The organism is Streptomyces sp. NBC_01506 (assembly GCF_045040295.1).
GTDB lineage: Bacteria > Actinomycetota > Actinomycetes > Streptomycetales > Streptomycetaceae > Streptomyces.
Genome location: NZ_CP109422.1, coordinates 460,919 through 574,581, shown reverse-complemented (window position 1 = coordinate 574,581; position 113,663 = coordinate 460,919). Strand labels below are relative to the sequence as shown.

102 protein-coding genes, 2 pseudogenes and 1 riboswitch (2 of these 105 running past the window's edge) are annotated in these 113,663 nt (G+C 71.1%); of the genes and pseudogenes, 61 read left to right on the top strand and 43 right to left on the bottom strand.

Features of this window, described 5'->3' with window-relative positions; all coding sequences use genetic code 11:
• A protein-coding gene (locus OG329_RS02515) for a hypothetical protein (protein ID WP_405792353.1) crosses the window boundary here: on the top strand, positions 1-156 show its end. 531 nt of this gene lie to the left of the window's left edge; the window shows 156 of its 687 coding nt (coding positions 532-687); its start codon lies off the left edge, out of view; its stop codon occupies positions 154-156.
• Positions 157-284: 128 nt separating this feature from the next.
• Positions 285-488, top strand: a riboswitch (cobalamin riboswitch).
• A 160-nt stretch (positions 489-648) separates the two neighbouring features.
• Positions 649-2,973, top strand: a complete 2,325-nt coding sequence (gene metE / locus OG329_RS02510; protein WP_405792351.1) for a 5-methyltetrahydropteroyltriglutamate--homocysteine S-methyltransferase — start codon at positions 649-651, stop codon at positions 2,971-2,973.
• Positions 2,974-3,193: 220 nt separating this feature from the next.
• Here the strand turns inward: metE and OG329_RS02505 are convergent.
• Together OG329_RS02505 and OG329_RS02500 are read right to left on the bottom strand one after the other, a co-directional pair.
• Positions 3,194-4,582: pseudogene (locus tag OG329_RS02505) on the bottom strand (putative bifunctional diguanylate cyclase/phosphodiesterase); the annotation flags it as partial.
• A gap of 254 nt (positions 4,583-4,836) precedes the next feature.
• Positions 4,837-5,382: an RNA polymerase sigma factor gene (locus tag OG329_RS02500; protein WP_405792349.1), complete on the bottom strand. Its 546-nt coding sequence runs from the start codon at positions 5,380-5,382 to the stop codon at positions 4,837-4,839.
• A gap of 429 nt (positions 5,383-5,811) precedes the next feature.
• Between OG329_RS02500 and OG329_RS02495 the strand changes: the two genes are divergently transcribed.
• A complete protein-coding gene (locus OG329_RS02495; RefSeq protein WP_405792347.1) occupies positions 5,812-6,720 on the top strand; it encodes an aminoglycoside phosphotransferase family protein in 909 nt (302 codons plus the stop codon).
• A 30-nt stretch (positions 6,721-6,750) separates the two neighbouring features.
• Here the strand turns inward: OG329_RS02495 and OG329_RS02490 are convergent, their stop codons facing one another.
• On the bottom strand, positions 6,751-6,978 hold the full coding sequence (locus OG329_RS02490; protein ID WP_405792345.1) for a hypothetical protein: 228 nt from the start codon (positions 6,976-6,978) through the stop codon (positions 6,751-6,753).
• A gap of 61 nt (positions 6,979-7,039) precedes the next feature.
• On the opposite strand from OG329_RS02490, the gene OG329_RS02485 reads away from it, so the two are divergent.
• On the top strand, positions 7,040-7,543 hold the full coding sequence (locus OG329_RS02485; RefSeq protein WP_405792343.1) for a potassium channel family protein: 504 nt from the start codon (positions 7,040-7,042) through the stop codon (positions 7,541-7,543).
• Positions 7,544-7,590: 47 nt separating this feature from the next.
• Here OG329_RS02485 and OG329_RS02480 read toward each other — a convergent pair whose 3' ends face one another.
• A complete protein-coding gene (locus OG329_RS02480) occupies positions 7,591-8,928 on the bottom strand; it encodes a hypothetical protein (protein ID WP_405792341.1) in 1,338 nt (445 codons plus the stop codon).
• A gap of 118 nt (positions 8,929-9,046) precedes the next feature.
• Here OG329_RS02480 and OG329_RS02475 point away from each other — a divergent pair, with 118 nt between their 5' ends.
• Positions 9,047-12,085 carry a hypothetical protein gene (locus OG329_RS02475; RefSeq protein ID WP_405792339.1) on the top strand — a complete coding sequence of 1,013 codons (3,039 nt, stop codon included), beginning with the start codon at positions 9,047-9,049 and terminating at the stop codon, positions 12,083-12,085.
• Here OG329_RS02475 and OG329_RS02470 read toward each other — a convergent pair.
• Both OG329_RS02470 and kdgD read right to left on the bottom strand, forming a co-directional pair.
• Positions 12,075-13,088, bottom strand: coding sequence for a 2-hydroxyacid dehydrogenase (locus OG329_RS02470; RefSeq protein WP_405792337.1), 1,014 nt, complete (start codon positions 13,086-13,088; stop codon positions 12,075-12,077). The genes OG329_RS02475 and OG329_RS02470 overlap by 11 nt on opposite strands.
• The gene (gene kdgD / locus OG329_RS02465) at positions 13,085-14,005 is read right to left on the bottom strand and encodes a 5-dehydro-4-deoxyglucarate dehydratase (RefSeq protein WP_405792335.1); all 921 of its coding nucleotides are present in this window, start codon (positions 14,003-14,005) and stop codon (positions 13,085-13,087) included. Before kdgD ends, OG329_RS02470 begins: the two co-directional genes overlap by 4 nt.
• Before the next feature lie 425 nt (positions 14,006-14,430).
• Here kdgD and OG329_RS02460 point away from each other — a divergent pair, with 425 nt between their 5' ends.
• The 5 genes from OG329_RS02460 to OG329_RS02440 are packed head-to-tail and all read left to right on the top strand — an operon-like array spanning position 14,431 to position 20,829.
• On the top strand, positions 14,431-16,053 hold the full coding sequence (locus OG329_RS02460) for an ABC transporter substrate-binding protein (RefSeq protein ID WP_405792334.1): 1,623 nt from the start codon (positions 14,431-14,433) through the stop codon (positions 16,051-16,053).
• Position 16,054: 1 nt separating this feature from the next.
• A complete protein-coding gene (locus OG329_RS02455; RefSeq protein WP_405792332.1) occupies positions 16,055-16,984 on the top strand; it encodes an ABC transporter permease in 930 nt (309 codons plus the stop codon).
• Positions 16,985-16,998: 14 nt separating this feature from the next.
• Entirely contained in the window at positions 16,999-19,038 is a 2,040-nt protein-coding gene (locus OG329_RS02450) for a dipeptide/oligopeptide/nickel ABC transporter permease/ATP-binding protein (RefSeq protein ID WP_405792331.1), read from the top strand.
• Positions 19,031-20,119, top strand: coding sequence for an ABC transporter ATP-binding protein (locus OG329_RS02445; protein WP_405792329.1), 1,089 nt, complete (start codon positions 19,031-19,033; stop codon positions 20,117-20,119). Before OG329_RS02450 ends, OG329_RS02445 begins: the two co-directional genes overlap by 8 nt.
• Positions 20,116-20,829: a sulfite exporter TauE/SafE family protein gene (locus tag OG329_RS02440; RefSeq protein WP_405792327.1), complete on the top strand. Its 714-nt coding sequence runs from the start codon at positions 20,116-20,118 to the stop codon at positions 20,827-20,829. Before OG329_RS02445 ends, OG329_RS02440 begins: the two co-directional genes overlap by 4 nt.
• A gap of 24 nt (positions 20,830-20,853) precedes the next feature.
• Here OG329_RS02440 and OG329_RS02435 read toward each other — a convergent pair whose 3' ends face one another.
• Complete coding sequence (locus OG329_RS02435) at positions 20,854-21,840, bottom strand: 2-hydroxyacid dehydrogenase (protein WP_405792325.1); 987 nt, start codon at positions 21,838-21,840, stop codon at positions 20,854-20,856.
• A 40-nt stretch (positions 21,841-21,880) separates the two neighbouring features.
• Positions 21,881-23,158, bottom strand: coding sequence for a glucarate dehydratase family protein (locus tag OG329_RS02430; RefSeq protein ID WP_405801618.1), 1,278 nt, complete (start codon positions 23,156-23,158; stop codon positions 21,881-21,883).
• Positions 23,159-23,384: 226 nt separating this feature from the next.
• Here OG329_RS02430 and OG329_RS02425 point away from each other — a divergent pair, with 226 nt between their 5' ends.
• Positions 23,385-24,332: a hypothetical protein gene (locus OG329_RS02425; RefSeq protein ID WP_405792323.1), complete on the top strand. Its 948-nt coding sequence runs from the start codon at positions 23,385-23,387 to the stop codon at positions 24,330-24,332.
• Positions 24,333-24,596: 264 nt separating this feature from the next.
• Entirely contained in the window at positions 24,597-25,913 is a 1,317-nt protein-coding gene (locus OG329_RS02420) for an MFS transporter (protein ID WP_405792321.1), read from the top strand.
• A gap of 60 nt (positions 25,914-25,973) precedes the next feature.
• Here the strand turns inward: OG329_RS02420 and OG329_RS02415 are convergent, their stop codons facing one another.
• Positions 25,974-27,065 carry an ankyrin repeat domain-containing protein gene (locus tag OG329_RS02415; protein ID WP_405792319.1) on the bottom strand — a complete coding sequence of 364 codons (1,092 nt, stop codon included), beginning with the start codon at positions 27,063-27,065 and terminating at the stop codon, positions 25,974-25,976.
• Between the two features lie 397 nt (positions 27,066-27,462).
• Here OG329_RS02415 and OG329_RS02410 point away from each other — a divergent pair, with 397 nt between their 5' ends.
• The 3 genes from OG329_RS02410 to OG329_RS02400 all read left to right on the top strand — a co-directional run bounded on the left by OG329_RS02410 (position 27,463) and on the right by OG329_RS02400 (position 29,065).
• Complete coding sequence (locus OG329_RS02410) at positions 27,463-28,029, top strand: snapalysin family zinc-dependent metalloprotease (RefSeq protein ID WP_405792317.1); 567 nt, start codon at positions 27,463-27,465, stop codon at positions 28,027-28,029.
• Positions 28,030-28,226: 197 nt separating this feature from the next.
• Complete coding sequence (locus OG329_RS02405) at positions 28,227-28,673, top strand: SRPBCC domain-containing protein (protein WP_405792315.1); 447 nt, start codon at positions 28,227-28,229, stop codon at positions 28,671-28,673.
• Positions 28,670-29,065, top strand: a complete 396-nt coding sequence (locus OG329_RS02400) for an ArsR/SmtB family transcription factor (RefSeq protein WP_405792313.1) — start codon at positions 28,670-28,672, stop codon at positions 29,063-29,065. The genes OG329_RS02405 and OG329_RS02400 overlap by 4 nt, the downstream gene beginning before the upstream one ends.
• Positions 29,066-29,203: 138 nt before the next feature.
• Here the strand turns inward: OG329_RS02400 and OG329_RS02395 are convergent, their stop codons facing one another.
• A complete protein-coding gene (locus OG329_RS02395; RefSeq protein ID WP_405792311.1) occupies positions 29,204-29,974 on the bottom strand; it encodes a TioE family transcriptional regulator in 771 nt (256 codons plus the stop codon).
• Between the two features lie 68 nt (positions 29,975-30,042).
• On the opposite strand from OG329_RS02395, the gene OG329_RS02390 reads away from it, so the two are divergent.
• Positions 30,043-31,248, top strand: a complete 1,206-nt coding sequence (locus OG329_RS02390; RefSeq protein ID WP_405792309.1) for an erythromycin esterase family protein — start codon at positions 30,043-30,045, stop codon at positions 31,246-31,248.
• A gap of 350 nt (positions 31,249-31,598) precedes the next feature.
• A complete protein-coding gene (locus tag OG329_RS02385; RefSeq protein ID WP_405792307.1) occupies positions 31,599-32,591 on the top strand; it encodes a LysR family transcriptional regulator in 993 nt (330 codons plus the stop codon).
• A gap of 4 nt (positions 32,592-32,595) precedes the next feature.
• On the opposite strand, the gene OG329_RS02380 is transcribed toward OG329_RS02385, so the two are convergent.
• Entirely contained in the window at positions 32,596-33,255 is a 660-nt protein-coding gene (locus tag OG329_RS02380) for a TetR/AcrR family transcriptional regulator (protein ID WP_405792305.1), read from the bottom strand.
• A gap of 68 nt (positions 33,256-33,323) precedes the next feature.
• On the opposite strand from OG329_RS02380, the gene OG329_RS02375 reads away from it, so the two are divergent.
• The gene (locus OG329_RS02375; RefSeq protein ID WP_405792303.1) at positions 33,324-34,088 is read left to right on the top strand and encodes an SDR family NAD(P)-dependent oxidoreductase; all 765 of its coding nucleotides are present in this window, start codon (positions 33,324-33,326) and stop codon (positions 34,086-34,088) included.
• 111 nt (positions 34,089-34,199) lie between these two features.
• On the opposite strand, the gene OG329_RS02370 is transcribed toward OG329_RS02375, so the two are convergent.
• Positions 34,200-34,838 carry a hypothetical protein gene (locus OG329_RS02370; protein WP_405792301.1) on the bottom strand — a complete coding sequence of 213 codons (639 nt, stop codon included), beginning with the start codon at positions 34,836-34,838 and terminating at the stop codon, positions 34,200-34,202.
• A 216-nt stretch (positions 34,839-35,054) separates the two neighbouring features.
• On the opposite strand from OG329_RS02370, the gene OG329_RS02365 reads away from it, so the two are divergent.
• Positions 35,055-35,528, top strand: coding sequence for a carboxymuconolactone decarboxylase family protein (locus tag OG329_RS02365; RefSeq protein WP_405792300.1), 474 nt, complete (start codon positions 35,055-35,057; stop codon positions 35,526-35,528).
• Positions 35,529-35,575: 47 nt separating this feature from the next.
• Here OG329_RS02365 and OG329_RS02360 read toward each other — a convergent pair whose 3' ends face one another.
• Positions 35,576-36,478 carry an NmrA family NAD(P)-binding protein gene (locus OG329_RS02360; RefSeq protein ID WP_405801617.1) on the bottom strand — a complete coding sequence of 301 codons (903 nt, stop codon included), beginning with the start codon at positions 36,476-36,478 and terminating at the stop codon, positions 35,576-35,578.
• A gap of 96 nt (positions 36,479-36,574) precedes the next feature.
• Here OG329_RS02360 and OG329_RS02355 point away from each other — a divergent pair, with 96 nt between their 5' ends.
• The 3 genes from OG329_RS02355 to OG329_RS02345 all read left to right on the top strand — a co-directional run bounded on the left by OG329_RS02355 (position 36,575) and on the right by OG329_RS02345 (position 39,211).
• Complete coding sequence (locus OG329_RS02355) at positions 36,575-37,165, top strand: TetR/AcrR family transcriptional regulator (protein ID WP_405792299.1); 591 nt, start codon at positions 36,575-36,577, stop codon at positions 37,163-37,165.
• Between the two features lie 90 nt (positions 37,166-37,255).
• Complete coding sequence (locus OG329_RS02350; protein ID WP_405792297.1) at positions 37,256-37,945, top strand: TetR/AcrR family transcriptional regulator; 690 nt, start codon at positions 37,256-37,258, stop codon at positions 37,943-37,945.
• Positions 37,946-38,017: 72 nt separating this feature from the next.
• The gene (locus OG329_RS02345; RefSeq protein WP_405792295.1) at positions 38,018-39,211 is read left to right on the top strand and encodes an FAD-dependent oxidoreductase; all 1,194 of its coding nucleotides are present in this window, start codon (positions 38,018-38,020) and stop codon (positions 39,209-39,211) included.
• A gap of 11 nt (positions 39,212-39,222) precedes the next feature.
• Here OG329_RS02345 and OG329_RS02340 read toward each other — a convergent pair whose 3' ends face one another.
• The 3 genes from OG329_RS02340 to OG329_RS02330 all read right to left on the bottom strand — a co-directional run bounded on the left by OG329_RS02340 (position 39,223) and on the right by OG329_RS02330 (position 41,862).
• Complete coding sequence (locus tag OG329_RS02340) at positions 39,223-39,843, bottom strand: CE1759 family FMN reductase (protein ID WP_405792293.1); 621 nt, start codon at positions 39,841-39,843, stop codon at positions 39,223-39,225.
• Positions 39,844-39,869: 26 nt separating this feature from the next.
• Positions 39,870-40,964, bottom strand: a complete 1,095-nt coding sequence (locus tag OG329_RS02335) for an LLM class flavin-dependent oxidoreductase (protein WP_405801615.1) — start codon at positions 40,962-40,964, stop codon at positions 39,870-39,872.
• Positions 40,965-41,154: 190 nt separating this feature from the next.
• Positions 41,155-41,862 (bottom strand): helix-turn-helix transcriptional regulator, encoded by a 708-nt coding sequence (locus OG329_RS02330; RefSeq protein WP_405792291.1) that lies wholly within the window; start codon positions 41,860-41,862, stop codon positions 41,155-41,157.
• Between the two features lie 30 nt (positions 41,863-41,892).
• Between OG329_RS02330 and OG329_RS02325 the strand changes: the two are divergent.
• Positions 41,893-42,009 (top strand): annotated as a pseudogene (locus OG329_RS02325) (SDR family oxidoreductase); the annotation flags it as partial.
• A gap of 23 nt (positions 42,010-42,032) precedes the next feature.
• On the opposite strand, the gene OG329_RS02320 reads toward OG329_RS02325, so the two are convergent.
• Positions 42,033-42,599 (bottom strand): FABP family protein, encoded by a 567-nt coding sequence (locus OG329_RS02320; protein ID WP_405792289.1) that lies wholly within the window; start codon positions 42,597-42,599, stop codon positions 42,033-42,035.
• Between the two features lie 142 nt (positions 42,600-42,741).
• Here OG329_RS02320 and htpX point away from each other — a divergent pair, with 142 nt between their 5' ends.
• Together htpX and OG329_RS02310 are read left to right on the top strand one after the other, a co-directional pair.
• Positions 42,742-43,647 carry a zinc metalloprotease HtpX gene (gene htpX / locus OG329_RS02315; protein WP_405792287.1) on the top strand — a complete coding sequence of 302 codons (906 nt, stop codon included), beginning with the start codon at positions 42,742-42,744 and terminating at the stop codon, positions 43,645-43,647.
• 60 nt (positions 43,648-43,707) lie between these two features.
• Positions 43,708-44,292 carry a hypothetical protein gene (locus tag OG329_RS02310; RefSeq protein WP_405792285.1) on the top strand — a complete coding sequence of 195 codons (585 nt, stop codon included), beginning with the start codon at positions 43,708-43,710 and terminating at the stop codon, positions 44,290-44,292.
• Here OG329_RS02310 and OG329_RS02305 read toward each other — a convergent pair.
• Positions 44,210-45,487, bottom strand: coding sequence for an MFS transporter (locus tag OG329_RS02305; protein WP_405792283.1), 1,278 nt, complete (start codon positions 45,485-45,487; stop codon positions 44,210-44,212). The genes OG329_RS02310 and OG329_RS02305 overlap by 83 nt on opposite strands.
• Before the next feature lie 54 nt (positions 45,488-45,541).
• Here OG329_RS02305 and OG329_RS02300 point away from each other — a divergent pair, with 54 nt between their 5' ends.
• Positions 45,542-46,282, top strand: a complete 741-nt coding sequence (locus OG329_RS02300; RefSeq protein WP_405792281.1) for an AraC family transcriptional regulator — start codon at positions 45,542-45,544, stop codon at positions 46,280-46,282.
• A 60-nt stretch (positions 46,283-46,342) separates the two neighbouring features.
• Here OG329_RS02300 and OG329_RS02295 read toward each other — a convergent pair whose 3' ends face one another.
• Positions 46,343-47,278, bottom strand: coding sequence for an NmrA family NAD(P)-binding protein (locus tag OG329_RS02295; RefSeq protein ID WP_405792279.1), 936 nt, complete (start codon positions 47,276-47,278; stop codon positions 46,343-46,345).
• Positions 47,279-47,381: 103 nt separating this feature from the next.
• On the opposite strand from OG329_RS02295, the gene OG329_RS02290 reads away from it, so the two are divergent.
• Positions 47,382-47,948, top strand: coding sequence for a TetR/AcrR family transcriptional regulator (locus OG329_RS02290; protein ID WP_405792277.1), 567 nt, complete (start codon positions 47,382-47,384; stop codon positions 47,946-47,948).
• A gap of 58 nt (positions 47,949-48,006) precedes the next feature.
• Here OG329_RS02290 and OG329_RS02285 read toward each other — a convergent pair whose 3' ends face one another.
• Positions 48,007-48,423: a MerR family transcriptional regulator gene (locus tag OG329_RS02285; RefSeq protein WP_405792275.1), complete on the bottom strand. Its 417-nt coding sequence runs from the start codon at positions 48,421-48,423 to the stop codon at positions 48,007-48,009.
• A 116-nt stretch (positions 48,424-48,539) separates the two neighbouring features.
• Between OG329_RS02285 and OG329_RS02280 the strand changes: the two genes are divergently transcribed.
• Positions 48,540-49,613, top strand: coding sequence for an alkene reductase (locus OG329_RS02280; protein WP_405792273.1), 1,074 nt, complete (start codon positions 48,540-48,542; stop codon positions 49,611-49,613).
• A gap of 32 nt (positions 49,614-49,645) precedes the next feature.
• Here the strand turns inward: OG329_RS02280 and OG329_RS02275 are convergent, their stop codons facing one another.
• Both OG329_RS02275 and OG329_RS02270 read right to left on the bottom strand, forming a co-directional pair.
• Positions 49,646-52,651, bottom strand: coding sequence for an FAD-binding and (Fe-S)-binding domain-containing protein (locus OG329_RS02275; RefSeq protein ID WP_405792272.1), 3,006 nt, complete (start codon positions 52,649-52,651; stop codon positions 49,646-49,648).
• Between the two features lie 84 nt (positions 52,652-52,735).
• Positions 52,736-53,902: a pyridoxal-phosphate-dependent aminotransferase family protein gene (locus OG329_RS02270; protein WP_405792270.1), complete on the bottom strand. Its 1,167-nt coding sequence runs from the start codon at positions 53,900-53,902 to the stop codon at positions 52,736-52,738.
• Between the two features lie 107 nt (positions 53,903-54,009).
• On the opposite strand from OG329_RS02270, the gene OG329_RS02265 reads away from it, so the two are divergent.
• Complete coding sequence (locus OG329_RS02265) at positions 54,010-54,762, top strand: IclR family transcriptional regulator (protein WP_405792268.1); 753 nt, start codon at positions 54,010-54,012, stop codon at positions 54,760-54,762.
• Positions 54,763-55,161: 399 nt separating this feature from the next.
• Complete coding sequence (locus OG329_RS02260) at positions 55,162-56,451, top strand: SLC13 family permease (RefSeq protein WP_405792266.1); 1,290 nt, start codon at positions 55,162-55,164, stop codon at positions 56,449-56,451.
• Between the two features lie 123 nt (positions 56,452-56,574).
• On the opposite strand, the gene OG329_RS02255 is transcribed toward OG329_RS02260, so the two are convergent.
• Entirely contained in the window at positions 56,575-56,775 is a 201-nt protein-coding gene (locus OG329_RS02255; protein WP_405792264.1) for a hypothetical protein, read from the bottom strand.
• A gap of 258 nt (positions 56,776-57,033) precedes the next feature.
• Between OG329_RS02255 and OG329_RS02250 the strand changes: the two genes are divergently transcribed.
• From OG329_RS02250 to OG329_RS02230, 5 genes are all read left to right on the top strand, one after another.
• Complete coding sequence (locus OG329_RS02250; protein ID WP_405792262.1) at positions 57,034-57,681, top strand: TetR/AcrR family transcriptional regulator; 648 nt, start codon at positions 57,034-57,036, stop codon at positions 57,679-57,681.
• 168 nt (positions 57,682-57,849) lie between these two features.
• Positions 57,850-59,121: an NAD(P)/FAD-dependent oxidoreductase gene (locus OG329_RS02245; protein ID WP_405792260.1), complete on the top strand. Its 1,272-nt coding sequence runs from the start codon at positions 57,850-57,852 to the stop codon at positions 59,119-59,121.
• Positions 59,122-59,175: 54 nt separating this feature from the next.
• Positions 59,176-60,405, top strand: coding sequence for a cytochrome P450 (locus OG329_RS02240; RefSeq protein ID WP_405792258.1), 1,230 nt, complete (start codon positions 59,176-59,178; stop codon positions 60,403-60,405).
• A gap of 53 nt (positions 60,406-60,458) precedes the next feature.
• Complete coding sequence (locus OG329_RS02235) at positions 60,459-60,653, top strand: ferredoxin (RefSeq protein ID WP_405792256.1); 195 nt, start codon at positions 60,459-60,461, stop codon at positions 60,651-60,653.
• Between the two features lie 97 nt (positions 60,654-60,750).
• The gene (locus OG329_RS02230) at positions 60,751-61,572 is read left to right on the top strand and encodes a hypothetical protein (RefSeq protein ID WP_405792254.1); all 822 of its coding nucleotides are present in this window, start codon (positions 60,751-60,753) and stop codon (positions 61,570-61,572) included.
• Here OG329_RS02230 and OG329_RS02225 read toward each other — a convergent pair.
• Genes OG329_RS02225 through OG329_RS02215 form a run of 3 tightly spaced genes read right to left on the bottom strand, consistent with a single transcriptional unit; the run spans position 61,562 to position 64,940 of the window.
• The gene (locus OG329_RS02225; RefSeq protein ID WP_405792253.1) at positions 61,562-62,932 is read right to left on the bottom strand and encodes an ATP-binding protein; all 1,371 of its coding nucleotides are present in this window, start codon (positions 62,930-62,932) and stop codon (positions 61,562-61,564) included. The two genes, OG329_RS02230 and OG329_RS02225, sit on opposite strands and share 11 nt — an antisense overlap.
• The gene (locus OG329_RS02220; RefSeq protein WP_405792251.1) at positions 62,929-63,609 is read right to left on the bottom strand and encodes a response regulator transcription factor; all 681 of its coding nucleotides are present in this window, start codon (positions 63,607-63,609) and stop codon (positions 62,929-62,931) included. The genes OG329_RS02225 and OG329_RS02220 overlap by 4 nt, the downstream gene beginning before the upstream one ends.
• Entirely contained in the window at positions 63,609-64,940 is a 1,332-nt protein-coding gene (locus OG329_RS02215; RefSeq protein WP_405792249.1) for a histidine kinase dimerization/phospho-acceptor domain-containing protein, read from the bottom strand. The genes OG329_RS02220 and OG329_RS02215 overlap by 1 nt, the downstream gene beginning before the upstream one ends.
• A gap of 166 nt (positions 64,941-65,106) precedes the next feature.
• Here OG329_RS02215 and OG329_RS02210 point away from each other — a divergent pair, with 166 nt between their 5' ends.
• The 6 genes from OG329_RS02210 (at position 65,107) to OG329_RS02185 (ending at position 71,192) form a co-directional block, all read left to right on the top strand.
• Complete coding sequence (locus tag OG329_RS02210; protein WP_405792247.1) at positions 65,107-65,718, top strand: hypothetical protein; 612 nt, start codon at positions 65,107-65,109, stop codon at positions 65,716-65,718.
• Positions 65,718-66,431, top strand: coding sequence for an ABC transporter ATP-binding protein (locus tag OG329_RS02205; RefSeq protein ID WP_405792246.1), 714 nt, complete (start codon positions 65,718-65,720; stop codon positions 66,429-66,431). The genes OG329_RS02210 and OG329_RS02205 overlap by 1 nt, the downstream gene beginning before the upstream one ends.
• The gene (locus tag OG329_RS02200) at positions 66,428-67,132 is read left to right on the top strand and encodes an ABC transporter ATP-binding protein (RefSeq protein WP_405792244.1); all 705 of its coding nucleotides are present in this window, start codon (positions 66,428-66,430) and stop codon (positions 67,130-67,132) included. Before OG329_RS02205 ends, OG329_RS02200 begins: the two co-directional genes overlap by 4 nt.
• The gene (locus tag OG329_RS02195; RefSeq protein WP_405792242.1) at positions 67,129-69,786 is read left to right on the top strand and encodes an FtsX-like permease family protein; all 2,658 of its coding nucleotides are present in this window, start codon (positions 67,129-67,131) and stop codon (positions 69,784-69,786) included. Before OG329_RS02200 ends, OG329_RS02195 begins: the two co-directional genes overlap by 4 nt.
• An 86-nt stretch (positions 69,787-69,872) precedes the next feature.
• The gene (locus OG329_RS02190) at positions 69,873-70,622 is read left to right on the top strand and encodes a response regulator transcription factor (RefSeq protein ID WP_405792240.1); all 750 of its coding nucleotides are present in this window, start codon (positions 69,873-69,875) and stop codon (positions 70,620-70,622) included.
• 126 nt (positions 70,623-70,748) lie between these two features.
• Positions 70,749-71,192, top strand: coding sequence for a hypothetical protein (locus tag OG329_RS02185; protein ID WP_405792238.1), 444 nt, complete (start codon positions 70,749-70,751; stop codon positions 71,190-71,192).
• Between the two features lie 69 nt (positions 71,193-71,261).
• On the opposite strand, the gene OG329_RS02180 is transcribed toward OG329_RS02185, so the two are convergent.
• Positions 71,262-71,678 carry a DUF5997 family protein gene (locus OG329_RS02180; RefSeq protein ID WP_405792236.1) on the bottom strand — a complete coding sequence of 139 codons (417 nt, stop codon included), beginning with the start codon at positions 71,676-71,678 and terminating at the stop codon, positions 71,262-71,264.
• Positions 71,679-71,736: 58 nt separating this feature from the next.
• Between OG329_RS02180 and OG329_RS02175 the strand changes: the two genes are divergently transcribed.
• Positions 71,737-72,519 (top strand): LysR family transcriptional regulator substrate-binding protein, encoded by a 783-nt coding sequence (locus tag OG329_RS02175; RefSeq protein WP_405792234.1) that lies wholly within the window; start codon positions 71,737-71,739, stop codon positions 72,517-72,519.
• 63 nt (positions 72,520-72,582) lie between these two features.
• Here the strand turns inward: OG329_RS02175 and OG329_RS02170 are convergent, their stop codons facing one another.
• From OG329_RS02170 to OG329_RS02160, 3 genes are all read right to left on the bottom strand, one after another.
• Positions 72,583-73,059, bottom strand: a complete 477-nt coding sequence (locus OG329_RS02170; RefSeq protein WP_405792233.1) for an SRPBCC domain-containing protein — start codon at positions 73,057-73,059, stop codon at positions 72,583-72,585.
• Between the two features lie 20 nt (positions 73,060-73,079).
• Positions 73,080-73,889, bottom strand: coding sequence for a PrsW family intramembrane metalloprotease (locus tag OG329_RS02165; RefSeq protein ID WP_405792231.1), 810 nt, complete (start codon positions 73,887-73,889; stop codon positions 73,080-73,082).
• Between the two features lie 88 nt (positions 73,890-73,977).
• A complete protein-coding gene (locus OG329_RS02160) occupies positions 73,978-74,763 on the bottom strand; it encodes an SAM-dependent methyltransferase (RefSeq protein ID WP_405792230.1) in 786 nt (261 codons plus the stop codon).
• Positions 74,764-75,081: 318 nt separating this feature from the next.
• Between OG329_RS02160 and OG329_RS02155 the strand changes: the two genes are divergently transcribed.
• Positions 75,082-75,408: an aldo/keto reductase gene (locus OG329_RS02155; RefSeq protein WP_405792228.1), complete on the top strand. Its 327-nt coding sequence runs from the start codon at positions 75,082-75,084 to the stop codon at positions 75,406-75,408.
• A gap of 30 nt (positions 75,409-75,438) precedes the next feature.
• On the opposite strand, the gene OG329_RS02150 is transcribed toward OG329_RS02155, so the two are convergent.
• Positions 75,439-76,512, bottom strand: a complete 1,074-nt coding sequence (locus OG329_RS02150) for a hypothetical protein (RefSeq protein ID WP_405792226.1) — start codon at positions 76,510-76,512, stop codon at positions 75,439-75,441.
• A gap of 136 nt (positions 76,513-76,648) precedes the next feature.
• Positions 76,649-77,476: an aldo/keto reductase gene (locus tag OG329_RS02145; protein ID WP_405792224.1), complete on the bottom strand. Its 828-nt coding sequence runs from the start codon at positions 77,474-77,476 to the stop codon at positions 76,649-76,651.
• Positions 77,477-77,710: 234 nt separating this feature from the next.
• Here OG329_RS02145 and OG329_RS02140 point away from each other — a divergent pair, with 234 nt between their 5' ends.
• Both OG329_RS02140 and OG329_RS02135 read left to right on the top strand, forming a co-directional pair.
• Positions 77,711-78,967 (top strand): glycosyltransferase family 4 protein, encoded by a 1,257-nt coding sequence (locus OG329_RS02140; protein ID WP_405792223.1) that lies wholly within the window; start codon positions 77,711-77,713, stop codon positions 78,965-78,967.
• Positions 78,964-79,821: a hypothetical protein gene (locus OG329_RS02135; RefSeq protein ID WP_405792221.1), complete on the top strand. Its 858-nt coding sequence runs from the start codon at positions 78,964-78,966 to the stop codon at positions 79,819-79,821. The genes OG329_RS02140 and OG329_RS02135 overlap by 4 nt, the downstream gene beginning before the upstream one ends.
• A gap of 61 nt (positions 79,822-79,882) precedes the next feature.
• Here OG329_RS02135 and pgm read toward each other — a convergent pair whose 3' ends face one another.
• Positions 79,883-81,529: a phosphoglucomutase (alpha-D-glucose-1,6-bisphosphate-dependent) gene (gene pgm, locus OG329_RS02130; protein WP_405792219.1), complete on the bottom strand. Its 1,647-nt coding sequence runs from the start codon at positions 81,527-81,529 to the stop codon at positions 79,883-79,885.
• 340 nt (positions 81,530-81,869) lie between these two features.
• Between pgm and OG329_RS02125 the strand changes: the two genes are divergently transcribed.
• The 7 genes from OG329_RS02125 (at position 81,870) to clpB (ending at position 91,693) form a co-directional block, all read left to right on the top strand.
• Positions 81,870-82,691: an HAD family hydrolase gene (locus OG329_RS02125; RefSeq protein WP_405792217.1), complete on the top strand. Its 822-nt coding sequence runs from the start codon at positions 81,870-81,872 to the stop codon at positions 82,689-82,691.
• The gene (locus OG329_RS02120; RefSeq protein WP_405792215.1) at positions 82,688-85,042 is read left to right on the top strand and encodes a glycoside hydrolase family 65 protein; all 2,355 of its coding nucleotides are present in this window, start codon (positions 82,688-82,690) and stop codon (positions 85,040-85,042) included. The genes OG329_RS02125 and OG329_RS02120 overlap by 4 nt, the downstream gene beginning before the upstream one ends.
• A 156-nt stretch (positions 85,043-85,198) precedes the next feature.
• Positions 85,199-87,103, top strand: a complete 1,905-nt coding sequence (gene dnaK, locus OG329_RS02115) for a molecular chaperone DnaK (RefSeq protein ID WP_405792214.1) — start codon at positions 85,199-85,201, stop codon at positions 87,101-87,103.
• A gap of 10 nt (positions 87,104-87,113) precedes the next feature.
• Complete coding sequence (locus OG329_RS02110; protein ID WP_405792213.1) at positions 87,114-87,716, top strand: nucleotide exchange factor GrpE; 603 nt, start codon at positions 87,114-87,116, stop codon at positions 87,714-87,716.
• Between the two features lie 7 nt (positions 87,717-87,723).
• On the top strand, positions 87,724-88,713 hold the full coding sequence (locus OG329_RS02105) for a DnaJ C-terminal domain-containing protein (RefSeq protein WP_405792211.1): 990 nt from the start codon (positions 87,724-87,726) through the stop codon (positions 88,711-88,713).
• Positions 88,710-89,057, top strand: a complete 348-nt coding sequence (locus OG329_RS02100) for a chaperone modulator CbpM (protein WP_405792209.1) — start codon at positions 88,710-88,712, stop codon at positions 89,055-89,057. Before OG329_RS02105 ends, OG329_RS02100 begins: the two co-directional genes overlap by 4 nt.
• Complete coding sequence (gene clpB / locus OG329_RS02095; RefSeq protein WP_405792208.1) at positions 89,048-91,693, top strand: ATP-dependent chaperone ClpB; 2,646 nt, start codon at positions 89,048-89,050, stop codon at positions 91,691-91,693. Before OG329_RS02100 ends, clpB begins: the two co-directional genes overlap by 10 nt.
• 6 nt (positions 91,694-91,699) lie before the next feature.
• Here the strand turns inward: clpB and OG329_RS02090 are convergent, their stop codons facing one another.
• Entirely contained in the window at positions 91,700-92,395 is a 696-nt protein-coding gene (locus OG329_RS02090) for an SGNH/GDSL hydrolase family protein (RefSeq protein WP_405792206.1), read from the bottom strand.
• A gap of 229 nt (positions 92,396-92,624) precedes the next feature.
• Here OG329_RS02090 and OG329_RS02085 point away from each other — a divergent pair, with 229 nt between their 5' ends.
• Positions 92,625-93,581, top strand: a complete 957-nt coding sequence (locus tag OG329_RS02085; RefSeq protein ID WP_405792205.1) for a right-handed parallel beta-helix repeat-containing protein — start codon at positions 92,625-92,627, stop codon at positions 93,579-93,581.
• Between the two features lie 61 nt (positions 93,582-93,642).
• Here OG329_RS02085 and OG329_RS02080 read toward each other — a convergent pair whose 3' ends face one another.
• The 5 genes from OG329_RS02080 to OG329_RS02060 form a co-directional block, all read right to left on the bottom strand.
• The gene (locus tag OG329_RS02080) at positions 93,643-94,950 is read right to left on the bottom strand and encodes an extracellular solute-binding protein (protein ID WP_405792203.1); all 1,308 of its coding nucleotides are present in this window, start codon (positions 94,948-94,950) and stop codon (positions 93,643-93,645) included.
• On the bottom strand, positions 94,947-95,912 hold the full coding sequence (locus OG329_RS02075; RefSeq protein ID WP_405792201.1) for a hypothetical protein: 966 nt from the start codon (positions 95,910-95,912) through the stop codon (positions 94,947-94,949). The genes OG329_RS02080 and OG329_RS02075 overlap by 4 nt, the downstream gene beginning before the upstream one ends.
• A gap of 167 nt (positions 95,913-96,079) precedes the next feature.
• On the bottom strand, positions 96,080-100,042 hold the full coding sequence (locus OG329_RS02070) for a tetratricopeptide repeat protein (protein ID WP_405792199.1): 3,963 nt from the start codon (positions 100,040-100,042) through the stop codon (positions 96,080-96,082).
• A 296-nt stretch (positions 100,043-100,338) separates the two neighbouring features.
• Positions 100,339-101,466, bottom strand: coding sequence for a type III polyketide synthase (locus OG329_RS02065; RefSeq protein ID WP_405792197.1), 1,128 nt, complete (start codon positions 101,464-101,466; stop codon positions 100,339-100,341).
• A 10-nt stretch (positions 101,467-101,476) separates the two neighbouring features.
• A complete protein-coding gene (locus tag OG329_RS02060; RefSeq protein WP_405792195.1) occupies positions 101,477-102,685 on the bottom strand; it encodes a cytochrome P450 in 1,209 nt (402 codons plus the stop codon).
• Positions 102,686-103,084: 399 nt separating this feature from the next.
• Here OG329_RS02060 and OG329_RS02055 point away from each other — a divergent pair, with 399 nt between their 5' ends.
• Positions 103,085-103,555: a hypothetical protein gene (locus OG329_RS02055; protein WP_405792193.1), complete on the top strand. Its 471-nt coding sequence runs from the start codon at positions 103,085-103,087 to the stop codon at positions 103,553-103,555.
• Between the two features lie 78 nt (positions 103,556-103,633).
• On the opposite strand, the gene OG329_RS02050 is transcribed toward OG329_RS02055, so the two are convergent.
• A complete protein-coding gene (locus OG329_RS02050) occupies positions 103,634-104,416 on the bottom strand; it encodes a calcium-binding protein (RefSeq protein ID WP_405792192.1) in 783 nt (260 codons plus the stop codon).
• A 157-nt stretch (positions 104,417-104,573) separates the two neighbouring features.
• On the opposite strand from OG329_RS02050, the gene hemC reads away from it, so the two are divergent.
• From hemC to OG329_RS02030, 4 genes are all read left to right on the top strand, one after another.
• Entirely contained in the window at positions 104,574-105,509 is a 936-nt protein-coding gene (gene hemC / locus OG329_RS02045; RefSeq protein ID WP_405792190.1) for a hydroxymethylbilane synthase, read from the top strand.
• 82 nt (positions 105,510-105,591) lie between these two features.
• Positions 105,592-106,515, top strand: coding sequence for a TIGR03564 family F420-dependent LLM class oxidoreductase (locus tag OG329_RS02040; protein ID WP_405792188.1), 924 nt, complete (start codon positions 105,592-105,594; stop codon positions 106,513-106,515).
• A 75-nt stretch (positions 106,516-106,590) separates the two neighbouring features.
• The gene (ligA, locus tag OG329_RS02035; protein WP_405792186.1) at positions 106,591-108,726 is read left to right on the top strand and encodes an NAD-dependent DNA ligase LigA; all 2,136 of its coding nucleotides are present in this window, start codon (positions 106,591-106,593) and stop codon (positions 108,724-108,726) included.
• A gap of 10 nt (positions 108,727-108,736) precedes the next feature.
• Positions 108,737-109,318, top strand: a complete 582-nt coding sequence (locus OG329_RS02030; RefSeq protein ID WP_405792185.1) for a GNAT family N-acetyltransferase — start codon at positions 108,737-108,739, stop codon at positions 109,316-109,318.
• Positions 109,319-109,359: 41 nt separating this feature from the next.
• Here OG329_RS02030 and OG329_RS02025 read toward each other — a convergent pair whose 3' ends face one another.
• Positions 109,360-110,346, bottom strand: coding sequence for a GlxA family transcriptional regulator (locus OG329_RS02025; protein ID WP_405792183.1), 987 nt, complete (start codon positions 110,344-110,346; stop codon positions 109,360-109,362).
• 52 nt (positions 110,347-110,398) lie between these two features.
• Here OG329_RS02025 and OG329_RS02020 point away from each other — a divergent pair, with 52 nt between their 5' ends.
• On the top strand, positions 110,399-110,815 hold the full coding sequence (locus OG329_RS02020; RefSeq protein WP_405792181.1) for a cupin domain-containing protein: 417 nt from the start codon (positions 110,399-110,401) through the stop codon (positions 110,813-110,815).
• Between the two features lie 36 nt (positions 110,816-110,851).
• Here OG329_RS02020 and OG329_RS02015 read toward each other — a convergent pair whose 3' ends face one another.
• Entirely contained in the window at positions 110,852-111,340 is a 489-nt protein-coding gene (locus OG329_RS02015) for a hypothetical protein (RefSeq protein WP_405792179.1), read from the bottom strand.
• Between the two features lie 382 nt (positions 111,341-111,722).
• Here OG329_RS02015 and OG329_RS02010 point away from each other — a divergent pair, with 382 nt between their 5' ends.
• Entirely contained in the window at positions 111,723-112,523 is an 801-nt protein-coding gene (locus tag OG329_RS02010) for a hypothetical protein (RefSeq protein WP_405792177.1), read from the top strand.
• A gap of 6 nt (positions 112,524-112,529) precedes the next feature.
• On the opposite strand, the gene OG329_RS02005 is transcribed toward OG329_RS02010, so the two are convergent.
• Complete coding sequence (locus OG329_RS02005) at positions 112,530-112,844, bottom strand: nuclear transport factor 2 family protein (RefSeq protein ID WP_405792175.1); 315 nt, start codon at positions 112,842-112,844, stop codon at positions 112,530-112,532.
• Positions 112,845-113,523: 679 nt separating this feature from the next.
• On the opposite strand from OG329_RS02005, the gene OG329_RS02000 reads away from it, so the two are divergent.
• On the top strand, positions 113,524-113,663 hold the 5' portion of the coding sequence (locus OG329_RS02000; RefSeq protein ID WP_405792172.1) for a carbohydrate-binding protein. 2,740 nt of this gene lie beyond the right edge of the window; only the first 140 of its 2,880 coding nucleotides appear in the window; it begins with the start codon at positions 113,524-113,526; the stop codon falls past the right edge of the window.

Here is a 113,663-nt window from a genome sequence, read left to right as displayed (position 1 = left end):
CAACTGCTGACCCAGTGCCACTCCGGCAGCCGCCCCACGCTTCCGGCCCGCCTGGAGGCGGTCATCAACCGCCTGCCTGTCGACCCGGACAACGACTTCGGCACGATCCCCCGCCCCGTCCCCACCCTGACCCGCGACCTTCCCCACGGCCACTGAGCGGCGCTGAGCGGCACCGGGGCGCACCGTGGCGGGCCTCCCACGGGAAGGTGTCCATTTCACCGTCCGCGATGTGGTCACCGCGTAGGCGCTCGCCACTGGTCCCTCTAGGCTGGGCCGTGCAGCCGGTTCGTTCCTGTCCGCCAGGCGGGAGCGTCGTAAGAGGGAACCCGGTGGGAATCCGGGACTGCCCCGCAGCGGTGAGTGGGAACGACCGCCGTCATACGCACTGGACCTGGACAGGTCTGGGAAGCGACGGCCAGTAGGCGTCTCGTAACGGATACGGGACGGGCCCACGAGTCCGAAGACCTGCCTGTTGCCCGCGCGTGAACGATCGCGCGCGGTAATCCCGGTGACCTCGTGGGCGGGTCGGCGTACATATCGAGCGGCACGCGCGGCGACGACGCGCTGTGTTCCGCACGGTCGGTCGTCCCTTCGCGCTCGCGTCCCGTCTCCGGGAACGCAAGGACACATCTCGCGAAGGAGAGTTCCGTGACAGCGCAGTCCGCAGCCGCGGCAGCACGGGCCACCGTGTACGGCTACCCCCGCCAGGGACAGAACCGGGAACTGAAGAAGGCCGTCGAGGGCTACTGGAAGGGCCGCGTCGACGCCGGCGCCCTCCGGAAGACCGCCGAGGATCTTCGCCGCTCGAACTGGCGGCAGTTGGCCGACGCCGGTATCCAAGAAGTGCCGTCCGGTGATTTCTCGTACTACGACCATGTCCTGGACACCAGCGTCATGGTCGGCGCTGTCCCCGAGCGGCACCGCGCGGCGGTCGAAACCGACGCGCTGGACGGCTACTTCGCGATGGCGCGCGGCACCCAGGATGTCGCGCCGCTGGAGATGACGAAGTGGTTCGACACCAACTACCACTACCTGGTACCCGAGTTGGGCCCGGACACCGTCTTCCGCGCCGACTCCGCCAAACAGGTCACCGAGTTCACCGAAGCCCTCGCGCTCGGCCTCACCGCCCGGCCCGTGCTCCTGGGCCCCGTCACCTACCTTCTGCTGGCCAAGCCCGCTCCCGGCGTGGCCGCCGACTTCGAGCCGCTGACACTGCTCGACCGGCTCCTTCCCGTCTACGCCGAGATCCTGGCCGACCTGCGCGCGGCCGGCGCCGACTGGGTGCAGTTGGACGAGCCCGCGCTCGTCCAGGACCGCACCCCGGCCGAGCTGAACGCCACCGCCCGCGCCTACCGCGAACTGGGCGGTGCCACCGACCGGCCGAAGCTGCTCGTCGCCTCCTACTTCGGGCGGCTCGGCGAGGCTCTGCCCGTCCTGGCCAAGGCCCCCGTCGACGGGCTCGCGCTCGACTTCACCGAATCGGGCGCCCCCAACCTCGACGCCCTCGCGGCCGTCGGCGGACTGCCCGGCAAACGCCTGGTCGCGGGCGTCGTCGACGGACGCAACATCTGGATCAACGACTACGAGAAGTCCCTCGCCACGCTGGGCACGCTCCTCGGCCTCGCCGACCGCGTGGACGTCTCCGCCTCCTGCTCCCTGCTGCACGTCCCGCTCGACGCCACCGCCGAACGCGACATCGACCCGGAGATCAGCCGCTGGCTCGCCTTCGCCCGGCAGAAGACGCGGGAGATCGCCGTACTGGCACGCGGGCTCGGGCCGGGCATCGGCTCCATCACGGCCGAACTCGTCGCCAACCGCGCCGCGCTCGCCTCCCGGGCCGGATCCGCGCTGACCCGGGATCCCGCCGTGCGCGCCCGCACCGCGGCCATCACCGACGCGGACGGGCGGCGCTCGCAGCCGTACGCCGAACGCACCACGGCGCAGCGGGCGCGCCTGGGCCTTCCGCCGCTACCGACGACGACCGTCGGCTCCTTCCCGCAGACCGCCGAACTGCGCACCGCGCGGGCCGACTTGCGCGCCGGACGGATCGACACGGCCGGATACGAGGAGCGGATCAGGGAAGAGATCCGCGAGGTGCTGTCCTTCCAGGAGAAGGCCGGGCTGGACGTGTTGGTGCACGGCGAGCCCGAACGCAACGACATGGTGCAGTACTTCGCCGAGCAGTTGAGCGGCTACATCGCCACACTGCACGGCTGGGTGCAGTCGTACGGCACCCGTTACGTACGCCCGCCGGTCCTCGCCGGTGACATCTCGCGCCCGGAGCCGATGACGGTGCGCTGGACGTCGTACGCGCAGTCGCTCACCGACCGCCCGGTCAAGGGCATGCTCACCGGGCCCGTCACCATGCTCGCCTGGTCCTTCGTCCGCGACGACCAGCCACTCGGCGACACCGCACGCCAGGTCGCGCTCGCCCTGCGCGACGAGGTCAACGACCTCGAGGCGGCGGGCACTTCGGTCATCCAGGTGGACGAACCGGCCCTGCGTGAGACCCTGCCGCCGCGCTCGGCCGATCACGCCGACTATCTGGCGTGGGCCACGGAGTCCTTCCGTCTCACCACCGGCGGTGTGCGCCCGGACACCCAGATCCATACGCATATGTGCTACGCGGAATTCGGCGACATCGTCCAGGCCATCGACGACCTCGACGCCGACGTCATCAGCCTGGAGGCGGCCCGCTCCCATATGCAGGTCGCCCGCGAACTCGCCGCGCACGGCTATCCGCGCGAGGCCGGGCCCGGCGTGTACGACATCCACTCGCCCCGCATCCCGAGCACGGAGGAAGCAACCACCCTTCTCCGTAAGGGACTTGAGGCCATTCCGGCCGACCGGCTCTGGGTGAACCCGGACTGCGGCCTCAAGACCCGCGGCTGGCCCGAGACCCGGGCCTCGCTGGAGAACCTGGTGGCAGCGGCCCGCGAGATCCGCGCACAGTTGGCAGCCGACGGCTCCTGACGTCACGAGGCCGGGGCGGACACCGCGGGGTATCCGCCCCGGCCTCACCGCGTGCCTAGGCCCTGTCCGGCGGATCTTCGGGGGTCCGGGACGCCTGGCACGGCACCTCCCTGCGTTGTCGGAGTCATCCAAGTACGTCCAGTACGAGGATGATCCTCCGCCTTGCGATGCACCGCACCAGCCGCCCCGGCCTGATCCCCGAAGATCCGCCGGACAGGACCTAGCCGACCCTCCCCGCGTCGTCGGCCGCCGCAGGCGATACGGCGGCGGGCCGCCGGCGCTGCTGCTGCGACACGTGAGGTCCCCGATGCTCCCGGGCCCCGAGAAGTCCTCCAGCCGCGCGAGCCCGCCGCAGCCAGTCCGTGGTCCCCTCCGGGGGCATCGCGGCAGCGATCAGCCACCCCTGGACGGCATCGCAGCCAAGATCCTCAAGCCGCTCCCAGGTCGCCTCGTCCTCGACTCCCACGGCGACGACGACAAGCCCCAGCGAATGAGCGAGATCCACGGTGCACCGCACGATCTCGGCGTCCTGCGTGTCCACGGCCAGTCGCGCCACGAGCGACCGGCCGATCTTCAACTCGGATACGGGAAGCCGCCGCAGATCTACCGGCGACCAGTGCCCGTTTCCGAAATCGTCGAGTGCCACCTTCACCCCGAGCCCGGTCAGCGCGGTCAGGCCGGCGGTGACCCGCTGCCTGCTCTCCCGGTGGATGTGTTCCGCCATCTCCAGTCGCAGCGCCTCCGGGGGAACCCCGTGCCGGGTCAGCCGCGCCGCGAGCGAATCCGCGAACCCGGGCGTACCCACATCCCGCGCGGACACGTTCACAGCCACCGGCACATTCAGGCCCTCGGCCCGCCAGCGGACGATCTGCGCGAGCGCCGTCTCCAGCACGTACTCGGTGAGGTGCGGCATCAGCCCCGTCGACTCGGCGAGCGTCAGGAACGCGTCGGGCGGCACGTCTCCGCGCTCGGGGTGCACCCAACGCATCAGGGCCTCAAGGCCGACGACCCGCCCGTCGAAGTCGATCTTCGGCTGGTAGTGCAGCTCGACCTCGCTCCTGTCGAGGGCGCGGCGCAGATCTCCCAGGAGCCCGAGCGCGTCGGGGGTGCCGGAGTCCTCCCCGGGCTCGTACACCTCCACACCGGTACGCTCCCGCTTCGCCCGGTGCATCGCCGCGGTCGCCCGCCGCAGCAAGTCCCGTGCATCGAGGGCGTGTTCGGGTAGGACCGCGACACCGGCGCCGGCTTCCACGACGAGCCGAAGCCCTCCGAGGTCGAGCGGTGAGCCGAGTGCGGCGACGAGGTTGGCCGCGACGCGGCTCGCGTACGCCGTCGAGTCGGCCACCGGCAGGACGACGGCGAACTCGTCGCCGCCGAGCCGTGCGGCCTCCGCCCCGCGCGGCAGCGCGAAACGCAGCCGCTCGGCGATCTGGAGCAGCAGTTGGTCGCCGGCCAGATACCCCAGTGTGTGGTTGATCGCCTTGAACCTGTCGAGCCCGATGAGCAGCAGTGCCGCCGCCCCTCCGCCGTCGCGTCCGGCGTCGTCCGGCAGGGAGTTGACCCGCTCCATCAGCCAGTCCCGGTTGGGCAGGCCGGTCAGTGGGTCGCGGTGGTGCGACAGGATTCGCCGGTCGCGGAAAGCCGTCCCGCCGAAATCGGCGATGTCCGCGCGGCGCTCGATGTCCGCGAAGATCCCGGCTTTGCGGCCCGCGTCGGCCGTGGTCAGCCGGGCGCGCAGCAGCGCGGTGGAACGGGCCAGTGCATCGCGGATGAGCGGGTCGGGCTCCAACGCGCCCGAGTCCATACGTAGGCACGCCGGCGTCCCTACGTATGCCTGTGTCTGTGTGTGCCGTCGGAACCAGTTCACGCCTGCTCCCTCCCGAGGTCGCTGAAGAGATTGAGGGCCTGGCCGCGCGGACCGAACGCGAGGCGCATCTTCGTCTGGGCCCGGGTCAGGTGCTGCGCCACGGTGCTCGGCGCTATGCCGAGCGCCGTGGCGATGTCCTTCTGCGACCAGCCCTCGCTCCAGCAGAGCACCGCGATGGTGCGCTGCCGGCCGGGCAGGGCGGCCAGCGCCGTCATCACCCGGACGTAGTCCTCGTGCTGTTCGACGATCGTGGCCGGGTCGTTCGCCGGTGAGGTGCGTTCCGCCGCCCAGATCTGGGCCAGCTTGGGCACCCGGCCGTAAAGGCGCCGCGACCTCTTGATCACGCAGCGGGCGATGACCGCGACGAGCCACGGACGCGGGTTGTCGATCCGGTCCCACGCCTTCAGCGCCTGCACGAACGCGTCGGCGACCAGCTCCTCCGCCTGGTGGATGTCTCCGGCCACCATATGAGCGGCCGTCGCGACCAAGTCCTCGTAGTGGGCGGTGAAGAACTCCTCGCAGTCGGCGAGGGGATCGCTCACGGGTCAACTCCCGTACTCCCACAACCGCCGTCCCCGGCATCGACTCCCCGGGGGAGCGAGGCGGGCGGTGGAATCCGCAACTCCCAGACGCTGCCGTCTCGCTGAAGCTCCGTCATTGAACCTCCCCGCGCGATGGATTGAGCCATCGCGCGGTACAGCCGTTCACGCGAGCGGTCCCTCGTCCACCGAACCACCGCGGCGGTAAGGGCCGCGGCACTGGTGAGCCCGAGAGTCACAAGTAGATTCAGCACGTTCATCCTGTCGCACTCGAACGGGGGTTGATCCTGCTGTCACCCAGTACGAAGCCCGTGCCGTGCGGGACAACGACAACGCACCACAGAATGTGGCACGCATCACAGACCTCCCATCGGCTGCCCGTCGCCCGATAATGCGTTGCCCGGCGCGATCGCCAGCCATCATCATCGCGGGATGGTCTCCACTCCCCCCGACGGCCGCGCCGGTATCGACGCCGCCCTCGTGAAGCGCCTGATCGCCGCGCAGTTCCCGCAGTGGAGCGCACTGCCCGTCACCCCCGTGGAGGTCGACGGGTGGGACAACAGGACCTACCGGCTCGGCGACGCCATGACGGTCCGGCTGCCCAGCGCCGCCGGTTACGTCCCCTCCGTCGCCAAGGAGAACGAGTGGCTGCCCCGACTGGCGCCCCAACTGGACGTCGCCGTACCGACGGTGCTCGGCCTGGGCGTTCCCGGTGAGGGATATCCCTTCCCGTGGTCGGTGCGCCGCTGGCTGCCCGGTGAAACGGCGCGGCCGGAACGGATCGGGGACATGGCACGGTTCGCCGTCGAGGTGGCCGAGTTCCTGCTCGCGCTCCAGCGCTGTGATGCCACGGGCGGCCCGGTCGCGGGGGAGCACAGCGCGTACCGGGGAGCGCCGCCCGCCCACTACGACGAGGACACCCGCCGCTGTCTGGCCGCGCTCAAGGGCCGCATGGACACCGACCGGGCCACCGCCGTGTGGGAGGCCGCGCTCGCCGCCGAGTGGCGCGGGGCGCCGGTGTGGTTCCACGGCGACATCGCCTTCGGCAACCTGCTCGTCGGGGATGGGCAGTTGACGGCCGTCATCGACTTCGGTCAGTCGGGGGTCGGGGATCCCGCCTGCGATCTGGTGATCGCGTGGGTGATGTTCTCCGGCGACAGTAGGGCCGCTTTCCGGCAGGCGGTCGGCCAGGACGACGGCACCTGGGCGCGCGCCCGTGGATGGGCACTGTGGAAGGCACTGCTCCTGCTCGCCGAGAACATCGACACGGACCAGGAACTGGCCGCCGCGAATCGCCAGGTGATCGATGAAGTCCTGGCGGACCACGACCACTTCGCCTGAACGGGCCGGTGCCCGGTGCTCCATCGGCCCTCAGCCGTCGAGCGGTCGCCACGCGGTGAGCGCTACGGTGGCCCGTACCAGCCCGGCGGGTTCGGTGGATTCGGTGGATTCGGTGAGTTCGAAGCCGGGAGTGCTCGCGATCAGTTCGAGCCTGCGGGCGACGCTGATGGGCACCTGCGCGAGCCGGGCCGGCGCCTGCCGTCGTACGTGATCCGGATCGGCCGCCCCGTGCCGTGGAGCCGTATCCCGGCCACGCACCCGGTGGGGGTAAGGGTGTGTCCTGCTCTCCGCCCCGTCCGGCCACGGCTAGTTTCGGTCCATGCCTCCGCTCTCACCGCTCTATCTACTACGCAAGCTGCTGGGCAACGCGCGGTGGCGGCGGCTGCATGTGAAAGCCGCCGCGTGGGCGGCCGTCGGTGTCGTCGTCGTTCTGCTGCTCGGCTCCTGGATCATCGTCCCCTTCGAGTCGTCGGCGCCCCGCGCCACCATCACCTCGTTCCCGCTGGCACTGTGGTGGTCCGTCGAGACCGCCACCACCGTCGGATACGGCGATCTGTACCCGGTCACCGCACCCGGACGGGTCATCGCGGGGATCGTGATGCTCGTCGGGATCGCGGTCTTCAGCATCGTCACCGCCTCCCTGGCCACCTGGTTCGTCGGCAGCGCCGCGCGCGGTGCGCGCCGGGTGGCGCAAGCCGTGGAACACGTCGAGGCGCAGGGAGAGCTGGACACGGCCCAGGAACTACGCGCCCTGCACGCCCGCTTCGACCACCTCGAACACCTGCTGGCCCGCAACGGCCGCAGCCCCGAGCCGCCCTCCTGACGCCCGGCCGCCTTCCTGACGCCCGGCCCGCACCCGCCGCCCGAGCGTCAGGAGCGCTCGGCCCCGCCCAGTCGGTGCGCCGCCGCGTCCCGCAGCAGTTCCAGCGCCGGGCGTTCGCCCGCGCCGGACAGGCGGGTCCCGGTGAGGGCCCCTTCGATCGCCGCGTGATCGTGCGCGGTCAGGGATGCCACCGGGCGCAGCAGGCGGGCCGGTGGGTGGTGGAAGTCGTGAATGGTGAGGGCGAAGCCCGTGGTGGGGTCGACGGTGCCGACGGCGGCGAACCTGCCGTTCGCCGAGGCGGAGACGGTGCGCAGATTCCACGGCCTGTCCCGCAGTCCCGCCAAGGGACGCGGCAGACCGGCCGGTTCGAGGGTCACCGGGTCGAAGAACCGGTGCCGGGACTCGCTGCCCGCCTTGCCGACCAGCACACCCCAGGCCGGGACGGCGTACAGACCGCTCAGGCGCGGTGCCTTGCCGACCGCCTCCAGGACCAGGGCCTGGTGCGGTTCGATACGCCACCGGCTGAGCCCGCCGCTCATGGCGCAGGCGACGACTTCGTCGGGGCCGGTGAACGTCAGCTCCCGCACCGGTCCGTGCGGCACGGGGACGACCGTACGCGCGATCAGGCGTTCCAGTCGGGCGTCGATGATCACGATGTCGGTGCCACTGCCGAAGGCGACCGCGTCGCCGTCCGGCGAGACGGCCAGACGGTCGGCGGTTTCGATCCCGAACGGCCGCAGGTCCGCGAAGCCGGGGCCGAGTCCGGGACCGGCGACGAGCGCGGTCGGCCCCAGCGCGGCACCCGCGACGAAGCCGGCGGCCGTGCCCACGGGCCGCATGCCGGTCAGAACCGTGCCGCTCTCGGTGACAGGGCGGGAGCCGACGGGGCTGTAGTGCATCACCATCCGGCCGTGTCCCGGTGAGTCACGGACGGCGATGACGTTCTCCTCGTCGATGCACGCGACGGCGTAGTGGGTGATCTCGCCGTGGTAGAAGTCGTGCCAGGAGCCGTCACGGAGCATGGAGACGCGGGTGACGCGGTCCGATCCGTGGTTGGTGAGGGTGAGCACGGGAGCGTTGACACCGAAGGACAGCCAGTCGGCGGCGCCGGTGATGAGCGGGTGCACCGAACGGGACGCGTCGGCAGCCGTCATGACCACCCGCGCCATCAACTCCTCGTCCGCGCCGGCGAGCCGGGCGATGAAGGCGGCGTCCGGATGACCGGGCGGGAAGAGGGCGGCGTACCACTTCGCCAGTCGTATCCCGTCCGGCAACGGCACAGAGGTGATCAGCTCGCCGAGTACGTTCCGGTGCCTGGGCCTGAGGTGCTTGGCGGCCTGCCGGTCGATCCCGGCGCCGTCTTCCCAGATGACGCGCCCCGTCATACCCTCGCTCCCACCTTCGCCGCCAATTCCCCTCGAAGGAACGGACATTCCTCGTGCCTCGCTCCGCTGCCCGGCACTACGCTGACTTTCACACACAGGGGACTTCAGGGGGAACGTAATGACAGAACCCTCCGCCCGCCAAGTGGTGCGCGCGGAAGGCGGGTTCGCGTACGGAGTGATCGGCGCGGACATCCATGTGTTCGGCGACGGCCGCCCCGTCTACGTCCTGCGGACCTGGCAGGGCGCGCCCGTATCGGACCCCGAGTGGCTGCGCGAACTGCCCAGCAGAATGCTGAGCGCCCGGCACGAGGTGGTGCCGTTCACCGGCCGTGAGCACGACCTCGCCGAGCTGCGCGACTGGCGCGACGCGCCGCGCACACTGGCGGCCCGCTGGCTCCACGGCCCCGGCGGGCAGGGCAAGAGCCGTCTCGCCGCGCGCCTGGCCGCCGAGTCGGCCGCCGCCGGGTGGCTGGTGGTGACCGCCGTGCACGGGCCAGGCACCGTACTGCCGCCGCCGGGCAGCCAGGACCTGCGTACGGAAAACGCCGCCGGTGTGCTGGTGATCGTCGACTACGCGGACCACTGGCCGCTGCCCGATCTGGCCTGGCTGCTCAGCAATGCCCTGCTCCACCACACCGAGCTGCCGGCCCGGGTGCTGCTCGTGGCGCGCGACACCACCATGTGGCCCGCCGTACGCGCGACGCTCGCGGACGTCCAGGCGGCCACCTCGAGCCACACCCTGGAACCGCTCGCCGGTGACGACGCGGACGCGGACGCGGGTGAGGCTGAGGGTGAGGGTCGCCGCAGGAGCGATGACCGCAGCGGTATGTTCCGTGCCGCGCGTGACGCCTTCGCCGCGCGTTACGGACTGGCGGCGCCCGAGACGGTCGGGCCGCCCGTGCCGCTGGCCGGAGCTGAGTTCGGGCTCACCCTGACCGTGCACATGGCGGCGCTGGCAGCCGTGGACGCCCACCGGCACGGACGCCGTGCGCCCACCGACGCGGCGGGCCTCACCACGTACCTGCTCGACCGGGAACAACGCCACTGGGCACGGCTCTCCGAAACGCCCGGCCATCGCACACCCCCCGCCGTCATGAACCGCGCGGTCTTCGCCGCCGCCCTCACCGGCGCGGTCGAACGGCCCGTCGGCACGATGGCGGTCGACTCGCTCGGACTGCCGCTTCCCACCGAGACCGTGCTCACCGACCACGCGGTGTGTTATCCGGCGACAGATGCCGCGGATCCCACCGGCCCGGCGCCGGGCCTGGTGCTCGAACCGCTGATTCCCGACCGACTGGCCGAGGACTTCGTCGCCCTCACCCTGCCGGGCCACCACGCCGACTACCCCGCGTACGACTGGGCGCCGCCCGCCCTGACCGCGCTGCTCCCGCACACGGACAGCGCCGCGCCCGACATCCCCTGGCTGCCGCGCGCGATGAACGTCCTGGCGAGCGGAGCCGCCCGCTGGCCGCATCTGCGGGCGACGCACTTGTATCCGCTGCTGCGCGAGGCGCCCTGGCTGGCCGTCGCGGCCGGTGGCGCCGCGCTGGGCACGCTGGTGAGACTGGACGACATCGACATCGAATTGCTGGAGCGGATCGAGGCGTACCTGCCGCACCGTGACGACGCCGGACTCGATCCGGCCGTCGCCGTCCTGGCCGTACGGCTCGCGGAGCACCGGCTGGCGGCGACCGACGACCCGGCGGTGCATGCCGTCGTCTATCACAACCTCGGCTGGAATCTCGGCGGAGCAGGGCTGTACGACGAGAGCCTGGCCGCCCAGGAGCGGGCGGTCGCGCTCTATCGCGACCTCGCCCACACCGATCCGGACACTTACGAACAAGCCCTGGCCGGCGCCCTGAACAACTACGCCAACGGTCTGAACCGGGAGCGCCGTTACGACGAAGCGGTGCGGGCGACGGAGTCGGCGCTGGAGATCCGGCGCCGCCGGTTGCGACCGGGACACGACGCCGACCTCGCCGATCTCGTACTCTCCCTGTCGAACTACGCCAACCGCCTCGGGCACGCCGGCCGATGGCTCGAATCGCTGACGGCCAACGGCGAAGCCCTGGGCCTGTGCGCCGGCCTGGATGCGTCCCGGCCCGACGCGTACACCGCCACTCTGGCGCGCACGTTGCTCAACTTCGGCAGCGCCCTGGACAGCGCGCTGCGCGGCGACGACGCGCTGGCCGCGACCCGGCGGGCGGTGGACATCCTGCGTCCGTTGGCCCGCAGGGCCCCGGCCGCTCATGAAGCACTGCTGTCCGCGGCACTGGGGAACAAGGCTCACATGTTGCGGAAGATGGGCCAGTGGGACGAGGGCATGGTCAGGAACCGCCATCTGCCCTTCACCGAGGAACGGCGGCGGTCGAGTGGCTGGCGCACGGAGGCTCTGGAGGCCGCCACCGAGGCGGTGGAGATCACCCGCCGCCAGGCACGGGCCAATCCGGCCGCGCTGGACGCCGACCTGGCCAGCAGCCTCGGGATACTCAGCGCTGTGCAGGAGGCCGTGGGGCTGTCGGAAGAGGCGACGATCACCGACCGTGAGGCGGGAGTGGTGACCGACCGCACCGATCCTCGCCGGCTCATACACCCGGAGCCGGAACGCGTCGAGTACGGCGCCGGGACGCAGGATGCCATCGACGACGCGCTGATCGCTCTGTACCGCTATCTGAGCGTCACGGAGTTGACGCTCCACGGTCCCCATCTGCTCCTGCTGCTCGGCCTGCGGGCCCGGCTCGGGCCGACTCCAGATCTGGCGGCCCTGGAGGACGCGCTCGAGGTCGCGCTCCGGCTCGCCGACGCGGATCCGGTGGCCCACGAGCTGCGCTACCTCGTGGACTTGAAGCAGTTCGGCTGGGAGCTGTGGTGGGCCGGCCGGCGAGCGGAAGGCGTCGAGACGATGGAACGGGTGGTCGAACTGGCCCGTGAACTCGTCACGGACGATCCCGAAAAGCACGGTGAGCGACTGGGCTGGGACGTCGACACGCTGGTCACGATGCTCAAAGGGGTCGGCCGCAGGCGCGAGGCCCGCGAGGTACGGCGCTCGGCGAAGCGACACCTGGCCGAGGCGACGGCCGCGACGGCTGCGGCTGCCGCTGCGGGGGCCCGGCGGTCCCGCAGGTCCGAGGCGCCGTACCAGGGCATCACGGCGTGAGCGGCGCCGGTACGGGGGTGACCAGGGTGCCCTCGGTCATGAACCGGTGCAGGTTCTGGAAGGCGAGTTCCCCCATGGCCTCGCGGGTCTCGTGCGTACCACTGGCGATATGCGGCAGGAGTACCACGCTGTCGAGTCCCAGCAGAGCCGGCGGGACACGCGGTTCGTCGGCGAAGACATCGAGCGCGGCGCCGGCGATGTCACCGGCCACGAGGGCGGCGACCAGGGCCGGTTCGTCGATCACACTGCCCCGCGCGATATTGACCAGATAGCCCTTGGGCCCGAGCGCTTCGAGCACGTCCGCCGAGACCAGACCCCGGGTGCCGGCACCCCCGGCGGCGGCGACCACGAGCACGTCGGCCCCGGCGGCGAGCGCGCGCGGTGAGTCGGCGTAGCGGTACGGCACGTCGCTCGCCGCCGTACGCGAGTGGTAGCTCAGCTCGACGCCGAACCCTTCGAGCCGGCGCGCGATCGCCCGGCCGATCCGGCCGAGGCCCAGCACGCCGACTCGTTTCCCGCTCACCTTGGTGGTGAGGGGAAAGCCGCCCGGAACCCAGTCGCCCCGGCGTACGTAACGGTCGGCGGCGGAGAGCCGGCGCAGCACGTCGATCAGCGCGCCCACGGCGAGGTCGGCCACGCAGTCCGTAAGCACGTCAGGGGTGTTGCTCACCTGGATCCCGCGCGCACGGGCACGGGCGACGTCCGTCGTCTCGTAACCGACCCCGAAGTTGACGACGGCGCCGAGCCGGGGCAGCGCGTCCATGAGGTCGTGAGAGACCCCGGTCCGGGCCCGGGTCACGGCGGCCACCACCTCGTCGCCGTGTTCGCGCAGGTACGCGGCGGGGTCGGGCAGCTCCGTCAGCCGTACGGTGCGGTGGTGTGCCGCCAGCGCGGACTCCAGCGAGGCGGGCAGCGGGCAGACCTGGAGGACGATTCCTTCGCGGGAGCCGGGCGCGACTCCAGGTGCCGGCGCGGGGGAGTCCGGCGCGGGGGAGGAGGTCATGCGGGAAGCACCTTCGCCACCAGCGTCTTGAGTTCGTCCAGTTCGGCCGGGGTGAGATCGGTCAGCGGCGGGCGTACGGGGCCCGGATCCCGGCCGACCGCCCGCAGCCCGGCCTTCACGATCGACACCGCGTAGCCGGGCTGCCGGTCGCGGATGTCGAGGTAGGGCAGGACGAACTCGTCGAGCTTGCGGTAGACCGTCGCGGCGTCGCGTGCGCGCACCGCGTCGTAGAAGTCGAGCGCGAACTCCGGGATGAAGTTGAGCAGCGCCGACGAATAGGTCGTGACGCCCATCTCCAGATACGGCAGCGCGTACGTCTCGGCGGTGGGCAGACCGCCGATGGACAGCAGCCGCCCGTCCAGCCGGGCATGGATACGAGTCATCAGGTCGACGTCACCGATGCCGTCCTTGAACCCGATCAGGTTGGGGCAGACGTCGGTGAGTTCCCGCACGGCGTCGAAGCCGAACGCGGCGTTGGCGCGGTGGTAGACGATCACACCGAGGCCCGTCGCCTCGCACACCGCCCGGACATGGGCCACCAGCCCCGACTGGGACAGCTCGCTCAGATACGGCGGCAGCAGGAAGACGCCCGACGCGCCCGCCGCCTCGGCGTCGCGTGCCATCGCGACCGCCTGCGCCGTGCCGTAACCGGCCGGTGCCACCACGGGCTTGGTGTCGGGAGTCGCCGCGAGGGCCGCCCGTACGACCCGGGCCACCTCGCCGGGCGTGAGGGCGAAGAACTCGCCGGTGCCGCCCGCCGCGAAGACACCGGACGTCGGCAACAAGCCCTGGCGGGCGAGGTGTTCGCGGTAGGCGTCCTCGTCGAAGCTGAGATCCGCACGCGCGTGGGTGACGGGGAAGGACAGCAGTCCTGTACCGAGGACGGACCGCAGGGTCTCCGGGGCGAACAGCGTCATGGTGGTGCTCCAGGGTCGAGGGACTGCCCGGAGCGTATGGGTGCCAGCGATACCTGTCTAACACCAAGAACGCATCAGTTGATACCCGTTGAGCATGACCGGCCGGCGCGGAGCACCGCCGACGGGTCGGCACCCACACGTAAACCGCCTCGACCGGCCTTCCCGCGCCCGGCAGACTCGGCATCGGGGCGTCGTGGAGAGCCGCCGCGCGCGGTCGGCCGTGAGCGCCAACTCCGTGCTCAGCGCGGTGCGGAAGCCCACCGTGACGGGGTGCGGCGCCTCCGGGATCTCTCGCCCCACCCCTTGACGGCCCCAGAGGGCGAGCCTACGGTTCCGTCTACAAATGCAGACTGGGTCCGCATTTATAGACAGCTCTCGCTGGCTCTGCGACTCCGGTAGCACCAACTCAGCCCATCGGAGAGACGATGCTGTCTTCCGTACGTCCATCTGTACGTCCATCCGCATGTCCATCGGCCCCGCCCGCCCGCCGTCGACGCGGTACGGCCCCGGCCGCCGTCCTCGCCGCCACAGCACTGCTGTTCACCAGCGCGTGCACCGTCGCGAACAGCGACACCGGGGGCGCTGTCGGCGCGGCCGGCGGCAACACCCTGCGGATCGTGCTCGACCAGGAGCCGCCGACCCTCGAACCCTGCGAGTCGTCACTCGCCTCGACCGGCGTCGTGGTCCGCTCCAACGTCACCGAACCGCTCATCGAACGTGACCCCACCTCCGGCGAGCTGCGACCACTGCTCGCAACGGCCTGGCGCCAGACCACGCCCACCACGTGGAGTTTCGACACCCGACCCGGTGTCACCTTCCAGAACGGGCGGAAGTTCACGGCGAAGGACGCCGCGTTCTCCATCGACCGCGCCGTCAACTCCGATCTCTCCTGCAACGTGGACGGCTACGTCTTCGACGACTCCGGTGTCGAGGTACGCGCCACGAGCGCCACCCGGCTGACGGTCACCACCGCGAAGCCCGACCCGATCCTTCCCCTGCGGCTGAGCTTCATCGAGATCGTGCCGCGGACGACCAGCACCGAGGCCAAGGTCAGAGAGCCGGTCGGCACCGGCCCGTACGCCATCGGCAACTGGCAGACCGGTGTGTCCATCACGCTCGACCGCAACGACACCTACTGGGGTAAGGCGCCCGCGTTCGCCCGCGCCCGCTACGTATGGCGGTCCGAACCGAGCGTCCGCGCCGCGATGATCACCAAGGGCGAGGCCGACCTCGCGACCGCTCTCGACCCCAAGGACGCCACCGAGGGCAACTCGGTCGCCTATCCGAACAACGAGACGACGGCGCTACGGCTCGACGGGCGCGAGGCCCCGCTCGACGACATCCGGGTCCGCGAGGCGATCGACATGGTCATCGACCGGCAGGCCATCTCCGACACCCTCTTCGGCGAACTGGGCGAGCCCGCCGCGCAACTCGTACCGAAGGGCGTGGTCGGATTCAACGACGACCTCACCCCGACGACGCCCGACTCCGAGGCCGCCCGCGCGCTCGTGAAGGCGGCGGCGGCGGACGGCGTACCCGTCGACCGGCGGATCACCCTCGTCGCGCGCAACGGACAGTTCCCGCGTGTCGCCGAGACGGCCGAGGCGCTTCAGTACCAGATGGCACAACTGGGGCTGAACGTGAAGATCCTCATGACCGACACCGCCGCGCACCTCCAGTACCAACTGCGGCCCCTGCCCGAGAACGTCGGACCGATCGCGCTGCTGATCATGCACGGCAACCAGGCGGGCGACGCGGCGTTCACCGCCAGTCAGTACCTGCTCAGCAAGAGCCCCCAATCGACCTTCGGGACACGGGAGTTGGACCGGCGGGTCGCGGCGGCGACCGCGCTGGCCGGCGAGCAGCGGCAGAAGGCCTTCGCCGAGGTCTTCGCCTACCAGAACGAGGCCGTCGCGCAGTACGTCCATCTCGCGCACATGCGCGGACTGCTCGGCCTGTCCTCATCCGTGCGCTACGAGCCCAACTCCGCCACCGGTGACGAACTACGGCTGGCCGCCGTCACCCCCGCCGAGGAAAAGGGCCGCTGACATGACGACCTTCCTGCGCAAACGGATCGTGTCGAGCGCGATCCCGCTGGTCTTCGTCGTGTTCGGCGTCTTCTGCCTGGCACGGCTGACCGGCAACCCGGTCAACCTCTACCTGCCGCTGAGCGCCACCCCCGACCAGCGCGCCGCGTTCTCCGCCGAGCACGGCTTCGATCAGTCGATCGGCGCCCAACTGTGGGACTACCTCGGCCAAGTGGTACGCCTCGACTTCGGTACGTCGCTGCGCACCGGGCAGTCGGCCGCCGACATGGCACTGACCGCGTTCCCCGCGACGCTCCAGCTCGCGGCCGTCACGATGGCCATCGCGGCGCTGGGCGCGGTCCTGATCGGGAGCCTCGCCGCGTACCGGCCCAACTCCGTCGCCGACCGGATCGCCAGCTTCCTGGCGATGGCCGCCGCCAGCATCCCGGACTTCTGGTTCGCCATCACCGGCGTACTGATCTTCGGTGTGAATCTGGCGCTGCTGCCCACCTCCGGCGTCTCCGGCGGGCCGGAGGTATGGGTACTGCCCATCGCCACCCTGCTGATCCGCCCGTTCGGCGTGCTCGTCCAGGTGGTCCGGGGAGCCATGGTCGCCGCGCTGTCCGCGCCGTACGTCAAGGTGGCCCGCAGCAAGGGCGCGAGCGAGAAACGGGTGGTGTTCGGGCACGCGCTGCGCAACGCGATCACGCCCGCCCTGACCGTCGCGGGCGACCTCACGATCGGCCTCGTCAACGGTGCGGTGGTGGTCGAGACGATCTTCGGCTGGCCGGGCATCGGCAAGCTCATGATCGACTCGATTCTCCAGCGGGACTTCGCCGTTCTCCAGGCGGCCGTCCTGTTGACGGCCCTGACGATCTTCGCCCTGAACATCCTCATCGATGTCTGCTACGCGCTGCTCGACCCGCGCGTACGGCAGGCCGTACCGGCGTGAGAGAAGGAGCCACGATGACCACCACCGTCACCGCCACCGCAGACCCACCGACCGGTACCGACGCTCCCCGCACCCGACCGCCCCGCTGGTGGACCCTCCTCGGCAAGGACCGGGTCGCGGCCGTCGCCGCCGTACTCCTCGCACTGGTCTTCCTGATCGCGCTGTCCGGCCCCCTGCTGATCGGCGACCGCGCCACCCGGCAGGACCTGACCGCCTCGCTGCGCCCGCCCTCCTTCGACCACGGCTTCTACGGTCTGCTCGGTACGGACGTCCTGGGCCGCAGCGTCCTGGCGCGGCTCGTCGAAGCCGCCGCGACGACGCTGTCCGTCGCCCTGCCGGCGGTGGTGTGCTCGCTGGTGATCGGCTCCGCGATCGGTATGTGGGCGAGCTACCGGGGCGGTTGGCGCGAAAGCGCCGCGATGCGGGTGGCGGATGTGATCCTCAGCTTCCCCTCCCTGCTGCTCGCGGTCGTCGTGCTCTACGTCTTCGCGCCGAGCGCCACCAACATCGTGCTGATCCTCGCGCTCGCCCGGATCCCGGTCTATCTGCGGACCGCGCGCGCCGAGGGCGCTGAACTCAGGAGCCGGCTGTTCGTGGACGCGGCCCGGACGTTCGGGGCGGGCACCTGGCCGACGATCTACCGGCACATCCTGCCGATCGCCATGCCCACGCTGCTGACGGTCGCCACGCTCGACTTCTGCTTCGTCATGCTGACCGAGTCGTCGCTGAGCTTCCTCGGTATCGGCATCCAGCCGCCGGAGATCAGTTGGGGACTGATGGTCGCGCAGGGCCGCCAGTATCTCCAGACGGCCTGGTGGATCGCCGTACTGCCCGGACTGGCGATCGTCCTGACCACCGTGTCGGCCACGGTGCTGGCCGCGTGGGTACGGCTCGCGACGGACCCCGCGCAGCGCTGGCGTCTGACGCTGCCGAGGAACAAGCGCCGGCGGCCGGCGGCCGGGCCGGTGGCGGGAGAGGGTACGGCGCCGGCGCCCGAGGTGGCTGAGGTGGCTGAGGCGGCTGCGGAGGCTGAAGTGGCCGAGTCCGACGGCGTGTTGGCCGAGAGCACCACGGGCCGCCGGGCGCTGGAGGTCGAACGGCTCAGCGTCGATCTGCGTACGCCCTCCGGCACCGTCCGCGCCCTGGACTCGGTCAGCTTCACCCTGGACAAGGGACGCACACTCGCACTGCTCGGCGAGTCCGGCTGCGGCAAGTCGATGACCGCCCAGTCGATCGCCGGGCTGCTGGAACCCGTCGCCGACGTGGCGGGCGGAGCGATCCGGGTCGGCGGCACCGACGTACTGCGACTGAGCGCCACCGCCCGCAAGCGGCTCGCCGGACCGGTACTGTCGATCGTCTTTCAGGACGCGCTCACCGCGATGAACCCCGTACAGACCGTGGGCAAACAGCTTGGCGAGCCGTTCCGTATCCACCGCGGTCTGTCGCGGCGCCAGGCTCGGGACAAGGCAGTCGAGCTGATGGAGAGCGTCGGCATCCCCGAACCCCGCGTACGCGCGCGCTCGTATCCGCACCAGTTCTCCGGCGGTATGCGCCAGCGGCTGCTCATCGCGATGGCCGTCGCGCTCGGCCCCGACGTACTGATCGCCGACGAGCCGACAACCGCTCTCGACGTCACCGTCCAGGCGCAGATCATGCGGTTGCTGCGGGATCTCCAGGCCGAGCACGACATGGCGGTCCTGCTGATCACCCACGACCTCGCCGTGGTCTCCGAACGCGCCGACGACGTCGCGGTCATGTACGCGGGCAATGTGGTGGAGACCGGGCCGGTACGCGAGGTGTTCGCGAATCCCCGCCATCCCTACACCAAGGGCCTGCTCGACTCCGTACCCGAACACGCCGAGAGGGGCGGGCCGTTGCCCGCCGTACCCGGCAGCCCGCCCGAGCTGAGCGCGGTGCCACCGGGCTGCGTCTTCCAGGCGCGATGCCCGCTCGCGCGCGAACGCTGCGCCGAGGTACGCCCCCGCCTCGTGAGCGACGACGGGGCGGGCCGCGCGGTCGCCTGCCACTTCTCCGAGGAGCTTGCCCGTGTCTGAGAAAACCACCTCGGGGGCCTCCGGGGTCTCCGGGGCGTCCGGAGCGACGTCGGCGCCGCTGCTGGAAGTGGATGGGGTGACGAAGTCGTTCCGCGTCCCGCGCAACGCCGCCGGACACAACAGGCTGACCGCGCTCGACGGCGTCGACCTGCGCCTCGGCCGGGGCGAAACACTCGGGGTGGTGGGCGAGTCCGGCTGCGGCAAGTCCACCCTCGCCCGGGTGCTGCTCCTGCTGGAGCGACCGGACGCCGGGACCGTACGCTTCGACGGCACCGACCCGTTCTCCTTGAAGAAGAAGGAGCTGCTGGCCTGGCGCCGACGGGTGCAGATGGTGTTCCAGGACCCCTTCGCCTCACTCAACGCCCGGATGCCGGCGGCCGACATCATCGGCGAACCGTGGCGCACCCACCGCGACGTGGCACCCACCGCGCGGGCCCGGGAGACCCGCGTACGCGAACTGCTCGACCTCGTCGGACTGCGGGCGGGCGACGCCTTCCGCTTCCCGAACGAATTCTCCGGCGGGCAGCGCCAACGGCTGGGCATCGCCCGCGCGTTGGCGCTGAATCCCGATCTGATCGTGTGCGACGAGCCGGTGTCCGCGCTGGACCTGTCGGTGCAGGCACAGGTACTCAATCTGCTCGCCGATCTTCAGCAACGGCTCCAGGTCTCCTACGTGTTCATCTCCCACGACCTGTCGGTGGTGCGGCACGTCGCCGACCGGGTGTCCGTCATGTACCTCGGCAAGGTCATCGAACACGGCGCCACCGAGGACGTGTTCGACCGGCCGCTGCACCCGTACACCTCGGCGCTCATGTCGGCGGCGCCCGCGCTGGACGTCACCGGAGCCGCGCCACGCGGCGACCGCCCGCTGCTGAGCGGGGAGATCCCCTCGCCGCTCGACCCGCCGTCCGGATGCCGGTTCCGTACGCGCTGCCCGCAGGCGGTCGACAAGTGCGCCGGGGAAGCGCCACAGGTACGCGCGCGTGACGGTGTGCCGGGTACGCGGCTGGAGCCGCACGAGGGACGGTGCCACTTCCCGCTGAGCATCGAGCCCGTGGGCACCCGTTCGGCGGGCAGGTGAGCCTGCCGATATTCGCCCTGCTCTCCGCGGTCGTCCTGATCGGCACGGTGTTCCAGGTGTCGATCGGATTCGGCCTCGGGCTGCTCGCCGCTCCGGTGATCGCGCTGGTCGCGCCCTCACTCGTACCCGTGGTGCTGTTGCTCGCCACCGCCGTCACGGCCGCCGTACTGCTGCTGGACCGCGCGCATGTGAACCTCCGGGGAGCGGGGTGGGCACTGATCGGCCGGGTGCCGGGCGTGATCGCGGGCGCGGCGCTGGTGGCCCTGCTGCCCGCACGGTGGCTGGCGCTCTGTGTCGCCGGGGTGGTCGTGGTGGGTGTCGTCGCCAGCGTGCGCGGCTTCCGGCCGCGTCCGACGCGGCGCGCCGTGATGCTGGCGGGGATGGCGTCGGGGCTGATGGGTACGGCGACGTCCATCGGAGGCCCGCCGATGGCCCTGGTGTGGCAGCGCATGACGGGGCCGGAGCTGCGCTCCACGATGAGCGGGTTCTTCCTGGCCGGTTCGCTGATGAGCCTGGCCGCGCTCGCGGCTGTCGGCGCGGTGCACGCCGACAGTCTGCGCTACTCGGTGCTGCTGGCTCCTGCCGCCGCCGGTGGCGTGCTGGTGGCGCGCCCGCTGTCCGACAAGCTGAACGTGGGGCGGGCGAGAGCCGTGGCGACGGTGCTGGCTGTCGCGGGCGCCGTACTATTGACGGTGCGTCAGTTCGTCTGATCCGAGGGGCGATCGGTGCCGTACTCAGCGCCCGTCGCGCACCACGTTCGTCAGTGGCTCGCCCCTGGAAAGCCGGCCGATGTTGTCGGCGATCTCCCGCGCCCTGTCGGCGAACGTCTCCTGGGTGTGGCCGGAGTGGTGAGGTGTCATCACGACGTTGTCGAGCGTATGGAACGGGCGGGTGTAACCGCGCGCCCCGGTGCCGTCCTTGGGATGGCTCCACCACACGTCCAGCCCCGCCCCGCCGATCCGCCGCCCGGCCAGCGCGTCGAACAGCGCGTCCTCCTCGACGAGGGGACCGCGCGCCACATTGATCAGCAGGGCGTGCGGACGCATCCGGGCGAGTCGTGCCGCCCCGATCAGACCGGTCGTCGCCGCCGACAGCGGCACGGTCAGCACGACGACGTCCGAGCCCGCCAACAGGTCGTCCAGCCCGTCCTCGCCGTCCACCCGGTCCAGTCGCAGATCGGCCGGTACAGGTGCCCGCGGATCGCGCCGTACCGCGCGGGCCCGCATACCCAGCGCGGTCGTCGCCCGCACCACCTGCCCGCCGATCTCGCCGAGTCCGACGACGCCGACCGTACGGCCCGCGAGCGTCGTGCCCAGGGGTACGCCGGGGTCCACGGCGACCGACTCCCAACTCCCCTCGCGCATCAGCCGGTCCGCGCGCGGCACGCGGCGGGAGAGCATCAGCGTGGTCATCACGACGTGTTCGGCGATGGAGGGGCCGTGGTGGAAGGTGTTGCACACGGTGGTCCGGGGACCGAGCGCGTCCATCGCGATCCGGTCGTACCCCGCGCCGGTGACATGGACGAGCCGCAGTCGCCCGGCGGTGGCGGCCATGGGCGCGGTGAGCCGGGAGGCCACCAGTACGTCGGCGGCCGGCAGCCGCCGTACGACATCGGCGTCCGGCCGGTCGGCGAGGAGTTCCCAGTCGTGACCGTCCGAGCCGCCCCGGCTCAACTCGGCGGAGAAACGGGTGAGGATGGGGTCGGTCAGCACGATCCTCATGTCGCCTCCCGCCGTTCCGTGCCTCTCGCCGTACCCCCGGTCACCATCGCGGCGGGGTCGGGTCGAAGGCCGGTTCGGTGGTACGGCGGTAGTACCCGGTGTCGTCGCGCTGACGGATACCGCACGCGAGGTACTGCTCGTGCAGCCTGGCCAGGGCGTCGCGGTCGAGGTCGACCCCCAGCCCCGGTGCGGTCGGTACCGCCACCGAGCCGTTCCGGAACGTCAGCGCACCGGGCACGATCACGTCCTCGTCCGGGCGCTTCCACGGCCAGTGGGTGTCGCAGGCGTAGTTGAGATTGGGTGTGGCGGCGGCCAGATGAGTCATCGCCGCGAGGCTGATGCCCAGATGGGAGTTGGAGTGCATCGACAGCCCGAGCCCGAAGGTGTCGCAGACACCGGCGAGCGTGCGCGAGCGGCCCAGACCGCCCCAGAAGTGGTGGTCGGAGAGGACGACTCGCACCGCGTCCCGGGCGACGGCGGGCTTGATCTGGTCGAAGGCCACCACACACATATTGGTGGCGAGCGGCATGGGAACCTCACGCGCGACTCTCGCCATCCCGTCGATCCCGGCGGTCGGGTCCTCCAAGTACTCGATCACTCCGCCGAGTTCGGTGCCGACGTGGATGGAAGTCGGCACGCTCCAGGCGGTGTTGGGATCGATCCGCAGTGGATGACCGGGAAAGGCCCGGCGCAGCGCCTTGATCGCCTCGATCTCCTCCTCGGGCGGACACACTCCACCCTTGAGCTTGATCGCGGTGAAACCGAACTCGTCGATCATCCGCCGCGCCTGCGCGACCAGTTGGTCCGGACCGAGCGCGGCCCCCCACTCGTCGGGCTCGGCACCGGGATGCCCCGCCCACTTGTAGAAGAGGTACGCGCTGTAGTCGACGCGGTCCCGTACGGCGCCGCCGAGCAGGTCGCTCACGGGCCGTCCGAGCACCTTGCCCTGGATGTCGAGACACGCCACCTCGAACGCCGACAGCACGCGGTCGGCGGTTCTGCTGCCCGTGACCATGCCGCTCATGCCATGTCCGCCCGTACCGGTGTCGGCGGCCAGAACCACCGCGATACGGCGGGCGATCTCCTGAACATGCCAGACGTCGATCCCGGTCAGCTCTGCGGCCGCGAGCCGCAGCCGCTCGAGATGGGCGAGGTCACCGTAGGTCTCGCCGAGCCCGGTCAGCCCGGATTCGGTGACGACCTCCACGACGGCTCGCAGGGCGAACGGCTCATGGACGCCAACGGTGTTGAGCAGCGGCGGATCGCGGAACGCCACCGGCGTGACACGAATGCCCTGGATCCGGTGCGGCTCGTCGATCAGTGGGTCGCGCACCCTGAGACCTCCGGTGGATACGTGGATACGACGGCGGCAGCCTAGCTCCCCGTCGTCCATATGTGTAGACGGAAACCACAAATGAGAACCGTCACGCCGATGACTTCGACGGACACGCGCGGCTTGACCTTGCCCCGGTGTGAACCTCTGGACTGGCCGTCCTCGGCCGGTCGACAGGCCGGTCGACAGGTCCAGCGACGGAAGGTCTCGCATGATCACGTACCAGGGCTCCGGCCCCTACTGCTACACCCACTCGCTGGCGATGGTCGCGGGGGCCGGGGAAGTCCCGCCGTCCGCCGTGATCGAGACGCTGACCGGCTCGCCCTTCGGGTTCCAACTGCTCGGCGGCACCCTCCCGTTGTTCGACCCGTACGGCTGGGACCCGGAACGCGGACTGGACGAGGCCGTCGACCTCCTGGGCCTGCGCTGCGCGCACACGGCAGGCGGCACACCGCAGGAGGCGTACGCCCGGCTCAAGGACGCCTGCGCCCGGGGCCCGGTGCTCGCGGGCCCCGTGGACATGGGACTTCTGCTCTACCGGCCCGGCACCCCCGCACCGGGCTTCGGGGACCACTACGTGGCGGTGCTCGCCGCCGACGACGGAGCCGTACTGCTGCACGATCCGCAAGGGCACCCCTACGCGACGCTGTCGGCGCCCGCCTTCCTCGACGCGTGGCGGGCGGACACGGTCGACTACAGCGACCGGCCGTTCGTGATGCGGTCGGACTTCGTACGGGAGCGGGAGGTGAGCGCCGTCGAGGCGCTTCGGCGGTCGCTGCCGCGAGCGGTCGCGTGGCTGTCCGGCCGTACGGACCTGCCCGCCCCGCCCGGCACGCTCGGGGGAGCGGAGGGCGTCGACGGCTTCGCCGCCCTCGTGGAGCGGGGACTTGAGGATGCCACCCGGGGTCTGCTGGGTTCGTTCGCGATCCGGGTGGGCGCACGCCGCCTCTCCGACGCGTCCGCGTGCCTGACCCTGCTGGAACTGCCCGGACCCGCCGCCGTCGCGGCGGAACTGTCCCGGCATGTCGGCTCGCTCCAGGAGCCTCTCATCACCCGCGACGACCCCGGGCTGCTGCTGGGGCTGCGCCGGCTGGCCCCCGGCTACGAGCGACTGCGGGTGGCACTGGCGGGAGCGCTCACCGGCGCGTCCGGGCACTGAGGGCCGCGAGGCCCCCCGCATCGCACCCCGCGCGCGAGGGCCGGTCAGGGGCCTCGCTACCATCCCCGTATGGGTGTCGCAGTCACGAAGTAGTCCAGGTGTGCCGTTCCACGGCCGCAGCCGTACCGGTCCTGGCCGGTGGGGTCTGATCGGCGTGCCGGCACGGAAGCGTCCTACGGCCTGTCGGCCGTGAAGTCCGCTGCCTGGAGAACCCACTTCATGAACGCCCTTCCCAAGGCACCCGCATGTCCGCCCGATCGTCGGATGCCGGCTCTCGCGCTGCTCTCCCTCCTTCAGTTCCTCATCGCCGTCGACGTCACTGTCGTCAACGTCGCGCTGCCGTCCATCGGCGCGCAGTTCCATGCCCCGACCGCCTCGCTCTCCTGGGTCGTCACCGGATACACCCTCGTCGGCGGCGGTCTGCTGTTGCTCGGCGGCCGGGTCACCGATCTGCTCGGCAGGCGCAGGATGTTCCTGCTCGGTGCCGCCGTGTTCGCGCTCGCCTCGCTCGCCGCGGGGCTGGCGCCCGACCTCCCGACGCTGATCGTCGCCCGCTTCGCCCAGGGCGCGGGCGAGGCGCTGGCCTCACCCGCGGCGATGTCGCTGATCGCGCTCCTCTTCCCGGAACCCGTCGAACGGGCCAGGGCGCTCGGCATCTGGGGCGCGATCTCGGCGAGCGGGCTCGTCGCCGGTGTGCTGCTGTCCGGCATACTGACCCAACTGCTGCACTGGCGCTGGATCTTCGGCATCAATGTGCCTCTCGCGGCGGCGGTCCTGCTGATCGCGCCGAGGCTGCTGCCGCCCGACGGACCGCGCGTGCGCACCGGACGCCTCGATCTGCCGGGCGCCGTACTGCTGACGGCGGGTCCGCTCAGTCTGGTGTACGGAGTGCTGGAGTCGGCACCTGCCGCGATCGCGGCGGGCGCGCTGCTGGTGATCGCCTTCGTGGCGGTCGAGGCGCGTACGCGCCATCCGCTCGTACCGCTCTCCTTCTTCGCGCATCGCACACGGGCCGTGGCGAACGCCGTGACCATCCTGCTGAGTGCGGCCCTGTCCACCGCGTTCTTCCTGCTCACGCTCTATACGCAGGACGTACTCTCGCTCGGTCCGCTGCGGGCGGGGCTGGCCTTTCTGCCGTTCTGCGCCGTGCTGCTGCTGACCATCTCGCAGGTGCCCCGGCTCATCGGTGCGCTCGGTGTGAAGCACACCGCGATGGTCGGTCTGGCGGTCACGGCGGCGGGCCTCGCCTGGCTGGCCCGGCTCCCCGACGAGGGCTCATACGCCGTCGACGTGCTGCCGGGGATGGCCGGTGTGGCCGCCGGAATGGGCATCGGTCTCCTCGCCCTCCAGAACGCCGCGCTGCACGGCGTCGGCGAGCGCGACGCGGGAACGGCGGCGGGTGTCCAGCGCTCCGTGGACCAACTGGGCGGCTCGCTCGGCCTCGCGGTACTGGTGGCAGTCGCCGTCGCCGACGCGGGCGTCGACGGCTTCCGAACCGCCTTCCTGTACGCACTGATCGGGGTGCTCGTCGCCGCAACAGGGCTGCTGTTGGGCGCACGTGACGAGACATCAGGTACGTAGGCGTCGCGGGACGCGGGGGTCCGCACCGGTGGGCTGAGCCGGTGCGGACCCCCGACGGATCTAGGTGGGGTGTACGGCAGTGGCGCCCGCTTCGGCAAGGATCTCCGCGACCTCGAAGTGACCGCTCAGCAGGGCCAGTTCGTACGGTGTGCGCCCCTCGTACACCGGATGCCCGCCGATCCCGTCCACCTCGGCGCCGTGCGCGAGGAGCAGCCGGGTGCGCCGGGGGCCGCCGCGCAGTGCGGCCGTGGCCAGCTCGTCCCGGAGCATCTGCTCGGGGGACGGCAACGTCGGGCCCAGCCGCGCTTTCCACGGCCCGCCGTCACCGTGGCCGAGGCCGAACTCCAACAGCAGCCGCAGATGGGCGGGTTCGTCCGAGAAGGAGCCGCCGAGGCCGAGGTTGTAGAGACTCTGGCTGTCGTTCGGATCCGCGCCGGCCTCCAGCAACAGCCGTGCCAGCGCCGGGCCTTCCGGGTGCGGCGGCTGATCGGCCTCCCCGCCGCCGAAGGCGCCGGTGAGTGCGGTGAAGGGCGAAGTCAGTCCGTCCCACAGGAATCCGGCGTTCGGATCGGCGCCGTGCCCGAGGAGCAGCCGGGCCGCCGCCTCGTACGCGCCGGGAGCCTCAAGGCGCGCGTACGTCAGATACAGCAGCGGCTCCCAGCCGAAGGGGCCGCCCTGCGTCCGGGCGAGCGCCGGATCGCGGGCCAGCGCGTCGGCCAGCGCGTCGGCCGAGCCGGTGGCCGCCATCGTGAAGACGTCCGTGGTGGGCAGTTGGGGATGCCCGGCCAGCAGCACCTCGGCTTCCCGGGTCCGGGCGGGGTCGTCCGTACCGTACGTGAGGCAGCCGAGCCGCAGGAATTCCCCCGACGGTTCGCCGCTCACCGGGGCCAGGTGCGGCGAACGGGAGTACCGCTCGACGGTGCTGATGTGTTCGCGCAGCCTGGGCCAGCTCGCGAAACCGTACATACGCGCGGTGACGAGTTGCGCGTCGGCGAGCTTGTACGTCTCCGGCGGCCGGTGCGGCCGGGGATGGAACTCGGCGACGAGCCCGATCCCCTCGGGTGCCTTCGCCCGCACGCGCCGGAGCAGGCTCTTGGCCTGCTTGCGCAACTGTTCGAGGCTGGGGTGGTCGGGCAGGTGATGGATGGGCACAACGGCCCCCTTCCGTCTGCGCCTGGCGTCCGCATGAACAGGCCGGAAAGAGGTCGGGCCGTGCTGTTCGACGAGTGCCAGGTGGGCTCTGCCCTTCCCGCGGACCGGAAACGCCCTGAAACGCGTGATCCATGCTACGTCACGGCCCACAGCCTGGCGCGTCGCCGCCGCGTCGCCGCCGCATTGCCGCCGCATTGCCGCCGCATTGCCGCCGCGTCGCCGCCGCGTCGGCGTCCGTCGTGGACGCCCAACTGGCAAGCGCCCGGCGGGTGATGGGCCGCCGCGCGGTCGTCGGCGCGGTCGTCGGATTGACGGATTGGTGTCACTCCTCGCTGGGCAGTGAGCAGGAGCAAGGCATGTCATGTGCACGACTGTCTCTGATGTAAGGAGGTCGACCATGCACGTACGTAAGTTGACCGGCGCTCTCGCCGCCGCACTGGCCGTGACCTTTTCCCTGCTGGGTGGCCAGGCCGTGGCCGCCCCCGCCGCAGACGCGGGCGGGGCCCTGGCCGCGCGTGTGGTCACCTACGACGCCAGCGGTTCGGCGGAGTTCAGGTCCGCCGTCGATCGAGGCGCGGCGATCTGGAACGAGAGCGTCGACGCCGTCGAACTGCGGCCGTCCGCGGCCGGCCAACCCGCCAATATACGAGTCCTGGCGGACAACGGCTGGCCCCGCGCGCTCACCACGTCGCTGGGCAACGGAACCGTCTGGATCGGACGGCAGGCGGTGAACGAGGGGCACAACACGATCCGTATCTCGTCGCACGAACTGGGCCACATCCTGGGCCTGCCGGACCGTAAGCCCGGCCCCTGCACGAGCCTGATGTCCGGTTCCAGCGCGGGCACCACCTGTACGAACGCCTACCCCAACACGGCCGAGAAGGCCGAGGTCGAGGGCTACTTCGGCGGCGCGTTCGCGCCGAAGGCCGGAGCGGCGCCGCTCAACACCATGATCGTGGACTGACGCGTGGCCCGGGACGCCGGGCAGGAGTGACCGTACGCCCCTGAGCGCGCATCGCGTTCCGGGGCGTACGCCGTCGGTCGCACGCGCGGAGGCCGCCGACGACGCACCGCTCGGCCATAGTGCAACTCTCGGGTTGCGCCTGGATGGCTGATGTGCAACTCTGGAGTTGCACTCAACGGCAGCGATGGAGGAATCTCATGAGCGAGGACCGGATCGAACGCGAAACCCTGATCGCGGCACCCCTGGAGCGGGTCTGGACACTGGTGGCCCAGCCCGGTTTCTGGGTGGCCGACAAGGAGAGTCTGCCCGGCACGGTGGCGAAGGAAGGTGACTCGATCCTGGCGAAGAACGCCGAGTACGGCGAGTTCCCCGTACAAGTGGAGAAGGTCGAGCCGCCGACGTACCTGGCCTACCGCTGGGCCAGCGCGTTCCCCGGCCAGGAGCTGCGCGAGGACAACAGCACCCTCGTGGAGTTCACGCTGGCCGCGGAAGGCGACGGGACGCGGCTGCGCGTCGTCGAGAGCGGATTCGCGGCGCTGGGCGGGTCCGAGGAGCTGCGCCGCCAGGCGGTGAAGGACAACACCATCGGCTGGCCCCAGGAACTCGGCGAGCTCAAGGCGCGTGCGGAACAGCCGTCGGTGTGACGGACGAACGCCGAGACGCCGGCGAGGCCGTCGACAGCGTCCTCGTCGCGCTCGCCGACCCGACGCGACGTCAGTTGCTCGAACTGCTCGCCGCACTCGGCGAGGTGACCGCGACCACTCTCGCGGCACGGCTTCCCGTCTCGCGGCAGGCGGTGGTCAAGCACCTCGCCGTCCTGGACGCGGCGGGGCTGGTGTCCGGTGGCCGGGTCGGACGCGAGGTGCGGTACGCGGTACGGCCTGCGGCGCTGGACGCGACGGCGCGGTGGATGGCCGCGCTCGCGGTCGACTGGGACCGGCGGCTGGCGGACATCAAGCACGCCGCCGAGGCCGCCGAAGCCGGGGGAGCGGGGGGAACGGGGGAGCGCGAGGGGGAAGCCGGCGGATCCGGCTGACCGGAAGCGCGGGGCGCGGATCGACCACGTACATCCGCCCCGTCCGCCCCGTCCGCCCCGTCCGCCCGTCCGCGCCCACGGGGCGAGTCGGGTGCCGTCGTGCGAGCGGCGACGGCGCCCGACTCGCCCGCCGACGTCTCAGCCGCGCTCGCGGAGGTACGCCTCCAGCTCGGCGGCTCCGGTCAGCATCGCCCGCCCGCGCGCGGACAGCCGGGCGCGCCAGTCGTGCAGCGCGGCCTCCAGCGGCTCCAGCCCGCCGGCCGCGCGCACCTGGGCGATCAGCGGGGCGATCTGCTCCAACAGATAGCCGCCGCGCCTGAGTTGGTGGGCCAGCCGGGCGTCCCGTACATCCGCCTCGTCGTAGACGCGGTATCCGGTCAGCGGATCGCGGCGCGGGCGCACCAGCCCGGCGCGCTCCCACTTGCGCAGCGTCGCGGGCCGGATGCCGAGCTGATCCGCCAGCGGCCCGATGAACGTGCCGCCGGGCTCGGACGCTGCTGCCGCCGACACCGACACCGACACCGCCGCCGCTGACGCGGGTTCGGACGGCGCGGTGGTGGGCGCCAGATCGCGGAGCGCGTTCTCCACGGCCTGGAGTGTCCGCCGGTCGTCGAGCAGTTGGGCGTGGCTCTCGGCGATGAGGCGGAACGCCTCGTCCTCCTCGCCCTCGTTCACCGCCCGCATGATCGACGTCGCCGTGTGGTGGCTGTGGCCGGGCACCAGGGCGAGGAACGCGGCCAGGGCCCGCACATGCAGCGGCGTATAGGCGCGGTAGCCGTGAGGCGTGCGATCGGCGGCCGGAAGGATGCCGGCCTCCTCGTAATTCCGGACGGCCTGCGTGGACAGACCGTGCCCGCGCGCCAGATCGACCGGCCTGAGCTGTCTACGGCTTTGAAGGTTCTGTGCCACGAAGCCCATGATATACGGGAGCCAGCGGGAAAAGTTTCAACCGCATGTTCAACGATACCGTTTAAGGCATGGCAACTGACATCAAGGACATCGCCCATGCCGTCGACGCCGCCACCGTGATGAAGATGCTTCCGCCCCGGCCCCGGGTGCTCGCCCTGGGCGAGCCCACCCACGGCGTGGACGCTCCGCTCGACCTGCGCAACGACCTCTTCCGGCAACTTGTCGAGCAGGAGGGCTACCGGACGATCGCGATCGAGAGCGACTGTCTGATGGGCCTCGTCGTGGACGACTACATCACCTCGGGCACGGGCACCCTCGACGCGGTCATGGAGCACGGATTCAGCCACGAGTTCGGCGAGTCCGCCGCCAACCGCGAACTCGTGCGCTGGGCAAGGGCGTACAACGAGGGCCGGCGCCCGTCCCAGTGGCTGCGCTTCGCCGGTTTCGACGGCCCGCTGGAGATCACCGGCCCCGCGAGCCCCCGGCAGGCGCTCACCGCGCTCCACGCGTATCTCTCGGCCCAGGTGGACCCGGACCTGCTCCCCTGCACCGCGGAAATGCTCGACCGTCTGCTCGGCCCCGACGACCGGTGGACCGACCCCGCCGCGATGATGGACCCGACCGCGTCCACGGGCGAGTCGGCCGAGGCGTACGAACTGCGGCTGCTCGCCGACGATTTGGCGGCGCTGCTCGGCGCCCAGACACCGCACCTGATCGCGGCGACCTCACGGGAGGACTGGTACCGCGCGCGGCTGTACGGGCGTACCGCCATCGGTCTGCTGCGCTACCACTTCTGGATGGCCGACACCTCACCGGGCCGTATGACACGGCTGCTCGGCGTGCGGGACCAGATGATGGCCGACAACCTCCTCGCCCTCGCCGAACGCGGCCCGGTGCTGGTCCATGCCCACAACGCGCATCTCCAACGGGAGAAGAGTTCGATGCGGATGTGGCAGCAGGGACTGCTGGAGTGGTGGAGCGTGGGCTCCGTCGTGAGCGCCCACCTCGGCGAGGAGTACGCCTTCCTGGCCATGGGTATCGGCACGATGCGCCACCAGGGAGTCGACGCCCCGCCGCCGGACACCGTCGAAGGACTTTTGTACGCGCTCCCCGAGGACAGTTGCGTGGTCGACGCCGCCCGGTTGGCCACCGCCCTCGGTGACACGCGCCCCGCCCTGCGGGTGTCTCCCTTCTTCGGCTACTTCCCCCTCGATCCGGCGCACTTGGCGACGGTCGACGGGATCGTGTTCGTGAAGGACGTTCCGCAGAGCTAGGGCTGTTGGCGGTCATCGGCGGAATCGGTACCGCCCGTACGCGCCGTGGGGCGCCTCAACGACCGCCGTATGCGGGTCGACATGCGGGTCGACATGCGGGTCGACATGCGGGTCGGCTTATGAGATTCCGTGAGCGCCGACGGCGCGGCGGCGACCAGGGTCCCGCCGGCGACGGTCAGCAGGAGGCCGTGGTGAGGCGGCCTTGACATGGGCGCGCAGAAGTTGGGGGACGCGGAGTAATTCGGCATGCCCTCAGACTCGTCGCGCCCTGCCGTGGGCGTCCAACACCTGATCAGCGGCCATTCACGCAATTGGGTTGTGAATCTCGGCCGGTCGGCGAGGATGGGCCTGTGCGTCATGACACCGACCCCCGGCTCCTGCGGGCCTTCGTCGCCGTAGCGGAGGAACTGCACTTCACGCGCGCCGCCGCGCGCTTGTTCGTCGCGCAGCAGGCGCTCAGCCGCGACATCCGGCGCCTGGAGCGTGAGTGGGGCAGGCCGCTGTTCCGGCGGGACACCAGGCATGTCGCGCTCACCGCCGAGGGGCAGCGCCTGCTGCCGGCCGTCCGACGGGTCCTGGCCGCTCACGCGGAGTTGGGCGAGGACCTTCACGCGGCGCCCGGCGCCGGGAGCGAGCGGCCACTGGTGGTCGATGTCGCCGTCCACGCCGCCACCGGTCCCCGGGTACTGGAAGCGGCCCGAGTGGCCGCCCCCGGCGTGGAGTTCGTCCTGCGGTTCCACAGCGGCCTCGCGCGGGCCGTGACGGAGATCGCGGACGGCCGGCTCGATGTCTCCTTCGGGCGGGTCGCCGGGCTGCCGCCCGCCGTTCGCGCCGGTCTGGAACACCGGCTGATCCGCTACGACCGGCTTGCGGTGCTGCTGCCGCCCGATCACCGACTGGCGGCCCTGCCCGAGGTGCCGCTGGCCGCGCTGTCCGGCGAGACGCTGTACGCGGCGGCGGGCAACGAGGACACCACCGAGTGGACGGACTACGCGCGGGCCCTGTTCGCGGGGCGCGGTATCGAGTTGGCCCCGCCGTTTCCCAAGCTCGAGGGCGATATGGAGTTCGTCCGGGTGGTGCGCAAGAAGGGCTGGTCGGTGCTGGCCAACGTGGAGTTCGCGGATGTGCCGGAGATGGCACTGCGCCCGTTGGCCGATCCGGTGCCGCTGGCCCCCGTATCCATGGTCTGGCGCCGCGGCCTGCGGCACCCCGGGCTACGGGCCCTGGCGGACGCGGCCCGGGCCATCGGAGCCGCCGAGCACTGGCTCGAGCGCCCGCCCGACTCCTGGCTGCCCGAGGCCGATCTGCGTACGACGTCCGACACCGGCGACATCCCTCGCTGACCTGCTAGGTCCTGTCCGGGCCGTCCTGACCCTCCGGACCGCTGCCGAAGACGTCACCGAAGGCCGCCGCCAGCGCCTGCGCGATCAGGTCGGGCAGTTCGGCGCGTCCGTCGTCCTCGGCCCAGCGCATCACCCCCATGTGCATCGCGGCCAGACAGGCACTCGCCGCCGCCTGGACGCGGAACACGGCTTCGCGATCCGTGGCCGGATCGTCGTCCTCGAGAGCGTCGACGATCGCCTGCTGGAGGGCGTACTGGCTGTCGAGGTGCTTGGCCCGCAAGGCGGGCGTCGAGATCATGAGCCGGAGCCGGGCGAGCAGGAATTGCTTCTCCGCCTCCGGGTTGCCCCCCTCACCGCCACCGGTCAACGCCGTGGCCGACTCGATGAGAGCGCGGCCGATCCGGCGGACCAAGGGCCGCTCGGCGTACGACGCGACGATCCGCTCCGCGACGATCCTGCCGTTCTGGTCGAAGAGGACCAGATCCTCCTTCGTGGGGAAGTGCCGGTAGACGGTCATGGGCGAGACGCCCGCGGTCTTGGCGACGTCGGTGACGGTCGTGGCGTCGTATCCGCGCTCGGTGAACAGCCGTACCGCGTGCGCCTGAATCACGCGCTGCGTCTCGGTTCGTCGTAGCGCCCGCAAGGTTGAGTGCTGATCGGTCACATGGTAGACACTACCTCAGTGGTAGTAACTACCAGACTGGTAGTAGCTACCGGATTGGGGTGGTGGACATGAGTGATCCGACCGGCAGGACAGCTCTGGTGACGGGGGCGTCGCGCGGTATCGGGCAGGCGATCGCGTCGAAGCTGGCGGCGCGGGGGGTGACGGTCGCCGTGCATTTCGGCACGGACAAGGACGGTGCGACGGCGACGGTGGACGAGATCGAACGCGCGGGTGGAACCGCGTTCGCGGTCGGTGCCGTGCTGGGCGTGGACGACGACGTCGAGACGCTTTTCGCGGGAGTCGAGGCCCAACTGGCCGGGCGCCCGCTCGACATCCTCGTGAACAACGCGGCGGCCACGCCCGCCGGCCCGCTCGGAGTCACGACGCGGGCGCAGTTCGACCACCTCTTCGCGGTGAACGTGCGAGCGCCGTACTTCATCATCCAGCGGGCACTGCCCCTGATGCGCGACGGCGGCCGTATCGTCACGGTCTCGTCCGTGGCGACGCGGATGGCCAACCCCACCCAGACGTCCTTCGCCATGACGAAGGGCGCGGTCGAGACGATGAGCCTGACGCTGGCCAACGAGCTGGGAGCGCGCGGAATCACGGTGAACGCGGTCGCTCCGGGCGCCACCCGCACGGCGACCAACGGCTCGTCCTTCGAAGCGCCCGGCCTCGCCGAGTTCATCGCCGGTACGACGGCGCTCGACCGGCTGGGCGGGCCCGACGACGTCGCCGACGTGGTCGCGTTCCTCGCCTCCGACGCCGCACGCTGGATCACCGGCCAGGTCATCGACACGAGCGGCGGCCTGTTCCTCGGCCCGCGCGTCTGATCCGCCACGCCGAACCTCCTGGCGCGACTCGCAGCCCCGCCGACCGAGCCCGCCGGCCCGGTCCGGCCACGCAGAACGCCCGACCGGGCTCCGATCACGCCAAGTCTGAGGTCACCGCTTCTGCTCTCCAGGTGTGATGAACGGGCCGGTCGCGGGGGCCACGCATTTGTCGATGACGGTCTCCTCGCCGGCCGCTGAGCCCTCCAGACAGAGCCGTCCACCCTTGTCACGTAGATCGAGGAAGAACCGCGTGGCCGCACCGGACTGCTTGAGGTCGTGGATGCGATCGTCGATATAGCCGAGGCCGTGCAGGATCGTCCTGACCTTGGTGGGGGTGGGATCCGCCAGATCCCAGAGCGCTCGGGCGATGCGCTCTTCATGGCGGGCACTCGCGCACCAGTCGCGAGTGTTCAACTCCACTTCCGGCCCGGTCGTCGGGGCGATGGGCTCGGTGTCCGGCGGTATCTCCACCGAACCGGGCGGCAGCGTCTCCACCGGACCGCTCGGCGGAGCCTTTGGCAGCGCGGGCGCAGGGCACGACTGCGCGGCCTCGTCCAGCATCGCCCCGAAGGCCGCGTCGGGTCGGCCTCCGACGGCGCCTGCGGGCTCGGCTCGCTCTCCGCCGGTGCTCGCCTTCTCGGTGCCGCACGCGCCAAGCGCCAGTACGGCAAGGATTGTTGTGGCCAGAGCGAGCTGAGGGTGGCGCGAGGAGCGGGCGAACGTGCCGGTCGAGGCAGGGATTCGTCTCATAGGCACAGTCTTCGACCAAGCCACTCCCCGAACGTGAGTACGCGCACTCACGCGGGTAGGGGGACTCGCTCAGACTGCGGTGAGAACGCTCAACCTGCGCTGCGACAGGTCAGCCGATACGGCGGAGGGAGACGTGCGTCACGCACAGTCCTGTCACATCGTGCCGATTGGACGCGTCAAGGAGGTGCAAGCAACTACAACGACGAAGGAGCCATCATGAATGTTCGTCTGAATCTCTTCGGCCAGGAGAGCGCGGCGAAGGTCCTGAATTCGCTCATCACGGCGGGCAAGGCGGTCTCGGCCTCCCCACTGCCGTCCGTGACGCAGGAGCTGGTGGGAATCCGGGCCAGTCAGATCAACGGCTGCGGTCGCTGCATCGACATCCACACCAAGGACGCCACGGCGGCGGGGGAGACGGCGCTGCGCCTCCACATGGTCGCGGTCTGGCGGGAGGCGACCGTTTTCACCGATGCCGAGCGCGCGGCGCTGGAGTTGACGGAGCAGGGGACCCGTATCACCGACGCGGCCGGTGGTGTTCCGGACGAGGTGTGGGCCAACGCGGCGAAGTACTACGACGAGGAACAACTGGCCGCGCTGGTATCGCTCATCGCGCTCATCAACGCCTTCAACCGGATGAACGTCATCATCCAGCAGCCCGCAGGCGACTACCGGCCGGGCCAGTTCGCCTGAGTGCAGACGGCAACCGGCCCCGTCCGGCTGCCCCGTGGCCATCGAAGTCAGGCCAACTCCCGCTCGGCGAAAGCGCGGAACGTGACCGGAGGGCGGCCGGTCAGTCGGTGGACGGTGTCGGTCGTGCGGTCCTCTGACCCCTCGGCGATCGCGCGGTCCATGCCGGCGAGCATCGCCGCGAACTCGGCGGGCACGGCCGGGGCCAGGCGGTCGCGCATCTGCTCGTACGTCAGCCGTCGATGGGTCACGGTCCGGCCCATGACCTCGGCGAGGACGGCGGCGACGTCGCCGTAACTCAGCGCCTGTGGCCCCGTGATGACCAGATCGGTGTTCGGGGCCCGGTCGTCGGTCAGCGCGCGGACGGCGACGGCGGCGATGTCGTCCGCGTCGACAAACCCCACGCGGCCCTCACCGGTGGCCGTCAGGACCGTCCCGTCCGCCCGGATGCTCCGGGCGTGCGGGTGGTCGCCGGTGAAGTTCTGCATGAACCACGAGGGCCGCAGCACAGCCCACTCGTCGAACAGGCCGGGCAGCGCCTCGTGGATCTGTCCCGTGGCCGGGCCGCCGGCGGGGATCGCCGATGAGCTGAGCAGGACCACGCGGCGCACACCGGCCGCACGGGCCTGCTCGAGGAAGGGCAGCACGACGGCGGCCGGCTCGAAGGAGCCGATCGGCGGTATGAGATAGACGCGGTCCGCGCCGCGCAGGGCCTCGTGGAACGTCGCGGGGTCGTCCCAGTCGAAACGAACGGCCCGCGCGCCGGCCACGGCGGTGGCCACGGCGGTGGCTACGGCGGTGGCGCGGCGGCCGGCGGCCATGACGCGGTGCCCGCCCGCGGCGAGTTGGGCGGCGACGCGGCTGCCGGTGGTACCCGTGGCCCCGATGACCAGGGTGTGGCGGTACGGGTCCGCCAGGGCCGTGTCCACGCGCGTGGCCGTGCCGGTGTTCATGGCCATGAGTGCTCCGTCCAGTACGATACGGACCGAGAGTCCGCTTCTTGCTGAACGATACGGACCCAAGGTCCGTTTTTCAACTGGAGAGACCCCATGACCGAGCGCAAGCCCCGCAAGGACGCCGCCCGCAACCGGGCCGCCGTCCTCGCCGCGGCCGACGACCTCTTCACGCGCGGCGCGAGTGCCGAGTCCGTCACCATGGCCGACATCGCGGCAGCGGCCGGCGTCGGCAAGGCGACTCTCTTTCGCGCCTTCGGCGACCGAACCGGCCTGATCCTGGCGCTCTATCAGGCGCGGCTCGACCCGGTCAGGGAGGCCGTCGAAGCGGGCCCGCCGCCCCTCGGGCCCGCCACCCCACCGCTCCGGCGCGTACCGGCGCTGCTCGACGCCGTCCTCTGCTTCAAGCTCGACAACCGCCACCTCGCCCTGGCGCTGGAGGGTGCGGGCGGCGACAGCCCGTACCAGGCTGAGCACTATCAGCGGTGGCACGGCACACTCCAGGCCGCGCTGGAACGGATCCCCAATCTCGCCGACAGCGGCTTCACCGCCCACGCGCTGCTCGCCGCCACCCGCGCCGACCTCGTCGAACATCTCGCCGGACGGGAGGGCGTGCCCCGTGAGCGGATGAGGGCGGACCTCGCGGCCTTCACCGCCCGAGTCCTGGGGAGCCGCGAGGTCGCCTGAGCCGGTCGAAGCTCCCGAACTGCCCGAGTCGATCGGGGCGGCGGCGGAGCGAACTTGTTCGTAACGAACATGTTCGTTACGCTTACGAGTATGACACCTCGACCCGCCCCCAGGAGCCGCCGGGAGCGTCCGGCCAAGCCCGCCCTCAGCCAGGAGGCCATCGTCGCGGCAGCCGTGCGGATCATGCGGTCGGAGGGCCTTCCTCGCGTCACCATGCGGCGCCTCGCGAAGGAACTGGACACCGGGCCGGCGTCCCTCTACGTCTACGTCGCCAACACGGCCGAACTGCACGCCGCGATCCTGGAGGAATTCCTGGGCGCCGTGGACCTGAACCCCGCGACGGCGCGGGGGGATTGGCGCGACCGGCTCGCCTCGGTCCTCATCTCCTACACACGCGTGCTGTTCGAGCACCCGACTCTCGCGCACTCCGCACTGGTGGCCCGCCCCACCGGCGCCAACTACCTGGCGCTGGTGGAGGCGATCCTCGCCCTGCTGCACGAGGGTGACGTCCCCGGCGACCAAGCCGCGTGGGGCGTGGATGTGCTGCTCCAGGTGGCCACCGCCACCGCCGCCGAGCAGTCCACCCATGCCGAGGACGCCTCCGCGCGAGACGCACACAACGCGCTCGCCCGGACCTTGCGCCAGGTGTCGGCCGACACCCATCCCCGTATCGCCGCGCTCGGCGCCGAGTTGACGTCCGGCACTCCGCGACAACGCCTGCGGTGGATGTTCCACACGGTCGTCAACGGCACGCTCACCACGCCCCGCGAACGCCCCTGACCTCACGCATTCATACCTCCACGAACTCCACGAACTCCGGGATCTTCGGGATCTCCGGGAAGGAACAGCGCCATGACCACCGCCACCCACCACCCCATCGCCATCATCGGCGGCGGCCTCGGCGGGCTGACGCTCGCCCGCGTCCTGCACGTCCACGGCCTCGCCGCCGCCGTCTTCGACCTGGAGGTCTCCCCGGAAGCGCGGACACAGGGCGGCATGCTCGACATCCACGAGGAGACCGGTCAGGCCGCTCTCCGTGAAGCGCGTCTGTACGAGGAGTTCCTGGCCAAGGTTCACCCCGGCGGCGAGGCGATGCGCGTTCTCGACAAGCGTGCGCGCGTCCTGCGCGACGCGGCCGACGACGGTACGGGAGCGCGCCCCGAGATCGACCGGGGCGACCTGCGCGACCTGCTGCTCTCCTCCCTGCCCGAGGGCACCGTGCGCTGGAACACCAAAGCGGTCTCCTGCCGTGCGCTGGGCGACGGCAGGCACGAGGTCACGCTCGCCGACGGCGGGGTGTTCACCACGGACCTGCTGGTCGGCGCCGACGGCGCGTGGTCCCGGGTCCGTCCGCTGGTGTCCGCGACGACTCCCGCGTACACCGGCATCTCCTTCGTCGAACTCGACCTGTTCGACGCGGACACGCGCCACCCCGAGGCCGCGAAGCTGATCGGCGACGGCATGTTCTTCGCGCTCGGCGACGAGAAGGGCTTCCTCGCCCACCGTGAGACGGACGGCAGTCTGCACGTCTACGTGGCGCTGCGCGCGGACGAGACATGGCTGAGCACCATCGACTTCACCGGTGCCGGCACCGGTGCCGGCACCGGTACCGGCACCGGCACCGATCCTGACACTGCCAAAGCGGCGTTGCTGACGCACTTCGAAGGCTGGGCGCCGCCCTTGCGCGCCCTCATCGCCGACGCCGACGGCCCGCTCGTGCCCCGGCACATCCACGCCCTGCCCATCGGCCACCACTGGCCCCGGGTGCCCGGCACCACACTCCTCGGCGACGCGGCCCACCTGATGTCCCCCTTCGCCGGGGAAGGCGCCAATCTCGCCCTGATCGACGGCGCGGACCTCGGCCGGTGTCTGGCCGAGCGTCCCGGCGACACCGAGGCGGCGCTCGCGGCGTACGAGAAGATCCTCTTCCCCCGCTCCGAACTCACGGCCCAGGATTCCGCCGAGGGTCTGAAGACCATCTTCGACCCGAGCGCGCCGCAGTCACTTGTCGACATGTTCGCCCAGTTCGACACCGACCGGCACTGAGCACGAAGGCGTCAGGACCGGTCGCGTCCGAGGAGCTGTGCCATGGCGGCGGCGTCCTCGCTGAACGCGTCGCGCCGCTGGTGGGAGCCGCATCCGCGCACCAGACGGGCGTAGTCGGCCGCGGCGCGTGTGACACGTTCGCCCAGGGCCGCCTCGTTCGACCGCGAGCCGAAGTCGTCCGTGGCGGCGTAGACGCCGCGCGACGACACGATGGCGTGCAGATACGAGAACATCGGCCGCAGCGCGTGTTCGAGGACGAGGGAGTGCCGTTCGGTGCCGCCGGTGGCGCCCATGAGCACCGGCATGTCCGACAGGGTCTCCTCGGGGAGGACGTCGAAGAAGGACTTGAACAGTCCACTGGACGAGGCGTTGAACGCGGGCGTGACCGCGATGACCCCATCGGCGTCCGCGACCTTGCCGAACGCCTCCTCCAGCGGCGTGGAAGGGAATCCGCTGAACATCGCGTCGATGATCGCGTGCCCCAGGGGGCGGAGTTCGACGAACGAGGACTCGACGGTGACGCCGGCGGCGGCGAGTTCCGTGCGTACCGCCGCTTCGAGGCGGTTGGCGAGCATGCGCGTCGAGGAAGGCTCCCGCAACCCGCCGGAGATGATCGTGAGTTTGGTCGTCACGGCGTCCAACTCCCCACTCCTGTCGGTCACGGCTTCGCCGTCTTCGCGTCGTCGCGTTCCCGCAGGAGCGACTGATGGGTGGGCGCCGCCGGGGCGTCGGCGGACCTGCCGATGGCGAACTCCTTACGGAGGACGGGCACCACCTCTTCGCCCAGGAGGTCGAGCTGTTCCAGCACCGTCTTGAGCGGCAGCCCCGCGTGGTCGACGAGGAACAACTGCCGCTGGTAGTCGCCCGCGTACTCACGGAAGCTCAACGTCTTGTCGATCACTTTCCGCGGCGAGCCGACCGTCAGCGGCGTGAGCGAGCTGAACTCCTCCAGGGACGGCCCGTGCCCGTACACCGGCGCGTTGTCGAAGTACGGCCGGAACTCGCGTACCGCGTCCTGGCTGTTGGGACGCATGAACACCTGTCCGCCCAGACCGACGACGGCGGTCTCCGGCGCGCCGTGCCCGTAGTGCGCGAAGCGCTGCCGGTACGTCTCCACCATCTTCCGGGTGTGTGACGAGGGCCAGAAGATGTGGTTGGCGAAGAAGCCGTCTCCGTAGAAGGCGGCCAGTTCCGCGACCTCGGGTGTACGGATGGAACCGTGCCAGACGAACGGCGGGATGCCGTCCAGCGGGCGGGGCGCGAGGGTGAAGCCCTGGAGGGGGGTGCGCAGTTTGCCCTCCCAGTCGACCACTTCCTCCCGCCACAGACGGCGCAGCAGGTCGTAGTGCTCGACGGTCAGGGGGATGGCCTGACGGATGTCCTGGCCGAACCACGGATACACCGGACCGGTGTTGCCACGTCCCAGCATCAGGTCGGTCCGGCCGCCGGACAGGTGCTGTAGGACGCTGAAGTCCTCGGCGATCTTGACGGGATCGTTGGTCGTGATCAGCGTGGTCGACGTCGACAGGATGATCCGCTCGGTGCGCGCGGCGATGTAGCCGAGCAGGGTCGTGGGGGAGGACGGTACGAAGGGCGGGTTGTGGTGCTCGCCGGTGGCGAAGACGTCGAGGCCGACCTCCTCCGCCTTCCGCGCGATGGCCACGGTGGCCTGGATCCGTTCCGCCTCGCTAGGGGCGCGACCGGTGGTCGGGTCGGGGGTCACGTCACCCACGGTGAAGATTCCGAACTGCATCCCGGTCATCTCACTGACACCTCCCTGCTCGCGCGGGGCGCCGCCTTGAGTCAGGTGCGGGTGCCCTCGCCAGGCGACCGTGGCACGCGACATCGTCCCCACGGCGTTACAAACCACCTCATTTCTACCCTGCCGAGTTCGCGCTGAATCCGGACGTCTCCCGGCGCGCTCTCCGCCCTGACCTGGCGGACTACGGGACGTCCGTGCCGACAGGGGCGTTGACGGCGGTGACACGCAGGAAGTCGAGCTTCCGCGCGGCCGGGGTTCCGGCGGGTGTCGTGTACGCGACGATCTTGAGGTCCGCCCCGGGGACGGTGAGTACGTCGCAGTCGAGCGTGATGTCCCCGACCAGGGGGTGGGTGATCGTCTTGTGGTCGTGAAGGTGCGATCCCACGGCTCCCTGGGACCACAACTGGGCGAAACGAGGGCTGTGCGTCTTGCATTCGCGTACGAGCCGGCGCAGACCGGGGTCGTCGGGGTGGGTGGCTCGGGCGGTACGCAGGTCGGCGGCGAGGGCCGCCTCCACAGCGCCCCGGCCGCGTTCTGAGCGCACCGGCCAGTGCCCGGGGACGGCCGGGGGCAGGAACGTGTCCAGCACCAGATTGCGCCGGCTCTCCGGGATCCGGGCGGGGTCACCCAGCAGCGCCGACCACAGCGGCGTCCACGTCAGCAGCGCCCAGTCCGCCCCGAAGACGGCCAGCGGCTGATCCCCGAGTCCGGCGAGCAGACGCTGGACGCCCGGCGGGATGTGCGACGAGACGCGTCCGGGCACGGGCGGCGGCAGATGCGCCAGTTGGTAGAGGTGATCGCGTTCGGGCGTCTCCAGATGCAGGGAGCGGGCCAGCGCCGCCACGACCTGCTCGGACGGCCGGGTGGCGCGGCCCTGCTCCAGGCGCACGTCGCGAAGTTCAACTCCTTCAGCCCGATGAACCGTCTCGGCCGGCCGCTGGAGATCGCCACCGCCGCCGCCTGGCTCCTGTCCGACCAGGCGAGCTTCGTCACCGGCGCCACCCTGCCGGTCGACGGCGGATTCCTGCCCGCCTGACAGGTACGACGGACAAGCGTTCGTTACGGGGTGCCCTGCCCCCGGCGGCGCAGGTGCGCCGAGAGGTGGTGTTGCAGCGGCTGTCCCACCGCCGCCAGATCGTGGACGAATGTGAGCGTGCCGTCCTCGGCCAGGGTGTAGCGCCGCCGGGTGGCGTCGACCTCCTTGGCGGTGGGCGTGCGGGCCACCTCATGGGTGGTGAGATCGACCGCGTCGCCGGCCGCCTGCCCCACCGCGATCTCCGCGATACCGGTGGGCTGGATGATCAGCGCCTCCACGCGGCCGTCGGGCTGCAACCGCCACCAGCCGCTCTCCCGCGCCGACGGGCGCAGCGGAGCGTCGTCGGCTTCGGCGTCGGGATCGAGCAGCCAGGCCCGGGTCTCGTAACGGAGAAAGGGGCGGCCGTCATGGCTGAAGGTGACCTCCTGCGCGTACGTGAAGTCCCCGGCGAGCGTGGGATACCCACCGCGTCCCCGGCCGTGCCAGCTCCCCAGAAGGCCGAGCACGGGCGTGAGCAGCGCGTGCGGTGCGGGGGCCTCGTCCGGGTGCTGGGCGTCGGGGTACGGGTGCTCCGGTACGGGGTCGAACACGGTTCGCGCTCCTGGGATAGAGGCCGGGTGCCGGTTGGAAGCGTAGTGCCGCCGCCGGCCCGCTCCTCCCTACATTCTATTTACGACGTTTTGCCGGGATGAGGAGGAAAATGGCAGGAGAGCGAGCTGATGGAGGCGACCTATGACCCGAACCCGCTACACCAAGGACCGCGGCCTGACCACGCGCATGGTGACCACCATGTTCCTGATCGGTCTGCTGTACGTGGTCCTGGTCGGTGTGCTCCTGGCCGTGCTGGGCAAGTTCTGGCCGGTGATCCTGATCTTCGTCGTGGGTCTTTTCGTCGCGCAGTTCTGGTTCAGCGACAAGATCGCGGCCTTCGGCATGGGCGCGCATCAGGTCACCCCCGAGCAGGCGCCCGAGCTGCACGGCACCGTCGACCGTATCTGCGCACTGGCCGATATGCCGAAACCCAAGGTGGCGATCTCGGACAGCGACATACCGAACGCCTTCGCCACCGGCAGGAGCGAACGCAGCGCCCTGGTCTGTGTCACCACCGGGCTGCTCCGCAGACTGGAACCGGAGGAACTGGAGGGCGTCCTCGCCCACGAGATGTCGCACGTCGCGCACCGCGATGTCGCCGTGATGACCATCGCGTCGTTCCTGGGTGTGCTGGCGGGCCTGCTGACCCGCTTCGCGCTGTACAGCGGACTGTCGAGGAGCGCCGGCAACTCCGGGCCCCTAGGTCTCGCGATCCTGGTGATTCCGCTGGTCAGCGCGGTGGTGTACGCGGTCGGCTTCCTGCTCACGCGACTGCTCTCCCGCTATCGGGAGCTGTCCGCGGACCGTACGGCGGCGTTGCTCACCGGACGGCCATCGGCACTCGCGTCGGCGCTGACGAAGGTGGACAGCCAGATGGCTCGGATCCCGACGCGGGACCTGCGGAAGGCGGAGCCGTACAACGCCTTCTACTTCGTACCCGCCTTCTCCTCCGGCGAGAGCCTGGGGCGGCTGCTCGCCTCCCACCCGCCGCTGGAGCAGCGGCTCGAACAGCTTGCCCGGATGTCCGCCGAGCTGGCCCGTCCGTAACCCCGCCCGTCGCACCCGCCCCACTGCCCCGTCCGATCGTCACCTTGAGGAGCTGGTCCTGTGGGCCTTCTCGACACCATCCTCGGCCGGAGCAAACCGGTCCGACCCGATCTCGACCAGCTTTTCGCCCTCCCGTCCGCCGCGCTCACCCTCCAGGCCGGGGCCGGCTACGCACCCACCGGCCTCGGCTCCGTCTGTTTCGCGGGGGTCGAGGGGGGTGGCTTCGCCCGGATCAGACAGGACGTCCAGGAACTGCTCGACGCGGACACCGGGCAGGACGGCCACCCCGTGGAGTTCAGCCAGGACTCGTACGGATACACCTGGCTGCTCGTACGGCGGGCGCCCGGCGACGCGGCCACGCTGGTCAACGATCTGCACGCGGTCAACACACTGCTCCAGGACGGCGGCTTCGGCCCGCAACTCCTGTGCTCCCTGATGAGTTTCCGCGACGTGGAGCAGCGGCCACTCGCCCTCGTCTATCTCTACAAGCGCGGCACCTTCTACCCCTTCGCGCCCCGGCCCGGCAGCGTCGAGAAGCGGGACAACCAGCGGGAGCTACAGGTCAGCGGAGTTCTGGGGGACGATCTGCGGATCGAGAGCGATCTGGCTCGCTGGTTTCCCGTCTGGGGTGCTCCAGGGCTGTGACCGGCCCCATGCCCGCCGCCCCGGTGTCCGGTGCCCCGGTGTCCTGGGCCGCGAAGTTCGGCGGCGTGGGCTCCGGCAGTGTGCGGAACAGCAGCCAGCTCAGGGCGGGCATCAGGATCAGTGGCATCAGGGCGGTACGCAGGGACGTCGCGTCCGCGAGGCGGCCGATGAGCGGACTCGCCAGGCCGCCGATACTGACGGTCAGCCCGAGGGTGATCCCGCCCGCGGTGCCCACGCGGGTGGGCAGATAGTCCTGCCCGAGCGTGACCTGAAGTGAGAAGGGGACATACAGGCCGGCGGAGGTCAGCGCCACGAACACAAACATCGCCGGACCGGGTACGAACACGACCCCCGCGACGGCGGGCCCGCTGACCAGGTACGACCAGCGGGCGACCGCGACCCGGCCCCAGCGGTCGGCCAGCCTGCCACCCAGCACGGAGCCCACCGCGCCGCCGAGATAGAGCACGAACAGCGCCGCCGTGCCCGCCGCCTCACTGCCGCCCGGACGCCGCTGGACGTAGAGCGCGAGGAACGTGCTCAGACCGACGAAGACGACGGACCGGCAGACCACGGCCAGCGACATCCTGACGAACGCGCCCTTGTCGTCGGCGCCCGCCGCCATCGCGGTGCCGGGGCCGCCTCGTACCGTCCTGTCCAGCGCGCGCAGGACGGGCAGACACAGCACGCTGCCGGCGAGGGCCGGCACCACGAGCAGCGGCGACAGACGCAGACCGCCGGTGGCCACGACCGCGGTGACCAGGAGCGGCGCGGTGGCGAAGCCGAGATTGCCGCCGAGGGAGAACCAGCCCATCGCGCTGTGGCTGCCCCCGCTGGCGAGCCGCGCGACGCGGGCGGACTCGGGATGGTACGCGGCGACCCCGACACCGGACACCGCCACGAACGCCAGCGTCAGCGCGTAGGAACCGCTCAGACCGCTCAGGGCGATGCCGACTCCGCCGAGAAGCGTGCCCACCGGCAGCAGCCAGGGCATCGCCCGCCGGTCGGTGAGCAGGCCGAACACCGGCTGAGCCACCGAGGACAGCAGCGAAGCGGCGAGCACGATGCCCGAGACCGCCGCGTAGCTGTAGGCGCGTTCGGCGACGAAGAACGGGACGAGCGAGGCGACGGCACCTTGGTAGACGTCCACGCAGGCGTGGCCGAGCGACAGCAGGAGGATCGATCTGTTTCGTGGCACCTCGTCATGGTCATCGCCGAGCGTCCTGTCGCGCTTCCGATAAACTGCCAGACAATGACGAAAATCCGCCACCAGCCGGTGGCGCCGACCCATACCCGGTGGCTCGCGCCCGGCGCCGCCATCGACGCCCATCGCCACGACGACCACCAGATCGTCTACGCGGGCCGGGGAGTGCTGGCCGTCACGACCGACGCCGGTACGTGGATCGCGCCGGGGACGCGCGCCATATGGGTACCGGCCGGCACCGCGCACGCCCACCAGGCGCACGGCGAACTCGAACTGCGCACGGTCGGCCTCCCCGCGAGCGACAACCCGCTCGGACTGGACGAGCCGACCGTGCTGAGCGTCAGCCCACTCCTGCGTGAACTGATCCTCGCCCACACGCACACCCCGCACGACGACAGTCCCGAACGCGCGCGGCTGCGGGCCGTGTTGCTCGACCAGTTGCGGGCCTCACCCCAGCGGCCCCTGCATCTGCCGACCCCGACGAGCCCTCAACTGAGGGCGGTGTGCGAGATCTTGCGTACGAATCCGGCCGACGGCCGCACCATGGCCGCGCTGGGCCGGGAAGCCGGCGCGAGCGACCGTACGCTCTCGCGTCTCTTCAAGGCCGATCTCGGCATGACCTTCCCGCAGTGGCGCACCCAACTGCGCCTCTACCACGCCCTGGTGCTGCTCGCCGAGAACACCCCGGTGACCACCGTGGCGCATCTGTGCGGCTGGTCGTCCGCCAGCGCGTTCATCGATGTCTTCCGCCGCGCCTTCGGACACACCCCCGGCGCCCATCAGCGATGACGGCCCGCCGGTCCGGGCGCCTGCCCGAAGGGCGAACCGGCCGCCGCACGGGCGGGCGGGTCAGGCGGTGGCCCGCATGTGCTCCCGCGCCCAGTCCTCGAAGCCGGTGACGGGGAGGCCGAGATCCCTCGCGAACCGGGGGTGGGCCGGCTGGCCGACCACGTTCAGCCACTCGTGCGAGGCGCCCATCGGCGGCATTCCGGCGGCGAGGGCTTCCTCCTCCGTCATGTCCGGCGCGGGCAGCCGCGTACCCAGGGCGCGGGACAGGGACTCGGCGATCTGAGTCATCGACCGGACGTCGCCCGCCAGCTCCAGCTCGACGGTGTCGAAGCGCTCCGGCGCGGCGACGGCAGCGGCGGCGGCCACGCCGATGTCGTCCACCGCGACCAGAGACAGCTCGGTCCCCGGATTCAGGACGCTCACCAGACCGCCCTCGATGCCGCGAGGGAACAGGAACGCCATGGACGGCAGGAAGTTCTCCATGAAGAAGCCCGGCTTGAGCAGCGTCCAGTGCGCGAAGCCGGCCTCGCGCAGCCGGTCCTGGATCGCGCTCTTGGCGCCCAGGGTCGGCTCCATGGCACGCCAGCGGCCTTCGGCCCAGCCGGGAGACTCGGTGTGCTGCCCGGCTCCGGAGACCGACGTGTGCACGAACTGCGGCACTCCGGCCGCCTTCGCGCCCTCGATGAGGTTGACGCCCTGGGCCACCTCGCCGGCGAAGTCGAAACCGTCCGCGTTGACGCCGGGCATCTGTACGGAGAAGACGGCGCGGGCGCCCTTGGCGGCCCGCACCACGGAGTCGCGGTCACGCAGATCGCCGGTGACGAGTTCGGCGCCGAGCGCTTCGACTGCTCCGGCCCGGTCGGTGGCCGGGTCGCGGACCAGCGCGCGGACGGGTATGCCCGCCGCGAGCAGCGCACGGGCGGTCGCGCCGCCCTGTCTGCCGGTGGCGCCGGTGACCAGGACGGGTGCGGTAGCGGTAGCGGTACGAGTGGGCATGGTGCTCCTCCGGGCGTGCCGAGACCGAAACGGCGGGGCCCGCCGTTTCTACTCCGGTACGATACGGCGGGACCCGCCACTTAACAAAGCCGGAGGTGGCGCCATGCCCGACCACCAGCGCGCCGACGCCCGGCGCAACTACGCACTCATCCTCGCCGTGGCGGAGGAAGAGGTCGCCGCCCACGGCGCGGACGCCTCCCTGGAACAGATCGCCCGCACCGCCGGGGTCGGCTCGGCCACCGTGCGCCGGCACTTTCCCACCCGCCGCGCCCTGTTGGAAGCCGTCTCCCGGAAACGGATCGAGGCTCTGAGCGTCCGCGCCCACGAACTGACCGGCGAGGACGACAGCAGGGACGCGCTGCTGGAATGGCTGAGCGACGTCGTCGCCTACTCCGCCTCGGCCCGCGGGCTGGCGGCGGCGCTCGCCTATGACGGATCGACGTCCGACGCGGTGCACGACAACGCCTGCTCGTCTGCGCTGGAGGAAGCGGGAGCCCCGCTGCTGCGACGCGCCGCACGGGACGGCGCGGTGGCGGCCGGGGTCACCGTCGCCGACCTGATCACACTGGTCGTCGGCATCGCCCTGGCCACGGAGCACCACCCCGACCCCGCCGCCCAGGCGGACCGGCTCTTTCGGCTCACCGTGGCGGGACTGAGCCCGCAGGGGTGAACGAGGCGCGGGCCCCGGTCGTCAGGCGCCGGCCGCTACGCGTCGGTCGATACTCGGCTCACCGCGCGGAACCCACCGGGACGTCGGAGCGGCGAGCGGCCTCATGGCCGCCCTCTCCCATCCGCTCCCGGTACTCCCGCGCCGTCGCCATCACCTCGTCGAGCGCCGCTCTCGTACGTACAAGGTCGGCGATGTGCGCGGAGATCCTGTCGCGCTCCTGTGCCATGCGCTCCAGAGCCGAGTCGGAGTGCTTCGCGCTGGGCGAGTCGACGCAGGGCAGCAGCTCCACGATGGTCCGGCTGGACAGGCCCGCCGCGTACAGCCGCTGGATGAACGCGACCCGCTCGACCTCGGCCTCCGTGTAGTGCCGCTGCCCGCTGGAACTGCGGGTACTGGCGAGCATGCGCTGCTCCTCGTAATAGCGCACCGACCGGACGCTGACTCCGGCGCGTGACGCGAGTTCACCGATCCGCACAAGGCCCTCCCTGCTGTGTGCCGCGTCACAGGGCTTGCCTCTGACGTCGATGTGAGGTTTTAGCGTAGCCGTAGTACCCGAGCTCCGGGCACTGCGGACCACGAAGGAGCCCTGACGTGACGACCCTGTTCACCAGTTACCAACTCGGCGGCCTCACCCTGCCCAACCGTGTGGTCATGGCGCCGATGACCCGGGTCCGGGCAGCCGCCGGCGGACTGGCGACCCCGTCGATGGCGGCCTACTACGCCCAGCGGGCCACGGCCGGGCTGATCGTGAGCGAAGGGGTGCAGCCGAGTGTGATCGGACAGTCCAACCCGGGTACGCCCGGACTCCACACCGACGAGCAGGTCGCCGCCTGGCGCCCCGTCACCGCCGCCGTCCATACCAACGGCGGCCGGATCTTCGCCCAGATCATGCACGGCGGCCGGGTCTCGCACCCCGAAACCATCGGTGAGCAGCCGGTCGGACCCTCCGCCGTCCCCGCCGTCGGTCATGTGTTCACCCCGACCGGGCCCCAACCCGCCCCGATGCCACGCGCGTTGGACATCGCCGAGGTGCCGGAGCACGCACGGTCGTACGCGCGAGCCGCAAGCCGCGCCGTCGACGCCGGCTTCGACGGGGTGGAGCTGCACGGCGCCAACGGCTATCTGATCTCGCAGTTCCTGTCCTCCAACGCCAACCTGCGCACGGACCGTTACGGAGGCCCGGTCGTCAACCGGATCCGGTTCGCCGTCGAGGCGGTGGCCGCCACCGTCGAAGCCGTCGGCGCCGACCGCACCGGCATCCGTCTCTCACCGGGCGGGACCTTCTGGGGAGTTGAGGAGAGCGACGTACCCGAGCTGTACGCCGCGCTGCTGACCGAACTGGCCCAACTCGGCCTGGCGTACATCCATATCGAGGCCACCACCGACGAAGAGGTACTGATCCCCCTGCGCAAGGCGTGGCCCGGCACCCTCGTCATGAACCCCGTCCTTCCGCTGGGACCGAAGCAGACCGGCCGGGACGACGCCGACCACTGGCTCGGCCTCGGCGCCGACCTCATCAGCTTCGGCCGCGCCTTCATCGCCAACCCCGACCTGGTCTTACGGCTGCGCGGCCAACTGCCCCTCGCACCGGTGGACGAGGCCACGTACTACCAGGGCGGCGACTCGGGCTATCTGACCTACTCGGCCCACGCGTACGCCGCCTGACGCACCGTCGGTCCGACGCGAGCCGACCGGGCTCAGCCGGACGTGACCGGCGCCTTGTCGGACGTGACCGCCTCCCACAGCAGTTGGACCGGGTGCCACGCGTCGCGCGCGGTGCCGTGGAAGATCTGCTGCCGGCAGGACACCCCGGTCGCGACCACGACCGTCTCCGGCGGCTCGGCCTCGATCGCGGGGAAGAGCCGGTCCTCACCGACCGTCATCGACACGTCGTAGTGCTCGGACTCGAAGCCGAAGGATCCCGCCATCCCGCAGCACCCGGCGTCCAGTTCGACCACCGAGACGCCCGGGATACGGTTCAGCAGCGCGACCGTCGCGGCCGTTCCCACTTCCGCCTTCTGGTGACAGTGACCGTGGTAGACCAGCGTGCGCCCGGCGAGCCAGGAGTCCTCACGCGGTCGCAGCCGCCCGTCGTCGACGGCTTCGACCAGCAGCTCCTCGACCTGGCGCACCCTCCCGGCGATGTCCTTGACCGAGGGGTCGTCCGGCAGCAGCGACAGATGTTCGTCGCGCAGTGTCATCAGACATGAGGGCTCGCAGCCCACGACCGGCGAGCCGGCCTCGGTCGACGCGCTCAGGGTGTCCACGAGATGGCGGGCCTTGTCCTTCGCGTCGTCCACCAGCCCCTTGGAGAGGCTGGAGCGCCCGCAGCACACGCCGCTCTCCAGTTTTACGTCCCAACCCGCCCGTTCCAGAAGCTGGATGGCCGCCCGGCCGATGTCCGGCTCGGTGAACGTGGTGAAGGAGTCGGCGAGATAGGTGACGGTGCCCTGGGTGACCGCGTGGGTGGCGGGCTTACGGCGCCGGAACCAGCGCGACAGGTTCTGGCGTACGAACACCGGCAGCGGGCGCGCCGGGGCGATGCCCACCGTACGGTCCATGAGCCGGCGCAGCAGTGCGCTGCGCCCCGGCAGGTTGGACAGCGGCGCGGTCGCCGAGCCCATTCGGTTCAGGAACCGGATCGATCCGAAGACGCGGGAGCGCAGCGGCACTCCGTGGATGTCGTGGTGGTGCGAGAGCGCCTCGCTCTTGAGGGTCGCCATGTCGACACCGAGGGGGCATTCGCTCTTGCACGCCTTGCACATCAGGCACAGGTCGAGGACTTCGTGCAGGCGCTCGTCCCCGAGCGCGGCGCGCGGGTCGGGTTCGGACAGCGCCTTGACGAGGGCGGCGGCCCGGCCGCGGGTGGAGTCCTCCTCCTTACGGGTGGCCATGTACGAGGGGCACATGGCGCCGCTGCCGGATTTGCGGCACAGGCCGATGTTCATGCACCGGTCCGCCGCCGCGCGCATGGCGCCCCCGCCACCGTCGTCCGCCCCCTGCCCCGCTCCCGCGCCGATGACCTCGAAGGAGAGCCGGGTGCGCAAGGGCTCCACGGGAAGCAGCGCCGCGTCGCGCAGGTTCTCCGTCATCGACGGCGCGTCCACGATCTTGCCGGGGTTGAGCACGTTGTCCGGGTCGAAGACCTTCTTGACCTGCCGCATCGCCTCGTACAGCGCGTCGCCGAAGATCTCCCGGTTGAATTCGCTGCGTGCCAGCCCGTCGCCGTGCTCGCTGGAGTTGACGCCGCCGTACTCGGCGACCAGATCCTTGATCTCCACCGCGACGCTGCGCATCTTGACCACGTCCGCCGGGTCGGTGAGGTCGAGATAGGGCCGGATGTGCAGACAGCCGACCGAGCAGTGCCCGTAGAAACCGGCTGTCATCCCGTGCCGGTCGAGGACTTCCTTGAACCTGCGGGTGTACTCGGTGAGATGGATGGGATCGACGGCGGTGTCCTCGACGAAGGCCAGCGGGCGCCGGGTGCCCTCGCTGGCCGCCATCAGCAGACCGAGGCCCGCCTTGCGGACCTTCAGCAGGGAGGACTGCTGGGCCGGGGTGACCGCTCGCAGCGTGTGGTAGCCGTGCCCGTGCCGGGACCACAGCCCCGTGAGCCGCTTCAACTGCCCCAGCAGCGCGGCTTCGTCGTCACCGCTGAAGGAGACGAAAAGCAGGGCCTCGGGGTCTCCGTTCAGGAGCTCGCCGAGCGCCGCGTATTCGATCTTGCGGCGGGACAGATCGAGGATCGTACGGTCCATCAGCTCCACGGCGGCCGGGTCGCAGGCCAGCGCGTCCTGTGTGGCGTCGATGGCTCCGGCCACGGAGGTGAAGTGGCCGACGGCGATCACCGTACGGCTCGGCCTGGGCACCAGATCGACCAGGGCGCTGGTCGCGACGGCGAGGGTCCCTTCCGAACCGACGACGAACTTCGCCAGGTCGAAGACGGTGTCCTCGCGCGCCAGCCGGTCCAGCCGGTAGCCGCAGGCCCGGCGCCAGTGGGCGGGGAAGCCCTCCGCGATGGCCGCCGCGTTGGCCCGTACGATCTCGGGCAGCTCGCGGTAGAGCGCGCCCTCCAGGGTGGAGCGCGTGGCACGGTGCGCGCGTTCGGCCTCGTCCACGCGGTCGAGCCGGACCCGGCTCGCGTCCGAGAGCACCACGTCGAGTTCGCGGACATGGTCGATGGTCATGCCGTGGCGCACCGAACCGCTGCCGGCCGAGTTGTTGCCGATCATGCCGCCGATGGTGGCCCGGTTGCTGGTCGAGGTGTCCGGGCCGAACATCAGCCCCCAGGGGCTCGCGGCGCGGTTGAGCTGGTCCTGTACGACTCCGGACTCGACCAGCGCCGTACCGCTGCCGGGGTCCAGCTCCACGATGCGGTTCATGTGCCGGGACAGATCCAGGACCAGGCCGGGACCGACGGTCTGGCCGGCCAGACTCGTCCCGGCGCCGCGCGGCACCACGGACACCCCGCGCGCCGCCGCGGCGGCGACCGAGGCGGCGACGTCGTCGGCGTGCCGGGGGAAGACCACCCCGAGCGGGGTGATCGCGTACATGCTGGCGTCGCGGGCGAACAACTGCCGTGTGTAGTCGTCGAACTGGACCTCGCCGTCAAGGTCCCGGACGAGGTCCTGCTGGAGTTCGCGGGCCAACTCCTGGCTCTCCGCGCTCTCGTGGGTGGGGCGCTCGCCCCTGGTGACGGTCATGCTCGGCAACCTCCTCGGTGATCCACATTCAGTCGTGCTCACTGCGCGGTCACTGCGCGCACTCACTGCGGCCTCACAGCGCGTTCACTCCGCGCTCAGGACGTCCAGCGCCGCCGTGAGCCCGCTCGGATCCACGCGTACGCCCGCCAGTTGAAGGCCCATCTGCACCCCGGCGAGGGTGCCCGCGAGGGTGAGGTCGTTGAAGTGCCCGAGATGGCCGATCCGGAAGATCTGCCCGGCGAGCTTGCCGAGCCCCGCGCCCAGGGACATGTCGAACCGGTCGAGGATGATCGCCCGGACCTTGTCGGCGTCCACGCCGTCGGGCACCAGGACGGCGGTGAGCGCGGACGAATGCTCCCGCTCGTCGGCGCACAGCACCTCAAGTCCCCAGCCGCGCACGGCCGCCCGGGTGGCGGCGGCATGCCGGTCATGCCGGGCGAAGACGGCGGGCAGCCCCTCCGTGGCAAGCATCCGCAGGGCTTCGTCCAGCCCGTAGAGGAGGTTGGTGGCGGGGGTGTACGGGAAGAAGCCGCGCCGGTTCGCCTCGATGATCGGCTGCCAGTCCCAGTACGACGTGCGCAGCCGCGAGGTGCGGGAGGCGGCGAGGGCCTTCTCGCTGACCGCGTTGAAGCTCAGGCCCGGCGGCAGCATCAGCCCCTTCTGGGAGCCGGCCACCGTGACGTCGACGCCCCATTCGTCATGCCGGTAGTCGATCGAGCCGAGCGAGGAGATGGTGTCGACCAGGAGCAGCGCCGGGTGTCCCGTCGCGTCCATCGCCCGCCTGATCTCGGCCACCCGGCTGGTGACGCCGGTCGATGTCTCGTTGTGCACGACGCAGACGGCCTTGAGCGTACGGGCGGTGTCGGCCGCCAGGCGTTCGGCGACGGCCTGCGGGTCGACGCCGTGCCGCCAGTCGCCCGGCACGAAGTCGACGTACAGGCCCAGGTCGGTGGCCATGCGCTGCCAGAGGGTGGCGAAGTGGCCGGTCTCGACGTGCAGGACCCGGTCGCCGGTGCTGAGCGTGTTGACGAGTGCCGCCTCCCAGGCCCCGGTGCCGGAGCCGGGGAAGACCACGACGGGTCCCGTGGTGCCGAAGACCGGCCCGAGCCGGGCGAGCAAGTTTGTTGTGAACGCGGCGAATTCGGGGCCCCGGTGGTCCATCGTCGGCGCCGACATGGCGCGGAGCACCTGGTCGGGGACGTTGGTGGGGCCCGGGATCTGCAAGAAGTGCCGCCCGGTGTGAGTGGTCACGCTGGCCAACTCCCTTGAAAGGTAGGCAAGACGTGTGCCACAATGTGGCACGATGTATCGTCTGATGGCACACGGAGCATAAGAGCCGACCACTCGGGAGTCAACGGATGCAGAGCGTTCTCAACGCACTTCGCGTACTGGAAGAGGTCGCCGCACGTCAGCCGGTGGGCGTCGGCGACCTGGCCCGCGCCCTCGATCTGCCCAAGAGTTCGGCGCAGCGGGCGCTGCGCACCCTGGATGCCGCGGGCTGGATCCGACCGGCCGGCGGTGAGGTCACCCGCTGGGTCCTGACCACCAAGGCGCTCCAGGTCGGCCGCCGTGCCACGGGGGAGTTGAGCCTGCGTGACGTGGCCGTGCCGCTCATGGAGGACCTGCGCAGACGCACCGACGAGACGGTTCATCTCACCGTCCCGGACGGCGACAAGGTGGTGCTGATCGAGCGCCTGGAGACCTCGAAGGCGGTGCGGATCATCCTGGCCCTGGGTATCCATCTGCCCATCCACGCCTCCGCGAACGGCAAAGCCGTGCTCGCCGCCAGCCCGCCGGAGGTGATCGAGCGTCAACTCGCGGCGGGCCTGGAGGAGTTCACCGAGGCGACCGTCACCGACCGGGACGCGCTGCTCGCCGAGCTGGCGCGGATCCGCGAGCGTGGGTACGCGACCAACACCGGCGAATGGCGCTCCGACGTCTCCGCCGTCGCGGCTCCGGTGCTGGGCGAGTCCGGCATCCCGGTCGCGAGCATCAGCGTCAACATGCCGACCAGCCGGATGACTCCGGAGTCGACCGCCGCGTACGGCGCGCTGGTGAGTGAGACGGCGCGGCAGGTCAGCGCGGCGCTGGGCCACTCGCGCGAGGGGTGAACGGGCCCGTCCGGCAACGGACTTGAGTGGCGCGAGGCGGTCCGTACGACGAGGGCCGGGCCGCCTCGTTCCCGCTGCGGTTCCCGGCGCGGTTCCGGCCGGACGGCGAGGGGGCCGGGCCGCCGAACCACCGCCATGTCCGTCGAGAAGGATTCCGGCAGGCCCCTTGACGCCACGGGAAAAGCTCTCCAATACTCCCGACTGCGGAAATCAATTTCCGTCTGGCGGAATGATTCACCCATCCCTGGGCTTCTCCGGGACCCGGTCCGGGACCTGGGCGGAACGTTCGCGCGCCGCTTCGCATTCCAGCATCTCCGGTGCCGCGCGCACCTCTCGTGACGCGCCAACGCGCCCTGATGCACCGCGACATGCCCTTCGGCCGACGGCAAGGGAGCCCTCGTGTCAGATCAAGTCATCTCCATCATCGCCCTGGTACTGATATTCGCCATCGCGACCTTCTCCTCGGTCCACCTCGGCGTGCTCGCCATCGTGGCCGCGTTCATCGTCGGCACCACGGTGGTGGACGAATCCACGGACGACATCTTCTCCGGCTTCCCCGGCGACCTCTTCGTCGTGCTGGTCGGCGTGACCCTGCTGTTCGGGATCGCGAAGAGCAACGGCACGGTCGACTGGCTCGTCAACGCGGCGGTGAAGGCGGTGCGCGGCCGGATCGCCCTCATTCCCTGGGTGATGTTCCTGGTTACCGCCGTCCTGACGGCGGTCGGCGCGGTCACCCCGGCGGCGGTCGGGATCGTGGCGCCCATCGGGCTCGGCTTCGCCGCGTCGTACGGCATAAGCCCCGTGCTCATGGGCCTGTTCATCGCCAACGGGGCCAGCGCCGGAGGCTTCTCGCCGATCGGCGTGTTCGGCAGCATCACCAACAACGTGGTCGAACGCAACGACCTTCCCGGCAACCCCGCGCTGCTGTTCACGGCGTCGTTCCTCTTCAACGTCGGCCTGTGCGTCATCATCTTCCTGATCTTCGGCGGCCGGCAGTTGCTCGGGCGAATCGCGACGTCCGGCGGAGACGGCGGCGACGCCGGCATGAAAGGCAAGGGCGACGCGGCCGAAGCGGCCGACGAGCCCCTGCGCCTCGATCTCCCGCGCGCGCTGACCCTTCTCGGGCTCCTCAGCCTGGTCGCCGGCGCGCTGTTCTTCGACCTGGACGTGGGCCTGATGGCGCTCACCATCACCGTCGTCCTGTCCCTGGTCGCGCCGCAATCGGCCAAGGGCGCCGTGGACCGCTGTGCGTGGTCCACCGTGCTGCTGGTCTGCGGCATCGTCACCTATGTCAGCCAGATGGAGCGCATCGGCACCATCGACTACCTCGGCGAGCGGGTCGCGGACATTCAGGCCCCCCTCCTCGGCGCCCTGCTGATCTGCCTCATCGGCGCCGTGGTGTCGGCCTTCGCTTCGACCACCGGCATGCTCGGGGCCCTGATCCCCCTGGCGGTACCGTTCCTGCTCACGGGCCAGGTGGGAGCCGTGGGGCTCATCACCGCCCTGGCCATATCCGCGTCGGTGGTGGACGCCTCGCCCTTCTCCACCAGTGGCGCGCTGATCACCGCGAACACCCCCGCCGACCAGCGCGACCTGGTGTTCCGTCGACTCATGACCTGGGGTCTGGGGATCGCCGTGGTCGGCCCGCTGGTCACCTGGTGTCTGTTCGTCGTTCCCGGCTCGCTCTGAGAGCGACCGGCGCAGACCGGCGCAGACCGGCGCAGACCGGCCGTACCGGCGGCCGACGGCCCCGACAACGGCGGCCGGCCCCTCGTGAATCTCCACGAGGGGCCGGCGACGTACAACGGGGTCTTAGATGTTGTTGCCGAAGACGATGATGGTGTTGAAGCTGTCCTCGATCCAGGTGGCGGTGAACTCGCTGTTCACGATGGAGTGGTCGATCGAGTTGCCGCCGTCGTGGCCGCCCCGCTCGTTGGCCGCGGCGGCACCCGCGCTGCCCAGGAGGGTGAGAGCGGCGAGCGCGGTGGCGGCGACTGCTGTACGGATACGCATGGGTTTTCTCTTTCTACGAGGACTGTCGGACTCTGCACCCATACACACCGGACGCCCTTCGATAACGGGTAGCGGGGGAGACCACTCCGATGCCGGGGCGTGAACCGTCTGTCCCGAGTGCGCCGGAGGCTACGTCGAAATTAAGTCAGTCGCTTGCATTGGCCCCAAAGGGCGCGGTTCACTCATCACGTACTCCGAAGCCGACCACGAGGAGGCGAGATGAGTCCCCCCATGCGAAGTGCCGGTACGCTCCTGCCCGTGAGAGGGAAGACCGGCCGTGGAGAACGGGCCGACGCGACACGAGAGTTGATCCTCGTCACGGCGGAGCGGCTGTTCGCCGAGCACGGAGTGTTCGCGGTCTCCAACCGGCAGGTCAGCGAAGCCGCCGGACAGGGCAACAACGCCGCGGTCGGCTACCACTTCGGTACGAAGACGGATCTCGTACGGGCCATCGTCCGCAAGCACGCGGAGCCGATCGAGCAGCACAGACAGCGCATGGTGGACGAGGCCGGCGATTCCGCCGGCGTACATGACTGGGTGGCCTGTCTGGTGCGCCCGATCACCGACCATCTGGCCCAACTGGGCAGCCCCACGTGGTACGCCCGGTTCACCGCGCAGGTGATGACCGACCCGGGGCTGCGCGAGATCGTGGTCGCCGACTCGCTCGACTCGTTCTCGATGCACCGGATCATTCACAGACTCGACGACTGCCTGTCCGATCTGCCGGTCGACGTACGGGTGGAGCGCGGCGACATGGCCCGTCAGTTGATGGTGCACATGTGCGCCGAGCGGGAGCGGGCGCTCGCGCTCGGCGCCGCCACCCCACGGTCGAGCTGGCGCGACGCCGGGACCGGCCTGATCGACGCGATGGTCGGGCTGTGGCTGGCCCCCGTCACACGGTCCTGAGCACCACTCACCCCGCCATCACACCCTCGTACGCTCACTGGCATCTGATCACCACCCACACCTGAGGGTCTTTCACACCGAGGCGTCCCACTCCTGGGCACCCGCATGCCCTGCGCCACCCCTGCGCCCCACGTTCCTTCCCGAACCGCAGACGGAGGAGTTCCGACGATGAGAGCAGCGACGCACCGTACGCCGCACACCACGCTCCGCGAGACCGTCGACGTCCTGGTGGTCGGCGCGTCCGCCGCCGGGCTGAGCACGGTGGAAGCACTACGACGCCACGGCTTTACGGGCACGGTGACGGTCCTGGGCGCGGAGACCCACCCGCCGTACGACCGGCCACCGCTGTCGAAGCAGGTTCTCGCCGGTATCTGGCAGCCCGAACGCGCCCAACTACGGCCGAGTGAGGCGCTGTTGGCGCTGGACGCCGAGTTCGTACTCGGCGACCCGGCGGTCGGCCTGGACGCCGCGACCCGTACCGCGCGCACCGCCTCCGGACGGACACTTCGCGCCGGCACGGTGGTCGTGGCCACCGGAACGCGCCCCAGAACCCTGCCCGGCCAGACCGGTCTGGCCGGGGTCCACGTACTGCGCACACTCGACGACGCGCTCGCGTTACGCGCCGGACTGCTGGGCGCCGCGCGGCTCGTGGTCGTGGGCGACGGCGTGCTCGGCACGGAGATCGCCGCCACCGCCCGCACCATGGGCCTGGACGTCACCGTCGTCGGACCTCAGGCCTTGCTGATGGCCAGTCAACTCGGTCACCGCGTGGCCGACTTGCTCACCGAACTGCATGCCGCGCGCGGTGTCCGCCTGCGGCTCGGCGCGGGTGTCCAGGAACTCGTCGGCAGCGCGAGCACCGTCACCGGCGTGCGTCTGGACGACGGCGAACTGCTGCCCGCCGACCTCGTCGTGGTCGCGATCGGCACCGAACCGGTGACCGGATGGCTCCACGACAGCGGCCTGCGGATGGACAACGGCCTTGTCTGCGACTCCCGTTGCCGGGCGGGCGAGGGTGTGTACGCGGTCGGGGACGTGGCGCGTTGGCAGCACGAACAGCTCGGCCGGCCGCTGCGGCTGGAGAACCGGACCAACGCCTCCGAACAGGCCATCGCCGTCGCCGCCAACATCCTCGGCGCCGACCGGGCGTACACACCGGTGCCGTACTTCTGGACCGACCAGTTCGACGTCAAGATCCAGATGCACGGCGTCGTTCCCGCCGGCCCCGGCCCCGGCCCGGGCGCCGGCACGGGCACCGCCGCCGGGATGACGGTCGTGGACGGGGCCCCGGCGGCCGGGCGATTCGTCGCGCGGTACCGCCACGCGGGCGCGGTCACCGGAGTTCTCGGCTGGAACATGCCCAAGCAGACCCGACGGCGCCGCCAGGACGTCGCCGACGCGCTCGCCGGCGGCCCCGCCCCGGCCCCCGCCCCGCACTGACAGCACCCGCCCCCAGCACCCCAACCCCCGCACACACCCCCTTGGAGCGGACATATGACCAGCACCGTCGAAACGCCCGGCGAGAGCCCGGCCGCGGTACCGCACTTCCCGATGGACCGGGCGGCCACCTGCCCCTTCGACCCGCCCCCGACCGCCGTGGCCCAGCAGAAGCAGGCTCCGCTCACCAAGGTCCGGATGTGGGACGACAGCACACCCTGGCTGGTGACCGGGTACGCCGAAGGCCGTGCCCTGCTCGCCGATCCCCGGGTCAGCGCCGACATCACCCTGCCTGGCTACCCGCTCCAGGCGCCGCTCCAGCCCGACGGCCCGCGAGCCAGCTTCATCCTGATGGACGACCCCGAGCACGCCCGGCTGCGGCGCATGGTGACGGCGCCCTTCGCCATCAAGCGGGTGGCAGCGCTGCGACCGGCCGTCCAAGGGATCGTCGACGATCTGATCGACGGCATGCTGGCCGGTCCCAATCCGGTGGACCTGGTGGAGGCGTTCGCCCTGCCGATGCCCTCGCTGGTGATCTGCGAACTCCTCGGAGTCCCCTACCGCGACCACGGCTTCTTCCAGGACAACAGCAAGATCATCATCAAGCGCGACGTCGACCCCCAACAGCAGATCGACGCCTTCCGCGCGCTGCTCGACTATCTGGACGACCTCATGGGCAAGAAGCTCGCGGCCCCCGCCGACGACCTGCTCTCCGGACTGGCCGAGCGGGTGAGGTCGGGGGAGCTGACCCGTGACGAGGCCGCCGAGATGGGTGTGCTGCTGCTGATCGCCGGACACGAGACGACGGCGAACATGATCGCGCTCGGTACGCTCGCGCTGCTCGAACACCCCGCCCAGCTCGCACTCCTGCGTGACTCCGACGATCCCAAGCTGGTCGCCTCGGCCGTCGAGGAGCTGCTGCGCTACCTCAACATCGTCCACAACGGCCGGCGCCGGGTCGCGCTCGAGGACATCGACATCGCCGGTCACCGCGTCCGCGCCGGCGAGGGGCTGATCGTCGCCAACGACATCGGCAACCGCGACCCCGACGCCTTCCCGGAACCGGACCGACTCGACATCGAGCGTGACGCCCGCCACCACGTGGCCTTCGGCTTCGGTATCCACCAGTGCCTGGGCCAGCCACTGGCCCGGCTGGAACTCCAGATCGTCTACAGCACCCTCTACCGGCGTGTACCCACGCTGCGGCTCGCGGCCGACATCGGGCGCATCCCGTTCAAGCACGACGGCAGCGTCTACGGGGTCTACGAACTGCCCGTCACCTGGTAACCCGTCCGCCCGCCCCGCGCAGCCCCCGTCCGACCCCCACCGAAGGAGCCTTCATGAAGATCATCCTCGACCAGGACAAGTGCGTCGCGTCCGGACAGTGCGTGGTCGCCGCGGCTGACGTGTTCGACCAGCGCGACGAGGACGGTATCGCCGTACTCCTCACCGCCGAGCCCCCGGCCGAACAGGCCGCCGACACCCGGCACGCCGCGTCCGTATGTCCGGCGCTCGCCATCCACATCCAGGAATGACGCCCCGGCGGTAGTCACGAAGGCGGTAGTCACGGAACCGCCAGTCACGAACCGCGGTCAGGAAACATTCAGGAAAGCCCTGCCAGCGTGCACCCCTATGACAACCAACACGCACGTCGCCGCAGGGCACTCCCGGCACCGGCGGATGTGGAACAAGGTCCCCGAGGTCACCCTCTACTTCTGGGTGATCAAGATTCTGTGCACCACGGTGGGCGAGACAGCGGCCGACCTGCTGAACGCCAACCTCGGTCTCGGCCTGACCAACACCTCGTACGTGATGGGCGCACTGCTGGCCGTCGCGTTGGTCTTCCAGTTCCGGGCACGCGCCTACGTGCCCGGTCTGTACTGGCTCGCCGTCGTCCTGATCAGCGTGGTCGGCACGCTGATCAGCGACAATCTCACCGACAACGTCGGAGTGCCGCTCGAGACGACCACAGCCGTCTTCGCCGTGGCTCTCGCGCTCACCTTCGCCGGCTGGTACCTGAGCGAGCGGACGCTGTCCATCCACACCATCCGGACCGGCCGGAGGGAGGCGTTCTACTGGCTCGCGATCCTCTTCACGTTCGCCCTGGGCACCGCGGCCGGTGACCTGGTCGCCGAGCGGCTGAGCCTCGGATACTGGCTCTCCGCCCTCGTGTTCGCCGTCCTGATCGCCGCCGTGGCGGTCGCGCACCGCACCCTGGATCTCAACGCGGTGTGGTCGTTCTGGATCGCGTACATCCTGACCCGGCCGCTCGGCGCCTCGCTGGGCGACTATCTGTCCCAGCCGCGCGCGGACGGCGGACTGAATCTCGGCGCGGTCGGTACGAGCGTGCTGTTCCTGGCGGTCATCCTCGGCCTGGTCCTGTATCTCGCCCGTACGAAACGGGACGTGGCACCCGTCCCGGTCGAAGCGTCGGCCGACGCGGTCAGCCGGTAGGCAGCGTGACGACGAAGCGGGCACCGGTGCCCGCTTCGTCGTCGGTGCCGGCGTCGGCGAGCCGGATGTCGCCGCCGGCCGCGCGGGCGAGCCGCCGCGCGAGGGCCAGCCCGAGCCCGGCCCCGTCGTGCCCGTCACCGGGATCGGCGCGCCGTCCGGGCTCGAACAGCGAGGCGGTGAAGTCCGCGGGTACGCCCGGCCCGTCGTCGCTCACGTACACCGTGACCGCCCCGTTCTCCAGCTCGCACCCGACGGTCACCGAACTGGCCGCGTAGCGCCGCGCGTTGTCGAGCAGCGGCATCAGGATGCGCTCGGCGACCGTGTCCGACACCCCCGCGCTCACGTCCTCGCCGCCGACCGTCACGGCCGGCGCGTCAGGGTGCTCCGCGGCGCCGGCCGCCGCGAGGCGTCGCAGCAGATCGCGTACCCGGCAGCGGCCGGGAACGGCCGAGCCGCGCGTACGGGCCTCCGAGAGCAGCGAGTCACAGATCCGCCGCATCGTCGCGGCGGCGCTCGCGATGGCCTCCTGGGAGGCGCGCTGTTCGTCGGCGTCGCGGGGCCGGCGGGTCAGCCACTCCGTCTCGGCGGTGATCCGGGCGAGAGGCGTGCGCAGTTCGTGGGACAGCTCGGCGGCCTGCTGCTGTTCGTCGCGCAGGACCGCCGCCAGCCGGTCCAGCAGGGAATCGAGGCTGGTGGCCAGGGTGGCGAGTTCGGCGGGCCGGCCACGGGAGCCGAAGCGTTCGCTCGTACCGGCCTCGCTCCAGCGCTCGGCCGTGGCGCTCATGGCGGCGACGGGCCGCAGCGCGCGGCGTACCACGAGACGGGTCAGGAGATAGACGGTGCCGAGCAGCAGCACGGCCAGCACGACGGACCCGACGAGAGCGGTGTTCGCGGTGCTGCGGTAGGGGTCGAGACTCACGGCGGTCACCACCGTGCCCACCTGCTCGCCGCCGCCCGGATCCCGCACGGCGTAGGCGTACAGCCGCGACGGGGCGGATCCGGCGCTGTCGGCGAACACGTCGGCGCGCCCGGCCAGTTGATTCGCCCGCGCGTCGAGAGCCGTGGGCGTACCGGGCGGCTTCTCGACCACCCGCGTGCCCTGGTAGATCCAGACCCCGGAGTCCAGGGCCTGGTCCTGCGCGGGTTCCCGTACGACCAGTCGGCCGTCCGGCCCGATGTCCACGGTGGCCGCGACCGCCTGCGCCCGTGTGCGCAGTACGTCCTGGGCCTGCGCGTGCAGGCGCTGGTCCAGGGCCAGATTGAACACCGTCGTCAGGACGGCGATCCACAGGGCGCTGACGGCCAGGGCCATCAGCGCGAGACGGCCGCGCAGGGTACGGGAGGCGAGGAGGCGTCTCATCCGAATCGGTAGCCGACTCCCCGGACGTTACTGATGCCGTGCGGGCTGTCCGCCTCCCGCAACTTGCGCCGCAGACGCGTCAGATACTGATCCAGCGTGTTGTCACTGACCTGCGCCCCCTCGGGCCAGCCCGCGCGCAGCAGGACCCGGCGGCGGATCACGTCGCCGGGCCCGGCCATCAGACAGGCGAGCAGCCGGAATTCGGTGGGGGTCAGGGCCACCGCCCGGTCGTGCACGGTCAGTTCGTGCCGTACGGGATCCAGCCGCAGCGCGCGCGTGCTGTCGACGACGGCGTGGCTGGTGCCCGCGCGCTGGAGGACCGCGCGCAGACGGGCGGCGAGTTCACTGAGATGGAAGGGCTTGGGCAGATAGTCGTCCCCGCCGGACGCGAACCCCGAGAGCCGGTCGGTGAGATTGTGGTGCGCGGTCAGGAAGATCACCGGCGCGGTGACGCCCGCGCCGCGCATCGCCTGGCACACATCACGCCCGTCGGAGTCCGGCAGCCCGACGTCCAGCACGACGGCGTCGACGGCGTGCGTGGCAGGGCCGACGGCGCGCAGGGCGGACGCGCCGTCGGCGGCGGTCACCACGGTGAAGTCCTCGTCGCGCAGACCACGGACCAGGACGTCGCGCAGCCCCGGATCGTCCTCGACAACCAGGATGCGGGCTGAGGTCATCACGCCAGTATGCCCCCGGTGGCCGATTCGTCCCCGTCGTCCCCCTGGTCATCGCGGGGCACCAGCAGCGTGAACCGCGTCGGGGACGTGCCCGTCAGGCTCAGCCGCGCTCCGGCCGCCCCCGCGAGGTCCGCGGCCAGCGAGAGACCGATCCCCTCGCCCGGCCCCGTGGTCGCGCCCCGCGCGAAGAGGGACTTCGGATCCAGGGCGACCGTCCCCTCGTCGGCGACGTCGAGAGCGACGGCCGCCCCGATGTCGCGCAGTGTCACCGTGACCGTCCCGCGTCCGTGCCGGTGGGCGTTGTCGAGCAGGACGTCGAGGATCTGGTCGGTCGTCCGGCCGGGTACCGGCAGCCCCGCGTTCGCGGGGTCCAGGACGAGTTCGATACGCCGGCCGTCCCTGGCGAGCGGTCCGTGCCACCGGCGTTCCGCGCGTTCGAGCAGATCGCCCACCGCCTCGTCCACGGGTTCCACCGCCGAGGCGTCCTGAGACCGCGCCAGTCGCAGGACCTCGTCAATGGTGTGGTGCAGATGGCTCGACTGCTCCAGGGCGTCACGGAGCGCGGCGCGCGGATCGGCGCCGGGGGTCTCCAGGGCGGTCTCCAGGCCCAGTTGGAGACCCGTCAGCGGCGTACGCAACTGGTGGGAGGCGTTCGCGGTGAAGTGTCTCTCGTGCTGGAGGAGCGAGGCGAGGCGCTGGACCATCACGTTGTGCGTACGGGCCACCGAGTCGATCTCGGGGATGCCGCAGAGCCCGGCCCGCGCCGTGAGATCGCCGTCCGCGACCGCCCGCGAGGTGCGGGAGAGGGATTCGAGCGGCGAGCTGAGGGCGCGGGCCTGTCTGCGGGCCACCAGGACGGCGGCGCCGAGTGCGACGAGGGCCGCGCCCAGCAGGGCGGCCCAGGCCAGGAGGATACGGCTCCACACACTGCCCGTGCTGGTCGACGCCCGGACCACCCCTATGACGCGCTCGTTGCCGGAGACCGGTACGGCGGCCACGAGTTCCCCGTCGGACTGCCGCTGCACCACCGAACCGTTCAGCGCCTGGCGGGTGGCGGTGTCCGCCGTGGCCGGGCCCGTTCCGGTACGCAGTCGCAACCGCGCGTCGTACACACCCAGTCGGCCCTCCGACCGCCCGGACGGCAGCTCCACGGGATCCCCCGTCGCGAAGTCCGGGCTCACCCGGACGGCCGCCGCCATGGCGGCGCGCTCCAACTCCCCGCGTTCGTCCGCGAAGAACGACGCCCGGATCACCACCGCGAGCGGTACGGCCAGCAGGAGGAGGGCCACGAGGGCGGCCACCAGGGCCACTCGGGCCACACGCTGTCTCATGCCGCCCATGATGCGCGCGTACGGCCCCCGGAACAGCGACCGGCGACGCCCGGAAACGCGGGGAATCGTGATTTTGCCGTCGTCTAACCGTGCGTGGGCCGGGCTCTAACCGGCCGCTGCCTAGCGTCGCCGTACGGCAGTCCCACTCGTGAAGGGCAGCACGCTCATGCGACGCACACTCGTCCTCTCCCTCACCGCTCTGACACTCACCACCGCCGTCGTCGCGGGGTGCGGCAACAGCGGCGGTTCCGCCGACTCGGGCGGCGGCACGAAGACCGGTTCCACCGCCAAACCCGCCCCGGCGGAGTCCAACCCCGCCGGTGACATCCCCGACGACCAGGCGTTCGTCGCCTATACGCCCGCCAAGGGCGGATTCACCGTCAAGGTCCCCGAAGGCTGGTCCCGTACCAGTAGCGGCGGCGCGGTGACCTTCACGGACAAGCTCAACCGGATCGAGCTCGCAGCCGTCAACGCGTCGACGGCTCCGACGACTCGGTCGGTGACCTCCACCGTCGTCCCCACACTGAAGAAGCAGGTGCCCGGCTTGTCGTCCGCCAAGGCCACCGTCGTCACCCGCCAGGCGGGGCAAGGCGTTCTGCTCACGTACCGGGGCGACAGCGCACCCGACCCGGTGACCGGCAAGGTCGTCCACGACGCGTTCGAGCGCTACAGCTTCCACCGGGGCGGCCAGGAGGTCGACCTCACGCTGTCCGGCCCGGTCGGTGCCGACAACGTGGACCCGTGGAAGATCGTCTCCGACTCCTTCCGGTGGCAGTGATGAGCCCCGGAACGCGCGCCGGCGACCGCACCCTCGGGACGGACCCGGGCGACGCCCCCGCGCTCATGGCGCGCGACCTGTACCGGTTCTTCCGGGCCGGCGAGGAGGAGACGCTGGCTCTGCGCGGCGTCGCCCTGGAGGTACGGCGCGGGGAGACCGTCGCCGTCATCGGGCCCTCCGGCTCGGGCAAGTCCACCCTGCTGGCCTGCCTCGCCGGTCTCGACGAGCCGGACGGCGGCGTCGTCCACGTCGGCGGGGAGCGGATCAGCCACCGGCCGGAGGCCGAACGGGCCCGTGTCCGCGCCCGCCGCGTCGGTGTTCTGCTCCAGTCCGGCAACCTCGTACCGCACCTCGACCTACGCGCCAACATCCGCCTCGCGCGCACCGCCGCCCCCGGAGCGGGCGCACTCTCCGTCGCCCAGGTGCTCGACCAGGTCGGGCTCGGGCAGCGGGGAAGCGCCCTGCCACAAGAACTGTCCGGCGGCGAACTCGCCCGCGCCGGACTTGCCGTCGCGCTCGCCAACGACCCCGACATCCTGCTCGCCGACGAGCCGACCGGGGAGCTGGACGGGGTCACCGAGCAGCGGATCCTCGCGCTGCTGCGCACCCGCGCGGAGTTGGGCGGCGGGGTGCTGATCGTCACCCACAGCCCCGAAGTCGTGAAGGTCGCCGACCAGGTCATCACCCTGAGTGACGGAAGGATCGAGTCATGAGCACCCCTGACGTACTGGTCCGCTGCCAGGACGCCGCCCGCACCTTCGGCCAGGGGCCCGCCGCCGTCGTCGCCGTACACGGCGCCACCTGCGAGGTCCACGCCGGTGACCGGATCGCGATCACCGGCCCCTCCGGCTCCGGCAAGTCCACCCTGCTGCATCTGATGGCGGCACTGGAACGGCCCACCACCGGCTCGGTGAGCCGGCCCTCTCTCGCCGACGGCCCGGGGCAGATCGGAGTCGTCTTCCAGGGACCGAGCCTGGTCCCGGCCCTGGACGTCGCCGAGAACGCCGCCCTGCCCCTCGTCCTGGCCGGCGTCCCCGAGGACCGGGCCCGGCGCCGCGCGATGGAAGCCCTCGCCCTGGTCGCCGCCGCCGACCTCGCCACGAAGCTGCCCGAGGAACTGTCCGGCGGCCAGGCCCAGCGGGTGGCCGTCGCACGCGTCATCGCCCTCGCCCCGCGCCTGGTCCTGGCGGACGAACCCACCGGACAACTCGACCGGGCCACCGGCCGGCACATCGTGGACGTCCTGCTGAGCGCGGCCGACACCATCGGCGCCGCCCTGGTCGTCACCACCCACGATCCCACCGTCGCCGAGCGCCTGGGCGTCCGCTGGGCGATGCACGAAGGCCGCCTCCAAACCGCGTCGGAACCGCTCCGGCGAAGCCCGGCCACGGTCTCCCGAGGAGACACATCATGATCATCACCTGGACCGGCGGACTGCTCCGCCGCCGCACCGGCCGACTGGTCGCCACCGCGCTGGGCATCGCACTCGCGGTCGCGCTCGTCGCCTCGCTCGGCTCGTTCCTGACCGCGTCGAAATCCACCATGACCGACCGCGCCGTCGCCTCCGTCGCCGTCGACTGGCAGGCCGAGGTCCAGCAGGGCGCCGACCCCGGCGCCGTCCTCGCCGCCGCGAAGTCCGCGCAGGGCGTCAAGAGCGCCCAGAGCGTGGGGATCGCCCGCAGCACCGGCTTCACGGCCACCGGCGCCGGCACCACCCAGACCACCGGGCCCGGCGTCGTCCTCGGACTGCCCGACAGTTACCGCGCCACCTTCCCCCAGGAGATCCGGCAGCTCACCGGCGCCGGCTCCGGAGTCCTGATCGCCCAGCAGACCGCGGCGAATCTGCACGTCGCCCCCGGTGACACCGTCACCGTGAACCTGCCGGGCGTGGCCCCCGCGAAGGTGAAGGTGGCCGGAGTCGTCGACCTGCCGCAGGCCGACTCGCTGTTCCAGAAGGTCGGCGCCCCACCGCAGTCCCAGCCCTCGGCCCCGCCCGACAACGTCCTGCTGCTGCCCACCGGCGTGTTCGACAAGCTGACCGCCCCGGCCAGGGCCGCCGACCCCGCCACCGTCACCACCCAGATCCATATCGCCCGTGACGCGCGGCTGCCCGCCGATCCGGCCGCCGCCTACACCTCCGACACCGCCGCCGCCCACAACCTGGAGGCCCGTACCTCCGGCGGCGCCGTCGTCGGCGACAACCTCGGTGCCGCACTCGACGCGGCACGCCAGGACGCCCTGTACGCGCAGATCCTGTTCCTGTTCCTCGGCGTCCCCGGCGCGGTGCTCGCCGCCCTGCTCACCGCCGCCGTGGCCGGCGCCGGTGCCGACCGCCGACGGCGCGAGCAGGCCCTGCTGCGTACGCGCGGTCTGCGGCCCCGTCAGGTCGCCGCGCTGGCGGGCGCGGAAGCGGGCATGGTCGGCGTGGCCGGCGGACTGCTCGGCCTCGGTATCGCCGCCGTCGCCGGCCGGGCCGCCTTCGGCACCGTGTCCTTCGGCGCGAGCGGCGCGTCGGCGGCCGGATGGTTCGTCCTCGCCCTTGTCCTCGGGCTGGTCGTGGCGGCCGGGGCCGTCCTCGTACCGGCCCTGCGGGACCTGCGTACCGGTACGGTCGCCGCCGCGCGCCGTGTCGTCGGCCGGGCCCGCTCGCCCTGGTGGATGCGGTTCGGGCTGGACTTCGTCCTGCTCGCCGCCTCGCTCCTGGTCTTCCGGGCGTCCAGCGGCAACCAGTACGCGCTGGTCCTCGCCCCCGAAGGGGTGGCCGCCATCTCGGTGTCCTACTGGGCCTTCCTCGGCCCGGCCCTGCTCTGGTTCGGCGCCGCGCTGCTGCTGTGGCGACTGGCCACGCTGGTCCTCTCCTACGGACGGCGGCCCCTGGCCCGACTGGCCCGGCCACTGACCGGGACCCTCGCCGGCACCACCGCGGCCGGCCTGTCCCGCCGCCGCCGGCCACTGGCCCGCGCGGTCGTCCTGCTCGCCCTCGCCCTCTCCTTCGCCGCGTCCACCGCGACGTTCAACTCCACCTACCGGCAACAGGCCGAGGTCGACGCCCGGCTCACCAACGGCGCCGACGTCACCGTCACCCAGTCACCCGGCGTCTCCGTGGGACCCGACGCCGGCAACGCCCTGAAGGTGCCGGGCGTACGGCACGTCGAGCCCCTGCAACACCGCTTCGCGTACGTCGGCGCCGACCTGCAAGACCTGTACGGGGTCCGGCCCACCACCGTCACGACGGCCACCTCCCTCCAGGACGCCTACTTCTCCGGCGGCACGGCCAAGAGCCTCATGGCGAAACTCGCCGCCAAGCCGGACTCGCTGCTGGTCAGCCAGGAGACCGTCAAGGACTTCCAGCTCTCACTGGGGGACACCGTCAACCTGCGCCTCCAGGACGGCCGTACGCACACCTCGAAGACCGTCCCCTTCCACTACGCGGGCGTCGCCAAGGAATTCCCCACCGCCCCCAAGGACAGCTTCTTCGTCGCCAACGCCGACTACGTCGCCAAGACCACCGGCAGCGACGCGGTGGGCGCGTTCCTCGTCGACACCGGCGGAACGAACCAACAGGCGGTCGCCAAGCGGCTGAGCGACCAGGTGGGCACCGGCGCGAACGTCACCGACATCACCAAGACCCGTTCCACGGTCGGCTCCAGCCTCACCTCCGTCGACCTCGCCGGGCTCACCCGCATCGAGCTGGGCTTCGCGGTCCTGCTGGCCGCAGCCTCCGGCGGCATCGTCCTGGCCCTCGGCCTCGCCGAACGGCGCCGTACCTTCGCCCTCACCACGGTCCTCGGCGCCACCCGCCGCCAACTGCGTGGCCTCGTCCTGAGCGAGGCCACGGTCCTGACCGTCGGCGGGCTGACCGGCGGCGCACTCATCGGCTGGGCGCTGTCCGAGATGCTGGTCAAGGTGCTGACCGGCGTCTTCGATCCGCCACCCGACGTGATCGCCGTCCCCTGGGCCTATCTCGCGGCGACCGCCCTGGCCGCCGTCACCGCGATCGCCGCCGCGGCCCTCAACGCGGCGCGCCGTTCAACCCGTCCACCCGTCGAAGAACTCCGCGACCTGTGAGCGACACGGCGAGGCCCGGCCCGGCGGCCCGGGGGTGGCGACACCTCCCGGGCCGCCGGGCCGGGCCGCCCCCTACGCTTCGGAGCATGCACGGATCCGCAGCCCCCGACGACGCGGCCCACGTCCTCGTCGTCGAGGACGACGACACCATCGGACGGCACCTCGACGCCGGGCTGCGCGGTCATGGCTACCGGACCACCTGGTGCCGCACGGCGACCCACGCGCTGACCGAGGCCCGCGCCACACCCCACGCCGCCGTCCTGCTGGACCTCGGGCTGCCCGACGCCGACGGCATCGACATCGCCCGCACCCTGCGCGCCGAGAACCCCGACCTGCTCATCGTCATCCTCACCGCCCGCGGTGACGAGATCGACGTCATCGCCGGACTGGACGCCGGGGCGGACGACTACCTCGTCAAACCCTTCACCCTGAGCGTCCTGCTCGCCCGCCTCCGCGCCCATCTGCGACGCCGGACGCCCGACCCGCCCCGGTCCCGCCGCCCGATCCACCTCGGGGACCTGACCGTCGACACCGCCGCCCGGCGCTGTCTCGTCGCGGACCGCGAGGTCGAGCTACGGCCCAAGGAGTTCGAACTGCTCACCGTCCTCGCCCAGCACGCCGGCGAGGCCGTCTCCCGCGAGACGCTCATGGCGCGGGTCTGGGACGAGAACTGGTTCGGCCCCACCAAAACCCTCGACGTCACACTCGCCTCGCTCCGCCGCCGCCTGGGCGAAGCCGCCGCGGGATTCACGCACCCCCCGGCGCTGCCGCACATCACCACTCTGCGCGGCCACGGCTACCGGCTGGACCCGGTCCCACCGGTATCCGGCCCGTGACCCGGCCCGTGACCGTTCACTCGAACGGCCCAGTCCGGGTGGTCGTGGGGGCAGGAGCGGCGGATTGTCGGCTCCATGCCGGAGTGGTTCCAAGAGCGGGCCACGTACTCGGCCGAGGAGGCTCTCATGGCACAGACCGCGTCCCCTTCGGGGGCACATCACACCTCGTCCCGGAAGGGACACGGTGGCGGCACCTGGGCGACCGGCGGGGCGATGTTCGCCGGGGTGCTGCTGTTCGTGGACGGCGTCCTGGCCGTTCTCAACGGTGTTGTCAGCATCGCGCGGGACAACGTGTACACGCTCAACGGCAGCTACACCTACCAGTTCACCCTGACCTCGTGGGGCTGGATCCATCTGGTGGTGGGCGTGATCCTGGTTCTCACCGGGCTGGGCATCATGAGCGGCGCGTCCTGGGCGCGGGTGCTCGGGGTGGGCATGGCCGCCGTCAGCATCGTCGCGAACTTCATGTGGCTGCCCTACCAGCCCGTGTGGGCGGTGATCGCCATCGCGATCGGCGTCTTCGTGATCTGGTCCCTGCTGACGGACCGCACCAGGTCGGCGGTCCGGTAGCCCCCCGTCAGGCCCGTACGACGGGCGCCCGCCGGGCCCGCCCGGCCGCGCCCCGCCGTCCCGCTCCGCTCAGGAGCGCGGGCGGCGGGCCTGACCGGCCCGCTCCGCGATCTTCTCCGCGTTCTTCTCCTTGATCCGCGCCGCTTCCTTGCGGACCTCGGCCTGGGTGGCCCGCTCACGCCGCAGCCACGAGGGAAGCTCCTGGCTCAGCGCGTCGATCTGCTCCGTCGTGAGGGCGTCGGTGACACCGCCACGGGCCAGACCCGCGATGGAGACGCCCAGCTTGGCCGCGACCACGGGCCGGGGATGCGGCCCGTCGCGCCGCAGATCCGTGAGCCACTGGGGCGGATCGGTCTGGAGCGCGTTCAGCTCGCCGCGCGAGACGACGCCTTCTTGGAAATCGGCTGGGGTGGCCTCGAGGTACACACCCAGTTTCTTCGCCGCCGTGGCGGGTTTCATCGTCTGGGTGGTCTGGTGCGACGTCATGGGGCCAAGACTATCGAGCGCGTACGGGGCCCGGGACCACGACCGGTAGCCTTGCCGCGTGACAGGCTCGGAGGTACCCCTCGCTTCCCCCACGTTCCGGCTCGTGTACGTCCCGGGAGTGATCCCCGGCAAGTGGGTGCGGATCTGGAACGAGCGGCTGCCCGACATCCCGCTGACGCTCACGGCGGTGGAGGCGGCCGACGCGGCCGACACGCTGCGCGCCGGCGGCGCCGACGCGGGATTCGTACGTCTGCCGGTCGACCGCACCGACCTCAGCGCCATCCCGCTCTACACCGAGACGACCGTCGTCCTTGTCCCGAAGGACCATCTGGTGGCCGCGGTCGAGGAGGTGTCCGCCGAGGATCTGGCCGACGACATCGTGCTGCACCCCCTCGACGACACCCTCGACTGGGAGGGGCGGCGCCGCCCGGGACGGCCCGCGAACGAGCGCCCCGCCACGACGGTGGACGCCGTCGAACTGGTCGCGGCGGGCGTCGGGCTCCTCGTCGTCCCGCAGTCGCTCGCCCGTCTGCACCACCGCAAGGACCTCACCTACCGGCCGGTCTCCGACGCCCCCGAGTCGCGGGTCGCGCTGTCGTGGCCCGAGGAGCGGACCACCGACCTGGTCGAGGAGTTCATCGGGATCGTCCGGGGGCGCACCGTCAACAGCTCACGGGGCCGCCGCCCGGCCCCGGCGCAGGAACAGCCCGCGGCGAAGCCCAAGCCCAAGCCCAAGCGAGCTGTCGGCAGGTCGACGGGGAAGAACCCCCGCGGTGGCGGTTCCGGGGGTTCCGGCGGTGCCAAGAGCGGCCGGCGCGGCAAACCGGGGCGCCGCTCGTAACGCACCGCGGCACGGCGCCCGTTGCCGGCCCCGGCCCCGGCCGCCGCGCCGCGCCGCGCCGCGTCAGCCGGCCGGCCCGCCCGCGTCCTCCTCGACCAGCCGGGCGAGATTGTCCAGCGCCATGCGCTGGCCCGTCTCGTTGTCCGCCGCCGGCACCGTGTCGGGGACCCCCTCGTGCAGGAGGACCACCTCCGTACCGCCGGCCACGTCCGTGAGCGTGGTCGTGATGGTCATGCTGCCGCGCAGCGTGGGATCGGGAGTCTCGAACTCGAGGACTTCCACGACCCGTTCGTCCGGTACGAGTTGTTCGAAGTGCCCGTGGTACGTGTCGGTGTCCGGCGCCGACTTGCCGGTGTCCGTCGGCGCGTCGTACGTGAGCGAGACACGGAACCGCCCGCCCTCATGTCCCTCGAACTCATGCACCTGACCGCTCATACCGGCGGGCACCCGCCACTTCGCGACCGCGTCCCCGTCCAGCAGCGCGCGGTAGACGGCGGCACGCGGGGCCCGTACGCGCCGGGAGACCTGAGTGGAGTACATGAGGCCCAACGTAGCCCCCCTCACGGCCGCCCCGCGTGCCGTGTGGGTGCCGGTGGGCTGTCCCAGGTCAGGGTGTCGCTCCGGTGGAGTTCGACGAGAAGCCAGCCCAGCGAGACCGCGGCCAGCAAGAAGTAGGCGAACCGGTTGCTGACCCCGTCCCAGAGCGCGTGCAGGGTGACCGCGAGCGCGAAGGTGATCACGAGCCGTACGGTGGCGGCCAGGGACCACCGCGCCGCGACGGCCGCCCACAGCGCCCCGCAGACGAGCCCGGTCCATGCCATGTGCGCGGCGGGCGAGGTCAGTCCACGCAGGAACAGGGTCTCCTCGACCTCTCCGATGTTGCCCTGGGACGCCAGCAGCGCCGTGAAGGCGTACCCCATCGTCTCCAGCGCGGCGAACCCCATGCCCGCCGCGACCCCGATCAGCAGTCCGTCCCCGACGCGTACGGTGCCCCGCCGCACCTCCCACAGCAGGATCAGCACCGGGACGATGAGCTTGCAGGACTCCTCGATCAGACCGATGCCGATCAGGGACGTCGTGCCCAGACCGCGCAGCGTGTCGAATTCCAGCCGTCCGGCGGTGACGATCCCGACCACACCGCCGAACAGTGCCGCGATCGCGAGCACGACCGGCCCGACCTGCCATTGGCCCGTGCGCCCCGCCACGAAGGTGAGGAAGGAGAGCGGGACGACGACAGCGCCCAACAGGATCATGGACGGTACGTAGTTGACGTTGCCGGTGTCGATCAGCGTGCTCTGCACCAGGAAGTACAACCCGATCCCGATGGCCAGAACGGGCAGCCATGCCCACTTGCGCATGGTCATCGGCATCCCACAGCACCTCGTTCTCGCTCGATGGCAGTGAAGCCACCGCAGCGTAAGCCGCACGGGTCCGTGCGACGGTGCAGCGACGCGGCCGTTACGGGACGCGGCCCACGCCCGCGTAGATGCCGCTCGGCTCCGGCGCGGGGGCGTCCGTGTCCTTGAACCACTCGTGCGCCATCACCAGTCCGGGCTCGACCGGTTCGAGCCCGTCGAAGAAGCGGCCGACCTCCGCGTGGGTACGCATCGCCAGCCTGATGCCGCCCTTCGCGTACTCCGCGGTGACCTTCTCCGACAGCTCCGGAAAGAGGTCGGAGGGGGCGTGCGACAACACCAGATAGCTGCCCGAGGGCAGGACTTCCACCAGGCTGGAGACGATGTCGTACGGGCCTTGGTCGTCCGGGACGAAGTGCATCAGCGCGATGAGGGACAGCGCGATCGGCCGGTCGAAGTCCAGGATGGCGCGGGCGTGTTGCAGTATCTCCTGCGGCTTGCGCACATCGGCCTGGATGTACTTGGTCGAGCCTTCGGGCGCGCTGACGAGCCGTGCCTCGGCGTGCCGCAGGACGATGGGGTCGTTGTCGGCGTAGACGATCCGCGCGCCCGGTGCGATCCGCTGGACGATCTGGTGCAGATTGGGCTCGGTCGGGATGCCGGTGCCGATGTCCAGGAACTGCGTCACCCCGGTGCCGGCCAGCCAGGCGGCGGCGCGGTGCATGAACGCCCGGTTCTGGCGGGCGCCGTCCCTCGCCTCGGGCGGCAGCTTCTGGCCGACCTGGCGGTCGACCTCGTAGTTGTCCTTGCCGCCGAGCAGCCAGTCGTACACCCGCGCCGGGTGCGGCCTGCTGGTGTCCACCTGAGGTTTGGGCGTCCCTGCGGTCATACGAAGCTCCGATGCCTGCGTGCGTGCCTGCGTGCCTGAGTACGTGTCTGGATGTCTGAGTGTGTGCGTGGCGAGCGACGGGAGGCGGCACGACGTGTTCGGACGCCGACCCGGGTTCCCCCGGGCGTCACCGGCCGTCCGGACAAGTCTCCCACAGCGGCGGCGAGTTGATCAGTCCGAGGTGGCCCCGCTACGTGCGTCGGCGACGGGGCCGGCCTACAGGGCGCGCAGTGCCGCTCGCGACGGCGAGTCCGGCTCGGCCGCGTACAGCAGCAGTGTCAGCTCCTCGTCCGGCGGCGGCAGCCGCGCCGCCTGGAAGTGCAACTCCAGCAGCCCGTGCTGCCCGGCAACGCGGCCAAGCTCACCGCCGTCGGCGAGCTGAAGAAGGTGGCCGCCGACGCCGGGCTGACACTGCCCGCGCTCGCCACCGGCTTCGTCCGCTCCCACCCCGCGATCACCTCCGTCATCATCGGCCCCCGCACCCACGACCAACTCACCTCGCTGCTGGACGTCGCGGGAACGGTGCTCAGCGGTGACGTCCTCGACCGCATCGACGAGATCGTGCCGCCGGGCACCGACCTCAACCACGACGTCACCCACTACGACCCGCCCGCGCTCACGGACAAGACCCTGCGCCGCCGCTGAGCGCACGGCAGGGCCCGCACCGGCCGGCGCTCACGCCATGGGCAGACCCAGCCCGTAGTACGTGACGCGGTACTCGCCCACGTCCCCCGCCTCGGTCCCGATCAGCAGGTCCTCGGGAGACTCCACCCCCATCGCGCGGGCCGTCGCGACGATCGTCTCCGCCAGCGCCTGGCCGGACGGCTCGCCGGGACCGCCCGCGTCGATGCGCAGGCGCGGATGAGCGGCGTCCGGCCAGGGCCGGCCGGTCGTCGGATACTCGGCCGCCGTGCCCCAGCCCAGCGAACGCGGGTCGGTCTCCTCGTCGGCGAAGGAGGCGATCATCAGCCGGTCCCCGCAGTCGATGTCGAACAGGATCGGCGCGCCTTTCCCCTCGATCCGGCCGTAGATCGGCATCCACATCGGGGTCCGGAGCGCGGTCGTCTCGGCGGGCAGCGTCGTCAGGAAATCGGCGAGCGCCCTGGTCACCGTCTCCCAACTGCGGGCCCGCCAGCCGCCGGGGAAGGTCAGGCCCCCGTTCGACGGATCGGACCGGAAGCCGAAGAAGCCGGTGATCCCGTGGTCCTCGCCGTTGCCCTGGCGTACGAACCAGCTCTCCGCCGGGTCGGTGGGCTGAAGCACCAGCTCGGGCCCCGTCGCCCCCGCGCGCAGTTCGAGCGTGTCCGACTCGCCTCGCCAGCGCAGATACGGTGAGCCCCAGCTCCGTACGGTGCCGAGGAACGGCGCCAGCCTGCCGTGCACGCCCATGATCGACGGTTCGCCGAGCGCGCCGGTCAGCTCGTCCTTCGCCAGCCGGAACGCCTCGGCCTGGGACGCGGCGTCGGGGTCGGAGTGCCGTACGGGGACGGCCAGTTCGACGTACGCCTCCCCGCTCACGTGCCGCTCCTCGTACTTGCCGACCGGACGCAGCCGCGCGTCGCCGGTGGAGCGGCCGGTGGTCACCGTGGGGCTGTCCTCGCTCCACCCCCAGCCGAGCCGGACGACCAGTGCCCGGGTGGCGTCCCGCGTCCAGTTGCCGGTGTCCGACGCGCGGAGGCGGACCGCCAGAGCCGCGATGGTCTCGTCCGTGGCGCTCTGTGGTGGTGCGCTGCCTCGCTGTTCGGTCATGCGACAGATCTTGCCGTACGCACCGGCCCGTCCCGGCCCATGGTTGCGGAGTTGGAACATCGGTCACGGACCGGGCGGCGGGTGCGCGACGGACCGGGCGGCGAGGCGCGCGACGGAGCCGGCCGCGCGGCGGGTGTCAGCCGGTCATCAGGTCGGGGTCGGGGCCGGTGCGCTCGTCGCGGTTCAGGGCCGAGATCTCGGCGATGTCGGCCTCGCTCAGCTCGAAGTCGAACAGGGCGAAGTTCTCCTCGACGCGCTCGCGGGTCACCGACTTCGGGAAGATGATGTCCCCCCGCTGAAGGTGCCAGCGCAGCGTGACCTGCGCGGGCGTCCGGCCCGCCGCGTTCGCGATACTGGTGATGACCGGGTCGTTCAGCACCTTGCCCCTGGCGATGGGGGACCAGGATTCGGTGGCGATCTCCTGGTCGGCGTTGAACGCCCTGACCTCGTCCTGGGTCAGATACGGGTTCACCTCGATCTGGTTGACGGCGGGCACCACCGTGGACCCGGCCAGGAGCCGGCGCAGGTGGTGCGGCTGGAAGTTGGAGACGCCGATGGCCCGCACCCGCCCGGACCGGTAGATCTCCTCCAGCGCCTTCCAGGTCTCCACGAAGTCCCCGACGCCGGGCAGCGGCCAGTGGATCAGGAAGAGATCGAGCCGCTCCAGCCCGAGATCTACGAGGCTCTGGTCGAACGCGGCGTGCGCGGCGTCGGGCGCGTGGAAGGGGTTGTCCAGCTTGCTGGTCACGAAGACGTCGTCCCGGTCGAGCCCGGAGTCGCGGACCGCCTGGCCGACCTCCTTCTCGTTGCCGTACATCTGCGCCGTGTCGATGTGCCGGTAGCCGATCTCCAGCGCCGCCAGCGTCGCCGCCCGGGTCTCGGTCGGCGGGATGAGGTACGTGCCGAAGCCGAGCTGGGGGATCCGCACCCCGTTGTTCAGCGTGATGTCGGGTACCGCGGTCATGGTGGCTCCTTCGTGTGCCGTGTGCTGTCCGGGCAGCGGTGAGAGGTCGGTCCACAGGGCCGCCTTCCCGATCGTATTGCCGGTAAAACAGCGGAATGCGGCAAATGCTCCGATGCTTTCGCGTGCGGGCCGGGGTCGACGGCGCGTCAGGTGGTGGGTTACGGGAAGGGGGATCTGGCCTTTCCAAAGGGTTACGGAGGCAACCTTCGGCAGACGCGATCCGTCAAGCACGGCATGAAGATCTCATTTCTTATACACAACGCGTATGGGATAGGAGGGACGATCACGACCACGTTCAACTTGGCCCGCGCGCTGGCTGATCGGCACGATGTGGAGATCATCTCGGCTCTCCGGCACCGCGAGCGGCCGAACCTCACACTCGACCCGCGCGTGAAGCTGCGGCCTCTGGTGGATCTGCGCCATGAGAAGAACGACCCGCGGCATCTGACACCGGCGAAGATCTTCCCCACGGCCGAGTACCGCTACCGGCAGTACAGCGCGCTCACCGACGAGCGCATCGGCGAGGCGCTGGCATCCCTCGAGTCCGACGTCGTCGTGGGCACCAGGCCCGGCCTCAACGTGCACCTGGCCCTCCAGGCCCCCGCGCGGACGGTGCGCGTCGGACAGGAACACCTCACGCTCGACAACCACCCGCCGCGGCTGCGCAACGCGCTGCGCCGGGTCTATCCGCGCCTGGACGCGATCACCCCCGTCACGGAGGCCGACGCCGCCGACTACCGGCGCAAGATGCGGCTGCCGGGCGTACAGGTGCGGGCGCTGCCCAACAGCGTCCCGGCCCCGACCCTCCCGCCGGCGGACGGCCGCGAGCGCGTCGTGATGGCCGCCGGACGGCTGGTGCCGGTGAAGCGGTTCGACCTGCTGATCGAGGCGTTCGCCGCCGTCGCCGCCGAGCGCCCCGACTGGCAACTGCGCATCTACGGCAAGGGCGAGGAGCAGCAGCGGCTGCGCGGGCTCATCCACCGGCTCGGCCTGCACAACAACGTCTTCCTGATGGGCGCGGCGATCCCGATGGAAGCCGAGTGGGTCAAGGGCTCGATCGGAGCGGCCACCTCCAACTTCGAGCCGTTCGGCATGACCATCGTGGAGGCGATGCGCTGCGGGCTGCCCGTCGTGAGCACCGACTGCGCGTACGGCCCCGGCGAGATCATCGCCCCCGGCGAGGACGGCCGGCTGGTCCCGGTCGGTGACCGGGACGCGCTGGCCGGCGCCCTGCTGGACCTCGTACGCGACGACGAACTGCGCCGCCGGATGGGCCGCACCGCGCTGGAGAACTCCCGGCGTTACGCGCCCGGCCCCGTCGTGGCCCAGGCGGAGCGGCTGTTCGAGGAGCTGCTGGCGGCCCGCCGCGACGGCCGCCCACCGGCGAGCGGGACGGACCACGCCCTGGTGAGCGGCGGTTACGCGGCCAAGGACACCGCGCTCGTCGCGGCCAGCAGCATTGTGCGGACCGTACGGAAGGCGCGGCGATGAGCGGCGGCGAGACGCGGGCACCCGTGGACAAGCCCCGCGCGGACGTGACCGTGGACGAGCGGGGGCGGTTCGTCGTACGCGTACGGCTGCCGCTGCCCGCCTCCGCCCGCCCCCGGCTCCTGCTCCAACTGCGCCCGGTGAAGGGGCAGTCGGAGGAGGAGCCGCAGGCGCGGACGGAGGAGAGCGGCCGCGTCGTCGCGCTGGAGCCCGCGGGTCAGGACCAGTGGCGGGGCGTCCTGGACGCGGCACCCGCACTCCAGGAGGGCCGCTGGGACGCGTACGTCCTGGGCGCGCCGGGCGAGGAGCGCACACCGCTGCTGCCCGGACTGCGCGATCTGCGCGCGCTGGTGTCCGGCGCCGGCGCCGGGCGGGCGACGCCGCTGGCGGTCCGGATCCCGTACGCCACCAAGGACGGCCGGCTCGCCGTACGGGCCTGGCTGCGGGCCACACACGCGGAGGCCGGCCGGATCGTGTTCTCCGGTGACTCGATGACCGTGGCGGCGCGGCTGTTCGGTGCCCGACTGGGGGAGGGCGCGACGGTGTCGCTGCACCGGCGGGGCCGGGACGGCGCCGTACGGCAGTTCGCGCCCCGGGCCGAGGGGGACCAGGACTTCACGTTCACCGTCGACTACCAGGAGCTCCTGGCGGACCACGGGCAGGCGGTCTGGGACATGTACGTCCGCCCGGCCGCGGGCGCGCCCCGGACCCGGGTGGCCCGGCTGCTGGACGACGTCGCGGACCGCAAGACGGTCTTCGTCTATCCGGCCGCGACGCTCGGCGGGGTGACGGTGCGTCCGTACTACACGGTCGACAACGACCTCGCGGTGGAGGTCAGTCCGACGTCCGGCGGGTGAACACCCAGGCGTGGCAGCACAGTTGACGCACCGTCAGTAGACATATCGTGGTGACGGTGCGTCAACTCGCCGCGTGCAACGCCGTCGACACCAGAGCCTTCGCCTCCTCCTGCACCTCACCGAGGTGCCGCGGCCCCCGGAAGCTCTCCGCGTACACCTTGTACACGTCCTCGGTGCCCGACGGCCGCGCCGCGAACCAGGCGCTGTCGGTGCAGACCTTCAGGCCGCCGATCGCCGCACCGTTGCCGGGCGCCTCGGTGAGGACGGCCGTGATGGGCTCGCCGGCCAGGGTGCCGGCGGTGACCTGGTCCGCCGACAGCTTCGCCAGGACCGCCTTCTCCTGCCGGGTCGCGGGGGCGTCCGCGCGCGCGTAGGCCGGGTCGCCGAAGCGGTCGGTGAGCGCCGCGTAGTGCTGGGAGGGGGTGGAGCCCGTGACGGCGGTGATCTCGGAGGCCAGCAGGGCGAGCAGGATGCCGTCCTTGTCGGTGGTCCACACCCGGCCGTCGTGGCGCAGGAAGGACGCGCCGGCGCTTTCCTCACCGCCGAATCCCAGAGCGCCGTCGTACAGACCGTCGACGAACCACTTGAATCCCACCGGCACCTCCACGAGCGTGCGGCCGAGGTCGGCGGCCACCCGGTCGATCATCGAGGAGGAGACCAGGGTCTTTCCGATCCCGGTGCCGGCCGGCCAGTGGTCGCGGTGCGCGTAGAGATACTGGATCGCGACGGAGAGATAGTGGTTGGGGTTCATCAGACCGCCGTCCGGCGTGACGATGCCGTGCCGGTCGGCGTCGGCGTCGTTGCCGGTGGCGATCGTGTACCTGTCGCGCTGCTCGATCAGCGAGGCCATGGCGTACGGCGACGAGCAGTCCATCCGGATCTTGCCGTCCCAGTCCAGCGTCATGAACCGCCAGGTCGGGTCGGCGAGCGGGTTCACCACCGTGAGGTCGAGCCGGTGCCGTTCGGCGATACGGCCCCAGTACGCGACGGACGCGCCCCCGAGCGGGTCCGCGCCGATCCGGATCCCGGCCGCGCGGACCGCGTCCAGGTCCAGGACGGACGGCAGGTCGTCCACGTACCGGCCCAGGAAGTCGTACCGCCCCGTGGTGTCCGCCGCCAGCGCCCGCGCGTACGGAATACGGCGGACCTCCTTGAGACCCGCCTCGATCAGGGCGTTGGCGCGGTCCTGGATCCAGGAGGTGGCGTCCGAGCCGGCCGGGCCGCCGTTGGGCGGGTTGTACTTGAAGCCGCCGTCGCCCGGCGGGTTGTGCGACGGCGTGACCACGATGCCGTCGGCGAGACCCGAGGTACGGCCCTGGTTGTAGGTGAGGATCGCGAGCGAGACGGCGGGGGTGGGCGTGTAGCCGTCGTCCGAGTCGATCAGGGCGGTGGCGCCGTTGGCGGCCAGCACCTCCAGCGCGGTGACCCGGGCCGGCTCGGACAGGGCGTGCGTGTCGGCGCCCAGGAACAGCGGCCCGTCCGTGCCCTGGCGGGTCCGGTAGTCGCAGATGGCCTGGGTGGTGGCGGCGATGTGGTCCTCGTTGAACGCGGCCACCAGGGCGGAGCCGCGATGGCCCGACGTACCGAAGGTGACCCGCTGCGCGGGCTCGGCCGGATCCGGGCGCAGCGCGTAATAGGCCGTCACCAGCTTGGCCACGTCGACCAGATCTCCGGGCTGCGCAAGCTGCCCCGCCCTGTCGTGCACCATCGGCGAACTCCAAATCGTGTCGGTCGGCCGCCGCCCGGAGATCCGGCGGACGTGGCGCGTGCTACGTAACCCTAAGAGGTGAGGCCACGCCAGTGGGCGAATCCCGGCGCCGTCCTTGCCCGACGGGCCCTCCTCGACCGGACAGCTCCCTGAACGGACGATCCGGCCCCGACCCCCTGCGGGCCCGTCACGGGGTGCCGGGCCTCGGGGTATTCCCGGCCATCGCCCTCCGGAAGGCATCGCGTGGCGAATGTTCCCAAGGACCGGGCCGGCCCGCCGCCCTACGATTGCCGGGAGAGCAGTCCCCTTCCACGGAACTTCCACGCAGAAGGTGCGCCGCATGACGAAGCTCGGTCTCCCGGACACGATCCAGGCATGCCTGTTCGACCTCGACGGTGTCATCACCAAGACGGCCGTCGTCCACGCGGCGGCCTGGAAGGAGACATTCGACGAGTTCCTGCGGGAGCGCGACGGCGGGGACTTCCGCCCGTTCGACGCCGTGGCCGACTACAACCAGTACGTCGACGGCCTTCCCCGCGCGGACGGCGTACGCGCCTTCCTCGCCTCGCGCGGTATCGAACTGCCCGACGGCGCCCCCGACGACCCGCCCGACCGGGCCACCGTCCAGGGCCTCGGCAACCGCAAGAACGAGCGGGTGCTCAAGCGGATCAAGGCCGGCGGCGTCGACGCGTACGAAGGCTCGCTGCGCTACATCCACGGCGTCCGGGCGGCCGGGCTGCGTACCGCCGTGGTCTCCTCCAGCACCAACTGCCGCGACATCCTGCGGGCGATCGACGCCGAAGACCTCTTCGACACCCGTGTCGACGGAGTCGTCGCGAAGGAGCGCGGACTGCCCGGCAAACCCGACCCCGCGCCCTTCCTCGCGGCGGCGGGTGATCTGGGAGTCGAGGCGTCGGCCGCGGCCGTGTTCGAGGACGCGCTGGCGGGCATGGAAGCGGGCCGGTCCGGCCACTTCGGGTATGTCGTGGGCGTCGACCGGGTGGGCCAGGCCGACGCCCTGCGGGCCCACGGCGCGGACACGGTCGTCACCGATCTGGCCGATCTCGCGGGCCCCGGCGAACTCGCCCGCCCCGACGAACTCGCCCGCCCCGACGAACACGCGGACCGCGCGGACCGTGCCGACCGGGAGCCGAAGGCGTGATCACCGACCTGATGTACGAGGTGGAGCCCTGGTCCCTGCGGGAGACGGAACTCAACCTCGACGTGCTCCCGCAGAGCGAGTCGGTCTTCGCCCTCTCCAACGGCCACATCGGCTGGCGCGGCAACCTGGACGAGGGCGAACCGCACGGGCTGCCCGGCTCCTACCTCAACGGCGTCCACGAACTGCACCCCCTGCCGTACGCCGAGGCCGGCTACGGTTACCCGGAGTCCGGCCAGACCGTCATCAACGTCACCAACGGCAAGATCATCCGCCTGCTGGTGGACGACGAGCCGTTCGACCTGCGCTACGGCCAACTGCGCTCCCACGAGCGGGTGCTCGACCTGCGTACCGGTCTGCTGCACCGCACCTGTGAGTGGACCTCACCGGCGGGCAGCACCGTACGGGTGCGCTCCACCCGGCTCGTGTCCTTCACCCAGCGCGCCGTCGCCGCCATCTCCTACGAGGTGGAGGCGGTCGACTCCGAGGTGCGCATCGTGATCCAGTCGGAGCTGGTGGCCAACGAGCAACTGCCCGACGCCGGGGCCGATCCCCGCACCTCCGCCGCGCTGGAGTCGCCGCTCCAGGCGGAGGAGACCTACGCGTCCGGAACCAGGCTGCGCCTCGTGCACTCCACCCGCCGCAGCGCTCTGCGCGTGGGAGCGGCGGCGGACCATGTCGTGACCGGCCCCGAGCCGACCACGACGGAGTGCGAGTCCGACGACGACATCGCCCGGCTCACCGTCACCTCGGTCCTGTCCCCGGGCAAGACCCTGCGTGTCGACAAGCTCGTGGCGTACGGCTGGTCCAGCACCCGCTCGCTGCCCGCCGTCAGCGATCAGGTGGACGCGGCTCTCGCCGGCGCCGCGAGCGTCGGCTGGGCGGGCCTCGCCGAGGAACAGCGCGGCTACCTCGACGACTTCTGGCAGTGCGCCGATGTGGAGGTGGACGGTGACGAGGGGATCCAGCAAGCCGTACGCTTCGCCCTCTTCCATGTTCTTCAGGCCGGCGCCCGCGCCGAGCAACGCGGCATCCCCGCCAAGGGGTTGACGGGCTCCGGCTACGACGGGCACGCCTTCTGGGACACCGAGGCGTTCGTCCTGCCGCTGCTCACCTACGCCTCACCCGGCGCGGTGGCTCAGGCACTGCGCTGGCGCCAGAGCACCCTGCCGGCCGCGCGGGAGCGCGCCCAGCAACTCGGGCTGCAGGGCGCCGCGTTCCCCTGGCGGACCATCGACGGCTCGGAGTGCTCGGCCTACTGGCCGGCCGGCGCGGCGGCGTTCCATGTGAACGCCGGGATCGCCGACGCGGTGGTGGGCTATCTCGACGCCACGCACGACGCGGAGTTCGAGCGGGATTGCGCCGTCGAACTGCTGGTGGAGACGGCGCGCCTGTGGCGTTCGCTCGGACACCACGACTCGCACGGCGCCTTCCACATCGACGGCGTCACCGGGCCCGACGAGTACAGCGCCGTCGTGGACGACAACACGTACACGAACCTGATGGCGCGGGCGAATCTGGTGGCGGCGGCCGGCATCGTGGAGGCCCACGCCGACAAGGCGTCCGAACTCGGCGTGGACGAGGAGGAGAGCGCGGCATGGCGCGACGCCGCCGACGCCATGAACATCCCCTACAACAGCGAACTGCGGGTGCATGAGCAGGACGCCGGATTCACCCGGCACCAGCGATGGGACTTCGAACGCACCCGCCCCGACCAGTACCCGCTGCTGCTGCACTTCCCCTATTTCGACATCTACCGCAAGCAGGTCATCAAACAGGCCGACCTGGTGCTGGCGATGTACAAGTGCAGTTCGTACTTCGACGCCGAGCACAAGGCGCGCAACTTCGCGTACTACGAACCCCTCACCGTCCGCGACTCCTCCCTGTCGGCCTGCTGCCAGGCGGTCATCGCCGTGGAGACGGGACATCTGCGCCTGGCCTACGACTATCTGACCGAGGCCGCGCGGATCGACCTGGAGGACCTGGAGCACAACACCCGCGACGGCCTCCACATCGCCTCGCTCGCGGGCGCCTGGATGGTGTTGGTCGCCGGCTTCGGCGGGATGAGGCACGGCTGGGACAGGCTGGAGTTCTCGCCCCGGCTGCCGGAGGAGATCCGCCGGCTCGCCTTCACGATGCAGTTCCGGGGCCGCCATCTGCGCGTCGAGATCACGGCGACGACCGCCACGTACTCCGTGTCCAGCGGTGACCCGCTGGAGATCCACCACTACGGCGACCGTGTCACCGTCCACGGCGGAGCCCCCGAGGCCCGTGCCATCCCGGCCGTGGAGGCGTCGCCGACGCCGGAGTATCCGCCGGGGCGCCGGCCCAACGCGGCCGGGCACCGCCGCTGATCTCACCGCCGCCGGTCGCAGGGCCGGGCACCGCCACTGGCCTCACCGCCGCTGACCTCACGCGACGCGCACCTTTCGCATGTCGTGACAAATGATGTGAAACTGGACGGCAGTAAGTGCACTGAGTGAAGCGCGGCAGTTCTGAGGAGTGCTTCCATGGCCAAGGCAGTGGGAATAGATCTCGGCACGACCAATTCGGTGATCGCCGCCTGGGAGGGCGGCGAGGCGAGCGTCATCCCCAACGCGGAGGGCACCCGCACCACACCCTCCGTGGTCGGATTCACCGACTCCGGCGAGCGCCTGATCGGGCAGCTCGCCCGACGCCAGGCGATCCTCAATCCCAAGGGCACCATTTATTCGGCCAAGCGCTTCATCGGCCGCCATTACGACGAGATATCCGACGAGGCGAAGGCTGTCGCGTACGACGTGGTCGAGGGCGAGGGCGGCGTCGCGCGTATCGACGTACGGGGCAAGCTGTACGCCCCCGAGGAGATCAGCGCGCTCGTGCTGCGCAAGCTGGCCGACGACGCCGGGAAGTCCATGGGCGAACGGGTCACCGAAGCCGTCATCACGGTGCCCGCCTACTTCAACGACGCGCAGCGCACCGCCACCAAGGACGCGGGCCGGATCGCCGGTCTCGAAGTACTGCGCATCATCAACGAGCCGACGGCCGCCGCGCTCGCGTACGGGATGGACAAGAAGGAGCACGAGACCGTGCTCGTCTTCGACCTCGGCGGCGGCACCTTCGACGTGAGCGTCCTGGACGTCGGTGACGGAGTGGTGGAGGTGCGCTCCACCGCCGGCGACAGCCACCTCGGCGGCGACGACTTCGACCGCCGTCTCGTGGACCATCTCGCCGACACCTTCCAGCGGGACAACGGCATCGACCTGCGGCAGGACCCGCAGGCCCTGCAACGCCTCTTCGAGGCCGCCGAGAAGGCCAAGACCGAACTCAGCTCGGTCACCCAGACACAGGTCAGCCTCCCCTTCGTCACCGCCGACGCCGCCGGCCCCAAGCATCTGACCGAGACGGTCATGCGGTCCACGTTCGAGCAGATCACCGCCGATCTCGTGGAGCGCTGCCTCGGCCCCGTCCAGCAGGCGCTCGCCGACGCCAAGGTGACCGACCAGGACATCGACGAGGTCATCCTGGTCGGCGGCTCCACCCGTATCCCCGCCGTACAGGCCCTGGTCCGCCGGCTCACCGGCGGCAAGGACCCCAACATGAGCGTCAATCCCGACGAGGTCGTGGCGCTCGGCGCCGCGATCCAGGCGGGTGTCCTCAAGGGCGAGGTCAAGGACGTCCTGCTGCTCGACGTCACACCGCTGTCCCTCGGCGTCGAGACGCGCGGCGGAGTCATGACGAAGATCATCGAGCGGAACACCACGATCCCCGTCCGCCGCTCCGAGACGTTCTCCACCGCCGAGGACAATCAGCCGGCCGTCGATGTCGTGGTCGTGCAGGGCGAACGCGAACGGGCCGCCGACAACCGGGTGCTCGGCCGTTTCCAGCTCACCGACATCCGCCCGGCGCCCCGTGGCGAACCCCAGATCGAGGTCACCTTCGACATCGACGCCAACGGCATCCTCAACGTCACCGCGAAGGACAAGGCCACCGGCAAGGAACAGTCCATCACCATCAGCGAGGGCTCCAACCTGGAACCCTCCGAGGTCGAACGGATGGTCGGCGAGGCCGAACGCAACCGTGGCGAGGACCAGGCGCTGCGCGAGGCCGTCGACGCGCGCAACGAACTCGACACCGCCGCCTACCAGGTGGAGCGCAGCCTCACCGAACTCGGCGACTCGGCGCCCGAACACGAGAAGGCCCGTGCCCAGATGCTGGTCACCGACGCCCGTCAGGCCGTCAAGGACGAGGCCGACCCGGCCAGGGCCAGGTCGCTGACCTCCGAACTCCAGCAGGTGTACGCGGCGCTCGCCGCCCGCCAGGGCGGACCGGCGCCGGGCGGCGGCGACGGGCAGGAGCCGGGGACCGACGACGACTCCGGATCCGGTGGCGCCAGCGACGACGACGTCATCGACGCCGAATTCAACAAGAGCTGACGCCGCCGCCATGACCACATCCCCGGAACCGGCGGACGAACCGCGGCCCACCGAGGCCGGCGCCGAGGAGCGGCCCGCCGAAGCCACCGCGCCCGAGTCCGCGGAATCCGCCGACGCCGAGTCGTCCGCGTCGGCGGAACTGCGGGACCGCTGGCGACGCGCCCTCGCCGACCTGGACAACCTCCGCAAACGCCATACGAGGGAGCTGTCGCACGAGCGCGAGACCGAACGCGCCCGCGTCTGCACCGCCTGGCTGCCCGTACTGGACAACCTCGAACTCGCCCTGACACACGCCGAGTCGGGCACGGACTCGGGTACGGACTCCGGCACGGACTCGGGTACGGACTCGGGCGCCGGATCCGCTGCGGACTCCGTCGTCCAGGGAGTCAGGGCCGTACGCGACCAGGCCGTCCACGTCCTCGACTCTCTGGGCTACCCGAGGGACGACGAGACCGGCGTCCCCTTCGACCCGCTCAGGCACGAGGTCGTCAGCGTGGTGGACGATCCCGGCGCCGAGCCGGGCACGGTCGTGACGTGCCTGCGCCCCGGCTACGGCACCCCCGGTCACCAACTGCGCCCGATGGCCGCCGTCGTCAGCAAGCGGCAGGAGTGACGAGCCCATGGCAGCCGATCTCTACGAGGCACTGGGGGTGCCGCGCACCGCGAGCACCGAGGAGATCCAGCAGGCGTACCGGGCCCGCGCCCGCAAGTACCACCCGGACATCAACAAGGACCCCGGCGCCGAGGAACGCTTCAAGGAGCTGAACGAGGCGTACAGCGTGCTGTCCGACCCGAAGACCCGGGCGCGTTACGACCGGTTCGGCGCCGACTTCCGGCAGATACCGGAGGACTACGACCCGTACGACGAACGCGTGGGCGCCGGCGCGGGCCGGGGCGGCGCCGGATGGCCCGGCGGCCGGGCGGCCCCCGGCGGCGGCGGACGGGTGCGCTTCGTCCGGGGTTACGGCGACGAGGGCGGCGACCCCTTCGAAGGATCGGCCGGCCCCGGCGGCATCGACTTCGAAGACCTCTTCGGCGGGATGTTCGGCGCCGGAGGAGCGCGCGGCCGGGTGCCCGGCGCCGACCAGGAGGCCGAACTGCCGCTCACCGTCGAGGAGGCGTACCGCGGCGGCCACCGCAGCGTCACCCTCGGCGGTCCCGGCGGACAGCGGACGTACGACGTCACCATCCCGCGCGGCGTGACCGACGGACAACGGATCCGGCTCGCCGGACAGGGCGGCCGGGGCAGCGGCGACGGCCCCGCCGGCGATCTCTATCTGCGGGTGCGCCTCGTCCCCCACGACACCTTCCGCGTCAAGGGCCGCGACCTGTCGGTCCAACTGCCCCTCACCCCCTGGGAAGCGGCGCTCGGAGCGACCCTGCCCGTGCCCACACCGCAGGGCACCGCGAAGGTCACCGTCCCGCCGGGGTCCTCCAGCGGGCGCCGGCTGCGGCTGCGCGGCGAAGGGCTGCCCAACCCGCGCGGACCGGACGGTGACCTCTACGCCGAACTGCGGATCACGGTGCCGCCGCACCCCACCGACCGTGAGCGCGAACTCTTCGAACAGCTCGCCGGAGCCTCCGACTTCGACCCGAGGAGGACACCGTGACGACTCACACTCACGCTCACACTCACGCGCGCGTCGTCTACGCGCTGGTGCCGCTCCCCGGACTCTCCCTGGAAACCGTCGCCCGCCGGTCGGGACTGCACCCCGACGTCGTCCGCAAGTTCGTCGCCCTCGGTCTGCTGGAAGCCCGGCGTGAGGCGTCCGGCCGGCTCCGGTTCGCCGAGAGCGCCCCCCTCGACCTCGCCCGTCTGGAACGCCTCCGGGTCGGCCTCTGCCTCAACTACGCCTCGCTCGGCGTGGTGGTCGACCTCCTCGACCGCATCAGCCGCCTCGAAACCGCGCTGCGCCGCAGCGGGACCGGGAGTGATCAGCCACCATGGACATGAACCGGCTCACGCAGAAGTCCCAGGAAGCCCTCCAGGACGCCCAGACCGTGGCCGTACGGCTCGGGCAGAGCGAGACCGACGGCGAGCATCTGCTTCTCGCGCTCCTGGACCAGCGCGACGGCCTCGTACCACGTCTGCTGGACCAGGCGGGCGCCGACACCGCCGCGCTGCGCACCGCCGTCGAGGCCGAACTCGCCCGCAGGCCCCGCAGCACCGGTCCCGGCGCCGCCCCCGGCCAGGTCTTCGTCACCCAGCGCCTGGGCCAACTGCTGGACACCGCCGAGCAGGAGGCGCACCGGCTCAAGGACGAGTACGTCTCCGTCGAACACCTCGTGCTCGCGCTCACCGACGAGGGGTCCGCCACCCCCGCCGGGCGGCTCCTCAAGGAGTACGGCGTCACCAGGGAAGCCTTCCTGGCCGCGCTCACCCGCGTCCGAGGCAACCAGCGCGTGACCTCCGCGACCCCCGAAGGGGCGTACGAGGCGCTGGAGAAGTACGGTCGCGACCTGGTCGGCGAGGCTCGCGAGGGCACGCTCGACCCGGTGATCGGACGCGACGCCGAGATCCGTCGCGTCACCCAGATACTCAGCCGTAAACGCAAGAACAACCCGGTCCTCATCGGTGACCCCGGTGTCGGCAAGACGGCCATCGTCGAAGGACTCGCCCAGCGCATCGTGCGCGGCGACGTCCCCGAGGGCCTGCGCGACAAGACCGTCTTCTCTCTCGACATGGGGTCCCTGGTCGCGGGCGCCAAATACCGGGGCGAGTTCGAGGAACGCCTCAAGGCCGTCCTGAACGAGGTCAAGGCCGCCGCCGGGCGGATCCTGCTCTTCGTGGACGAACTGCACACCGTGGTCGGCGCCGGGGGCGGCCCCGAGGGGGCCATGGACGCGGGCAACATGCTCAAACCCATGCTGGCCCGCGGCGAACTCCATATGATCGGCGCCACCACCCTGGACGAGTACCGCACCCACATCGAGTCCGACGGCGCCCTCGAACGGCGCTTCCAGCAGGTGCTGGTGGACGAGCCGAGCGTCGAGGACACCGTCTCCATCCTGCGCGGGCTGCGCGAGCGCCTGGAGGTCTTCCACGGCGTACGGATCCAGGACACCGCCCTGGTGGCGGCGGCCACCCTCAGCCACCGCTACATCTCCGACCGCTTCCTCCCCGACAAGGCCATCGACCTCGTGGACGAGGCATGCGCCCGGCTGCGTACCGAGATCGACTCCATGCCCGCCGAACTGGACGAGATCACCCGCCGCGTCACCCGCCTGGAGATCGAGGAGGCCGCCCTGTCCAAGGAGGAGGACGCCGCCAGCCGGGCGCGGCTCACCGAACTGCGCCGCGAACTCGCCGACCTGCGCGGCGAGGCCGATGCCGCACAGGCACAGTGGGAAGCCGAGCGCCAGGCCATCCGCCGGGTCCAGGACCTGCGCCAGGAGCTCGAACAGGCGCGGCGCGAGGCGGCGGACGCCGAACGGAACTACGACCTCGACCGGGCCGCCGAACTGCGCTACGGCAAGACCGTCGACCTCGAACGCCGGCTCGCCGCCGAGGAGGAACAACTCGCCGCCAAGCAGGGCGAGACCCGGCTGCTGCGTGAGGTGGTCACCGAGGACGAGATCGCCGACATCGTGGCCGCCTGGACCGGCATCCCGGTGGCACGGCTCCAGGAGGGCGAGCGGGAGAAGCTGCTGCGCCTGGACGAGATACTTCAGGAACGTGTCATCGGCCAGGACGAGGCGGTGCGGCTGGTCGCCGACGCGATCATCCGCGCCCGGTCCGGCATCCGCGACCCGCGCAGGCCCATCGGCTCGTTCATCTTCCTGGGACCGACCGGCGTGGGAAAGACCGAACTCGCCAAGACGCTGGCCGCCGCCCTCTTCGACTCCGAGGAGAACATGGTCCGCCTCGACATGAGCGAGTACCAGGAGCGGCACACGGTGAGCCGGCTCGTCGGCGCGCCTCCCGGCTACGTCGGGTACGAGGAGGGCGGCCAGCTCACCGAGGCCGTGCGCCGCAAGCCGTACTCCGTCGTGCTGTTCGACGAGATCGAGAAGGCGCACGCCGACGTCTTCAACACCCTGCTCCAGATCCTGGACGACGGCCGTATCACCGACGCCCAGGGCCGGGCGGTCGACTTCCGCAACACGGTGATCATCATGACGTCCAACATCGGGTCGTCCCATCTGCTCGACGGCGCCACCGCCGAGGGCGAGATCAAATCCGACGCGCGCGAACTGGTCATGGCCGAGCTGCGCGGCCACTTCCGCCCCGAATTCCTCAACCGGGTGGATGACATCGTGCTGTTCAAGCCGCTGGGCCTCGACCAGATCGAGCGCATCGTGGACCTTCAGTTCAACGAACTGCGCGAGCGCCTGGCCGAGCGCCGTATCGGTGTCGACCTCACCCCGCAGGGCCGCGAACTCATCGCCCATCAGGGCTTCGACCCGGTCTACGGCGCCCGGCCGCTGCGCCGTTACATCTCCCACGAGGTCGAGACCCTGATCGGCCGGGCACTGCTGCGCGGGGATGTGGACGACGGCGAGACGATCCTGGTCGACGCCCAGAACGGCGAACTCGTCATCACCTTCGCGGACACCCGGCCGCGCGAGCCCGTGGGCGCCGGGGCCTGACGGCCGTCACCGCCAGGTCGTGGTGGCCGCCGGGGCGTCGATCGCCCGCGCGAGTGCCATGACCACCTCCGACGCCATCACCGCCTGACCCGACGTCGAGAAGTGGATACGGTCCGCGCTCAGCAGATCCGGCCGTGAGTTGAGCGGGTGGTCCCACATGTCGACCAGGACCACGCCGTGTTCCAGGGCCAGCGACTCGGTGACGGCGTTGAGCGTGCGCACCCGCTGCGGGAAGTCGGGGAACGCCGGCACGTCGAAGGCCCTGCCCAGGGTGAACGTGGTCAGCCGCGCCCCGGTTTCCGCCGCCCGCTCGAACACGCGCCGCGCCGTGCGCTCGATGACGTCGAAGTCGGGCCGCCGCCGGAACAAGTCGTTGGCACCGCAGGAGATATGGAGCAGATCCGGGCCGAACGCGACGACCTCGTCCATCTGTTGGTCCAGCGTGTCGGCGGCGGTGGCGCCGATCGTGCCGGTGTTGAGATAGACCAGTTCGGGACGGACACGGCGCAGGGCGTCGGCGACCCGGTCGCCCCACGGCAGGCTCGCGTAGCCGGGGCTCGGGTCCCCGATCCCGGCGGCGAGGCTGTCGCCGGCCACGGCGAACCGCCGCCACGGGGCTCCGGTGAGGAGCCCCGCGGCACGCGCGGGGGAGAGGCAGAGGGGGTCGGTCTCTTCGGTGAGGGCGTTGGCCGCTGTCGTCATGGCACAAAAGTACGATCGATCGTGCGTGCATTCAAGCAGTCGGGGCGCCCTGGGTGCCGGCGTGTCGGGGGTGGGAGGGGCTGTCGATGTGCCCGAAGTTCCGCTATTGGTACGGACCTTGACGCGGTTCGCCGGTGTCCCTACGGTGACGGGTCAGCACCTGGGTTCACAAGCTCGTCCCCTGTTCGCATATGAGACCCCATCTCCTCTCCGCAGGAAGGCGCTTGCGATGCGTTCTCCAAGGCTGTTCCCCACTCTCCTCGCCGTCGCGACAACGGCGGGCGTGCTCTCCGTGGCCGCCGCCCCGGCCCACGCGGCGGTCATCAACGTGACCACCGCCGCCGAGCTGAAGGTGGCGCTCACCGCCGTCCGCCCCGGCGACACGATCCAGCTCGCCGACGGCAACTACACCGGAAACTTCAAGGCGCTGATCGCCGCCACCGCCAACTCCCGTATCACGCTCACCGGTTCGGAAAAAGCGGTGCTCAACGCGGGCGGCGGGTACGTGCTGCACCTCAACGGCGCCTCGTACTGGACCGTCAAGGGCATCACCCTCACCGGCGCCCAGAAGGGGATCATGACCGACAGCGCGGACGGCGTCGTCATCGACTCCGTCGTCGTGCACGACCTGGACATGGAAGGCGTCCACTTCCGCAACACCAGCCGTGACGCGGTCATCAAGAACTCACGGATCTACGACACCGGCAACGACGGCCGGGGCATGGGCGAAGGCGTCTACGTCGGCTCGGCCGGCGGCACCTCCGACAAGAGCGACAACGCGCAGATCATCGGCAACACGATCGGCCCCGACGTCGGCGGCGAGTCCATCGACATCAAGGAGGGCACCACCGGCGCGAAGATCATCGGCAACAGCTTCGACGGCCGGGGCCTGACCGGTGCCAACTACGACGACTCCTGGGTCGACGTGAAGGGCAACAACACGCTTGTCGAGAACAACACCGGCAAGAACACCACCAACAACGGCTTCGAGACCCACACCCAGCAGTCGGGCTGGGGCTGCGGCACCGTCTTCCGCGGCAACAAGTCGGATCTGACCGGCGCCACCGGCGACAAACAGCTCGCCATCAACGTCACGGCGGACACGGCGAGTTGCCGGACCACGGTCCACTCGAACAACACGGTCACCGGCGGACGCGGCCTGACGAACATCGCCATCACGCCCTGACCGCCGCCGGGGTCGGCCTCGATCGCCGGCCGGGCCCGGTGCACCGGGCCCGGCCACAGCGCTACCCGCCCGACGACCCGCCGGGCGGCACATCGCACAGGTCGTCCAGCACAAACGCCCCGGCCGCGTCCTGCAACAGCCGCTCCGCCTCGAGTTGGTCGGTCAGACCGTCAAGCAGATCGGGGTCCTGCGGATTCTCCAGGAATTCCAGTACGGCCCGCTGGAAGGCACCGCGCAGCGTCGACGGCATGGCGTCCGACGCGTCGAGGCAGATCTGTTCCGCGCCCTGGAACATCCGCAGCACCGCCGCCGAGGCCCCGGTCGGAGCGGCCGTGTCCGGCGTACCCGTCGTACCGGTCGGGAAATACGGCCGTTCCCCCGGAGCCGCCGCCTTGATCCAGTCGGCCTGGGCCTTCGGCGAGGTGAGTTCGAGCACCAGCTTCCACGCCGCCTCGCTCGGCTTGAACACCGCGGCCATGTCCCCCGAGACCTCGAACACGCTCCGGTCCGTCGGCAGCCCCTCGACGAAGTCGGACGTCGGAGCGGGCGTCACATCGAGACCGTAATGGCGGCGGATGAAGGAACCCTGATGCTCGCGCGTGCAGTCGCCCGTGTTCAACAGCCCGAAATCGCCCCCGCCCAGATTCTCGAACGGCGTGGACAGCGCGGCCACGGCATTCCTCTCGTCGTCCGTGGCCAGCACGGCGGCCCAGTCCCGCCACGCCTGCTTCACCACCTCGCCGTTCCACTCCAGATTCCCGGTGGCCCACCGCTCGTACATCTCGTAGCCCTGCCGTTGCAGCAGCAGGTCCTCGATCCAGTCCGTGCCCGGCCACCCGGACGTGGGACCCGACGCCATACCCAGACACCACACGGCGTCCTCGGCCGTCGCCTCCTCCTCGCCCGCCCTGCTCCAGACGAGGGACTTGAGGTCCACCCGCACCGGGACCCAGTACGCGCGCTCCTGCGCCTGCCGGCCGTCCTCCTTGACGGCGAATCGCGGCGCCCACGGCCCGATGGCCGCGCCGTCCATGTACGGGGGCAGCGGCTGCGCGTCCCCGTCGAGCGCGTACTGGGCCAGCTCGCCGGGACCACTGAGGATCGCCACGTCGGGCGGCGCGTCCGTCCGCAACTGCGCGACCAGTGTCTCGCGCAGCGAGCGCGTGCCCTTGTAGACGTAGTGCCTGCCGGTGCGCTCGCCTATCTTCTCGAGGGTCTTCTTGAACGGCTCCTCCTCGCCGTCCGTCCACGGCCCGAGGACGACCAGCGCCGGTTCCTCCTCGGCCGCGCAGCCCGCCGACGCGACGGCCGCCCCGGCGAGCAGCGCGCACGCCAGCGCCGAGCGGAGGAGTCGGTACGGAGCCCTCACGGCGTCCTCCAGAAGATCCGCAGGTGCCGGCGGCCGTAGTGGAACAGGGTGAGGCCGCCCGCCAGCGCGCCCACCGCCCCGACGGCCAGGGCGAGTTCGGCGGCCAGCGCCCACGCGCCGGGGTGCGTACCGCGCAGCTCGACGGCCAGCTTCTCGTCCAGATCCTCGATCACGGGGCCGGCCCGTTCCGTCGCACTCACCTCGCCCAGTTCGACGCCCGCCCGCGACACGGTCTGCTGCGCGCGGTGCTGGCCGGTGCCGCCCAGCACCAGTACGCCGAGCGCCAGCACGACCGGCACCGCGTACAGCGTCAGCAGCGCGCCGCGCACCCGTAGCTGTGCCAGGACGAAGTCGATGGTGCCGACGAGGGCGAAGACGAAGACCAGCACGGTGAGCAGGGCCCCCGACGCCGCAACCGCGGAAAGCGCCGTCCAGCCCGAGAGTTCTTCGGCGTCCTCGGCCAACTCCGCCTCGACGGCGACGATGCGGTTCAGTACGGCCGTGGGCTCGACCGGCCGGCCCGGGTCACGCAGCAGACTCTCCGCGTACTCCAGCCCCGCCGTGCGCAGCACCTGGCTCTCGTGGTGGCTGTCGGCCCAGCCGATCCAGTCGTCGTAGGCCACCACCAGACCGGACACCACACGCACCTCCTGCTCCTGGTCGGTGCGCAGCGCCTTGGTCTGTGCGGCGTTGTTGAGGCTCTGCGTCGCCTCGGTCAGCAGGGACGGGTACCTCTCGCCGAGGCCGACGAGATCGGTCTGGAGGAGCGGGTCCCGGCCGTCCTTGCCGAGCCGCAGCGCCGCCTCGTTGTGCGCCAGCGCCAACGACGTCCTGGCATGGGCCAGTTCGACCATGGCGGGGGCGTAGCGCTCACGCAGTCGCTCCGTACGGCTGTCGAGGTCGAGGTACGCCGTCCCGGCGAGCGCCAGGACGGTCAGGGCGAGCGCGGGCAGCAGAAGCATACGGCTGAACAGGAACGGGGCGGTGTGCCGCCGCCGGCCCGTGGCCCGGCGGCCACAGGCCCGGCGCCATACCGGCAGCCACGCCGTCCGCCTTGCCGCGCGCCCGGCCGACATCCCCGCCGTCCGGGCGGACCGGAGCGACGCGCGCACGGTGAACCGGCGGCCCATCACGTCCCTCCGGTGGCACCGTCGTTACGTTCCCCACGTTCCCCACGTTCCCCCGCGTCGGACGCGGCCGGCCAGGTCCGCCGCCGGCCGGGCCGCCAGCGCCGCTGCCGGCCCTGGCGCTGCTCACCCCTGTTGTGGCTGAACCCGAACGGGCGGGTGCGGTACGCGTTGTCGAGCAGGGCTCTCTCCAAAGTGGTGTGCTCGCGCAGCGCGGTGGGCGGCACCTGCATGGAAAGCCGCTCGTAGCCGACGCCCAACTGTTCCCGCAGGTCGTGTTCGGTGAGGGGGATCGAGATCTCCTCGTCCAGCGTCTCGCGCAGCGCGCGCAGCGGATCCGGTTCCGCGGCCGTCGTGACCAGCCGGAGCAGCAGCTCCAACAGGTCGGTGTGCAGCCGCTCCTGAGCCTGACGGTCCGTCAGCCCCTCGTATCTGGCCAGCCGGTGCAGCGCCACGCAGGCCCGCTTCGCGTCCGCCACGCTCGGCGGATCATCACCGGCCGGCAGGCCCGCGTGGATGCGCACCATGCCCGTGCGGGCGGCGGTGCGATGCCGCGAGTCGGCGGGGACGGCCTCGAGCCAGCCGAGGGCCCGTTGGCTGTCGCCGTCGGCCAGATGGATACGGGCCAGGCCGAAGGCGGCGCTGCCGAGCGCGTGGTTGCGCTGCCACACGGCGCCGTAGAAGACCATCGCCTCCTCCGGGTGGTCCAGGACCTCGTGGCAGTAACCGAGGGCGAGCTTGGGCGCGTACTCACCGGGAATCGCCGCGTAGACCCGGTCGAAGGACCGCCGCGCCGACTCCACGTCGTTGTCCGCGAGATGGAGCAGCCCCCGGTGCCAGCGCAGCCGCCAGTCGTACTCCGCCAGGCTGCCGACGGCGACCTCGGCCCGCTTCAGCTCGGCCGCGGCCGACGCCAGACGCCGGCTCGCGTCGGCCGGTTGGTAGCGGGCGACCTCCAGGTGGAGGCGGCAGCGCAGGAGCGCCAGTTCGGGGGAGAGCTGCCAGTCGGCGCTGAGCTGGAGCAGACCGGCCGGATCGTCGTACGACGTGCGCCGCAGCTCCTTCCAGTTGGGGTCCTGGCGGCTCGGTCTGGGCACGGGCAGCCCCACGGCCACATCGGCCGGCTCCGGCGGCCGTATGGTCAGCGGGCGTTTGTCGTTGCCGCCGTGCCGCCACTGTTCGAGCGGCGGCGCCTTGCCGAGTTCGCCGTCGAGCGCGGCGGGCGCGACCGAGAACAGCGGTGACGGCTCGAACGTCTCCTCGCCGAGCCGCAGCGAGCGCAGCTCGCGCAGCACGCCGTGGAGCTGCACGGCCATCTCCCGCGCGTCGGCGAACCGGTCCTGGGGGCGCGGTGCCCCCGCTCGGTGCAGGACGCGCTGGAGGGAGGTCGTCCCGAGGTCGGCGGGGTGGGCGGGGACCCGGTCGACAAGCTCCTGAAGGACCGCTCCGACCGCGTACAGATCGGCCGCCACGGTCACTTCGGTGGAATCGCCGAGTTCGGGCGCGGTGTGCGTGACCGGGCCCGCGTGCCCGATCTTGCGTACGCCCGCGACGTCGATGAGCTTGATGCCGTTGCCGCAGTGCATGACATTGGTCAGAGAGAGATCGCCGTAGACGAAGCCCTCCTCGTCGTGCAGATAGCTGAGCGCGTTCAGGATCCGCAGGCCGTAGGCGGCGATGAACTCATGGACGCGAGGGCCGTCGAACGGTGCCTCGTTGTTCCTGATCTGCTCGGCGACCCATTCGAGCGGCGCCCCGTCGGCGAACTCCATCACGATGAACCGGGCCTTGTTCGCGGGGTGTTCGGGCTGCTCGGGGCGGCCGGGATGGCGGGCGTAGTTGAACACCTTGATGATCGAAGGGTGGTTGAGACTGACCAGCCGGAGCAGTTCGAGACGGGAGATCCGCCGATCGGTCGCGTCGCCCGGGTCGCGCGCGCCCTTCAGAGCCACCGGGCGGTTCTCGAGCATCTGGTCGCGGGCGAGATACACCTGACCGAAACTGCCCTCGCCGAGCAGTCCGACGACCTTGTACTGCTGGTGCAGCTCCTGGCCGCGTACGAGACCGGACCGCGGCTCCTCTGTCGGTCCTGGTGCTTCTGTAAGCGCCTGTGCCTGTGCCTGTGCCTCGGGCTCGATGATCGAGTCGGGATCCTCGACGGTGATGTGCGGCAGATCGGTGAGGCCGTCACCGGCCGGGCTCACCACGTACCCGCCCGGAGCGTTCGGCCGGTCGAGAAGCTGGACGGCCGATCTGGTCCGCCGGATGGCGTCCTCCACGGCGATGTCGAGCAGGAACAGGTCGTAGGCGAGGGCGGCGCTCTTGGGCGGCACCTCGTCGTCCGTACACAACTCGGCGAGCCGCGCGGCCAGTTGGCGGTGGACGGGTTGCGGCGCGTCAGTGATGCGCCGGGCACCGGGGTGTGCGTACAGCCGGCGGAACCTTCTCTCCAGCTCGGCGAGCCGTTCGAGCCGTACGGCGACGGCCGTCGTGCGGCGCCCGGCCCAGTCGTCGTCGAGCAGCGTGTCCACGACGTCTTCGAGCAACGGGGACGCCGGGTCGCGGAAGACGAGCAGCAACCGGGTCTGCCCGCCCGCCCGTACCGCGCTGAGCAGGGATAACGGGGAGTCGGTCGTCGGGTCCGTCCGGTCGACGGAGAGGAAGGCGGCGGCGATCGGCGGGATGTCTCCGGCGATCCGCGCCAGTACGCGGTCGCGCTCGTCCGTCGCGGCGTGCCGGTCCTTTCCGTCGAAGCCGCGAGGGCCGCCGGAGCCGTACGGTCCGGTTGGTGTGGCCGGGCCCGCGAGACCGACGCGCTCGGCGGTGGCGGCGATGAGCTGCGCGGCCGTCAAGCCCATGGCGTCCACGGCGAAGTCGATCGAACCGGGCGGCGGTTCGGAGGCGTCGCCCGTGCCCGGCGGTCGCGGATCGCGTTCGCGGTCGGCGAGGTTGAGCGTGGCGTGGATGGCCGACATGTCGTCATGACCGTCGTCGCGGGCGAACAGCAGCTCGACGGGCTCCGTGGCGGCGCGCCTGCCGGACGCCGGGTCGGCCCCCGCCCCGGACATCGGATCCGAGACGGGCGCGGGGGCCGAGTCCGTCGTGCCAGTCGGCGGAACCGAGTCGATGAGCCAGTGGGTCACCTTGCGGCGCAGCCCGAGAGCACGCGGCGAACCGCTCCCGGGCGGATCGCGCGGGATGGTGTGGGACAGGGCGGGCGCCCCCGTCACCTTCAACTCCGGCGGACGATCGTCCCGCGGGAGCCGCAGGACGGACAGATACCGCAGGATGGTCTCGGTCGGGATCATGTAGGCGTGGCTGACCGGGACCGTGAAGCGGTCGGTGCCGTACTGGTGGACCAGGATGCCGAGGACGTCGCCCGATTCGGTGACCACCCCGCTGCCGCTGTAGCCGCGGCGCACCGCGTACGACCCGCCCTCCGGATCGAGTTGGACCCACTCGGGAAAGGGCGCGGGGCCGCCGAGCCCCATGAGCCGGGCGCCGAGGCCCTCACCGCCGGGCAGTTGGTCCGGGTAGCCGAGGCAGTGCACCGGGGTGCCGCGCCCGGGGATCTGGCGGTGCAGGACGGCGCCCTCCACCGGCGGCACGGCGGCCAGTCGCAGCAGGGCGATGTCGCCGCTGTAGTGGGAGGTCGGCGGCGTCAGATGCTCGGCCAGCACCTCGGCGCGCAGCCGCACGGGCGGGACGGCGGGCGCGCCGGGGAACTCCGCGTACAGCGTGTCGACCGGCCGGGGCGGATCGCCGCGCCGGCCGGATCCCCATGAACCGTCCGTCCTGCGGCGGGGTTTGGCGAGCACGACGTGGGCGCAGGTGAGCACCAGACCGCCCGGCAGCAGCACCCCGGCGCCGAGCGGAGGGGCGGTGCCGGTCTCGTCCTCGACCAGCCGGACGCGCCAAGGGCCGTCCGGTGAACTGGAGTTGGAAGTGACTGCGGGCTCCCTCATACTGCTCAACAATAGCCACGGGGGGTGACAATGAGCACCCACTGCGTAACGGGAGGGTCGAAACGGGCGTGGGTGGGGGACGTGGCGGACGCGGCGGACGTGATGGGCACGACGGCGCGGAGACCGCCGGTCTCGCGCATCAGCATCGGCGGCCCGAGGCAGGCCGGTCCTCAGGGCCCGTCCTCAGGGCCCGTCCTCAAGGACCGGCCTCAAGGACCGGCCTCGGGGTCCGGCCTCGAGCGCCGTACGGACCGTCGGCCCGTACGGCGCTCGAGGACAGCGTCGGGTGGGACGGGTCAGCCGACCGCGTCCGACTGCGACATCAGGACCGGCGTCGGCAGGATCACTTCCCGTTCGATCCGCCCGCTCTCCTGTCCGCCCACCGACCAGGTGCCGAGGGTGATCTCGGCCGTGATGCCGGGGCCGAAGCCCGCGATCACCCCTCGCGCGCCGTGCTCGGCGCCGCCTTCCTCGAAGAAGCGGTCCAGCGCGTCGAAGATGACGGCGCTGGCGATGTTGCCGCGCTCGGTGAGGGTCGCCCTGCTGTAGCGGAACATCTCCGGCGGTACGTCGAGGTAGTGGCAGAGGTCGTCCAGGATCCTGGGCCCGCCGGCGTGCACGATGTAGAAGTCGAGTCCGGACACGTCCCAGTCGTGCGGCTCGGCCATCTCCCGCATGGCGGGCGCGAGTACGGACATGGTGCCGGGCACCCGCTTGTCGAGCATGAAGTGGAAGCCGGTGTCCCGGACCGCGTAGGAGATCCAGTCCTCCGTGTGGGGCACCAGATGCGAGCCGTTGCGCTCCAGTTGTACGCCGGTGCCTCCCTGGCCGCGCACCACCGCCGCGGCGACGGCGTCCCCGAAGAGGCCGTTGGAGAGCAGATTGCCCACCGCGAGGTCCGTCGGCTGGTAGCACAGCGAGCAGAACTCGCAGGCCACGATGAGTACGTTGGCTTCCGGGTACGCGGCGCAGAAGTCGTGCGCGCGGTTGATGGCCGCACCGCCGGCGGCGCAGCCGAGCTGGGCGATCGGCAGTTGCCGGGTGTCCGATCCGAAGCCCATGGTGTTGATGAGCCACGCGGTCATCGAGGGCATCATGAAGCCCGTGCACGACACGTAGACGATCATGTCGATGTCCTGCGCCGTGAGTTCGGAGTGGGCCAGGGCGCGCTCCACGACCTCGGGCACCCTGGCCTTCGCCTCCACCTCGTAGGTGTCGTTGCGAGCGGTGAAGCCGGGATGGCGCAGCGTCTCCTCGATGGGCCGTACCAGACGTCTGGTACGGACACCCGTGTTGCTGATCAGCCGCACGGCGAGCTCGAGTTGAGGATGATCGGGGTGGAGCGTCCGGGCCAGCTCCACGGTCTGTTCCATCGTGATGACGTGCTCGGGTACGGCGATGGCGGGCCTGCACAGAGTTGCCATGATCAGCTCCTTACCAGGTGACCGGCAGGGCGAGCGGGTATCGCCAGATCGAGACGGTGTTCCACCGCACCTCCTCCGCCGGTACGGCCAGACGAAGGTCGGGGAAACGGGTGAGCAGTGTGCCGATGGAGACCTGGAGCACCATGCGTGCCAGATGGGCTCCCAGACAGTGGTGGCTGCCCCACCCGAAGGTCATGTGGGGGGTGGGGTCTTCGCGGTGGAAGTCGAGCTCGTCCGGCCGCTCGTAGGCGAGTTCGTCACGGTTGGCGGTCAGATAGGACACATGCACCGTGTCGCCCGCCTTGATGACGACGCCGTCGAAGTCGACGTCCTCCATGGCCACGCGGGGGATGCCGACACCCTGGCGGAAGGGGATGTGGCGCAGCAGCTCCTCGAGGGCCTGCGGCAGCAGTTCGGGCCGGGCACGCAACTCGGCCGCCTGCTCGGGCCGGGTCAGCAACGTGTAGACGATGTTGCTGATGTTGTACGTGGTGGTGTCGTGGCCGGTGATCACCAGGAGCATGGCCAGCACCGCCAGCTCGCCCTCGTCCAGCATCTCGTCGCCGATGCGCGCGGTGGCGAGGGCGCTGATCAGATCCTCGCCGGGCGCGCGCCGCCGCTGTGCCGTCAGCTCGGTGAAGTAGGCCCGCAGCCATGCCTTCGCCTGGACCGCCGAATTCCGGTCGGCGGCGTTCATGGACATCATCTCCATGGCGCGCTGGCGCAGTTGGGGGCGGTCCGCCTCCGGCACGTCCAGCAGCTCACAGATCGTCATCAACGGCAGCCGGTCCGCCAGGTGGTCCGCGATATCGGCCGGTGAGCCGCTCTCGGTCATGGTGTCCAGCAGGGTGTCCACCGTCCGCTGGGTCCATGGGCGCAGCGCCTCCACCTGTGGGGTGGTGAACGCCTTGTTGATGAGCCTGCGCACCCTGTTGAGCTCGGGCGGGTCCATGAGGTTGATCGACTCGGACTGCGCGATGGGCGCCGGAGTGATCCGGGGGAAGTCCCGTCCGACCAGGGCGGCTCGGCTGAAGCGGCGGTCCGAGGTGACGGTCTTCACGTCCTCGTACCGGGTCACGAGCCAGCAATCGCCCTCGCCGTACGGCATGCGCACGCGGGTGACGGGCGCCTCGGTCCGCATCCGGGTCATGAAGGGGTCGGGTTCCAGGGCCTCGTCATGGCGGAAGGGACAGGTCTGTACTGAGTCCACGCCGGTCATCACAGCACTCCCACAGCGAAGATAGTCACTTACGGTGACGTTGGGCAACCTTGAGTTCATTCCGCAGGGAGGGTGCCGCCATGCGTGGAAATGCCAAGGCTCACCTGTACGGGTAACTGGTGGCCTCGGGCACCCGTTGCCGACGCGGTGCGCCCGCCTCGAAGAGGCGCGATCACCCGTTCGGCCATCTGCTCTTACGGCGCCTTTACGGCGCGGGAAGTCTCGCCCGGCGCGAGGTGAGAGCGGTCGAACGCGCCGGAGCGCGGCGTCGGCGAGCGGGTCCGCCCACGCGCTCGCTCGTTGTGGTGGAGCGGCGGGTGATCAAGGTTCGGCAGGGTCCCCGGACGCCAGAACCACTGTGGTCGGGCGTATACGGCGCCCCCAGGTCAGGACTGCACGATGATGCGCACTCTCCTTCATGCCACCGCCGCGGCGGCGGCCCTCACCCTCGGTCTCACCGTTCCGGCGGTCGCGGCTCCGGTGCCGGTGAAGGCCCTCAACTGCGATGGTGACACCGGTCGATGTACCGCCGACCTTCAGTTCGGCGACGGCCGTTGGAAGGCCGACTGGGGCGTGACCGTCTTCCACTCCAACGCCCGCGCGGCGGCTGCCGCTCCGGTGCCGGTGACGGGGCTGACGTGTGACGGCGACACGTACAAGTGCACGGCGGACCTGAAGTTCGGTGACGGCCGCTGGAAGGCCGACTGGAGGGTGAACGTGTTCCACACGAACGCCCGCGCGGCGGCTGCCGCTCCGGTGCCGGTGACGGGGCTGACGTGTGACGGCGACACGTACAAGTGCACGGCGGACCTGAAGTTCGGCGACGGCCGCTGGAAGGCCCAGTGGAAGGTGAACGTCTTCCATCAGTGACCGGGCGGCCCGGGGGAGCGGTCCTGCGGGACATCGGGCCCCCGGGCCCGCGCCGTCGGCGGCGCGGTTCGCCGTCCGTCAGCGGACGTCCACGTAGTCCCCGGCCGCCGTCTTGGGGGCCGTGGTGGTCGTACCGGCGAAGGTCCACCGCCAGTAACCGTCGGCGGCGGCCTTGACGGTCGTCCGGAGGTTTCCCGTCCCGTCGGTCTTGAGGGTCTTGACGGTGGTGTAGGCGGTGCTGTTCTTCGGGCGGAACTGGAGCGTCACCGTCTGGCCGGTGTAGCCGGCGTAGCGGTACGTGTCCCAGTTCGCGCGGGTCAGTTTGCCGGTGACCGTCAGGGTGCCGCCCTTCGTGACCGGCTCGGGCGCGGCGTTGACCGTGATCTTGGCGGCGCGCTTGATCCGGAAATCACCGGCGTGTTTCGTGAGGAAGGAGACGCCGTCGTTGGTGTCCACCAGCGTGTTCACGTACCAGGCACCGGCGTTGGCGTTGCTGAGATCGGCGTCGTCGTTGTACGGATCGAGGTGGGGGTCGACGGTGAAGCTCATGGTGCAGGCGGTCGCGGTCTCACAGAAGTTGTCGGTGGTGTAGAAGCCGAAGTTCGGACCCAGCAGGTCGACGTCGGCCATCTCCAGCCCGGAGTCGTCGCTCCCGTACACCGTGACATCGAAGGTCTTGCGCTCGGTGATGCCGACGACCACGTCCTTACCGCCGTTGACGGTGACGCCGGTGACCACCGGGTCCGTGGGGACGGCGGCGACAGGAGAGGGGACAGCGGTGCTGTCGGCGAGTGCGGTCGGTGCGGTGAGTGCGCCGACCGCTGCGGCGAGGGTCAGGGCGACAACGGCGTGTCTGGTCATATCAGGTATGACCGCCGAAAGCGGTAAAGGTTGCGGTCGTTCTCACCGCTTCGCTCGCACACCTGCCCGGAGGTGCCCAACGTTCATGTCGTACGGGGGAGATGGGCTTCCGGGTCGGATGACGGAAGCACTCGTCCCACGTTCTATGGTGAGCGGCATGTCCACCCCAGAACTGATTCGCATCGTCTCCCGCGACTCGCCGATGGCGCTCGCCCAGGTGGAGCGCGTGCGCACCGAACTGACCGCTCTCCACCCCGGCATCGTGACCGAGGTCGTCCCGGTCAGGACGACCGGTGACAAGTGGATGGGCGACCTCTCCCTGGTCGAGGGCAAGGGCGCCTTCACCAAGGAGGTCGACGCCGCCCTCGTCGCCGGACAGGCCGACCTCGCGGTGCACTGCGTCAAGGATGTGCCCGCCGACCGGCCGCTGCCCGCCGGGACGGTCTTCGCCGCCTTCCTCAAGCGCGACGACATCCGCGACGCCCTGATCCACCCCGCCGGACGCACCCTCGACGAACTGCCGGCGGGCACCCGGGTCGGTACATCGTCGGTCCGGCGCGTCGCCCAGCTCGCCGCCTCCCACCCGCAGCTCATCTGCGTACCGATGCGCGGCAACGCCAACCGCCGGCTGGAGAAGCTCGAGGCCGGCGAGGCCGACGCGCTGCTGCTGGCCGCGGCGGGCCTGGAGCGCATCGGGCGCAGCGACGCCATCACCGAGATCCTGTCGGCGGACCTCATGTGCCCGCCCATCGGAGCGGGGATCCTCGCCCTCCAGTGCCGCGAGGACGACACCGACACCATCGACGCCGTCTCCGCGCTCGGCGACCGCGACACCTACAAGGAAGCCTCCGCCGAGCGGATGTTCCTCCACGTTCTCCAGGGCCACTGCAACAGCCCCATCGCCGGGTTCGCGCACGCGGAGCGCAGCGGCGGGCTCTCCCTGCGCGCACGGGTCTTCACCCCGGACGGCAAGACGGTCCTCAACGCGCACGAATGGGCCGGCCCGCTCGACCCGGAGACTCTGGGCACGTCGGTCGCGGTGGCCCTGCTGCGCCAGGGAGCGCGCGAACTGATCGACTCCATCGCGCACTGACGGTCCGCCGCGCCCGGGGACGAGCTGACAATCCGTTACACAGGAACGGAATGAGTGACCCGCGGGCGCTGGTTTCCCCGGCATGACTGTGGGAGTAGCACTCAACGCGACCGATGCCGACAACCAGATCGACGCCACCGTACGGCTCGCCGAGGAGGCCGCGGCGGCGGGACTGCGGTCCGCCTGGTTCGGACAGACCCTCGGCGCCGACTCGCCGCAACTCGCGGCGATCGTCGGACGTGAGGTACCGGCCCTCCAGGTGGGCACGTCCGCGATCCCCGTCTTCGGACGGCACCCCCTGACCGTGGCGAGCCAGGCGCTGACCGCGCAGGCGGCCACACACGGCCGCTACCACCTCGGCGTCGCCCTCGGCGCCAAGATTCTCGTCGAGGGCGGCTTCGGCATCCCGTTCGAACGGCCCGTCGCCCGGCTGCGTGAATTCCTCACCGTCCTGCGGGAGTTGACCGAGACCGGAGCCGCTGAATTCGAAGGTGAGCTGCTCACCACCCGCACCCCCCTGCCCGCGCGGGTGCCGGGAGCCGACGCCGGAGTACCGCTGCTGGTCGCCGCGATGGGGCCGCAGGCGCTACGTGTCAGCGGGGAGCTGGCGGACGGGATCCTGCCCTATCTCGCCGGCCCCCGCGCCCTGTCCGACCACATCGTCCCGGCCGTCAACGCGGCGGCGGAGGCCGCGGGCCGACCCGCGCCCCGGATCGTGGCGCTCGTGTACGGCGTGGTCACCGACGACGTCGACACGGTGCGCGAGACGGCCACCCAATCGCTCGCCTTCTACGAGTCGATCCCGTCCTACGCGCGGGCCATCGAACTCTCCGGCGGCACACGCGCCGCCGATGTCGCCGTGATCGGCGACGAGCGGACGGTCGCCGAAGAGGTACGGCGCTACCGGGACGCCGGGGCGACCGAGGTCGTCTTCGCGGGCACGGAGATCGCCGGTGACGCGGACCGCCGCCGCACCTGGGATCTCCTGGGCCGGCTCGCCGGCTGACCCTCCTCCCCGCCCCGCTATTGGCAACACCGCAGGTCAGGGGTGTTGTCAGTGGTGGGCGGCAAGATAGGAGGCATGACGACACCCGCAGCCGTTCTTGTCGACGCAGCCGCCTACGCCGTCGCGGTCCAGACCGCGACGAAGGCCGCCGCCGCCTACTACGCGACGGGCGAGAGCGCCCTCGACGACGACGCCTACGACCGCGTGGTGCGGGGCATAGCGGCCTACGAGGCGGCTCATCCGGACGAGATCTCCGCCGACTCGCCCAGCGGGAAGGTCGCGGGCGGCGCGGTGGTCGGGGACGTACCGCACACGGCGCCGATGCTGTCCCTGGACAACGTTTTCGGCGGCGAGGAGTTCACCACCTGGGCCGCGTCCGTGGAGCGGCGGATCGGGCGGCCGGTCGAGCGCTGGAGCGTCGAGCCGAAGCTGGACGGCCTGGCCGTCGCCGCGCGGTACGAGTCCGGCCGACTGGCCCGGCTGATCACGCGCGGGGACGGGCTGGCGGGCGAGGACGTCTCGCACGCGATCGGGATGATCGCGGGACTGCCCGACCGGCTCGCCGAGCCCGTCACGCTCGAAGTGCGCGGCGAGGTCCTGATGACGACCGAGCAGTTCGAACAGGCCAACACGCTCCGTACGAGCCACGGCGGGACCCCGTTCGCCAATCCGCGCAGCGCGGCGGCCGGGAGCGTACGTGCCAAGGACCGCCCGTATCAGGTGGAGATGACGTTCTTCGCGTACGCGGCCCTGCCGCTGGGCCCCGCCGCATCCGGTGACGACCTGGCCGCCTCACTCACCGAACTGCCGCACAGCGACGTGCTCACACTCGTGGCGGGTCTGGGCGTGCACACGACCGCGACCACGACGGTTCCGCCCAGGACGGTCACCGACGCCGAGGCCGTGCGTGTGCGGGTGGAGGAGATCGGGGCGCTCCGCGCGGAGCTGCCGTTCGGCATCGACGGCATCGTCGTCAAGGCCGACGCGGCGGCCGACCAACTGGCGGCGGGATCGGGCTCCCGCGCGCCCCGCTGGGCCATCGCCTGGAAACTGCCGGCGGTCGAGAAGGTGACACGACTGCTCGACGTGGAGTGGAACGTGGGCCGTACGGGCACCATCGCGCCCCGCGCCGTCCTGGAGCCCGTCGAGATAGACGGCTCGACCGTCACCTACGCCACCCTCCACAACCCGAACGACATCACCCGCCGCGATCTGCGGATCGGCGACCACGTGATGGTGTACAAGGCGGGCGACATCATCCCCCGCGTCGAGGCGCCCGTGGCGCATCTGCGCACCGGGGACGAGAAGGCCGTCGTCTTTCCCGAGACGTGCCCGCAGTGCGGCTCCGACATCGACACCTCGGAGCAGCGCTGGCGCTGTGTGCGGGGCCGTGACTGCCATGTCGTGGCATCCATCTCGTACGCCGCCGGGCGCGATCAGTTCGACATCGAGGGCCTGGGCGCGACCCGCGTCGTCCAACTCGTGGACTCCGGGCTCGTCGCGGACATCGGCGACCTGTTCACCCTCACCCGTGAGCAGATCCTCGGTCTCGACCGGATGGGGGAGACCAGCACGGACAATCTCCTGGCCGCGATCGAGCGGGCCAAGGGGCAGCCACTGTCGCGCGTGCTCGCCGCGCTCGGGGTCCGCGGCACCGGACGCTCCATGTCCCGCCGTATCGCACGCCACTTCGGGACCATGGAGCTGCTGTGCGCCGCCGACGCGCAGGCGATGCAGCGCGTCGACGGGATCGGTGGGGAGAAGGCCCCGTCGATCGTGTCGGAGCTGGCCGAGCTGGCGGACCTCGTAGAGAAGCTGCGCGCCGCGGGGGTCAACATGACCGAGCCCGGCGCGACGCCGCCCTCCGACGACCCGACGCCGACCGAGGACGGCGAACCGGCCGCGGACGCCGGTCCGTTGGACGGTATGACGGTGGTGGTCACCGGCGCCATGACGGGACCGCTGGAGAAGCTTTCGCGCAACGAGATGAACGAACTGATCGAGCGGGCGGGCGGCAAGTCCTCCTCCGGCGTCTCGAAACGCACGTCTCTGCTGGTCGCGGGAGACAACGCGGGATCCAAGCGCCAGAAGGCCGAACAGCTCGGCACGCGCGTGGTCACACCGGACGAGTTCGCGGAGCTGATCGCGTCACTGCTCACCGACGACGGCGGCGGCGGTGACAACGGCGGCGCGGCCGAAGCGGATCGCTGAGGGAGACGCCATGCCCGCCTTGACACCTCCCGAGATACCCGCAGGCTCGCTCGCCGCGTCCGGTCAGCCGACGCTGACCGTCGGCGGCGGGGCGCTGCTGCGGCCCTGGCTGATCGGCGATGCCCAGGCCGTGGTGGAGGCGTTCGGGGATCCGGCGATCCAGCGCTGGCATGTGCGCAGAGCCGATTCGGTGGACGAGGCACGGGGATGGATCCGGCGGTGGCAGGGCACTTGGGGCGATGAGACGGAGGGCCACTGGGCGGTGGCGGGAGCGGACACCGGCACGCTGCTGGGCCGGCTGTCACTGAAGGCGTGGAACCTGACGGACGGGACGGCAGAGGTCGCCTACTGGACGGTGCCGGCGGCACGTGGCAGCGGGATCTGCCCCCGGGCGGTCACAGCGCTGGCCGAATGGGCGCTGGGCGAGGGCGGTTTCCACCGGCTGGAGCTGGAGCACTCCACCGCCAACGAGGCGTCCTGCCGTGTCGCGGCCAAGGCCGGCTTCGAGGCGGAAGGCGTCCGACGCGGGGCCGCGCTGCACGTGGACGGGTGGCACGACATGCATCTGCACGCACGTGTCGCCCCGGAATGACGGTGGCGGGGTTGCGCGGCCCGCGGGGCGCGCAACCCCGCTCACAGGCCGGGGCCGAAGCGGCGTTGGTAGGCCGACGGGGTCAGGCCCGTCTCGCGGCGGATGAGCGTACGCAGATTCGTCGCCGTGCCCAGGCCGCTGCGCCGCGCCACCAGCTCGAAGCGTGACTCGCCTCGCTCGATCAACCGGCAGGCGAGGGCGACCCGTTCACCGGTGAGCCACGCCAGCGGCGTCGTGCCGAGCTGGGCCTGGAAGCGGCGGTGCAGCGTCGCGGGACTGACCGACGCGCGCGCCGCGAGATCGGCCACCGCGAGCGGCGAGTCCAGTCGCTCCAGCGCCCAGGCCAGGACGGGCGCCAGCGACTCGTCCGGCAGATCGGGCACCGGGCGCTCCACGAACTGCCGCTGCCCGCCGTCCCGATGGGCCGCGAAGACCAGCCGCCGGCTGACGGAGTTGGCGACCTCCGCCCCGTGGTCACGGCGCACCACATGCAGCCCGAGATCGAGCGCGGCGGCGCTCCCCGCCGCCGTGAGGATGTCGCCGTCGTCGACGAACAGCACGTCCGATTCGAGTTGTACGGAGGGGAAGCGGGCCCGGAACGCGTCCGCCCACTGCCAGTGAGCGGTGGCCCGGCGCCCGTCGAGCACCCCCGCCTCGGCGAGGGTGAAGGCGCCGCTGCAGAAGCCGACGAGGCGCGCGCCGCGCGCGTGGGCCCGGCGGACGGCCTCGAGCACGGCCGTACGGCGAGGCACCTCGACGTCGGGCCGGTTGGGCACGATCAACGTGTCCGCCGTGTCGGCCGCCGTCAGCTCGGCGACCCCCGTGAGTGTGAAGAATCCGTCCCTCATCAGGGTGCTCGGCTCGGGTGAGCAGAGACGGAAGTCGTAGAGATCACGGCCGATCTCGGGTCTGCGCAGGCCGAAGATCTCGGTCGCGCAGCCGAGTTCGAAGGGATTCGAGTTCTCGTCCACGATCACGACGACCCGGTGGAGGCCCCGGCCAGGACCCTGCGAGGATTCTTGCGTCATATGCGATTCCTAGCACTCACATCGACCGCGCGGAACCGGCGAGCATGGGGCCATGAGCCACGAACCCAACAGCGCCATCAGCCCCATCTCCCTCGACAAGGCGCTGACCTCCTTCGACGCCCTGTGGAGCCCTCGTATCGTGACGCGCGTCAACGACTACGACGTACGCGTCGCCAAGGTCGAGGGCGAGCATGTCTGGCACGTCCACGAGCACACCGACGAGTTCTTCCTGGTGCTCGAGGGCGAGCTCCAGATCTCGTTGCGTGAGCCCACGGGCGAGCGCACGGTCGTTCTGCCGCGGGGGGCGGTCTTCACCGTTCCGCGCGGTACGGAGCACAGGCCCTACGCCCCGTCCCGCGCGGCGATCCTGATGTTCGAGCCGTCAGGGACGTCGACGGTCGGGGACCGGCACGACGAGGTCCCGGACCATGTCGACGCGACGACAGGTCACGCACTCGGCGGCTCCTGAGCCGCGCCAACCGCGACAGCGCCGCAGCGGTGGACGTCAGCCCGTCCGGGCCTCAGGACGAACACCGGCCCGGACGTACGTCACGTCGAAATCGGTCATCCAGAGTTCGCCGTCCTCCGATCGCTCCCAGCCGCCCCTCATCGTGTCGCCGTCCTCGTCGAAGGTGGCCGCGAACCGCTGGTGGAAGCCGGGTGCTGTACGCCACTGCCGCCATACGCCGGCGGTCAGGCTCGCACGGTAGACACGCGCGACCCCCCGGCCGTCGGTGTACAGCGATGTGAACTCGTCGGCCGTGTCGTCGTAACCGGTGACCATGGTCGTGGGGAAGGGCGCGTGCGCCTGCCACTCGGGCGGGAACGCCGTCCCGGGCCCGACGTCCGCGCGCTGGACCAGCAGGGCTCCGCCCTCCAGCCAGGCGAACTCGGTCCGTACCGGGCCCGCTTGGTGCCCGGCGGCCCACATGTCCCACGCCCCCACAAGCGGGTCGAGTCGACGCAGGGCGGTGTGGGGTGTCGGATGGCGCATCGGATTCTCCTGTTCACCGTTCGGGGGGCGACGGACGTCCGAACCGCCCCCCCATGACCACATACCTGTTCTCCGCGACATCCAAGCCCATCCCCGGAACGGTGGCCGCGGCGATGTCAGTGCCGGCCGATAGTGTCGCCGCTCATGAACCTGAAAGACCGTGTTGTCGCGCTCTCCGGCAGTTTCGACGCCCTCGGGCCGGGCGAGGCCCAACGCTGTCTGGACGGTTCCCGGCCCGCTCCCTCGCCGGGCCCTTTCGTGGACCCCGCCGCCCTCGCCGCGGCCGACCCGGCCACTCTGGAGAACCTGCTGACGGGCGCGGACTGGACGTCCTTCGTCCCGGCCCGCGACCTGCGCCCGTTACGGACCAAGCTGACCGCTTTTGAACGCGACCACGGCCTCACCCCCCGCGCACCGGCTCGCCACGAACCTGATCCGCGCGCGGGGCACGATGCTCAGCCGCCCTTACGGACACCGTTCGAAGATCACCGCGCTGGCGCTCAGCCCTTCCGGCACCCATCTGGCCACCGGAGACTGGGGACATGGCGAGAGTGGCACCGCACAGGTCTGGGAGGTCGCGACCGGACGGTGTGTCAACGTCCTGGAGTGGATCGACGGCGGCGTCGGCTGGACTTCGCGGTATGGGCCTGGGCCCCCCTCCGGGGACCGGGGAGCCGTCCTCACGGCGGCGGGGGACATCGAGGTCTGGTCGCTCGGCGTCGGCGAGCCGCGACGACTGCGCACGCCGGCCGCCCCCGCCGGGACGGGCGGCGTGCTGTGGGGCGCCGATGACATCGTCGTCGCGGTGGGCAGGACGGTCCTGCGGTTCCTCCGGGCGCCTACGGGTGAGACCGTGGGCGACTACACGTTTCTACGGGAGGCCGGCACCGAGCCGCCACTCCACGGGGACCATGTCCACGGCGACTTCGACGGCAGAATCCTCGCGCTCGACGAGTACACCTGGTGCCTGCCCGTCGAACCAGACATGGCGATCGCGCAGCCCGAGCGCCGCGCCGACGTCGAAGCGCATCTGGCCTGGATCGTCGACCGGCGCTTCGCCTGGCCGCTCCACTGGGGCCGGTTCGACATCTGGCCGGACGCACGGACCGCGGTCGCCAACCTCCGGACGACGTCACCGGGCGCCGGGAAACTGCGGCGGGCCGTCAGAGAGTCAGCCGGATAGGAGCCGTTACGCCTGGCCCGTGTCGAAGCGGCTGATACGGCCGTCGGTGACGGTGAAGGCCCAGCGGGTGCGCATGGTGCCGTACGTCGAGTTGGTGAACGTCGCCGTCAGGGCGCGGCCCTCGTCGGAGGCGGTCTCGATGTCCATCCGGCCGTCGGCGGAGAAGATCTCCTTGTCCACCCAGGCGGCGAGGTCACGTGCGCTTCCGTCGTCGGACATCGTGGCGTCCGGGGTCAGGACGGCGAAGAAGGCGTCCCGGTTCCCTCCGTTGATCGCCGCGACGAACGCGGCCACCGCCGGGTCTTCGGGGATGACGCTCATGGGTGGTCCTCCTTGTGGCTGGGCGGGCCGCCGGTCTCGGGGCGTGGGGACGCCGGCGGCGGGCAGTGTCATCATCACGCCTGCCGCGCCGCCCCGCAGCCCGGCGCGAGCGCTCCCCGCGGCCGGGGCCGGCGTCTCCGGAGTTCGTGGAGTTGCCGGCCCCGGTGTCCGTCCTCGTGTCCGTCCCGGTGGTCGAATCGCGGCTCATCGTGCGTCCCCTCGGTGTGCGTGCTCCGGCCACGTACCGGGCCGATGACATGAGCTTGGCCCCTGGGCCGCCACCGAGCCACCCATGCCCCGATGTCGTGCCTGCGGCATTTGTTCAGTGTGCGAACGCAATCCGGCCCGAGTCTCAACGGCCGCGATTCCCCGGCCGGGCCGCCGCTTCGAACCCGTCCGTCCAGCAGCAGGTCAGCGCAATTTGGATAGACTCTTGACAAATTATGATCCCGTTGCCAGCATGCAAAACTCTCGCGGGTTTCCCGCGGATGTCAGGTGCCGCATCACATGCCCTTGCACGGACCGCACGGCGCACAGACCGCACGGACCGCACGGCTGCTCATCGGGTGAAGGGACATCACCCGGTCGGCAGGTTCCTCCCTGAGTGAGACACGGTGGCGCGCTCGCCCGCGCTTCCGCCTGCCTCGCTCCCCTTGGATCAGGTAAGGAAGGAAGCTCGATGTCAGGACTCTCAGGACGGCCGCGCCCGAGACAGAAGTGGCTGAGGTGGCTCGCGGTACTGGGTCTGGTGGTGGGTGGAGGCGCGATCAGCGTCCCCTCCGCCGCCGCCCATCCCGGTCACCCCGGCCACGAGGCGGC

What these genes read in the sequence shown, in the direction of transcription:
- ligA (WP_405792186.1), top strand. Translation starts at nt 106,591, where the DNA reads ATGACGACACCCGCAGCCGTTCTTGTCGACGCAGCCGCCTACGCCGTC.
- OG329_RS02460 (WP_405792334.1), top strand. Translation starts at nt 14,431, where the DNA reads ATGCTGTCTTCCGTACGTCCATCTGTACGTCCATCCGCATGTCCATCG.
- OG329_RS02020 (WP_405792181.1), top strand. Translation starts at nt 110,399, where the DNA reads ATGAGCCACGAACCCAACAGCGCCATCAGCCCCATCTCCCTCGACAAG.
- OG329_RS02355 (WP_405792299.1), top strand. Translation starts at nt 36,575, where the DNA reads ATGACCGAGCGCAAGCCCCGCAAGGACGCCGCCCGCAACCGGGCCGCC.
- OG329_RS02420 (WP_405792321.1), top strand. Translation starts at nt 24,597, where the DNA reads ATGCCGGCTCTCGCGCTGCTCTCCCTCCTTCAGTTCCTCATCGCCGTC.
- OG329_RS02220 (WP_405792251.1), bottom strand. Translation starts at nt 63,609, where the DNA reads ATGACCTCAGCCCGCATCCTGGTTGTCGAGGACGATCCGGGGCTGCGC.
- OG329_RS02145 (WP_405792224.1), bottom strand. Translation starts at nt 77,476, where the DNA reads ATGACCGCGGTACCCGACATCACGCTGAACAACGGGGTGCGGATCCCC.
- OG329_RS02240 (WP_405792258.1), top strand. Translation starts at nt 59,176, where the DNA reads ATGACCAGCACCGTCGAAACGCCCGGCGAGAGCCCGGCCGCGGTACCG.
- OG329_RS02005 (WP_405792175.1), bottom strand. Translation starts at nt 112,844, where the DNA reads ATGAGCGTCATCCCCGAAGACCCGGCGGTGGCCGCGTTCGTCGCGGCG.
- OG329_RS02075 (WP_405792201.1), bottom strand. Translation starts at nt 95,912, where the DNA reads ATGCTTCTGCTGCCCGCGCTCGCCCTGACCGTCCTGGCGCTCGCCGGG.
- OG329_RS02105 (WP_405792211.1), top strand. Translation starts at nt 87,724, where the DNA reads ATGGCAGCCGATCTCTACGAGGCACTGGGGGTGCCGCGCACCGCGAGC.
- OG329_RS02060 (WP_405792195.1), bottom strand. Translation starts at nt 102,685, where the DNA reads ATGACCGGCGTGGACTCAGTACAGACCTGTCCCTTCCGCCATGACGAG.
- OG329_RS02390 (WP_405792309.1), top strand. Translation starts at nt 30,043, where the DNA reads ATGGCAACTGACATCAAGGACATCGCCCATGCCGTCGACGCCGCCACC.
- OG329_RS02265 (WP_405792268.1), top strand. Translation starts at nt 54,010, where the DNA reads ATGCAGAGCGTTCTCAACGCACTTCGCGTACTGGAAGAGGTCGCCGCA.
- OG329_RS02205 (WP_405792246.1), top strand. Translation starts at nt 65,718, where the DNA reads ATGAGCCCCGGAACGCGCGCCGGCGACCGCACCCTCGGGACGGACCCG.
- kdgD (WP_405792335.1), bottom strand. Translation starts at nt 14,005, where the DNA reads ATGACGCTGTTCGCCCCGGAGACCCTGCGGTCCGTCCTCGGTACAGGA.
- OG329_RS02300 (WP_405792281.1), top strand. Translation starts at nt 45,542, where the DNA reads ATGACGAAAATCCGCCACCAGCCGGTGGCGCCGACCCATACCCGGTGG.
- OG329_RS02190 (WP_405792240.1), top strand. Translation starts at nt 69,873, where the DNA reads ATGCACGGATCCGCAGCCCCCGACGACGCGGCCCACGTCCTCGTCGTC.
- OG329_RS02225 (WP_405792253.1), bottom strand. Translation starts at nt 62,932, where the DNA reads ATGAGACGCCTCCTCGCCTCCCGTACCCTGCGCGGCCGTCTCGCGCTG.
- OG329_RS02245 (WP_405792260.1), top strand. Translation starts at nt 57,850, where the DNA reads ATGAGAGCAGCGACGCACCGTACGCCGCACACCACGCTCCGCGAGACC.
- OG329_RS02410 (WP_405792317.1), top strand. Translation starts at nt 27,463, where the DNA reads ATGCACGTACGTAAGTTGACCGGCGCTCTCGCCGCCGCACTGGCCGTG.
- OG329_RS02165 (WP_405792231.1), bottom strand. Translation starts at nt 73,889, where the DNA reads ATGCCGATGACCATGCGCAAGTGGGCATGGCTGCCCGTTCTGGCCATC.
- OG329_RS02110 (WP_405792213.1), top strand. Translation starts at nt 87,114, where the DNA reads ATGACCACATCCCCGGAACCGGCGGACGAACCGCGGCCCACCGAGGCC.
- OG329_RS02085 (WP_405792205.1), top strand. Translation starts at nt 92,625, where the DNA reads ATGCGTTCTCCAAGGCTGTTCCCCACTCTCCTCGCCGTCGCGACAACG.
- OG329_RS02090 (WP_405792206.1), bottom strand. Translation starts at nt 92,395, where the DNA reads ATGACGACAGCGGCCAACGCCCTCACCGAAGAGACCGACCCCCTCTGC.
- OG329_RS02160 (WP_405792230.1), bottom strand. Translation starts at nt 74,763, where the DNA reads ATGACCGCAGGGACGCCCAAACCTCAGGTGGACACCAGCAGGCCGCAC.
- OG329_RS02255 (WP_405792264.1), bottom strand. Translation starts at nt 56,775, where the DNA reads ATGCGTATCCGTACAGCAGTCGCCGCCACCGCGCTCGCCGCTCTCACC.
- dnaK (WP_405792214.1), top strand. Translation starts at nt 85,199, where the DNA reads ATGGCCAAGGCAGTGGGAATAGATCTCGGCACGACCAATTCGGTGATC.
- OG329_RS02375 (WP_405792303.1), top strand. Translation starts at nt 33,324, where the DNA reads ATGAGTGATCCGACCGGCAGGACAGCTCTGGTGACGGGGGCGTCGCGC.
- OG329_RS02025 (WP_405792183.1), bottom strand. Translation starts at nt 110,346, where the DNA reads ATGACGCAAGAATCCTCGCAGGGTCCTGGCCGGGGCCTCCACCGGGTC.
- OG329_RS02455 (WP_405792332.1), top strand. Translation starts at nt 16,055, where the DNA reads ATGACGACCTTCCTGCGCAAACGGATCGTGTCGAGCGCGATCCCGCTG.
- OG329_RS02470 (WP_405792337.1), bottom strand. Translation starts at nt 13,088, where the DNA reads ATGACCTCCTCCCCCGCGCCGGACTCCCCCGCGCCGGCACCTGGAGTC.
- OG329_RS02195 (WP_405792242.1), top strand. Translation starts at nt 67,129, where the DNA reads ATGATCATCACCTGGACCGGCGGACTGCTCCGCCGCCGCACCGGCCGA.
- OG329_RS02290 (WP_405792277.1), top strand. Translation starts at nt 47,382, where the DNA reads ATGCCCGACCACCAGCGCGCCGACGCCCGGCGCAACTACGCACTCATC.
- OG329_RS02150 (WP_405792226.1), bottom strand. Translation starts at nt 76,512, where the DNA reads ATGACCGAACAGCGAGGCAGCGCACCACCACAGAGCGCCACGGACGAG.
- OG329_RS02485 (WP_405792343.1), top strand. Translation starts at nt 7,040, where the DNA reads ATGCCTCCGCTCTCACCGCTCTATCTACTACGCAAGCTGCTGGGCAAC.
- OG329_RS02185 (WP_405792238.1), top strand. Translation starts at nt 70,749, where the DNA reads ATGGCACAGACCGCGTCCCCTTCGGGGGCACATCACACCTCGTCCCGG.
- OG329_RS02180 (WP_405792236.1), bottom strand. Translation starts at nt 71,678, where the DNA reads ATGACGTCGCACCAGACCACCCAGACGATGAAACCCGCCACGGCGGCG.
- OG329_RS02235 (WP_405792256.1), top strand. Translation starts at nt 60,459, where the DNA reads ATGAAGATCATCCTCGACCAGGACAAGTGCGTCGCGTCCGGACAGTGC.
- OG329_RS02050 (WP_405792192.1), bottom strand. Translation starts at nt 104,416, where the DNA reads ATGACCAGACACGCCGTTGTCGCCCTGACCCTCGCCGCAGCGGTCGGC.
- OG329_RS02170 (WP_405792233.1), bottom strand. Translation starts at nt 73,059, where the DNA reads ATGTACTCCACTCAGGTCTCCCGGCGCGTACGGGCCCCGCGTGCCGCC.
- OG329_RS02335 (WP_405801615.1), bottom strand. Translation starts at nt 40,964, where the DNA reads ATGCAGTTCGGAATCTTCACCGTGGGTGACGTGACCCCCGACCCGACC.
- htpX (WP_405792287.1), top strand. Translation starts at nt 42,742, where the DNA reads ATGACCCGAACCCGCTACACCAAGGACCGCGGCCTGACCACGCGCATG.
- OG329_RS02210 (WP_405792247.1), top strand. Translation starts at nt 65,107, where the DNA reads ATGCGACGCACACTCGTCCTCTCCCTCACCGCTCTGACACTCACCACC.
- OG329_RS02405 (WP_405792315.1), top strand. Translation starts at nt 28,227, where the DNA reads ATGAGCGAGGACCGGATCGAACGCGAAACCCTGATCGCGGCACCCCTG.
- OG329_RS02125 (WP_405792217.1), top strand. Translation starts at nt 81,870, where the DNA reads ATGACGAAGCTCGGTCTCCCGGACACGATCCAGGCATGCCTGTTCGAC.
- OG329_RS02135 (WP_405792221.1), top strand. Translation starts at nt 78,964, where the DNA reads ATGAGCGGCGGCGAGACGCGGGCACCCGTGGACAAGCCCCGCGCGGAC.
- OG329_RS02345 (WP_405792295.1), top strand. Translation starts at nt 38,018, where the DNA reads ATGACCACCGCCACCCACCACCCCATCGCCATCATCGGCGGCGGCCTC.
- OG329_RS02140 (WP_405792223.1), top strand. Translation starts at nt 77,711, where the DNA reads ATGAAGATCTCATTTCTTATACACAACGCGTATGGGATAGGAGGGACG.
- pgm (WP_405792219.1), bottom strand. Translation starts at nt 81,529, where the DNA reads ATGGTGCACGACAGGGCGGGGCAGCTTGCGCAGCCCGGAGATCTGGTC.
- OG329_RS02230 (WP_405792254.1), top strand. Translation starts at nt 60,751, where the DNA reads ATGACAACCAACACGCACGTCGCCGCAGGGCACTCCCGGCACCGGCGG.
- OG329_RS02040 (WP_405792188.1), top strand. Translation starts at nt 105,592, where the DNA reads ATGACTGTGGGAGTAGCACTCAACGCGACCGATGCCGACAACCAGATC.
- clpB (WP_405792208.1), top strand. Translation starts at nt 89,048, where the DNA reads ATGGACATGAACCGGCTCACGCAGAAGTCCCAGGAAGCCCTCCAGGAC.
- OG329_RS02480 (WP_405792341.1), bottom strand. Translation starts at nt 8,928, where the DNA reads ATGACGGGGCGCGTCATCTGGGAAGACGGCGCCGGGATCGACCGGCAG.
- OG329_RS02475 (WP_405792339.1), top strand. Translation starts at nt 9,047, where the DNA reads ATGACAGAACCCTCCGCCCGCCAAGTGGTGCGCGCGGAAGGCGGGTTC.
- OG329_RS02370 (WP_405792301.1), bottom strand. Translation starts at nt 34,838, where the DNA reads ATGAGACGAATCCCTGCCTCGACCGGCACGTTCGCCCGCTCCTCGCGC.
- OG329_RS02295 (WP_405792279.1), bottom strand. Translation starts at nt 47,278, where the DNA reads ATGCCCACTCGTACCGCTACCGCTACCGCACCCGTCCTGGTCACCGGC.
- OG329_RS02425 (WP_405792323.1), top strand. Translation starts at nt 23,385, where the DNA reads ATGATCACGTACCAGGGCTCCGGCCCCTACTGCTACACCCACTCGCTG.
- OG329_RS02435 (WP_405792325.1), bottom strand. Translation starts at nt 21,840, where the DNA reads ATGAGGATCGTGCTGACCGACCCCATCCTCACCCGTTTCTCCGCCGAG.
- OG329_RS02015 (WP_405792179.1), bottom strand. Translation starts at nt 111,340, where the DNA reads ATGCGCCATCCGACACCCCACACCGCCCTGCGTCGACTCGACCCGCTT.
- OG329_RS02360 (WP_405801617.1), bottom strand. Translation starts at nt 36,478, where the DNA reads ATGAACACCGGCACGGCCACGCGCGTGGACACGGCCCTGGCGGACCCG.
- OG329_RS02200 (WP_405792244.1), top strand. Translation starts at nt 66,428, where the DNA reads ATGAGCACCCCTGACGTACTGGTCCGCTGCCAGGACGCCGCCCGCACC.
- OG329_RS02275 (WP_405792272.1), bottom strand. Translation starts at nt 52,651, where the DNA reads ATGACCGTCACCAGGGGCGAGCGCCCCACCCACGAGAGCGCGGAGAGC.
- OG329_RS02070 (WP_405792199.1), bottom strand. Translation starts at nt 100,042, where the DNA reads ATGAGGGAGCCCGCAGTCACTTCCAACTCCAGTTCACCGGACGGCCCT.
- OG329_RS02215 (WP_405792249.1), bottom strand. Translation starts at nt 64,940, where the DNA reads ATGAGACAGCGTGTGGCCCGAGTGGCCCTGGTGGCCGCCCTCGTGGCC.
- OG329_RS02065 (WP_405792197.1), bottom strand. Translation starts at nt 101,466, where the DNA reads ATGGCAACTCTGTGCAGGCCCGCCATCGCCGTACCCGAGCACGTCATC.
- OG329_RS02495 (WP_405792347.1), top strand. Translation starts at nt 5,812, where the DNA reads ATGGTCTCCACTCCCCCCGACGGCCGCGCCGGTATCGACGCCGCCCTC.
- OG329_RS02365 (WP_405792300.1), top strand. Translation starts at nt 35,055, where the DNA reads ATGAATGTTCGTCTGAATCTCTTCGGCCAGGAGAGCGCGGCGAAGGTC.
- OG329_RS02450 (WP_405792331.1), top strand. Translation starts at nt 16,999, where the DNA reads ATGACCACCACCGTCACCGCCACCGCAGACCCACCGACCGGTACCGAC.
- OG329_RS02055 (WP_405792193.1), top strand. Translation starts at nt 103,085, where the DNA reads ATGATGCGCACTCTCCTTCATGCCACCGCCGCGGCGGCGGCCCTCACC.
- hemC (WP_405792190.1), top strand. Translation starts at nt 104,574, where the DNA reads ATGTCCACCCCAGAACTGATTCGCATCGTCTCCCGCGACTCGCCGATG.
- OG329_RS02350 (WP_405792297.1), top strand. Translation starts at nt 37,256, where the DNA reads ATGACACCTCGACCCGCCCCCAGGAGCCGCCGGGAGCGTCCGGCCAAG.
- OG329_RS02030 (WP_405792185.1), top strand. Translation starts at nt 108,737, where the DNA reads ATGCCCGCCTTGACACCTCCCGAGATACCCGCAGGCTCGCTCGCCGCG.